The organism is Burkholderia pyrrocinia, from assembly GCF_018417535.1.
GTDB lineage: Bacteria > Pseudomonadota > Gammaproteobacteria > Burkholderiales > Burkholderiaceae > Burkholderia > Burkholderia pyrrocinia_E.
This window is the reverse complement of record NZ_CP070978.1, coordinates 2,567,384-2,682,726: the sequence shown is the minus strand read 5'-3', so window position 1 is coordinate 2,682,726 and position 115,343 is coordinate 2,567,384. Positions and strand designations below refer to the sequence as shown.

The window sequence follows — 115,343 nt, the reverse complement described above, 5'->3', positions numbered from 1 at the left end:
CACCACGACGAGCGCGATCAGCAGCCTGTCGACGTCGACTTCGACCGGCATTTCGTCGGCACGGAGCTCGATCACGTCGCTGTCCACTTCGACCTCGACCGGCCTGTCGTCGGCCAACAGCTCGATCACGTCGTTGTCGACCTCCACGTCGACCGGCATCTCGTCGGCGAATAGCTCGATCACCTCGTTGTCGACCTCCACGTCGACCGGCATCAACTCGCTGTCCACTGGCCTGAGTTCGGCCAACAGCTCGGTGACGTCGTTGTCCACGTCGACCTCGACGGGCCTGTCGTCGGCCAACAGTTCGATCACTTCGCTGTCGACCTCCACGTCGACCGGCATCAACTCGCTGTCCACTGGCCTGAGCTCGACCAACAGCTCGGTGACGTCGTTGTCCACGTCGACCTCGACGGGCCTGTCGTCGGCTAACAGTTCGATCACTTCGCTGTCGACCTCCACGTCGACCGGCATCAACTCGCTGTCCACTGGCCTGAGCTCGGCCAACAGCTCGGTGACGTCGTTGTCCACGTCGACCTCGACTGGCCTGTCGTCGGCTAACAGTTCGATCACTTCGCTGTCCACCTCCACGTCGACCGGCATCAACTCGCTGTCCACTGGTCTGAGCTCGACCAACAGCTCGGTGACGTCGTTGTCCACGTCGACCTCGACGGGCCTGTCGTCGGCCAACAGTTCGATCACCTCGCTGTCGACCTCCACGTCGACCGGCATCAACTCGCTGTCCACTGGCCTGAGCTCGACCAACAGCTCGGTGACGTCGTTGTCCACGTCGACCTCGACGGGTCTGTCGTCGGCTAACAGCTCGATCACCTCGCTGTCGACCTCCACGTCGACCGGCATCAACTCGCTGTCCACTGGCCTGAGCTCGACCAACAGCTCGGTGACGTCGTTGTCCACGTCGACCTCGACGGGCCTGTCGTCGGCTAATAGTTCGATCACTTCGCTGTCCACCTCGACGTCGACCGGCATCAACTCGCTGTCGACTGGTCTGAGCTCGACCAACAGCTCGGTGACGTCGCTGTCCACGTCGACCTCGACGGGCCTGTCGTCGGCCAACAGTTCCATCACCTCGCTGTCGACCTCCACGTCGACCGGCATCAACTCGCTGTCCACTGGCCTGAGCTCGGCCAACAGCTCGGTGACGTCGTTGTCCACGTCGACCTCGACTGGCCTGTCGTCGGCCAACAGCTCGATCACTTCGCTGTCGACTTCCACGTCGACCGGCATCAACTCGCTGTCCACTGGTCTGAGCTCGACCAACAGCTCGGTGACGTCGCTGTCCACGTCGACCTCGACGGGTCTGTCGTCGGCCAACAGTTCCATCACGTCCCTGTCCACGTCGACCTCGACGGGCCTGTCGTCGGCCAACAGTTCGATCACCTCGCTGTCGACCTCCACGTCGACCGGCATCAACTCGCTGTCCACTGGCCTGAGCTCGGCCAACAGCTCGGTGACGTCGTTGTCCACGTCGACCTCGACGGGCCTGTCGTCGGCTAACAGCTCGATCACCTCGCTGTCGACCTCCACGTCGACCGGCATCAACTCGCTGTCCACTGGCCTGAGCTCGACCAACAGCTCGGTGACGTCGTTGTCCACGTCGACCTCGACGGGTCTGTCGTCGGCTAACAGCTCGATCACCTCGCTGTCGACCTCCACGTCGACCGGCATCAACTCGCTGTCCACTGGCCTGAGCTCGACCAACAGCTCGGTGACGTCGCTGTCCACGTCGACCTCGACGGGCCTGTCGTCGGCCAACAGTTCGATCACTTCGCTGTCCACCTCCACGTCGACCGGCATCAACTCGCTGTCGACCGGACTGAGCACGGTCACGACCAAGACGGACAACCTCGGCACCAGCACGGCATCGGCACTCGGCGGCGGCGCCAAGTACGACCCGACGACCGGGACGGTCTCCGCGCCGGCCTACACGACCTACAACTCGAACGGCACGACGTCGACCGCCAACAGCGTCGGCTCGGCGATCGACAACATCAACAGCCAGGGCATCAAGTACTTCCACGCGAATTCGACGGCGGCAGACAGCCAGGCGCTTGGAACCGACTCGGTCGCGATCGGCCCGAATGCAATCGCCAACAACGCCGGCGACGTCGCACTCGGCAGCAACTCCGTCACCGCGCCACCCAACCCGACACCGACCGGTACCGTCGGCGGCGTGACCAGCACGTTCGCGGGCGGTAATCCGAGCAGCGTGGTCAGCGTCGGCAACGCGAGCACGAATACCACGCGCCAGATCACCAATGTCGCGGCCGGCCAAATCACGGCAAACAGCACCGACGCGATCAACGGCTCCCAGCTCTTTGCAACCAATTCGGTCGTGAATTCGCTGTCGACGACGGTGTCGTCGTCCAGCAGCGCGATCTCGTCGCTGTCGACGGGCATCACCTCGCTGTCGACCGGTCTCAGCTCGACCAACAGCTCTGTCACGTCGCTGTCCACTTCGACTTCGACGGGTTTGTCGTCGGCCAACAGTTCGATCACCTCGCTGTCAACCTCGACCTCGACCGGCCTGTCGTCGGCCAACAGCTCCATCACGTCCCTGTCTACTTCTACGTCGACCGGTCTGTCGTCGGCGAACAGCTCGATCACGTCGTTGTCCACCTCGACGTCGACGGGTTTGTCCTCGGCCACCAGCTCCATCACGTCACTGTCGACCTCGACTTCGACCGGTCTGTCGTCCGCTAACAGCTCGATCACCTCGCTGTCCACGTCGACCTCGACCGGTCTGTCCTCGGCCAACAGCTCGATCACTTCGCTGTCCACGTCGACCTCGACGGGTCTGTCCTCCGCGAACAGCTCGATCGATTCGCTGTCCACGTCGACCTCGACCGGTCTGTCCTCGGCCAACAGCTCGATCACGTCGCTGTCGACTTCGACCTCCACCGGCATCAGCTCGCTGTCCACCGGCCTGAGCTCGACCAACAGCTCGGTGTCGTCGCTGTCGACCTCCACGTCGACGGGCTTGTCGTCGGCTAACAGCTCGATCACGTCGTTGTCCACGTCGACTTCGACGGGTCTGTCCTCGGCCAACAGTTCGATCACCTCGCTGTCCACGTCGACTTCGACCGGCCTGTCGTCGGCGAACAGTTCGATCACCTCGCTGTCCACCTCGACGTCGACCGGCCTGTCATCCGCCAACAGCTCGATCACTTCGCTGTCGACCTCGACTTCGACCGGCTTGTCGTCGGCCAATAGCTCGATCACGTCGTTGTCGACCTCGACCTCGACCGGCCTGTCGTCCGCCAACAGCTCGATCACCTCGTTGTCGACGTCAACGTCGACCGGCCTGTCGTCAGCCAACAGCTCGATCACGTCGCTGTCGACCTCGACCTCGACCGGCCTGTCGTCGGCCAACAGCTCGATCACTTCGCTGTCCACGTCGACCTCGACCGGCCTGTCCTCGGCCAACAGCTCGATCACTTCGCTGTCGACCTCCACCTCGACCGGCCTGTCGTCGGCGAACAGCTCCATCACGTCGCTGTCGACTTCGACCTCGACCGGCATCAGCTCGCTGTCCACCGGCCTGAGCTCGACCAACAGCTCGGTGTCGTCGCTGTCGACCTCCACGTCGACGGGCCTCTCGTCGGCTAACAGCTCGATCACCTCGCTGTCGACTTCCACGTCGACCGGCCTGTCGTCGGCGAACAGCTCGATCACGTCGTTGTCCACCTCGACCTCGACGGGTCTGTCGTCGGCTAACAGCTCGATCACGTCGCTGTCCACGTCCACCTCGACGGGTCTGTCCTCCGCCAACAGCTCCATCACCTCGCTGTCCACCTCGACCTCGACCGGCATCAGCTCGCTGTCCACCGGCCTGAGCTCGACCAACAGCTCGGTGTCGTCGCTGTCGACCTCCACGTCGACGGGCTTGTCGTCGGCCAACAGCTCGATCGATTCGTTGTCCACGTCGACCTCGACCGGTCTGTCCTCGGCCAACAGCTCCATCACGTCGCTGTCCACTTCGACCTCCACCGGCATCAGCTCGCTGTCCACCGGTCTGAGCTCGACCAACAGCTCGGTGTCGTCGCTGTCGACCTCCACGTCGACGGGCCTCTCGTCGGCTAACAGCTCGATCACCTCGCTGTCGACTTCCACGTCGACCGGCCTGTCGTCGGCGAACAGCTCGATCACGTCGTTGTCCACCTCGACCTCGACCGGCCTGTCGTCGGCCAACAGCTCGATCACGTCACTGTCGACCTCGACCTCGACCGGCCTGTCGTCGGCCAACAGCTCGATCACGTCGTTGTCGACTTCCACGTCGACCGGCCTGTCGTCGGCGAATAGCTCGATCACCTCGCTGTCCACGTCGACCTCGACCGGCCTCTCGTCGGCGAATAGCTCGATCACCTCGCTGTCGACTTCCACGTCGACCGGCCTGTCGTCGGCCAACAGCTCGATCACCTCACTGTCGACTTCCACGTCGACGGGTCTGTCCTCGGCCAACAGCTCGATCACGTCGCTGTCCACGTCCACCTCGACCGGTCTGTCGTCGGCCAACAGCTCGATCGACTCGCTGTCCACGTCGACCTCGACCGGCCTCTCGTCGGCCAACAGCTCGATCACCTCGCTGTCGACTTCCACGTCGACCGGCCTGTCGTCGGCCAACAGCTCGATCACCTCACTGTCGACTTCCACGTCGACGGGTCTGTCCTCGGCCAACAGCTCGATCACGTCGCTGTCCACGTCCACCTCGACCGGTCTGTCGTCGGCTAACAGCTCGATCGACTCGCTGTCCACCTCCACGTCGACGGGTCTGTCCTCCGCGAACAGCTCGATCACGTCGTTGTCGACCTCGACTTCGACGGGTCTGTCGTCGGCGAACAGCTCCATCACCTCGCTGTCCACGTCGACTTCGACCGGCCTCTCGTCGGCCAACAGCTCCATCACGTCGCTGTCGACCTCGACCTCGACCGGTTTGTCGTCGGCGAACAGCTCGATCACCTCACTGTCGACTTCCACTTCGACGGGCCTCTCTTCGGCCAACAGCTCGATCACGTCACTGTCGACTTCCACGTCGACGGGCTTGTCGTCGGCCAACAGCTCGATCACCTCGCTGTCCACCTCGACGTCGACCGGCCTGTCCTCGGCCAACAGTTCGATCGACTCGCTGTCCACGTCGACCTCGACGGGCCTGTCGTCCGCCAACAGCTCCATCACTTCGCTGTCCACTTCGACCTCAACCGGCATCAGTTCGCTGTCCACCGGCCTGAGCTCGACCAACAGCTCGGTGTCGTCGCTGTCGACCTCGACTTCGACCGGCCTCTCGTCGGCGAACAGCTCGATCACTTCGCTGTCCACGTCGACCTCGACGGGTCTGTCCTCCGCGAACAGCTCCATCACCTCGCTGTCGACCTCGACCTCGACCGGCATCGGCTCGCTGTCCACCGGCCTGAGCTCGACCAACAGCTCGGTGTCGTCGCTGTCGACCTCCACGTCGACGGGTCTGTCGTCCGCAAACAGCTCGATCAGCTCCCTGTCCACCTCGACTTCGACGGGCCTGTCCTCGGCGAACAGCTCGATCACCTCGCTGTCCACGTCGACCTCGACCGGCATCACCTCGCTGTCCACCGGACTGAGCTCGACCAACAGCACGATCCTGTCCCTGTCGACCTCGACCTCGACCGGCATCGGCTCGCTGTCCACCGGCCTGAGCTCGACGAACAGCTCGGTGACGTCGCTGTCCACGTCGACCTCGACCGCGATCAACGCCGCGAAGACGCACTACTACAGCATCAACGACAACGGCACGCAGCAAGGCAACTACGCCAACGACGGCGCAACGGGCCCCAACGCCCTCGCGGCCGGCGTCAACGCCAGCGCGGCAGGTGCAAGCAGCGTCGCGGTCGGCGATGGCTCGAACGCGCAGTCGGCAGGCGCGGTCGCAATCGGCCAGAACGCATCGGCAACGGGCGGCAAGGCCGTGTCGATCGGCTCCGGCAACACCGCGAGCGGCGACGGCGCGGTCGCGATCGGCGATCCGAGCATCGCGACGGGCACCGGCGCGGTAGCGATGGGCGCGAACGACACGGCGACCGGCAACGGCGCAGTGGCGCTCGGCAACGCAAACACGGCAAACGGCGCCAGCGCGCTCGCACTTGGCAGCTCGAACCAGGCCACCGCGGACAACACGATCGCGCTGGGCAACCAGGCCACGGCTAGCGCCATCGGCGCACAAGCCTACGGCTCGGGTGCCAAGGCCACGGCCGCCGACGCGCTCGCCTTCGGCACGAACGCGCAAGCCAACGTCGCCAACTCGATCGCGCTCGGTGCGAACTCGGTCACGAGTACCGCGAACCCGACGTCGAGCGCCACGATCGGCGGCGTCACGTACTTGTTCGCGGGCAGTTCGCCGGTCGGCGTGGTCAGCGTCGGTGACGCTACCACGGGCACCACGCGCCAGATCACGAACGTCGCCGCCGGCCGGATCTCGGCCAGCAGCACGGACGCGATCAACGGCAGCCAGCTCAACGCGACTAACCAGGCGGTCAACGCGCTGTCGACGTCCACCGCGTCGAACGTCGCGTCGCTGTCGACCGGCATCGGCTCGCTGTCCACCGGCCTGAGCTCGACGAACAGCTCGGTGACGTCGCTGTCCACGTCGACCTCCACCGCGATCAACTCGCTGTCGACGGGCCTGAGCTCGACCAACAGCAACGTCAACTCGCTGTCGACGTCGACCTCGACGGGCATCGGCTCGCTGTCCACCGGCCTGAGCACGACGAACAGCAACGTGGCATCGCTGTCGACCGGCGTGACGAACATCAGCAACACGCTGAACTCGCTGTCGACGACGATCAACAACAACCAGACGCGTACGCTGAACAGCAACGGCATCGCCGCCGACATGAACGGCACGGGCAGCGATCACCCGACCGTCACCGCCGGCTCGAACTCGGTGGCGATCGGCGCGAATTCGACGGACGGCGGCCGCTCGAACGTCGTCTCGGTCGGCAGCGACACGCAGCAGCGCCAGATCGTGAACGTCGCGCCGGGTACGCAAGGCACCGACGCGGTCAACGTGAACCAGCTGACGCAGGTGCAGACGACGCTGTCGACGGCACTGTCGGGCCAGCAGACACAGATCAACTCGCTGGGTTCGCAACTGCAGCAGACCGACCAGATGGCGAAGCAGGGTATCGCGGCCGTCGGCGCGATGGCGTCGATCCCGCAGCTCGATCGCGACGCCAACTTCGGCATGGGTGTCGGTACGTCGACCTTCCTCGGCCAGAAGGCGATGGCGGTCAACATGCAGGCCCGCATCACGGAGAACCTGAAGGCGTCGATCAACGGCGGCTTCAGCGGCGGTCAGAAGGTGATCGGCGCCGGCATGCTGTACCAGTGGAAGTAACGCGTCGCGCCGCCAGGCCACCCGGCTCGCCAGCCGGCCGGCCTGCGGCGCCCCCGACGGCAGGACGAGCCGGCCGCGCAACCCGCGGCCGGCCTCGGTCAACCCAAGTTTTGAGGACGTCACCGTGAACAAACTCGCTCTTGCGCTCGCGCTTTCCGCAATGGCCCTCGCCGCGTGCTCGACCGCATCCGGCCCGACCTTCAGCGCCTCCGAACTGCAGCCGCGCGACGGCGTGCGCACGTTTCAGGTGGACTGCCACGGCCTGCTGTCCGGTCCGCAGACCTGCATGAAGGCCGCCCGCAAGATCTGCGGCGACCAGCCCGTACGCGCCGTCGACTCGGCCCGCGCGCTGCGCGACAAATCCGATCCCGCGACGCTCGTGTTCCAGTGCGGTGCCGCGCCGGCCGAAGCGGCCTCGGCCGCCGAACCGGCTGCTGCCGTCGTCGAACACGTGAACCTGTCGGGCGACGCGCTGTTCGCGACCGACCACGCGACGCTCGCGCCGACCGCGCGCGAATCGCTCGACCGGCTGCTGAGCGAGCGCGCAGACCGCACGTACTCGCAGGTGACGGTTACCGGCTTTACGGATTCGGTGGGCGGCGACGACTACAACCTCGCGCTGTCGAAGCGCCGCGCCGAATCCGTCGCCGCCTACCTGAAGGCGCACGGTCTGAAGACCGACACGCTGACGGTCACGGGCCGCGGCAAGGCCGATCCGGTCGCGTCCAACGCGACGCCCGAAGGCCGCGCCAGCAACCGCCGCGTCGAAATCCTGCTGCAGCACTGAGCGGGCGGCCGCCGCGCGCGGCGCCCCGATCCGGCCGGCCGCCAGCGCCGCGCCGGAAATCCTCCGGACATCCGCCAGACAACGCGGGCGCCGCTGCGCCGGCGCCCCGCTCCCGTTGGCCGGTGGCTATGTCAAAGTTCGTCATGGCCCTCCACAAACCGGCGATTTCCGTGCCACAATCGCCGCAGACAGTCGCCGGGGCTGCCTGCCAAGATCGCTCGCCGTGCCAGGCGTGCCCGACGACACGCCGGAATCCGGCTGCCGCCCTCGCGAACCACGTCGCCCGATTCGCCTGCCGCGCTGCACCGGCGAATGCAACCATGACAATCCACGGCACGCCGCTTCCAGGCCAGACGCTCGACGCCCTGCCCGGACGCACGACGCCGCAGAGGAAACCAACCGGTGACGGACATCAATGAAGCCGCCGCGGGCGGCACCCGCAAGCAACGGCCGGCCGTCGGCATCTCGCTGTTTGCGCGGGACGGCCAGGCGATCTGGGAAAACGGCATTCACCAGAACATCGCGTTCCTCGCGATGATGCTCAAGCGCTCGGATCGCGTCGGCCCCGTCTATTTCCTGAACGGCGGCGACGCCAACGCACTGCCGGCCGGCCTCGAACTCGACGGCCTCGACATCCCGCTCGTGAAGCCCGCCGACGTCACGCACGAACTCGACGTCGTGATCGAGTTGGGCGCGCAGTTGCCGGTCGAATGGCTCAGGCACATGAAGGCGCTCGGCAAGAAAATCGCCGCGTTCTTCTGCGGGCACGTGTATGCCGGCATGTGCGAAACCCCGATCTTCGGAAAACCGTCGGGGCACATCTTCAACGGCGCGCCGTTCGACGAAGTGTGGCTGCTGCCGCAATACGACAAGACCGCGGCGCCGATGCTGCAGACCATCCTGCGCGCGCCCGTCCATCTGATGCCGCACATCTGGTCGCCGTACTTTCTCGATCGCCGCGTCGCCGCGCTCGCCGACGAAGGCGCGACGTTCGGCTATCGGCCCGGCCGCCGCCCGTGGCGCCTGGCGATGCTCGAACCGAACATCTCGGTCGCCAAATCCTGCCACTACCCGATGCTCGCGTGCGACGAGTTCTACCGTGCACGGCCTGACGCGGTGCAACACATGTTCGTCGTCAACTCGATGCACATGAAGGAACATCCGACCTTCGTGCACTTCGCGAACAGCCTCGATCTCGTGCGCCAGCACAAGGCGACCTTCGAACCGCGCATCGACCTGCCGGGCTTCATGGCGCGCCACGCGGACGCGGTCGTGTCCCATCACTGGGAAAACGCGCAGAACTATCTGTATTACGACGTGCTGCACGGCGGCTATCCGCTGATCCACAACTCGACGCTGCTCGGCGACGCCGGCTATTACTACCCGGACTTCGACTCGGCCGCGGGCGGCCGCGCGCTGCTCGACGCGTGGCTGCATCACGACGAACGCCTCGACGACTACCGCGCGAAGGCCGGCCGGCTGCTGCAGTCCGTCTCGATCGACAACCCCGCGAACCTCGACGCGTTCGTCTCGCGTCTGGTCGCCTGAACCGGAGCATACGCATGTCGGACTCCAATGCCCGTCAAGCGCCCGGCGAGGGCAAGCGTCTCGTCGTCGGCGTGTCGCTGTTCGTGCGCGGCGCCGGCCAGTCGCTGTGGGAAAACGGCATCTTCCAGAACTGCCTGCTGCTGATCCTGCTGTTGCGCCAGTCGCCGCTCGTCGCGGAAGCCGTGATGGTGAACGGCGGCGAACAGGTCGCCGATCCGCAAATGATGCTCGGCGAATGGGACGTGCCGCTGCTGTCGATGGACGAAGCGCTGCAACGCTGCGACGTGCTGATCGAAATGAGCGCGCAGTTCGGCGCCGACTACCTGCGCGCATTCCGCGACCGCGGCGGCAAGGTCGTCACGATGCGGGTCGGCAACGACTACGTGATCGACATCGAACGCGCGATGTTCGACAAGCCGTCGGGCTTCCTGTTCTCGGGCGCGCCGTACGACGCGGTGTGGACGATTCCCGAATTCGAGCGCTCGTGCCTGCACTATTACCAGACAGGCCTGCGCGCGCCCGTCACGATCGTCCCGCACATCTGGCACCCGATGCTGTTCGACAAGGCGCGCGCGACGCTCGGCGCCGGTTTGTCGTTCGGCTATCAGCCCGGCAAGCCGCGCTGGCGCGTGACGATGTTCGAGCCGAACATCTGCATGGTGAAGACGAGCATCATCCCGATGCTGGTCGCGGAAGAGGCATACCGTGCCAATCCGAAATTCCTTGAGTTCGTGCGCGTGTGCAACACGATCCACATCAAGGAGCACGCAACCTTCGTCCACTTCGCGAAGAGCCTCGACATCGTCGAGCACGGCATCACGACGTTCGAAAGTCGCTATGCGGTGTACGAGTTCATGGCCGCGTACGGCGATGCGGTGGTGTCGCACACGTGGGAAAACGCGCAGAACTACCTGTATTACGAACTGCTGTACGGCGACTATCCGCTGATCCACAACTCGCCGTTCCTCGGCAAGGCCGGGTATTTCTATCCGGACTTCGACTGCCAGGCCGGCGGCCGCGCGCTGCTGCAAGCGTTCGCCGAGCACGACGCGAATCTCGATGCGTACCGCGAGCAGTCGAAGCACGTGCTCGACTCGGTCAGCATCTATAACCCCGAGAACGTCGCCGCTTATACGGACGCGATCGCCACCCTCTATCGCGACGCATGACGCGCCGCCCTTTCCGGACCCCGACATGAACGCACGCACGCCCCTCACCCGCGCCCAATGGCTGATCGGCTGCGCCGTCGCTTCGATCGCGATCGGCGCGCATGCGCAATCCGCCGGCGAATCGGCCGACACGCTGCTCCGCGATTCGGACGCGGTGTTCAAGCAGCTCGACGCCGGCCAGTACGGTGCGGTGTGGAGCGATGCCGCCGCGTTCGTGAAGGCACGCATCAAGCAGGATCCGTTCGCGGCGGACATGCAGCGGGCCCGCCAGTCCGTCGGCGCGGTCAGCCATCGCGGCTGGGCGCAGATCACCCGCATCCGCTATACGAATGCATCGGCGATGCCCGACGGGCTCTACGCGAACGTCGACTATGCAACCACGCTGACAAGCGGCGCTACCGTGTACGAGAAGCTGAGCTTTCGCCTCGACGACGACGGCCGCTGGCACCTGACAGGCTACGTGCCGCGCCAGTCGCAAGGCGCCGTGCAGTAAGGCGAACACCGCCCGCCTCACCGGAGCCGATATGAAACTCAATGTCGCGATAACGATGAACGTGCAGCGCGACGCGACGCAGTCGATCTGGTACAACGGCGCGAACCAGCACTGCGTGTACCTGTACATGCTGCTGAAGCAGTCGCCGCTGATCGGCGAGGTCTGGCTCGCGCACGACAACGGCATCACCGAGTACCCGCAAGCACTGGTGATGGACGCGTTCGGCGACGCGCTGCGGCCGCTGTCGGCCGTCGTCCACCAGACCGACCTGCTGATCGAGATGAACGCGTTCATCGACCCGTCGCACACCGAGGTCGTGCGCCAGCGCGGCGGCAAGTGCGTGTCGTACCGCTTCGGCAACGACTACGTGATCGCGGTCGAGACGATCAACTTCGAGAAGAACGACTGGCGGCCGAACCCGCACCGCGTGCAGTTCGACGAGATCTGGACCAACCCGCAGCACATGCACACGTGCGCGGCGTATTTCCAGGCCGTGTATCGCGCGCCGGTGATCGAGCTGCCGCACATCTGGTCGCCGTATTTCATCGAGCGCAGCCTCGGCGCCGATCCCGAACTGAAGGCCCGCTTCGGCTACCGCAACCACGGCCCGGCGAAGCGCATCGCGTTCTTCGAACCGAACCTGAACGTCGTGAAGAGCTCGATCGTGCCGATGCTCGCCGCGAACGCGTGCTACGTCGAGCATCCGGAGCTCGTCGAGCACGTGTACATGACCAACACGTTCGACAAGAAGGAAAACGTCGCCTTCAAGCACCTCGCGCTAGGACTCGAGATGGTGCGCGACGGCAAGGCGACGGCCGACGTGCGCGCGCCGTTCGTCGCGTGGGCCGCGCATCACACCGACATCGTCGTGTCGCACCACTGGGAAAACGGCCTCAACTACCTGCTGTACGACGCGCTGTACGGCAACTACCCGCTCGTGCACAACTCGCCGTTCCTGCGCGACGTCGGCTACTACTACCCGGACTTCGAGATCTTCGATGCGGCGCGCGCGATCGCGACCGCCGCTCAGACGCACGACGCGCGGCTCGACGACTACGCGGCAGCCGCGCGCCGCTGCCTGCACCAGGTCGACACGCTCGCCGAACACAACGTCCGCGCGTATTCCGCGCAGATCCAGCACCTGTTCGCCGGCCGCGCGCTCGGCTGATCTCCTTCGCACGCGTCCTGCCCATGAATCAGACCGTCCGCAATTTCGTCGTGATCGATTCGATCCACGGCCCGTTCGTCATCAACCGGCACTGCGATCTCCAGGCCGAGGCGCTGATCAAGACCGGCCGGCCGCATATCCAGGGCGAGCTCGACGTGATGCTGCCGGTGATCGATCAGTTGCCCGACGGCGCGATCGCGGTGGACGGCGGCGCGAATGCGGGGCTCGTGTGCGTGCCGATCGCGCATCGGCTGCGCGAACGCGGCGGCCGCGTCTATGCGTTCGAACCGCAGCGCACGCTGTTCCACGCGCTCGGCGGCACGATCGCGCTCAACCAGCTCGACAACCTCCATCTGCTGAACATGGGGCTCGCGAGCACCAACGGCACGATGAAGGTGCCCGACATCGATTACGGGAAGGATGCCGATTTCGGCACGGTGTCGCTCGTCGACAGCCAATCGGCGGGCGGCACGCCAACGCCGGTCGTCAGGCTCGATTCGCTCGGCCTGCCGCGGCTCGACTTCCTGAAGCTCGGCATCGAAGGGATGGAGGTCGACGCGCTGCGCGGTGCGTGCCGGCTGATCGAAGCGCATCTGCCGTGGTGCTGGATCGAATACTGGAAGGTCGGCGAGGCGCCGATCATCGCTACGTTCGCCGGTCTCGACTACACGTTCTACCGAGTCGACGCGCTGAACATGCTGTGCGTGCCGAACCCGCGCTGGGACCGGCAACGCCTGATCATCTCGGGCGAACCGCTCGCCGTCGCATCGGAGGCCGAAGGCGGCACGGATAGCCCGACTGCCGTCGACGCCGACGCGCCCGAAACGAACTGGAACCGTGCGCTCGACCACGAGTCGCGCTGCGAGTGGGGGCATGCGATCGACCGCTGGCAACGCGCGCGCGGCCACGGGCTCGACGACGATGCGATCGCGCTGCAGCTCGCGTCGTGCTACGGCTTCGCCGGCGCGCCCGACGCCGGGCTCGCGGCGCTCGACCACTTCGGCGATCCGGCCGCGCTGCCCGACGCGGCGCGCGGGCGCATCGAACTCGCGCGCTCGGCGCTGCTGCTGCGCGCCGGCCGGCGCGACGAGGCCGCACGCGCCACAGTCGCCAGCGAAAACGTGCTGACGGCCGCGCAGTTCGGGCTGCCGACCGAGCGGCTCTACCTGGGCCAGCCGCTGCACGGCAAGCGGCTGCTCGTGATCAGCTACGGCGGCGCCGGCGACCAGCTCCAGTACGCACGCTACCTGCATGCGCTGGACGCGCTCGGCTGCGCGGGCGTGACCGTGGTCGTCCCCGATGCGCTGACGGGCCTGCTGCGCCATACGTTCCCGCGCATCGACTTCATCGGCGCGCACGGCGCGTGGGCCGACACGTCGCAGATCGCGCACGACTACTGGTGTTCGTTCCTGATGCTCGCCGCCCGGTTCGGCTACGCGCCGGCGCCGGAAGGCGCGCCGGCCGCGTACCTGTCGTGCCCGCCGGCGCACGCGGCCGCGTGGCGCGAGCGCGTGTCGCGCGACGGCCACGCGCCCGGCACGCGCCGCATCGGGCTCAACTGGCGCGGCCGCGACGAAAGCGACGCGCGCTTCCATCGCGCGGCCAGCCTGCGTGATTTCGCATCGCTTGCACGGATGCAGGGCCACGCCGCGTACTGCATCAACCGCGACCTGTCCGCGCAGTCCGAGCAATCGGACCTGCCGGTGACGTTCCCGCATCACGCGATCGGCGATTTCAGCGATCTCGCGGCACTGATGCTCGCGATGGACGCCGTGGTGACCACCTGCACCGCGCACATCCACCTCGCCGGCGCGCTCGGCGTGCCGGCCGTGCTGCTGCTCAGCCCGAAGGCCGACGCACGCTGGGAAACCGGCTCGCGCACCGCGCTCTATCCGGGCATCCGGATCGTGCGCGCGGCGCACATGGGGCAATGGGACGACGCGATCGACCGCGCGATGGCGCTCGTGCTCGGCGGTTTCGGGAAGGATTGATCGATTTGCCGCGCGGCCGGGCGGCCGTGTCCGGACGAGGTCGAAGCCGGCCGCGTCCCGGCCCGCACGCGCACCGGATACGCCAGGGCCTGTTCACGCGGATAACAGGCCCTAGACCAGCACCCGAGCGCCGCTTTGCGCGGCGAATGCGCGGCCATGCCGCCGCCCCGTGCGTGCGAGCGCGGCGAAGCAACGGGCCGCCGGCCGGCTTGCGCCGCCGGATTGCTTCACGAGACTGTCGGATACGCCGCGCGCGATCGCCGAATCGTCGCCGCACGCGCCCGCGATGACACCCGCGTAATAGTGCCGCGCCGCCAGCTCGCGGCCGCTGGCGTCGAGCGGCGTCATCCGCTGAATGCGGCGCGCGACGGCCTGCAGGCCGTCGAGATACGGCGCGACGTCGATCGGCACATCGGTCGATTCGGCGCCCAGTTGCCACAGCATGTCGGCCAGCTCGGCGAGCGCGACCAGGTCGCGCGCATCGGTTGCCTGCGTGCCCGTTTCGCCTCCGGCCTTCGTCCCCGCCATGCCCACGCCCCTTTGCGATTCGTCCCGGCCACGCGCCGGCCCCGCCCGACCGCGGCGCGCATCACGCACGCCGCCTCGCCTGTTTCCGCGCCGTCACGCGGCGGCCGGCGACCGCCATGAAAAACGGATGCCCTGCGCCCATGCGACGCCGGCATCCACGATGATCTGCCGGTCGATCTCGTTCTCCACGCCTTCGACGACGACGTGCCGCGCGCCTTCATGCGCGAACGCGATCAGCCTGCGGAACTGGTAGCGCCCGATCGCGTTGCGCTTGATCATCGACAGGATCGACCGGTCGAGCTTCACGATGTCGGGATTGCCGACCACCAGATTGTTCAATGCGCTGAAGCCGACACCGAAATCGTCGATCGCGATCCGGCACCCGGCCTGCCGGAAGCGGTTCACGAACGACCGGCCCGCGACGGGATTCAGCGGCCCCGTCTCCGTGATCTCGATCACCAGCCGGGCCGCGACCGACGGCTCGTGCTCGAGCCGCCTGAAAATGGCCAGCCACGCGTCGTCGACGACCGCGCTCGCCGCCGCGACGTTGCAACCGTAGACGGCACCCGGATCGGCGCGCAGCTCGTCGATCGTCCTGCCCACGACGAGCCGGTCGAACCAGCGCATCAGCCCGAGCGCCTCGAGCCGCGGCAGGAACGCGGCCGGCGGCAGCACGTCGCGCTCGCCCCAGCGCAACCGCGCCAGGCATTCCTGGTACAGCACGCCGCCCGACAGATCGGATCGGCACACCGGCTCATGCGCGAACCCGAGCCGGCTTTCCACGAAACTGCGTACCGACGCGAGGTCGGGATGATCGTCGGGCGCGCCGAACACGAGATCGATTTCGTCACGATTCGCTTCCCGATTCGCCCCCAGGCGAGCTTCGACCGCATTCATCCGGCGCTCCGGCAAATGGCGAGCCGCCGAAGACGGCTCGACCTCAACAAACATGCGGAGCGAACCGACCATGATGCGCTCCGCCGCCTACCCGGCCCATCCTGTTATGTCGATTTTTTCCGGGAGCGTACTTATCGTTTCGGCGCGCCGTCAAATTCGATATTTGTCAACGATATTCAGTCATAGGGAATACACCATATACGCGCGACACCGACAGTGCGACAGGTTACACAACGCGAATGACGGAACCCCAATCCAGAAACCGTTTATTTTTTCCCAAACAACTTTATCCGAATCGTTTTTCCCGCGATATGCCAATCTCGCAAATCGCGATTTTTTTCGATTGATCAGATAAATACCAACCCGAGAAGCGCCGCCCGCATTCAATGCCGAGCCCGCAGCAGCGGCCAGCTACCCACGCTACTACCCGCTGAAAACCTGCCGCCGCGCGCCATTCGATCACTGCAGCATGCAATTTTCACGTTTCAAACGATATTATTAAATTCCAAAACAGAATCAAGCCGCCTTGAATCAATAATACCAAGTTAAATCGTCCGATAATTATAGATTGAAACAAATTTAACAATCTTTCCGACTTGTTAACCTATAAAATGATTTTTGACGGACTTCCCTCGGAGCCGTCAATTTCGTGCCTTCAAAAACCGTTGACCCGAATAGGTTCGACGGTTTCTTTTTTTCGGCATTATTTCGTCAGACATTAGGGTGGGACAACCCCGATGGCGGCCTGCGGCGCAACGGGTATGCGCCGCGAAAAAACAGGCCTCAGGCGGCCGTCGCGCCGATCAGGTTCGCGAACAGCGCGTCGTATTCGGCGACGAGTGCGGGATTCGTCGACGTATAGCGGCTGAGGATGTCGCGCTGGCGCCGCGAGTACGCTTCCCAGTCGTCGTCGTGCGTATGCAGCGCGCGCAGCAGCGCATCGGCGCCCTGCTGCACGTCGTTGTCCGGATAGTAGTAGCCGAGATCGGGCGCGAGGCTCGCGTTGTGCACGAGCGGATAGCCCTGCCAGCACACGTCGAAGTAGAAGTAGTTGAGCGGGTTCGACCACTGATGCGACACGACGATATCGGTCAGGTCGGCCAGGAACAGCGGCGTATCGAAACGCCCGACGAAGCTCGCCTTGCCCGCGCGCACGATGTCCAGGTAATTCATCAGCATCACGAACTCGGGGCTGTCGTGTGCGAGGCGATCGGCGTTCGTCACGTGCGTGAAGCAGATCGCGTCGGGGTCGCGGCGAAACGCCTCGTCGATGATCAGCATCGGATACACGCAGAACTTCACGACGTTGTGGTTCGGCTCCATCACCGTCAGCCGCTTGCCTGGCTCGCTACGCGGCCGGTATTCGCCGTGCTCCGGCAGCGACTGCGCGCGCGCGCTCAGGAACATCGGATCCCACACGAACGGCACGACGCGCCCCGGACAGCGGCGCAGCGACTGCAGGAACGGCAGCGACGACGGCGCGATCTGCGGGATCGCCCACACCTCGTCGTAGCCGCGGTTGATGAAGAGCGTGTCCCACAGCCGGCGGCCGAACAGCATCGACTCCATCGCGTTGATGTACTCGACGCCGCAGCAGTAGCTGACGAGCTTCGCGCCGCGCGCTTTCAGGTAGGCCGTCTGCTCGGCGTCGATCTGCCCGCCGAGCTCGATCACCACGTCGAGCGAATCCTTCATGTCGGCGAACGCGCGCGTGTCGTACACGGCGCGATCCCACGGCAACGCATCGGTGAGCGGCACGTCGGTCGTGTTGACCAGCGTCACGCGGTAGCCGTGCGGGGACGCCATCAGCAGCTTCGCGAGAAACAGCGCGTTCTGCTTGATGCCGTTGATCCACAGGCTTTCGTCGGGGGCACGCAATCCGATCGTGATACCGATGCGCAGGCCGTTCAGGACAGGAGACGTCATCGTCGGCGGGATGGGAGGTTGGATGGGAATGGAATGAACGCAGTGTAGCGCGCGAAGCGCCGCCCGCGTCAAGCGGCGGCGCACGCCGGCGGCAACCCGACATTTTAGCGAACCGCCAGCGGGCACACTGTCATGGATGGTTAGCACCGGGCGGGTGCGCGCAAATGGCACTGTCCACTGGAGGATGAGCCTGGACGGGCGATCCGGAGCCGATCCCCGGCGCGTTTCCAACGGATGAGCCGACTGTGGCCGCCGAGGTACAGGCGACGTTGACTGCCGGTGGGCGGCAAGTTAGCGCGGATGGTTGATGATCTCGGACGATCGTCGACGGCACCCAGACGCTGGATTTCGTACCCGCTGCAAGCCCGGGCGAACGTCGTGAATGGGTCGCGTCGGTGCTCCGGCGCTTTCGCTATCGCCAGATCACATCAGGAATTTCCCCGCTGACGACCAAGCTCCCGAAACTGCACCTCGTTCATGGCACCAATTCCATCCGATTGCCGGTCACGATCAGCTTGACGGGATCAGTCTTCTTCCATTGCGATTTCGGAATCACCAGTTGCCACTCGGCACCCGCTTGATCGCGAAAGAATCCCGCAACACCGACTACTTGCGCATCATCCGCCATGGGCGCAGACAGCTTCACCGTGGCGCCCGGCCCGAGCGTGGTTTCCATACTGCCGAGCAGATCGGCCTTCGATAACGCTCTATCGTCATCGAGCAGTTGCGCGTAACTCGCTTTTTCGAAGACCTTCGCATCCTTCAACTGGTAGACGCGCACCACAACCGGTAACGATTGGCCTTGCTCGTTTTCATTGAGGGCAGAACGGCTTTCGATCACCAGATTCATCTGCTTGACCTTCGCGATGAATACCGCGCGCGTCATATCGACCGTCGTATCCTTCACCGACTGCCACATGCCGCAGCCAGACATCGACACGACCGTCAGCACACCGACCGCTATCAGTCGAATACTTCGCATCATCCGATGTGTTCTCGGTATCACAACCAGTCTCCCGTCTTGCTCATGCACGGATAGCGCCGAATCGGGCCGCCCACGCCTTCGTACAGAACGAGCCGCACCGCAAAGTGGAAACACGCGTAGCGGCCTACAAAACGGCTGAGTACGTCGCCGAACAGCGCGACGTCGCCCGGTCCGGCGAAACCCGACGGCTCGATACCCACGTTCACATTCACGATGCGATCGACGCGCGCACCCACCCGTTCCGTTTCCTCGTCGAGCCACACGTAATGGATCGCCTCGATACGTCGCCGGTTATCGTCCTGTCGCGTCCAGTCGTACAACGACAGCGCGCCGCGCAGCACATTCGCGTCCATCATGTTCAGTTCGCTCGCACCGGCCGCATTGAAGTGAGAGATCACCTGCCAGCCATAGTCGCCACCGCGCGGGGGATACAGCGGCATTGTCGGGGCCGTCAGGTTGCGTACGCGCTCGACACCGTTAAAGGTCGAAGCAGGCGTGGTAATCATCGATTCACGCAGCGCCATGCGCGGCAACCGGCCATTGTTCGCCAGCACCCGGACCGCCACATGCCGGTCCGGCAAGCTGCCCGGCTCATCCCATGGATGCCCCCCTAACGTCACGTACATCTCGCGCTGACCGGTCACACCCTGCCGAATCGACGCGTGGTAGTAGCGATCCGGCGACTCGTGCCGCATCATTCCGCCGCGGTGACGGAATTCCTTGATCGACCGATACGCGTATCGATTGGCGGTGCGCGGATCGGTCGCCACGACCGACAGCGCGTCGTAGGGCTCGACGTGTTCGCCCGCCGACGCGGGAGGGAGCACCGGATAGTCGCGATCGTGTCGGTTGGGCCGGATTGCCTGTGCGTCCAGCTCGAACAGGTTGATCACCGGTGTGCAGAACAACCGGATATTGTCCGCGCCGAACGTAGCGTCACCGGGTATCCGATCCCGGATCACGATTTCGAATTCGACACGCGTTTCGCCCGGCGGCACACTCGCCGCGTCGAAACCGCACATGTCGACGAAGTGGAACTTCTCGGGGAACGCGAAATATTCGAGCATCGTCTGCTCGCTATCGAGATCGGCGTCGCGTGTGTCGTGATCGACCGGCCACAGTCGCGCCTGTACGCCAAAGCCAGCCGGCTCGAATCTCATCGCCTGACGCGGCTGTAGCTGACCGTCGAGTATGCGCGGCATGCGCACGCCGATCGACTCGACCTGGCGCGTGAACACCGCGTACAGCGCGGATGCAGTCGGCCGGTCGCCATGGAGGTAAAGCCGGATACGCGAAAGGTCATCCAGCAACCGCTGCTCGCGGTGCAGCAGGTCGAACGCGAGCCGAATCACCGTGCGACCGTCCTCGCGCATGCGTGCGCCCGCCTCGCGCACGTTGAGCGGCAACAGGCTTACCGCCTGAGTGGTTCGATAGACGCATATCGTCCCGTCCCGACCGACCGGTGTCGAACGAACCTGCAACCCTGACGGCAACGTATCGAGAATCCGCGCCTCGCCGATGCGGGGCACGCATTCGAGGATCGCCAGCGACGGAATCGTGCGACCTGCATGCGGCCACAGGTGGTCGATCAGCGGATCGGTGATTTCCGGAAACGCGTCGTCGAGTTTCATGCGCAGCCGGCTCGTGAGGAACGCGAAGCCCTCGTAAGTCTGTTCGACACTGTCGTGGCGCGCGCCCGGCATCATCGTCATTCCCACACGGCGGGCACCTTGCGGGTGGTTCTTCGCGAATTCCCGCCCTGCTTCGCGCAGATAGCGCATTTCGGCGTCGAAGTAGCGCAGGTACGGATCATCCTCCGCACCGAAGCCGCCCCCTTCAGGCATCGACGGATTGTTTTTGTCTTCACTCATGGCTGGAGATCCGGTGGCAACGGCGGCAGGAGCGGCGGTGCGGACACGGCACCCGCCTTGCCGACGACGAAAATGCGGTCAGGCATTCGGAATCCGCGCAGTTTCAGCAGGTCGATCGGCCCGGCACCGACCTGCGTGCGCAGCACGTACGAAAGCGACTCACCGTTCCCGGTGTTCCACGTGAGCCGATAGCGCGTGCTGTCAAGCTGCTTGACGTCCGCCTTGCTCAGCAGACGCAGGAACGCCCAATCGCCGGTCGAATCGAAGGCCTGCCGCAGGCCCGCGTCGAGCGTCTGCCACGTGAGCCCTGCGTGTCCGTTCAGGCCATTGCCCGGCCACGCCAGCGGCGTCCAGCGCTCCTGCTGATTGAAATGGACGATCTGCTTGCCATCGACCGACAGTTCCGAACGTGTTACCCCCGGTGTCGGCAGCGCCATCATTTCGAATCTCTCCCCCGCGTCGCCCTGCAAGTAGAGCTGCGCGCCAACCGTCGACAACTGCCTGACGGCGCTCAGGAATTTCGGGTCGAACTGCAACGCTTGCGGCGCAAACTCATTCGGCGTCCAGTGATCGCCCTCCAGCTTCATCACGCCGGCCAGTTGTGTGGTGACGAAACGCGAAATCAATCCGGTATCGGGCCGCACATAGCGGCCAAGCTCGGCGAAGGACGCATCGGCCTGCGTCTCGAAGAACGGATAGCGGCCGTTCGTCGCCGCGTTGAAGGGCGCAGCAACGCTGGCTCGCCATGCGTCGTTCAGGCTCGCTGCGGCCGGTTGCAGGATCGTCTGCCACGCAGACTCGAGCGGCTGCTTAAACACCGCATCGCCAAAGCTCGCCCACGCCGTACCGAGACTCGCGGCCGTCAGCGCCGCGTCGTCGCGCGCCTGCGACAACTCCGACAACTTCCCCTGGAACACCGCCTGCGCAAGCGAGCGCGCCATCGCCTGTGCATCGGGACTGCCCGAAATCTGCTGCAACTTCAGCCGCATCGTCGTGACTGCCGTCAGGTAGCGCGACAGGCTCACGCCGTTCAGCGCGATACTGGCCGGCGCAGCGCTCTTCCCGTTTGCAGCGGCCGGCGACGCGCCCGTGTCGCCCATCAGCACGAGCAGTGGACCAAACGGCTTGTCGAGCGGGTTGACGACGGCGGCCCCCGCCTGCTCGTCCACGCCGATCAGGTCTTGCGCCTTGCGCACCAGCGTGTCAGCCAGCGCCTGCGACGGGCGACCCGCCTGCGCCTGATATTGCACGGATTTCATCAGCGCGACCAACGGCGAGGTCTGCGCATCGGCGAGTCGGGACAGCTGTGCGACCGCGCCGCCGAGATTGGATGCCGGCTGCCACTGCATACTGTTGAGCATGCGCTGCCAAGCGGCCGTGTACTCGCCAAAATAGCGCGCCGTCAGCCGCTGCTTCAGTTCCTCGGCTGCACGCTTCTCGTCAACGATCGCGTTGGTTTGGATCATCCCCTGTGCGAGCGTATTGCCGATCGTCTGCGACGCCTGCGAACCGGTCAACACCCAGTCACTGCTCACCCGGCGCTCGCGGGATGCCTTGTCGATCGCCGCAGCGATCATCCCGTCCCATGCTGCGCGTGTATAGATTCCCGGTACAGTCTGCGACGCCGTGATCATCCCGGAGGCATCGGCACCGTTCAAAAGGGTTTCGAGCGACGCGTCGGCATATTTGTTCATAACGTCGTCGAGAATACTTTGGTACACCGTGTCGTCGGCCGATGCGAGTCCCATTTGGGTGATCAGCATGTTACGGGTCGAGGTCACAACACCATCGTCCATCGCAATCCGCCATTCGGGATGCGCTTTAAGATGATCGGCGTAAAACGCCGCGAGCCGCCGGCCGGTATCGTCGCGCTCGCCTAGCGGCATCTCGACGGGTCGCGACCACAAGGCGACCAGCAGGCGCTTTAGAAACGCCGGATCGGCGCGCGACGGGTCGCCGAGCATCAGGTAGGTCTTTAGCGCATTGTAGGTACTGCTACGCATGTCCTGCGACTGAAGGCTGTCGGCGCGCGCCTGGTCTGCGGCGTTCAGCAGTCCGTCGATCGTTTGCACGACGGGTATCTGCAAGTTGCGGGTCGCCGCGATTCGGTACGGTTGCCAGAGACCACTCAGGATATCGTCATTGCGCGACAGGCCCGCGCGCAGGTACCACGGTGCGCCATGCTGCTGCCGGTATTCAAGCTGTTCCATCAACTGCTGTAGCGCGAGCTGCGCGCGCCAGGCAACTGCCGTCCGTGGCGAGGCGCCGACGGCAGCGTTTGCCGTCGCCCGCGCCTCGCGCATGAGCTGCCGGTTGCCGATGAACGACGTGGTCATCCATACGCACCAAGCTATCGCGGCAAGGGTCGCGCACATCGCCAGCGCGTTGACCCAGTAGAACCCCACGCGCCGACCGTTGCGTCGCCAAGCGGCGATTTCGAGCCACGTCGGCAACAACGCGTCGGGCTGCCTCGGGCACTCGACCGTTCCATTGGGAACAATTGCAGCGTTTGGCGCCGCGCTCCCGCCCCCGGCGACCGGCGCAGGCGTAGGCGTAGGCGTAGGCATGGTTACCGTCGTTGCGAACACGGGCGCGAACATCACACCCGACAATGGCGCTCGCAGCCAGTGCGAAGCAAGCAGCGCTTGCAAGTTCGTAACGATATGTTCGCGCTGTTCGCCGATGTATCGCGAGATTTCGGCGAGGTAAGTGATGTGCGCGGGGGTGGCACAAAGCCGTACGCTAGCATCCGCCGTGCCACGCTCGATGGCCGCAAGCTGGTCGCGTAAAGCCATCGCCGCTGGCGCCTCCTTGTACGCCAGCCCTGGAAATGCCCCGATCGCCGCGAACGTCTCGGGGCGCCCGCCCTGCGCGGGCACCGCATGCAGGAAAGTAACCGGCGCGGCCCAACCAAGATCGCTCGCAAATGCGGCGAGCACACGCGGCAGCTCGGTATCGCGCTCGTCCGCGTGCGTGACCTGCACAACGCTATCGACCGGCCGTCGGCGCCGCAGCGTCCGGATTTGGCGGCGCCACTCGCTCGCGTCGATGCCGTCCGGTGCCGCGTGCACGAGAATCGCGTTGCCGACCGACATCGCACCCGCGCGCTTGAGGCCCGGCGCGACTTTATCGATCAACGCGTCCGTCCCGCTCACCAGCAGCCATGGTGATCGGTATCGCCAGCGCCAGCCTTGCGACGCACGTAGTTCGTCGAACATGCGTTGCAGACGTGCGTCGCGTTTGAGCGGTGTTTGCGCCTCCGTCGTGTCGCCGGTCTCCTTGCGAAACATCCGTCCAGCGACGGCGTATGCACCGATGAAAAACAAGCAGAGGTGAGTAGCGATGAAGATAACTAGGGCTATGACGATGATGATCACCACCTGCATACGCGCCACACCGGGCGCGAGATCGAACAGGTCGCCCCGACCCCACACGAGGCCAATCGCGAATGCGGCGACGATCTGCGCCGCAACGATCGTCCCCCATAGCGGGATGCGTCCAGAAGGCGTAGATTCCGCAGCGGGAGCGGAGTCAAGCGGTCGCAAGGTCAGTTTCGGATCGGTCATGCTGAGCGTGTTCCGGCAACGAAGGTTCGTTCCCGTGTGTACCGGGAAGAACATGAACAATGGCGGACTGCACGCCATCGATGATCAGTTGCGGCGCGTCCGCCGCACCACATTCGGTAGCGGCTGCGACGGACAGCCAGCCGCTGGCGCTACCAAAATCGCCGATGATGTAGGCGAGGTCGCATTGGGCGTCGCTATTCGCAAGCGCATCCAGGTTCGCGATGCGCAGCCCCTGATTGCAACGCTTGACGGCACGCGCGACCCATGCACGCGTCACGGCAGAAAAATCCGCGTTGCCCCATATCACGGCATTCGCGAAGCCGTACTCAATCTCGTCGGCTCGACCCTCGACGGGCCGATGCAGGGTTGCCATCACGGGCACATCGTCGGGCAGTCGATAGAAGCCGGCATCGAGCAGCATCGCGACACATCCCTCCGTGCTGCCGGTCGGAGGCTGTTTTTCGTGCCATGCCGTTGCAAGCACGAGCAGCGGGCATGCGTCGCGGGCGTCGAGCCATGTGTCCGCCACAAGCAGTCCGTGCGAAGCAGGTACCGCCAACACGGTAAGCTGTGGCAAATCGGCCAATTGCAGCGCGTCACGCACTTCCTGTTCGCGCAAAGCTTCGTCTCCGGGTTCGGCCAGCACGCGCACCGTTGGCCAGTAAGCCGATTCGTATTGCGTAAGCGCGTGCAGGCTCGTAGTGAGCGGTTCAAGCGCTTCGGCAATGCTGCGCACAAGCTGAGTAACGGGTCGCTTTGGAGCCGCATCCTTTACGGGACCGGCCTCGCTCTCTTCAGACGGATCGGCCACGTCGGGTTCGTCGAATGCTTCCAGAGGATCATCAAAGCGGCAATGCTCGATGACACCCGCGCCCAAGCGGGGCTGCTGCTGCCGCGGCAGACGCACGCCAGCATGGATGGCCTGTGCGAGCGTCTGGTCGTTCAAAGGCAAGCAGTAGCCGAGGCCAAGCACCCGAAGCGGCTGCTGCGCGGCACGAATGCGCTCCGCCAGCCATCGGTCGCGATGGAGGTTGCGGTGGTATGCGCGATACCACATGGCCTCATAGCGTGCGCGCTCGATCGCGAAGAGCAAGCCCCAAAAACCGTTCGGGATAGCGACGATACAGAACCAGAACCACGGACCGCCCGCGCGTTCACCCTTCGGCCATATCAGCAGGACAATGCTCGCCCCGAACACCGCGCAGGCCAGCCAGATGCAGAACCACCACGGCCAGAAGCGTGGGCGGCGCGGATAGGCGCTCGGGCGCCCGGCCCGAGAAAGGTCGGCGGGCATTACGCGAAGTGGACGTTCGGCAACGACGAGATCAACCGGCAACCACATGCGCAGCGATGGCCGTCCAGCGCGTACGGCTTGTGGTCGCGATCGGGATACTTGTCGGCGCCCTCGTCAATGACGGTCGGGCCGTGCAGTTCGCAGACTGCCTCGTCACCCTTGCGGGCAAGCGGCTTGCCCATGAATGTGCTCCACGGCGAGCACATTCCGGTCACTTCGCCGCCATGTTCGAGTTTGTCGCCTTTACGGATGGGAGATTTCATATATTGGCTACCGAGATAAGTATGGATTTTTTGGGCTTGCTGTCTCTCATCTAATTCACGTTCTACTTCCGCACTTTGCAACGAGCACTTTTCGGATTGCAGCCGCACCGAGAACGGTTCCCGGTGACCTTCGATTCTGATTTTTCAAACTTACTCTACACGCACGCTTTGTACGATTTGCACGAGCCTGTTGATCAACGGGATCGTCTGTGCGTAGGATTCTGGCGTCGGTTCCTGCGGAATTAAAAGTGGTGGAGGACTGTTTGTCCCGCTCGAAAGCATTACGTAGCCAAACGGCGTATGACGGATTACATATAGCGTGACCCACCACTTTTTCGGTCTACCTGGGAATATATACGGATGCCTCCACGCACCGAATACCGTGATGCCATCCGGACGCTCAATGGTTCCATCCACAGTGTTCGACATCGACTGCTCAAGACTAATTCCGAAGCCGTTTTCCGGTTGGTATGTACGGAGTCTCCAACGTTGTCGCTCGTCTCGGCGAAAACCGTAGATCGAAAACACGGCATTTTCCACGCAGGCGTCATAGTTGACACTGCCCCTACACCGATCGACGCCGGGAAGAGCAGGATCATCGTTGCGATGTACCGTGAGTGCGATCCTGCTGTTAAGCCAGTTGCCCCACTCGTCCGTCGCGCCTAAAAATGGCGTTAGACTGCCGGCAGAAAGGAACGCGACGCACAGGCTGTTTCTATTCCAATATATTTCATCTGGCTTACCAAATGAATGATTGTAAGACGACAACACATCGTCATCGTCGTTATCGAAAACTAACGCGCGACAGTCGTAATCGGCTGCGTAATTCTCAGATCCGGCGAACGATTCGCCAGCCGTAGCAACACACATGGCGAACAAGAAAATCTTAGCAGCCGAGACCATCATGCGTGGGAATCGGCGTTGCAACCGGCTGCCCTCCTTACATTCAGGCGAAGACGCTACGATGCCCACCGCTGACATCACATTCATTACCGTTCTCATTGAGCAAGTCTAGTATCGGGCTGAAGATGCACACCACAATGCCAGTGGCGATCGAAGGCGATCGGGTAGATGTCGTAAGCGCATTCGAATTTGTCCACCGCGTCCATCATCGGATCAAACGTCGGTCCAGTCGGGGCCGCGGGGCCAATATCCGGTAGAAATATGGACTATTAATCATCATCTTCGGTAATATTTGGCACATAAAACAAATTTTCTCCACAAAAATCACTTACTTCGCAACGGGGAAGTTGGATACTTTTTCGCAAGCGCCTTACGAATCGATTCAGCATCTTTATAACGCGCATGCGTTGATCGCCCATCGCGAAAACCACATTCACATTGATCTAAGAAAGGTGCACTGGCATCACTTTGCAGCCCAGCAAAGACAACCCCCGTTCGAGGATCACCAGTCAGTTTGTAGATATGACCGTCGTAATATTCCCCACCGTAGTCGTAGTGATTAAGAGGTGTACGCACCAAAACAACAACCTCCTTATTTTTCAGATCATGATCCGCATTCACGAAAAATACAGTAGAAACTTCCGGGACCCCATCATCTTTCACATAACGATCAAATAGCACGTCATGCCATATGTGGCTTTCGTCATAAAATAGCAGATGAGCATCAAGCATGTAGGGTCTATTATCTTCAGCATAACCCGGCACGTTAGACGTATTCATCAAAAAATAAATATACACTCCTTTCATCGCTGGACCAGCATCGATGATTGGCAGCTGCAATTTATGACTCTCGTCAGTGCGATTATTTATTGCATCCTGAACGACGATCGGAACGCCGGTCGCGTGCGACAAAGGCACAAATAGCAAAAAAAATGTCACCAGCGATATACTTAACAAAAAATCTCGCCGATTATCCATAACAGTTAATTTCCATGCCCCCAAAAAAAATTCCCCGGCATCTTTAAATTTCAGACACCAATCAAGCTCAATACCTTTAAAGTAGCGAAAATGGCAATCATTCACCGTCTTGACGCTTTAAAGTGTTTTCCACCGGAAAATCCGATGCATCATTAAGGATAAAATAGGTATATCGAAAGAACTGCTGACGTGCGGGCAATCCACCCGCGCCTCCCACCAAGCCAAAGCATGCATTGACATCACGATCATTCGCCCCCTTGTCAGCCTTTCTGTCAATGCTAGTCTTAGCCCAGAAATAGCCAGCAGAATCTGCTGCCACTTCCGCATCGCTTTGAAGAAGAAGTGGATTAGGATCACTCGTAAAATCCTTGGAGCGATATTCGCTATACTCGCGATAACCTTTTCTCCAAGTTAAATGAATTAACCCACGACCACAGAAACGAGGGCCATCGCCTAACTGTGTATTCTCACCAGCAACCGCCTTATTATGAACTTCTCCTGGTCGCTGAGCTATGTACGTTGCCCGGTCCCGGCCCTTTAAAAATCCAAGCCTATCCAGCCACGCGTTCTTATGATCAAAATCGTAGGCCGCATCACTCGCGGAATAGTTTTCGTACATTTTACGAAAATAATTCGTGTCGCCGTTTTCCCTTGTCGAACATAGAGCCCCTGTTTCTTTGAATACCTGGCCGAGAAAATGTGCTTTCCGAAGGCTGCTGCCAAATCCATATTTACGATATAGACGATTGAGCGCCAACCACATCCGTTGGGGCAATTGCCCCCGAGCATCGTCATTTCCCTCTGAAAATCGTCTTCTACTCTCTTCCCATGAGATATGCCCACCGGCATCAGATATTGAATTACGAGGTAGCAATTGAGTCTGCTCCCGCAAGGTCAACCAGCCGCATCTTCTGAAATGCCGAATGAACGCAAGCGGATGGAAAAACCACAGATTCTGCCCTGCCGGAAGCCCCGTTTTGTTCCAAAACTGAACTTCCTTCATATACTTCATGAAATCGTTGTAGCCCTTGTCATTGCCGTGGTAGTAGCCGCCTTCGTCGAGCAGTCTCGCAAAACGTTCCTCATTGCCTGTACTGTCCCATTCACTCGGCGCATTGCAGACAAGGCCACACAATTGCTGGCGCACCAGCGCGTTACCTTTTACATAGGCCGAGAGCGCATTCGTTTTGTGGGCTTCCGGCGTTTCCCCTTCCGCCGCGGGCGTTTCATGGTCCGCGCCATCCTTCAGCAGCTTCTTCAGCGCGTCTATGTCGCACAACCCATCGCTGCCGAACGGGGTATTGCCCTCGCTGACCTTCTGCCAACCCATAAAAGGCAGGAAGTCCGCATCGGAGAATTTCTGGATACTTGAATCATTGATATCAACGTAACCGGACTTGTCTGCTGCCCAGTTGACCCGCATCCAGGTCACGCGGGCATCGGCCGCCAGGGTTTGGGACGGAGACAAGATGCGTCCAAACCGAAGCAACTCGTAACCGTCGCTCGGACATGACGAATAAAGCGCCGTAGCACGCTTGTATAGATCGTATTCGTAGTCCTTTTCCTCGACGGGCCGTGGCGTGAGCAGCGTGCGTGTGCCGTCTTGCGCAACACTCCAGACATTGGTGTATTTCGAACCGAGGCTGAAGTACGTCTCGACAAGCAACGGCAGGGCATTCGAGCCCTCGTGACCTGGCTTGAATGCGACTCCGTGTAACTTGTTGTGGGCATCGGCCTTTTCAGGCAGGCGGCAAAACTGGCTGCCTGCTGGAATGACGAAGTACGCATGCCCCCACCAGTCCGTTCCTGTAGAAGGAGTAGGTGTGCTTTTGCCGAGTTGTGTATGCCCAAAATAGGCGTCGAAATCCTCCGGCAACATGAAGATTTCGAAGTGCAAATGAGGCATCCCCTGATACCACCCGAGCCACCCCAGTAGATCCTTGCGCTTGACTGTTAGACGGCCCTTCTGATCTTCGTTCCCGGATTTCGCCGGCGTCACCTGCCCTTTGCTCACCTCGCCAGTCGGCCGCCGCAGGAACTCGTAAGGCAGCTCTTTAGAAGCCGCACCGTGCTCCTGGTATTCCACCAACGGCAACAAATGCATGTAAAGAGAATAGAACGTCAGCGCACGGCCTTCGCCAGTCTCGGTTGTATGTTTGAGCAACACAAAGCCCGTATGGCTCTTGCCGCTGTCAACCCCATGCTGACACACCCGGTAGGCAACGACCTCGCCATCGGCGATCGCGTACACCTCGCCCTTTGTATTCGGCTGAAGATGCACACCACAATGCCAGCGCCGATCGAAGGCGATCGGATAGATGCCGTGAGCGCATTCGAACTTGTCTACTGCGTCCATCATCGGATCGGGATTCGTCCCGGTCGGGGCCGCGAGACCTGCTTCGGGCAAAAATGGCGGGCTGATGATCATGATCGTTACTGTGTGTGGCTGTATCTGGCGTTGGGCTGGTAGTCGCTCACCGGCAGTTGCGGAAGATTGACGGACGTATGGCGGGGCCCCTCAAACGTGAATGAGGCTGCCCTGATGCGGAATTCGCCGGGACAATTGAAGACAACGCTGCCGTTCTCGATGGTCATCGACGCGCCGCCGCTGGCCACCATCGCCCTTGTCTTGGCGTTCACGAGCACGTTCGCGCTGGCGCTCGACACATGCAATTGCTGGTCGGAAAAGAGATCCATGGGTGCGCCTTGTGCCTGCAACTCGATTTTCCCTTTCGAGAAAATCTTGACGCCCAGCCTGTGCGCGCACAGCGAGATCAGATCACCCGCCACCATCCGCAGTCGCTTGACGATGCTTACATCCATGTCCTGGCCTGCGGTGACGATCACGTTCTCGCCCGCCGAGTGCTGCGTCGATTTCGGTGTGACGAACGCCATGCCGCCAGGAGCGCTCGCCAGTAACCCCGCATCGCGAAGCTGATTCAGGCCATCGAGCAGTACCGCCTGCGCCGCACGGTCCGCAGGGTCGGCCTTGGCTTGCGTCGTCGCTGCCGCGAGGTCCGTTACGCGCTGCAAAGCTGCCTTGAGCTGCGCGATAGCGGCAGGCATATCGAGGTGCGGCGTCTCGGACCCGGCTGCTGCGTCCGTCGAGAAAAACAGCCCCTTCGGCGCGCGAACCGTGCCCCAGTGCTGCGTGGTCAGTTCAAAGCCCTCGCCGCGCTTGTTCTTCTCCCTGTCGACCAGATAGCCGAGGTTGAGCGACGACCGCCCGAACACCGTTGCCAGCCGAATGCCCTCGTGATTTTTCAAATCTTCGAAGCGCAGCTTGTTGCCAAGCAACGGTGAACGGAACACGGCGCGGCTATACCAGCCCACCTTGCCATGCACCGGATCCCGGCGGGCGTAGTCATGAAGCGCCCCGGCAATCAGTAACCGATCGCAATTGCCTTGCGTCGGGACAATACGCACCTCCGTTCTTGGCAATAGGGGTATGTGCAGGCCGCCCTGATACGACGCAGACGTGCGCAGCAGGCGCAACGGCATGCTGTTCGTTCCACGCTTGCCGCTGTGCCGGGAGAACAGGAACTTGACTCGGTAGCGGCCGTATTCGTCCATCCACGCGTACGGTTCATCATCGCCCGACTCGATCACGCCGGTCAGCATGCCGGTGATCCATCGCCAGTGCTTTTCGGGCACATATTCCGGCCGGTAGGTCTGGTGCGCGGGGATCGCTTCGAACGTGTTGGTCACCGACCGGCTGCGACTGCCGGTCGTGACGAGCTTCGTGATCACGATCCCGTGTGGCGCTTCGGGCACCACGTCATTGGCGATCTGCACCACCATGCCGGGCGTCATGCCAATCACGTTACTCGTTCCCGCGAGACGCATCTGCCGCGTGAGCAGTTCGTCACGCCGCGCGTCAGCCAACGCCTGCCCCTCCGCGACCGAATGGAAGTGCTCGATGCTGCGGTTCACGCTCCCATAGACTGAGCGGTCGTCGTGGGCCACGACCGATTCGACCTGCAACGGATCGTCGGGAGTGCGATAGTTGTGATCCCATTCGCGTATCGTCTGCGGCACCAGCGCGCGCGTGGTTTCCAACGTCAGGATCGCCTCGTGCCACCCCATCAGACCAGAGTGCGGCAGCAACGGCACTTCGAGCGCACGCACATAGCCTCGCGCCGTATTGCCGAACACTAGCGTATCGCGTTGCGGGCCGTCTTCTTTCGTCGCCTGTTTGAAGTAGTAATAGACCCCGGCGCGGCGGCAATGCCGGTCGATAAAATTCGCGACCGTCTCTTCGTACATCACGGTTTGTTCGAACTTTCCGTCAAGCCCTTCCAGTTCAAACTCGATATCGAAGGACTCGAACAGATCGCGATCGACGATCACGTCGGCGAGCAACTCGCGCAAGGATCGGTCGAGAAACACGGCCGAGTCATGCACCGACTCGAGCAGCGCGAAGCGCGGCTTCAGATGCAGTCGATAGGTTGCCTCGTCACGCGTGGTCTTGATCCGCGTCCATTGCGTGACGATACCGTGCACGGTGCGTGCGGTGTGACGCACGGGGTCGATTAACCCCGGCAGGGACGGCACCGATGCATGCTCGTCGATCATGAAGATCGCCGGCCGCCCAACGCAGGCCGCGCCCTCGATATGCTTGTCCGCAGACGTAACCGTGATATCGGCTAGAAATGGCGTGTTCATCGCCTCCGTGAGCGTGAATTCGAACACGGAGAGTGCAGAGGCAAGCGTCGCGATTTCGAGATGAAGAGACTGGGTAACGATCGCGCTCGGGTGTTTGAGCACATCCTGAATGGTTTGCATGGTCACCGTTGCATGATGGGTTACATACATCGGCACGCCCATTCGCTATAACCTCAGGAATACGATGCCGGCAGATTTTCCTGAGTTAAGCAAATCGTCACAACAAAATCCATGAGACGAATACGAAATTTTCAGTAATGGAAATCAAATCCGCGAAACGGTTATGCGATACTCCGGCGACCAGCTACGCCACCGGAGTTGTCGGGGGTGTCGGCACTCTGACGGACAAGAAACGACCTCGCTGCAACGCTATTGGAAAAAGAGGCTGACGGAATGGAACGCGACGCCGCGCAAGCCTTCCGGGCAATCCATGACGAACCGAGGTGGCACGCACGGAAAAACATGCCCGGCCGCGACTCGGCGCTGAAAAAGCACCCCGTGTATCACTCGTCGTCACCCACGTCCCGAGCGTCGGAGCACACGATGATCGTCCTCAGCCATTTCAGTCACGACGCGCCAGCCAGCCTCGGGAATCACCAGCAGTATGCGCAGGCGCACGGGTATCGTCACGAGTTCGTCGACGCGTCCGCGATGCCGCAGGCGCTGCCATTGCGGCCGCTGCATCGCTACGAGTCGCTGCTCCATGTAACCGCTTGTGGTCGCGGATCGGGAAACTTGTCCGCGCCCCCGTCAATGACGGTCTAGTCGTGCAGGTCGCAGGTCGCGTCGTCGCCCCTGCGGGCAAACGGCCTGCCCATGAATTCGGTCCAGGGCGAGACGCTTGTGACTTCGCCGCCGTATTCGAGTTTTTCGCCTTTGTGAATCGGCGATTTCGCATTCGTGTCGTCGATTAAAATAACCCACCCATCATCTTTCTATCGGCAACCTAGTGATGCACCTCTTAGGGACATTTTTATCCCAATAAGTACTAACCAGGTATCTCCTCTTTTTATCTACCCTAAGGTTAGCAAACTCGTCCCCACATGACGGGAATCTCTCCACAAACTCATTAAACAATGGGGAAAATGTGAAAACCCTATCGACTTCGTATGTCCCCTTTCCATCGTCTGTATGTGACACCAAAAAACCAAGTCTCCCGCTAAAATCATAACTCCCGATCTCGATACTCGATGGGTTTTCCGTATCGAGACCCACCTCTCCCTGCCTAATCCCATTCTTTCCGGATAGCCTCCAAACCAAATTTAGGCCTTTGATTTCCACTACAGCCACGACACCTTGGGACGGAGCAAAAGTTTTTGAAATATCAGCAGCACATGTCAAGAAAGATATAGTGAGTGCCGCCACAGTCACAATAATTTTGACAATCTTCACAGATCACTCCGGCCTAAGCATGTTTGCCAAAACTGCTTTTTTTGGACGAGGAGAATTAATCAATACTTCCCCAACAGCGTCAACCCCATCACCCAAGACGCGCATTATAAATACCGAGTACGCCTGTCTCTCGTAGTACCCGTTTCCACCACCATTAACGAGCCGATTCACAAAATCCACACTCGAAGCAGAAAATTCCCTGTCGACAACTCTATTAATATTCAATCCCTGAGAAAATGATTTTGATACCCAATAAAAGCCACCAGAGTCACATGCATAGTCAGCATTCTCCGCGACAATATCCGGGTCGTAACGCGGCGACCAGAGCATCAAATGCCCACCGTCATTCGGATTCACTGAGTAGTGCTGCGAGATCGCAGTGATACGGTGACGCGAACCAGGCAACCGCTCAACGTAAGAGCCAGTAGCGTTGTCAGAAATAGCTCGATACTTCCCATATGCCTCAAAGTTAGCGGCCCATGTAAGTTGCATAATCCCACGCCCGTAAAATGGGCCATAGTATTGCGTCGCCGGATTGGTAGAAGAATATTGACCGAAACCCCATTCATGCATAAGACGCCTTATGCCACCAAAATCGCGCCATTGGGCCGTCTCCAATACCACTTGCGCCAAAAACATGGCAATTCTCTTTGAGTCGCTACCTATATACTTCCTAAGGCAATTATTGAGCACCAACATGTGATTTTTTACACGTCGACGAGCAATTGCTAGCGTTACCCGATAAATATCGTTATTGGTTGCAATAGCCCTCCGAGGGCTACCACTTTCCGTATAGAACGGATAGCGAGGAAACGTAGCCGCTAGTTCGTCGTTGGTTAGCCATCCACACCGCCTGAAGTGCCGAATGAACGCCAGCGGATGGAAAAACCACAGCTTCTGTCCTGCCGGAAGCCTCGTTTTGTTCCAAAACTGAACTTCCTTCAGATACTTCATGAAATCGTTGTAGCCCGTGTCATTGCCGTGGTAGTAGCCTCCCTCATCGAGCAGTCCCGCGAAGCGTTCCTCGTTGTTTGTACTATCCCATTCACTCGGCGCATTGCAGATAAGGCCACACAATTGCTGGCGCACCAGCGCGTTACCTTTTACATAGGCCGAGAGTGCATTCGTTTTGTGGGCTTCCGGCGTTTCCCCTTCGGCCGCGGGCGTTGCATGGTCCGCGCCATCCTTCAGCAGCTTCTTCAGCGCGTCTACGTCGCACAACCCATCGCTGCCGAACGGGGTATTGTCCTCGCTGACTTTCTGCCAGCCCATAAAAGACAGGAAGTCCGCATCGGAGAATTTCTGGATGCTTGAATCATTGATATCAACGTAGCCGGCCTTGTCTGCTGCCCAGTTGACCCGCATCCAGGTCACGCGGGCATCGGCCGCCAGGGTTTGGGATGGAGACAAGATGCGTCCAAACCGAAGCAACTCGTAACCGTCGCTCGGACATGACGAATAAAGCGCCGTAGCACGCTTGTATAGATCGTATTCGTAGTCCTTTTCCTCGACGGGCCGTGGCGTGAGCAGCGTGCGTGTGCCGTCTTGCGCAACACTCCAGACATTGGTGTATTTCGAACCGAGGCTGAAGTACGTCTCGACAAGCAACGGCAGGGCATTCGAGCCCTCGTGACCTGGCTTGAATGCGACTCCGTGTAACTTGTTGTGGGCATCGGCCTTTTCAGGCAGACGGCGAAACTGGCTGCCTGCTGGAATGACAAAGTACGCATGCCCCCACCAGTCCGTTTCAGTAGGAGCAGGAGGGGTAGGCGTGCTGTTACCCAGTTGCGTATGCCCGAAATAAGCATCGAAATCTGCCGGCAACATGAAGATTTCGAAATGCAAATGCGGCATGCCTTCATATTTTCCAAGCCACCCCAGCACGTCCTTGCGCCGGACCTTCTTGCCCTCACCCGAGACCGCCGGCGTCACCTGTCCCTTGCTCACCGGGCCAGTCGGCATGCGCAGGAACTCGGGCATCTCCTTAGCGTCCGCACGGTGCTCCCGGTATTCCACCAATGGCAACAGATGCATGTAGAGCGAATAGAACGTCAGCGCACGGCCTTCGCCAGTCTCGGTTGTATGTTTGAGCAACACAAAGCCGGTATGGCTCGTGCCGCTGTCAACCCCATGCTGACACACCCGGTAGGCAACGACCTCGCCATCGGCGATCGCATACACCTCGCCCTTTGTATTCGGCTGAAGATGCACACCACAATGCCAGCGCCGATCGAAGGCGATCGGATAGATGCCGTGAGCGCATTCGAACTTGTCTACTGCGTCCATCATCGGATCGGGATTCGTCCCGGTCGGGGCCGCGAGACCTGCTTCGGGCAAAAATGGCGGGCTGATGATCATGATCGTTACTGTGTGTGGCTGTATCTGGCGTTGGGCTGGTAGTCGCTCACCGGCAATTGCGGAAGATTGACGGACGTATGGCGGGGCCCCTCAAACGTGAATGAGGCTGCCCTGATGCGGAATTCGCCGGGACAATTGAAGACAACGCCGCCGTTCTCGATGGTCATCGACGCACCGCCGCTGGCCACCATCTCCCTTGTTCGACCACGGAGAGCGCAGAGGCAAGCGTCGCGATTTCGAGATGAAGTGACTGGGTAACGATCGCGCTCGGGTGTTTGAGCACATCCTGAATGGTTCGCATGGTCACCGTTGCATGATGAGTTACATACATCGGCATGCCCATTCGCTATAACCTCAGGAATGCGATGCCGGCAGATTTTCCCGAGTTAAGCAAATCGTCACAACAAAATCCATGAGACGAATACGAAATTGTCGATAATGAAAATTAAATCCCCGAAACGGTTATGCGATACTCCGGCGACCAGCTGCGCCACCGGAGTTGTCGGGGGTGTCGGCACTCAAACGGACAAGAAACGACTGCGCCGCAACGCAATTGGAAAAAAGCCGACAGAATGGAACTCGACGCCGCGCCAGTCCTCCGGACCCTCGATGACGAACAGAGGCGGTACGCATGGAAAAGCGTGCCCGGCCGCGATTCGGCGCTGAAAAACACCGCGCGGCTCACTCGCCATCGCCCCCTTCCCGATCTTCGGAGCGCACGTTGATCGTCCTCAGCCATTTCAGTCACGACGCGCCGGCCAGCCTCGAGAATCACCGGCAGTACGCGCACGCGCACGGGTATCGTCACGAGATCGTCGATGCGTCGGCGATGCCGCAGGCGCTGCCGTTACGGCCGCTGCATCGCTACGAATCGCTGCTCCATGTGCTGCGCGGCGCGCAGCCCGACGAACTCGTGCTGCTCCTCAGCGAAGACGCGGCGATCATCGAACCCATCGCGCTGGATCGCCTGATGACCGGGCGCGACATGCTGTTCTCGACGCGTTCGCCGCCCCGCTGCCGCAAGTCGACGTGCAGGTCTGGCGCAACACGGCGGCCGTGCGGGCGATCGCGATGCGGCTCGTGCAGCGGTGCAAGCTCGGCAGCGAGCCGCGGCTGACGTCGGAAGCCGCGCTGTTCGCGGATCTCGACACGCATCCCTACATGACGCAGATCGACGGGCTGTATCCGGTCATGCCGACCAGCCCCGACCTCGATCACATGTGGAGCCGCGAACCGACGTTCGCGATCGGCATCGACGACACGCCGCACGATCCCGAGCGGAAAGGCGCGACGCCCCGTTTCCGCGACACGCTCGTCGCGTACGTCAATCGATGCCGTGCCGCCGGCCGGCCGATGTTCTCGTTTGATCACGACGCAGCCGATGCGCCGGACGAATCCGCCGAGCGCAGCACCTACAATCCCGGCTGCCCGATTGCGCTGATGACGCTTTACACGCCGAACATCGGCAGCTATGCGCACATCGCCGAACGGAATTTCCGGCGCTACTGCGACGCGCACGGCTATACGCTCCACGTGCATCGGGACATTCCCGCCGAGATCGGACTGAACGCGACCGGCAACTGGTTCAAGCCCTGGCTGCTGCATGCGTACCGCAGCACCATGAATGGGTCGTGTGGCTCGACGCCGACGTGCTGATCGCGGATCAGCAGAATGCGCTGGAGCCGCTGCTCGAAGGGCGCGACTGGCTGCTCGCGCAGGATATCGGCCAGTGGGCGTTCAACTCGGGCGTGATGGCGTTCCGGCGTTCCGGCGCACCGAACGCAACGACGCGATGCTGCGCGACATGATGGCGACGATCGCCGCGCTGCAGGACAGGTCGAGCGTCTATGCCAGCGATGGCGACCAGGTGCATTTCATTCGCGCGATGGAGCGCGACGGGCAGTTGCACGGCGAAGGCGTGGCCGATCTCGTCAGCTTCAACACGCCCTGGCTGTTTCGCCGCGCGGACAGCTACATCGTGCATTACTACGGCATGTGGTCCGCGATGCGTGCGCTGATGATGGCGCACGACGACGGGCTGCTGCCCTGACGCCACCTCTGCAACATCGACATCGCCAGCGCGTGTGCCGGCCGGATTCAACCGGCCGGCACACGCCGGTTGCCGTCAGATCGCCGTCATCGTCGGCGCCACCGCGGCCGGATCGGTGATGCTGGCCTTGCCGGTTTCGACGTGCCCCGCGATGCGGCGCGTCCAGCCCACATTCCCCGCGATCGCGAACTGCAGGTCGTACCAGTGGCTGCTGCACGACAGGTCCCAGTGCGCTTCGACGCGCTGCCCCGGCGGAATCGTCAGCGTGCGCGCCGCCCCGCCGTACGCGACATCGGTCGCCGTGACCGTCAGCGCGCTGCTGCCCGCATTGGCGAACGTCACGTAGACGTCGCCGTTGGCGGCGTCATAGCACGCGGTGATTTCAGGCTTCGCGCCGGCGTCCGCGGCCGCCGATCCGGCAAAGCGCCGGAAATAGCCGTTCGGGCCCCAGACGCTCACCAGGTAGTTGCCGTTCGCGTCGAGCGCCCACGTGTCGGTCAACTGCTTGCCCGCTTCGACCGTGTAGCGGCGCGGCATCGCGGTGGGATCGCCCGTATAGACCCAGAAGTGCGCGCCTTGCGTGCCGGTATTCGCGAACGTGAGCGCATAGCCTTGCGCCTGAAGCTGGCCGGTCACATGCAATTCGTAAGGCAGCGCGCGCGCCGGCCGCGTGCCGGGCTCCTGAGCCGTCACGACCTGCTGCGCGGTGCTGGCCGGCGCGGTCTGCGACGACGCACGCGTGCATTGCAGGTCCGCCTGCGCGACATACGCCTGCGTGCTCGGCAAGGTCGGCAACGTGGCATCCGGTTTCGAGAAGTCGAGCGCCGACGTCAGGTCGCCGCAGATCGCGCGGCGCCACGGCGAGATGTTCGTTTCCGTCACGCCGAAGCGCTTCTCGATGAATTGCAGCACCGACGTGTGATCGAAGACCTGCGAGCAGACGAAGCCGCCCTTCGACCACGGCGATACGACGAACATCGGCACGCGCGGGCCGAGGCCGTACGGCAGGTTGTCGGCGGTATACGTGCCGGTCTGCGTCGCGGTCACGACGTTGTGCCGCTCGAGCGACACGTCCACGGTGCTCATGCCGGAGCCCGGCAGCGTCGGCGCCTGCGGCGGCACGACATGGTCGAAGAAACCGTCGTTCTCGTCGTACATGACGAGCAGCACGGTCTTGCTCCACACGTCCGGATTGGACGTCAGCGCATCGAGGATCGTCGACAGGTAGTAGGCGCCATACAGCGGCGTGAACTTCGGATGTTCCGAATACGCGGCGGGCGGCAGCAGCCACGATACCTGCGGCAGCGCGTTCGCCTGCACGTCGGCTTTCAGTTGCGTAATCGGGCGCGTGCTCATCCCGCGCGTCTGCAGCGACGAACCGGCCGGCGCATTCACGAAGTTGTTGAAGCACGCCAGCATGTTCGTGCCGTAGTTGCCGGTGAAATTGTCGAACCCGGTACCCTGCTGGTAGACCTGCCACGAGATGCCGGCCTGTTCGAGCCGCTCCGGGTAGGTCTTCCAGCTGAAGGGCGGCAGCTGGATCTTGTCGAACTGGTTGTCGATGTAGTCGGTGTTGTCGAGCAGCGGGCCGCCGCCCGTGCCGAGCGGATCGACCATGCCCGTCATCAGGTACATGCGGTTCGGGTGCGTGTTGCCCGGAATCGAGCAGAAGTAGTTGTCGCACACCGTGAACGCATCCGCGAGCGCGTAATGGAACGGGATGTCGTCGCGGACGTGGCAACCCATCGTCATGTTGGTCTTCTGCACCGCCCATTGGTCCGCGCGGCCGTTGTCGATCGCGCCGTGCGTCGTCGCCCACGTATGCGGCAGGCCGCCGATGCACTGCGCGTTGACGCCCGGGTTGGTCGTGTCATAGCGGAACGGCGCGATCACGCTCGTCTTGTCCTCCTGCCGCGGCTGGAACCAGACCGGCTTGCCGTTCGGCAGCGTGACCGGGAAGCGGTCGTTGTAGCCGCGCACGCCGCTCAGGTGCCCGAGGTAGTGGTCGAACGAGCGGTTTTCCTGCATGAACACGACGATGTGCTGGACATCCTGGATCGTGCCCGTCACGGTATTCGGCTCGATCGCGAGCGCCTTGCGGATCGATTCGGGAAGCAGTGCGGTGGCGGCGGTCGCGCCGGCGAGGCCGGCGGAGAACTTCAGAAAATCGCGTCGCGAATGGGTGGCCATGCTGGTTGCTCTTGATTGGATTTCTGGTTGGAACGACCGGTATCAGGAAGCGGGCGAGGATGCGGGCGCGGTGAATCCCGGCGGGCAGCGCATCTGCGCGGTGGCGACAACGCCGCCGCCGCATGCCGCCTTCTGCTGCGCGACGGGCGCGGGGTCTGCATTCAGGTCGTCGCCGCAGGCGCTGAGGAGTGCTATCAGCGCGACCAGACCGACGACCGCGAAGGGCCGCAGGGCCGACGTTCGCATAACGTATCTCCGTGGAAGTGATGACGTGACACGGACGCGAACCCGCGTCGGTCATATCGACGCCGAGATGCTAAGTCGGACTTGTTACACGACGGTGTCGCGTGGAGATGGACGTGCGGCGGGAAGGTGTGGCGCGGCAGGCCGCGCGTTCCGAGGAAGAACGGGTTTCGTCGGCAAAAAACGTAAGGCGTTCGAAAGATTTTCGCAGTGCCGGCGTATCGATGCCATCGAAGCGGTGCTGTCGCAACCACCGGCGTGCGGCGATTCGCGATGCGGTTTCCGCGGGCCGGCAGCCGCCGGCCCGCGCACAGCGAAAGCCTCGATCAGCCTTCCGCCATCATCAGCAACTGCGCGCCATCCGCGACCTGGTCGCCGACGCCGTACAGCACCTCCGCGACGACGCCCGCGCTCGGCGCGCCGATCGTGTGCTCCATCTTCATCGCTTCCATCACGATCAGCGGCGTGCCGGCTTCGACCTTCTGGCCGGGTTCGACCAGCACCGCGATCACCTTGCCGGGCATCGGCGCGGTCAGGCGGCCGCCGCCGTGCTCGGTGTCGCCCGCATGCGCGAGCAGGTTGCGCCATTCGAACGTCTCGGCCGCGCCCTGCGTGAATACATGGAACGAGTCGCCGTCCGCATACACGCGGCCGCTGCTGCGCACGCCGTCGAGCGTCACGTCGAAATCGAGCGGCGTTGCGCCGCGCGTCCATGCGAACGGCTGCGCGGCCGTGTCGCCGGCCGCGATGCGCGCAACGGCGCCGTCGTCTTCGTACGCGACCGTCACGTCCGCTTCGCGGTCAACCGCGCGCCATTCGAGCGTGCGGCGATAGCCGCCGTTCAATCGCCAGTCCGGCAGCGCGCCCCACGGCGACGCACCCGGTGCGGCCGCGCCGCGTTCGCGCGCGAGCAGCGCCGCGCAAGCGAGCGCGAGCGTCGCGCGCGGCGGCTGTTGCGGGGCGAACAGCGCATCGTGGTTGCGCTCGATCAGGCCCGTGTCGAGATCGGCCGTCGCGAACGGCTCGCACGCGACGATCCGCTGCAGGAACGCGGCGTTCGTGTGCAGGCCGACCACCTCGCACGCGCGCAGCGCGCGCAGCATCAGGCCCAGCGCTTCCGCGCGATCCGCGCCATGAACGATCAGCTTCGCGATCATCGGATCGTAGAACGGCGTGATCGCATCGCCTTCGCGCACGCCGCTGTCGACACGCACCGCAGCGCCGATGTCGAACTCGACGCCTTCCGGCAGTCGCAGGTGCTTCAGCGTGCCCGTGGACGGCAGGAAGCCGCGCGCGGGATTCTCCGCGTAAAGACGCGCCTCGAGCGCGTGACCGTGCACGCGCAGTTCGCCCTGCTTCAGCGGCAGCGGCTCGCCGGACGTGACGCGCAGTTGCCATTCGACCAGATCGAGCCCGGTGACCATCTCGGTGACCGGATGCTCGACCTGCAGGCGCGTGTTCATTTCCATGAAGTAGAACGCGTCGCCCGTCATGATGAATTCGACGGTGCCCGCGCCGACATAACGAACCGCGCGCGCGGCCGCGACGGCCGCCTCGCCCATCGCACGGCGCAGGTCGTCGGGCAGGCCCGGCGCCGGCGCTTCCTCGAGCACCTTCTGGTGACGGCGTTGCACCGAGCAGTCGCGGTCGAACAGGTACACGGTATTGCCGTGCGTGTCGCCGAACACCTGCACCTCGACGTGGCGCGGGCGCGTCAGGTATTTCTCGATCAGCACGCGGTCGTTGCCGAAGCTGCTCGCGGCCTCGCGCTGGCACGACGCGAGCGCGGCCGGGAAATCGTCGGAGCGCTCGACTACGCGCATCCCCTTGCCGCCACCGCCCGCGCTGGCCTTCAGCAGCACCGGATAGCCGATCGCGTCGGCTTCGCGATGCAGGTTGCCCGCGTCCTGGTCGTCGCCGTGATAGCCGGGCACGAGCGGCACGGCGGCCGCGTGCATCAGCGCCTTCGCGGCGGCCTTCGACCCCATCGCCGCGATCGCGTCGACCGGCGGCCCGATGAAGGCAATACCAGCCGCTTCGCACGCATGCGCGAAATCTTCGTTCTCCGACAGGAAGCCGTAGCCCGGGTGGATCGCCTGCGCGCCGGTCGCGCGCGCGGCTTCGATGATGCGCTCGATGCGCAGATAGCTGTCCGCGGCTGCCGAGCCGCCGATATGCACGGCTTCGTCGCAGGCGGCCACGTGCTTCGCGTTCGCATCGGCGTCGGAATAAACGGCGACGCTCGCGATCCCGAGACGTTTGCACGTCGCGGCGACGCGGCACGCGATTTCGCCGCGGTTGGCGATCAGAATCTTGTCGAACATGGCTTCGGTGTCGTCCGGAGAGTGTGGGTCACGCGATCATTCACGCCACGACGGCGTGCGTTTCTCGAGGAAGGCCGCGATCCCTTCGCGCGCTTCCGCGCCTGCGCGGGTGCGCGCGATCCAGTCGGCGGTCTGCTCGATCAGCGTCGCGTCGAGCGTGCGGCCGGCCACGTCGGCGACGAGCCGCTTGCACGCACGTACCGCGTCGGGACCGTTCGCGACGAGCGTCGCGGCCAGCTTCGCGACCGTTTCGTCGAGCGCGTCGGCCGGCACCGCGTCGTGAATGAAGCCGAGCGATGCGGCGCGCACGCTGTCGAATACCTCGGCCGTCGTGAAGTAACGGCGCGCGGCGCGCTCGCCCATCGCGCGCACGACGTACGGCGCGATCGTCGCGGGAATCAGCCCGAGCCGCGCTTCGGACAGGCAGAATTTCACGCCGTCGGCGGCGATCGCGATATCGGCCGCCGCGACGAGGCCCACGCCGCCCGCGTACGCATCGCCATGCACGCGCGCGATCACCGGCTTGCCGCAGCGATGGATCGCCTCGAGCATCCGCGCGAGCTTGCGCGCATCGGCACGGTTCTCGTCGTCCGAGTAACCGGCCATCTTCTTCATCCAGTTCAGGTCCGCGCCCGCGCAGAACGCGGTGCCTTCCGCCGCGAGCACGATCGCGCGCACGCCTTCGTGCGCATCGAGCCATTCGAACGCGGTAGTCAGCTCGGCGATCGTCGTCTCGTTGAACGCGTTGCGCACGTCGGGACGCGCGAGCGTGACGGTCGCCACGCGGTTTGCTTCGGCTACCTTGATGGTTTCGTATCGCATCGTCCGCTCCTTGCCCATTACATCCGGAACACGCCGAAGCGCGTATCGTCGATCGGCGCGTTCATCGACGCGGCAAGACCGAGCCCGAGCACGTCGCGCGTCTGCGCGGGATCGATCACGCCGTCGTCCCACAGCCGCGCGCTCGCGTAATACGGATGGCCCTGGCGCTCGTACTGATCGCGAATCGGCTGCTTGAACGCTTCCTCTTCGTCGGTCGACCATGCGCCGCCCTTCGCCTCGATGCCGTCGCGACGCACGGTCGCGAGCACCGACGCGGCCTGCTCGCCGCCCATCACCGAGATGCGCGCGTTCGGCCACATCCACAGGAAGCGCGGCCCGAATGCGCGGCCGCACATCCCGTAGTTGCCGGCGCCGAACGAACCGCCGATGATCACCGTGAACTTCGGCACCTTCGCGTTCGACACGGCCGTCACCATCTTCGCGCCATGCCGCGCGATGCCTTCGTTCTCGTACTTGCGCCCGACCATGAAGCCCGTGATGTTCTGCAGGAACACGAGCGGGATCTTGCGCTGGCAGCACAGCTCGATGAAATGCGCGCCCTTCACGGCCGATTCGGAGAACAGGATGCCGTTGTTCGCGACGATCCCGACCGGATGGCCCCAGATGTGCGCGAAGCCGGTAACGAGCGTCGTGCCGTAGCGTGCCTTGAATTCGTCGAACTCGGAATCGTCGACGATGCGCGCGATCACCTCGCGCACGTCGAACGGCTTGCGCGTATCGACGGGAATCACGCCGTACAGGCTCTTCGCGTCGAAGCGCGGCGGCTTCGGCTCGCGCAGCGCCACCGGCGACGCGATCTTCGGTGCGAGATGATCGACGATGTTGCGCGCGATCGACAGCGCATGCGCGTCGTTCTGCGCGAGATGGTCGGCCACGCCCGACAGGCGCGTGTGCACGTCGCCGCCGCCGAGATCCTCGGCGCTCACTTCCTCGCCGGTCGCGGCCTTCACGAGCGGCGGCCCGCCGAGGAAAATCGTGCCCTGGTCCTTCACGATGATCGACTCGTCGCTCATCGCGGGCACGTACGCGCCGCCCGCCGTGCACGAGCCCATCACGACCGCGATCTGCGCGATCCCCGCCGCCGACATCGTCGCCTGGTTGAAGAAGATGCGGCCGAAGTGGTCGCGATCGGGGAATACGTCGTCCTGGTTCGGCAGGTTCGCGCCGCCCGAATCGACGAGGTACACGCACGGCAGCCGGTTTTCCGCGGCGATTTCCTGCGCACGCACGTGCTTCTTCACGGTGACCGGGTAGTAGGTGCCGCCCTTGACCGTCGCGTCGTTGCACACGATCACGCACTCGCGGCCCGCGATCCGGCCGATCCCGGTGATGACGCCCGCGCCCGGCGCGTCGTCGTTGTACATGCCGTTCGCCGCGAGCTGCGACAGCTCGAGGAACGGCGCGCCCGGATCGAGCAGTTGCGCGATGCGGTCGCGCGGCAGCAGCTTGCCGCGCGACAGGTGCTTGTCGCGCGCGGCCTGGCCGCCGCCCTGCGCGAGCTGTTCGATCTTCGCGCGCAGGTCGGCGACGACCGCCTCGAGCGCCGCGGCGTTCGCGCGGAAGTCTTCCGAACGCGGGTTCAGTTTGGATTCGATGATCGGCATCGACGGGGCTCCGTTCGCGTGTCGTGGGGCGTTACATCGTTTCCGCGAACAGCTCGCGGCCGATCAGCATCCGGCGGATCTCGCTCGTGCCGGCGCCGATTTCATAGAGCTTCGCATCGCGCCACAGGCGGCCGACCGGGTATTCGTTGATGTAGCCGTTGCCGCCGAGGATCTGGATCGCCTCGCCGGCCATCCACGTCGCCTTCTCGGCCGTATAGAGGATCACCCCCGCGCAGTCCTTGCGCACCTGGCGGATGTGATCGCTGCCCGCCGAGTCGAGATGGCGGCCGACCGCGTACAGGTACGCGCGGCATGCCTGGAACGTGGTGTACATGTCGGCCACCTTGCCCTGGATCAACTGGAACTCGCCGATCGACTGGCCGAACTGCTTGCGGTCGTGGATATACGGCACCACGGCATCGAGGCACGCGGCCATGATGCCCGTCGGGCCGCCCGACAGCACCGCGCGCTCGTAGTCGAGGCCGCTCATCAGCACCTTCACGCCGCCGTTGAGCTGGCCGAGGATGTTCTCTTCCGGCACCTCGACGTCCTGGAACACCAGCTCGCCCGTGTGCGAGCCGCGCATGCCGAGCTTGTCGAGCTTCTGCGCAACCGAGAAGCCCTTCATCCCCTTCTCGACGATGAACGCGGTGATGCCGCGCGAATTGGCTTCGACGTCCGTCTTCGCGTAGACGACGAGCGTGTCGCAATCGGGGCCGTTGGTGATCCACATCTTCGTGCCGTTCAGCACGTAGCGGTCGCCGCGCTTGTCGGCGCGCAGCTTCATGCTGACGACGTCGGAGCCGGCGTTCGGTTCGCTCATCGCGAGCGCGCCGATGTGTTCGCCCGACACGAGCTTCGGCAGGTATTTCTGTTTCTGCGCGTCGGTGCCGTTGCGGTGGATCTGGTTCACGCACAGGTTCGAGTGCGCGCCGTACGACAGGCCGATCGACGCCGATGCGCGCGAGATCTCTTCCATCGCGACCATGTGCGCGGTGTAGCCCATGTTCGCGCCGCCGTATTCTTCGGCCACCGTCATGCCGAGCACGCCGAGATCGCCGAACTTCTTCCACAGATCCATCGGAAACTGGTCGGTGCGGTCGACTTCCGCCGCGCGCGGCGCGATTTCCTTCGCCGCGAACGTCGCGACGGCGTCGCGCAGCATCTCGATGTCTTCACCGAGCATGAATTGCACGCCGGGCAGGTTGATCATGTCTCCTCCGTCTCCAGAAAGTGTGTCGCACGCACCGATTTCTGAGTTTCGCTCAAATCGAATGAATGCGTCGATTCATTGACCAATACAGCGGAAATTTTGCACAGTTTCGCGCCTCGTCGGCTTCGGCGTCAATAGTTTTTTGAGTGACACTCAGATATCATGCCGACATGACATCCGCTACCGCCGACACCATGACCGCCACCGTCAAAGCCGACCGCGCCGACACGCCGCGCGCGCCCGCCGGGCGCAAATCCCAGCAGCGCGTGCAGGACATCCTGCGCGCCGGTCGTGAAGTGTTTGCCGAAAAAGGTTACGAACATGCGACGGCCGCCGAGATCGCGCAGCGCGTCGGGGTATCCGAGGCGACGGTGTTCAGCTACTTCCGCGGCAAGCGCGAGCTGTGCGCGCGTGTCATCGCGGATTGGTACGACGAAATCATCGCCGCGTTCGAGCACGGGATGCCGCAGGATGCGTCGGTGCAGCAGCAGTTCGCGTTCATCGTGCGCACCCACCTGCGGCTGATGCTCGTGAACGGCACGGGGCTGTGCGCGCTGGTGCTGTCGGAAGGCCGTGCGAAACAGCATGCGCTGAGCGACGAGCTCACCGCGCTGCAGCGCCGCTATACGGCGCCGCTGATGGACGTGCTCGCGCGCGGCCAGGCGGCCGGGCAGGTCCGTGCGGACTTGCCGCTGAGCCTGCTGCGCTCGATGGTGTTCGGGCCGATCGAGCACGTGCTGTGGGATGCGATCCTCGGGCACCGCAAGCTCGATACGGAAACGACGGCCACGCAGCTGGTCGACATGCTGTGGGCCGCCGTGCAGCCGCCCGCGCCGGAGCAGGCGGCGCTGGTGCGCTTCAGGAACGAAGTCGCGGAAGCGGTGCGGCGGCTGGAAGGCGAAAGCACGCGCGCGTGATGTGCGGCGGCGGGGCCTTGCCGCTGCCCCTGCATGACCGCCGCGGCGCGTCGGTCAGTTGGCGAGACGGCAGTGCGCCAGCTTCAGCCCCGGCAACACGGGCGCATCGATATAGCCTTCGTTCACGCAACTGAACCGGAAATTCGCGGACGCCGTGAACGGCTTGATCTCGCCGCCGGGGAATTTCGGTTTCAGCGCATCCTGGTCGGCCACGTCGAAATGCGTGTCGAACTGCTCGCCGTCCGTCGTCAGCGCGCCGAAGTACGTGCCGCCCGGATCGCTGCCCATCCGGATCACGGCGCCGACGAACGCGAGGCGCTTGCCGTCGTACTTCGTCTTCGCGGCGGCCATGTCCTGCGTATAGGCCTCGATCACGGCGCCGTAATGCGCGTCGATTGCGGGTTCGGCGCAGGCGTTCCGGTGAACGCCCGCCAGCATCGCGCACGCCGCAAGCGCGGCCGCCGCGAACGGCGCGGAAATTTTCTTCATGGGTGGTCTCCCGTCAGGCTTGGTGGTTGAAGTGATTGAAGACGGTGCTGCGCCGGCTGCGCGGCACAACGCCGAATAAATTCGCTTCCGTTGTTTAATCGTTCGAATGGCGGAACACGGCTGCGATCACTTCACCACCCGCATGGTCGAGTGCGGTGCGTAGCGTCGCGCTGAACGCGACGTGACAGGAAGATGACATGGTGCGGCCCCCGGCTCTCATTGAATTTCACTGCGTCTGATTTTGGCCGCTACGGTAGCAGACGGCCGACGGCCCGGCAACCAAGGCCCGCTCGCTGTCGACCACCTCCTTCAATTGCAAATGATTCTCATTACATATATCATGCGCGTCCCGGTTGCAGCGCAGTGCTGCGGCCCGCGACCCGATCCTTAGTACTCCATCCCGCATCGATTCATGCCATCCCGTCGAACGCCCCGCCGCGCCCGGACCCTTCGTCCCTGGCGTACAAGCCTGCCTGCCCTGCTCACCCTTTGCGTCGCAAGCGGCGCGCATGCCGATGGCGCCGAACGCGCGGAGACCTGGCCCGCCGCATCCGCATCGACAACGCCCGCCGAACACGAACTGCCGGCGATCAGCGTCAACGCATCGGCGGCCGTCGACCCCACGATCGGCTATCAGCCGCGCACCAGCAGCATCGCCGGTGGCAGCGATCGCCCGCTCAAGGAGATTCCGCAATCGGTCGCGATAGTCAGCAGCAGCGTGATGCAGGACCAGCAGGCGCGCTCGCTCGACGACGTGCTGGGCAACATCAGCGGCGTCACGCAGACGAACACGCTCGGCGGCACGCGCGACGCGTTCACCAAGCGCGGCTTCGGGTCGAACAACGACGGCTCCGTGCTCGTCGACGGCGTGCGCACGCCGGTACTGCACAGCTATCTCGCGACGATCGACCGCGTCGAAGTGCTGAAGGGCCCCGCATCGCTGCTGTACGGGATGCAGGACCCGGGCGGCGTGATCAACCTCGTCACGCGCAAGCCGGAAGACGCGTTCGGCGGCTCGATCTCCGCGTCGCGCACGAGCCACGGCGGCAGCAGCGCGCTGTTCGACCTCACGGGCCCGCTCGGCAGGCCGGGCCAGGTCGCGGGCGGCACGCTCGCGTTCCGGCTGACCGGCGAATACGATACGAGCCGCTACTGGCGCAGCTTCGGCCGCCAACGCGACGCGCTGATCGCGCCCGCGCTGTCGTGGCACGACGCGAGCACGTCGATCGACGTCAGCTACCAGTACGTCGACTACACGACGCCGTTCGATCGCGGCACCGTGCTCGTAAACGGCCAGCTCGACGATGCGCTGCGCTACCGCCGCTACGAGGAAGCGTGGTCGCAAAGCAGCGGCATCCAGGAAACACTGCGTGCGCGCATCGAGCACCGCTTCTCCGACGCGTGGCGCGTGCGTGCGACCTACGGCTGGGGCCGCGACCGCTACGGCCAAACCATCACGCGCGCCACCGCGTTCAACAGCAGGACCGGCGCGCTGACGCGCTCGTCCGATGCGAACCTCGGGCGCAACGACTCCGACCAGATCGCGACGCTCGGCCTGCTCGGCAACGTCACGCTTGCCGGGATGAACCACGCGATCTACGTCGGCGGCGAATACGAGCGGCAGCGCAGCTTCCGGGGCGACACGATCCGCGGCAAGGCGACGACGGGCTTCAATCTCTACGATCCCGTGTACGGCCTGCTCGCGCCGGGCGGCACACCCAACCCGAAGCAAAGCGATTCGCGCTCGGTGGTGCATGCGTACTCGATGGTCGTGCAGGACTCGGTGAAGCTCACCGATCGTCTCACCGCGGTCGGCGGGCTGCGCTGGGAAAACTGGCAGCAGGAATCTGGGATGGGCCGGCCGTTCGTGTTCGCCGACCGCTCGCGCGGCAATGTCTGGCTGCCGCAGTTCGGGCTCGCGTATGCGCTTACGCCCGCGCTGACCGCGTATGCGAACGTGAGCCGCTCGTTCAAGCCGAACGTCGCAACGAATGTCGCCGCGCCGCTCGCGCCGGAATACGGCCGCGTGCTCGAGGCCGGACTGAAGTTCAGCGTGAAGCCCGCGATCACGGGCACTCTCGCGGTCTACCAGATCGACAAGCGCAACGTCGCGGTCACGAACGGCGACATCACGTCGACGATCGGCACCGCGCGCTCGCGCGGGATCGAACTCGACGTCGCGGGGCAGATCACGCGCCACCTGAGCGTGATCGGCAGCTATGCGTACACGAACGCGACCGATCGCGACAGCAACACGCCGCTCGTCAACGTCGCGCGCCACACGGGCAGCCTGTTCGCGGTGTACGACACGGCCATCGCGAACCTGCCCGGCCGCTGGCGCTTCGGCGGCGGCGCGCGCCTTGTCGGCACACGCTCCGGCGACACCGCGAACAGCTTCACGCTGCCCGGCTACGTGACCGTCGACGCGTTCGCGGCCTACGAAACGACGATCGGCAAGTTCCCGACGCGCTTCCAGCTCAACGTGAAGAACCTGCTCGACAAGACCTACTACCCGTCGAGCAACAACAACCTGATCATCGCGGTCGGCGAGCCGCGACTCGTCACGCTGACGACGACGGTGTCGTTCTGACGAACGATCGCGCCGGGCGGCCGGGGCGACGCGCCACGCGCGACACGCCCCGGCCGTCGACACGAACCGGTATCAGCCGCCCGCGAAATCGAGCAGGATCTTGCAGCTTTCCGCGGGATTGCGCTCGGCCATCTCGAACGCCTGCGCGACATCGCGAAAGCCCACCTTGTGCGTGACGATGTGCTCGGGCTGGATCAGCCCGCGGCCGATCCAGTCGATCACCTGCGGGAACATCGCGCAGTTGAGCCGCGACGCGGCCAGCGTCAGCTCCTTCTTGGTCAGCTCTGCCTGCACGATCGCGGACGGCTCCGACGAAAACCCGAGCACGCCGATCCGGCCCGCCGGCGCGGCGATCCTCACGGCCTCCTCGAGAATCGGCGGATGGCAGACCGCATCGAAGATCAGCGTCGGGCCGCCGTCGACGCCGCGCTGTTGCAGCGCATCGGGCAGCGACTCGACGCTCGTGTTGATGATCTCGTCCTCCGCCGCGCCGCACTTGCGCGCGAGCTGCAGGCGCGCGTCGAGCCGGTCGGTGATGAACGCGCGGATGCCGTACACGCGCTTGAGCACCTGCAGGATCGTCAGCCCGACGGTGCCGGCGCCGTAGATCAGTGCGACGTCGCCCGGCAGCACGCCGGTGCGCGACGTCGCGTTCGCGGCCACCGCGAACGGCTCGACGATCGCCGCGCACGTATCGGCAATCTCGTCCGGAATCCGGTACGCATTGCCGGCCGGCACGCACGTGTACTGGCTGAAGCCGCCGTCGCGATGCACGCCGAGCACGGTCAGGTGCCGGCACACATTACGCCGGCCGATCGTGCACGCATGACAATGCCCGCAACTGATCACCGGATCGACCGCGACGGTCTCGCCGAGCCGCGCGGCGTCGACGCCTTCGCCGACCGACTCGATCGTGCCGACGAATTCGTGGCCGATGATGCGCGGGTACGACACGAACGGATTCTTGCCGTGAAAGATGTGCAGGTCCGACCCGCAGATGCCCGCATAGCGCACCTTCACGCGCACTTCGCCGGCGGCGGGCGCGGGCAGCGGCACCTCGCGCACGCTCATGCTGTTCGGACGATCGACAACGACGCTCAACATTTCGGTTCTCTCCTTCTGATCTTCGCCGCTCACCAGTTCCACATCGAACCGTCGCGCAGCCGGGCGACCGGCAGGTACGCGCGCTCGTACGGGTACTTCTCGGCCAGCGTCTCGTCGATGTCGACGCCGAGGCCCGGCACGTCGTCCATCACGAGATAGCCGTCCTCGAAGCGGTAGCTGTGCGGAAACACTTCGTCGGTCAGCGGGCTGTGCGGCATCAGTTCCTGGATGCCGAAGTTCGGCGCCCACAGCCCGAAGTTCACGGCCGCCGCCATGCAGACGGGCGACAGGTCGGTCGCACCATGGAAGCCGGTGCGCACCTGGTACATCGCCGCGTAGTCGGCAATGCGCCGCACGTGCGTGATCCCGCCCGCGTGCACGATCGTCGCGCGGATGTAGTCGATCAGCTGGTCGCGAATCAGGTCCTTGCAGTCCCAGATCGAGTTGAACACCTCGCCGACCGCGAGCGGCGTCGTCGTGTGCTGGCGGATCAGGCTGAACGCGTCCTGGTTCTCGGCGGGCGTCGCGTCCTCGAGCCAGAACAGGCGATGCGGTTCGAGATCGCGGCCGAGCCGCGCGGCCTCGATCGGCGTGAGCCGGTGATGCGCGTCGTGCAGCAGGTGCGGCGCATCGCCGACCGCGTCGCGCACCTTGCGGAACAGTTCCGGCGTATGGCGCAGGTAGAGCGCGGTGTCCCACGGTTCCTCGGGCGGCAGCCCCTTCTCGGCCGGCTCGTACGCACCGGCCGTCTTGCCGACGCCATACACCTTGTCGAGCCCCGGCACGCCCGACTGCACGCGGATCGCACGGTAGCCGGCCTCGATGTGTTCGCGTACCGCGTCGACCGCTTCCTCGTGATCCCGCCCGTTCGCGTGGCCGTACACCATCAGGCCGTCGCGGCTCTTGCCGCCGAGCAGCTGATAGACGGGCATCCCCGCGAGCTTGCCCTTGATGTCCCACAACGCCATGTCGATCGCGGCGATCGCCGTCATCGTCACGGGCCCGCGCCGCCAGTACGCGCCGCGGTACAGGTATTGCCAGATGTCCTCGATGTTGCGCGGATCGCGGCCGACGAGGCACGGGAACACATGGTCTTCCAGATACGCGCGCACCGCGAGCTCGCGCCCGTTGAGCGTCGCGTCGCCGAGGCCGTAGACGCCTTCGTCGGTCACGATCTTCACCGTCACGAAGTTCCGGCCCGGACACGTGACGATGGTCTGCAAGCGTTCGATTTTCACTGCGCTCCTCCAGAGGGCGGTTCAGTCGACAAAGTAATGGGGTGCGCGGCTGCGCACTTCCGGCAGATGCGAGCCGATCCGGTCGACGTGCGACGCGACCGATGCGCCGAGCAGCGCCATGTTGCGCGACGCGATGTGCGCGAGGATCTGCTCGTGCTCCTGCAGCGCGCGGCGCGCGTGATCCTCGACGCGATCGAGCAGCAGCCAGCGCACGCGGTCGAACTGGCGCTTCATCGGCTGCAGCATTTCCCATACGTGCGGCCGGCCCGCGAACGCGAACATCCGGCCGTGCATCGCCTCGTCGAGATCGAAGAACGCTTCGACATCGCGGGCGGCCACGGCCGCGCGCTGCGCGTCGATGATCCGCGACAGTTCCGCGAGCTGCTCCGGCGTGATCTTCTGCGCGAGCTCGACGTGGTTCGCGCATTCGAGCGTGCTGCGCGCGAACCGCCCTTCCTCGAGGATCGACACCGGAATCGGCGCGACGAACGTGCCGACCTTCCGGTGGATCTGCACGAGCCGCTCGTCGGCCAATTGCGCGAACGCTTCGCGCACCGGCGTGCGGCTGACCTTGATCGTCGTGGAGATCACCGCCTCCGACAGCGCGGTGCGCGGCGGCAGCGCGCCGCGCACGATCGCGTGGCGCAGCAGCGCGTGCACCTGCTCCGTATATGACCGGCTCTCGTCCAGCGAGAACCCTTGCAACGCCGTAACGACGACGTCCTCTTCTTCCAGTGCTGCCGTTTCGCTCATGGTGACCAATTGATCCGACTCGATATCGATAACTACCATGGTACAGACGCAATCGAATTCGGGCGATCTAGCGTTTACACCGATAACTTAGCGATGAAACTCGAAATAACCTGCACGCATCCTACGATCTACCATGGTACAAACCGTCACCGACCGTCATGCGATTCGCCCCCGATTTCCTGCGCACCGCGCCGCCCGGCACGCGCCGCCCCGGTTATGACCGGCAGGCCGTCCGCACGGGCATCGTCCATCTCGGCCTCGGCGCGTTCCATCGCGCGCACCAGGCGCTCCATACGGAAACGGTGCTCGAACAGGGCGATCTCCGCTGGGGCATCGTGGGCGTCGAACTGCGGCGGCGCCATACCGTCGACCTGCTCGCCGCGCAGGATCACCTGTACACGGTGACCGAGCGCGACGGTCACGGCGCGCACACGCGCATCGTCGGCGCCGTGCACGGCGCGCTGTTCGCCCCCGAGTCGCTGCCCGCGCTGCTGGCGCTGATCGCCGATCCGGCCGTGGCGATCGTGAGCCTGACCGTGACCGAGAAGGGCTATTGCCGACGCCCCGGCGGCGGCCTCGATGCCGACGATCCCGCGATCCGGCAGGATCTCGCGACACCCGACACACCGCGCACCGCGCTCGGCGTGATCGCGGCCGGCCTGCGCTTGCGGCCGGCGAATGCGCCGCTGACCGTCGTCTGCTGCGACAACATGACATCGAACGGCGACACGCTGCGCGCGCTGCTGATCGACTATGCGGAACGCATCGACGGCACGCTAGCGCGGCGCATCCGCGACGACGTCGCGTTCCCCAACAGCATGGTCGACCGGATCGTGCCGGCCGCGACGCCCGAATCGCTGGACTGGGCACACGCGCGTCTCGGCGCGCACGACGCGGCCGCGATCGTCTGCGAGCCGTTCTCGCAATGGGTGATCGAGGATCGGTTCGCCGGCCCGCGCCCGCGCTGGGAAGACGCCGGCGCGCACATCGTGGCCGACGTACGGCCGTACGAGACGATGAAGCTGCGGTTGCTGAACGGCTCGCATTCGGCCATCGCGTATGCGGGGCAGTTGCGCGGCCGCGCGACCGTGTCCGATGCGATGGCCGATCCGGCGATCGCTGCGCTCGTCGACGGCGTGATGACGCGCGACCTGCTCGCGACCGTCGACGTGCCGTCCGGTTACGACGCGCATGGCTATTGCGCGACGCTCGTGCAGCGCTTCCGCAATCCGACGCTCGCGCATCGGACCGAACAGATCGCGATGGACGGCACGCAGAAGGTGCCGCTGCGCTGGCTGCCGGCGCTCGGCGAAAGCGCGGCGGCCGGCGTCGAACGTCCGTCCCTGGAACGCGCGCTGGCGCTGTGGCTGCACTACCTCGCCACCGCGCGCGACGAATCGGGCCGGCCGCTGACGATCGGCGATCCGGGCGCGGCCGCGCTCGGCGCAGCGCTGTCGGCTGCCGGCGATGCAGCCGGCGCGGTTCGGGCCGCACTCGGCAGCACCACGCTCGCCGGTCCGGCTGCATGGCCGGACGCATTGATCGCACGCGTCGGTACGCATCTGTCGACGCTGCGCTCGCACGGCACCGACGCACTGCTCGCGCCGTTGCACGCGCACTGAACGACCGCTCACCCGGTTCGCCGCAGCCCGCCGCGAACCGCGCAACGCCCCTGCCCGCCGACGTTCATGACGACGCGGCGAACGATCGAAGAGACATGACGGCCGGCCCACCGGCACGAAGGAGACAGACATGAAGCAGAAGTCGCAGGCGTGGTTGACGGTGTTCCTGCTGTTCATCGTGTATGGCATCAACTATCTCGACCGCGTCGCGCTGTCGATCGTCGCGCCGATCGTGCAGACCGATCTCGGTATCGACGCCGCGCAGATGGGCCTCGTGTTCAGCACGTTCTTCATCGGTTACGCACTGTTCAATTTCATCGGCGGCCTCGCGTCCGACCGGCTCGGGCCGAAGCTCGTGTACGTGCTGGCGGTCGGGCTCTGGTCGATCTTCTGCGGGATGACCGCGCTCACCGTCGGCTTCGTGAGCCTGTTGATCGTGCGGCTGCTGTTCGGCATGGCCGAAGGGCCGCTGTGCTCGGCCGCGAACAAGATGGTCAACAACTGGCTGCCGCGCGACGCCGCCGCGACCGCGATGGGCCTGCTCAGCGCCGGCTCGCCGCTCGGCGGCGCGATCGCGGGGCCGATCGTCGGCCTGCTGGCCGCGCAGTTCGGCTGGCGGCCGGCATTCTGGATCGTGTGCGCGATCGGGCTCGCGTGGGTCGTCGTATGGATGATGTCGACGTCGGATCGTCCGGCCGCGCCGGTCAACGACGCACCGGGTGCGCCCGCCGCAACGCCCGTCCACGCCCCTGCGGCCGCCGGCGCGGCCACGCCCGCGCACACGCTGTCGCATTACGTGCGCCAGCCGCGCATCCTCGCGACGGCCGCCGCCTTCTTCAGCTACAACTACGTGCTGTTCTTCTTCCTGAGCTGGTTCCCGAGCTACCTCGTGCGCGCGCATCATCTGAACATCAAGGAGATGAGCGTCGCCACCGTCGTGCCCTGGCTCGTCGGCACGGTCGGCCTCGCGTGCGGCGGAGCGATCTCGGATGCGCTCTACCGGCTCACCGGCAACCTGCTGCTGTCGCGCCGGATCGTGCTCGTCACCTGCCTGCTCGGCGCGGGCGCATGCGTGGCGGTCGCGGGCGCCGTGCAATCGACGCAAGGCGCGGTCGCGCTGATGTCCGTGTCGCTGTTCTTCCTGTACGTGACGGGCGCGATCTACTGGGCGATCGTGCAGGATGTCGTGCACCCGACGCGCGTCGGCGGCGTAAGCGGCTTCCTGCACTGCATGGGCAGCCTGTCGGGCGTGATCGGGCCGGCCGTGACCGGCTTCATCGTCGAACGCAGCGGCTCGTTCGCGACCGCGTTCGTGCTGGCCGGCGCGATCGCGCTGACGGGCGCCGTGCTGGCAGCCGTATTCGTGCGCAACAGCCGGCCGTCGGAAGTCCTGCGCGAACGCGCGGCGCACTGACGTCGTGCGGCCGCGGCCGGCAGCGCGGCGCCGCATTCGTCGGCGCCGCGCTGTCCTGTCGTTTCAGACAATCATCAGACCCCCGAATATCTCCCATCCGATATCGCGATTTCCGGTATCGATCGCGCGCCTCTAGACTGGCTACGTGATGGCGACGCTGCGCCGCCGCACGGCAACGCGACACGCCCCCACAAAAACGATCCTGGGAGACAAGCCATGTCCGACCGGCATGCGCGCCGCGGCGCGCTCAAGACACTCGGCCTCGCGGCCGGCACCGCACTGCTCGCCGCCACGCGCCACGCTCACGCGGCGGCGCCCGAGAGCGGCGCGCTGCTGCCCGGCGGCGCCGCGCGTCTCGCCGACCTCACGCGCCGCCTCGCGGCCGCGCAGAGGCGTCGTGACTTCAAGACGGTGCCGATGATCCTCGAACGTCCCGACCAGTGGGATCACGCTGCGCTCACCGAAGTGATCGGCTATCGCGGCGGCCCGAAGCAGGTGTGGGACAACACCGAGCTCGGCGGCCCGTGGCTGAACCTGATGCGCAATTCGCTAAACGCGCAGATCTGGTCGTACGGTCATCCGGATTTCCTCGTCGTGTCGGCCACGCACGGCAGCGCGCATCTCGCGCTGCTCGACCAGACCGCGTGGGACAAATACGGCCTCGCGAAATTCGCCGGCGCCGCATTCCCGACCAACACGCTGCTCGACGCGAAGCCCGCGCAATCGAAAGGTACGCAGGATCACGCGTTGCCCGACGGCGCATTCTCGTCGCACGACAACAGCATCGCCGCGCTACAGCAGCGCGGCGTCGTGTTCCTGTCGTGCCACAACGCGATCTGGGAACTCGCGGAACGGCTCGACGGCGCGAACGCGAATCCCGACAAGCTGCCGCTCGACGCGCTCGCGGCCGACCTGACCAACCACGTAATCCCGTCGGCGATCGTCACGCCGGGCGCGGTCGGCACGCTGCCCGAGCTGCAGCAGGCCGGTTTCACGTACGCGAAATGAGGCCCACGATGACCTCGATCCACCCGCAATCGCCGTCGCGCCGCCGACGGCGCACGCTACGCGCCGCGCTGGCCGGCTGGCTGTGCTGCGCGTCGGCGCTATCGCTCGCCGCGTCCGCCGACACCGCCGCAAACATCTTCCCGCCCTGGCAGGACGGCCGCAACAACGACGCGCTTCATCGCGGCCTCGAATTCACGGTGCCGCAGGTCGACGTGCTCGCCGATTTCCACGGCGACCTAGCCGCGCCGAAACTCGTGCTGTTCGTCGGCGGCAACTACTTCTTCGCGATGGCGCCGCTCGTCGCGAAGTTCGAGGAAGACCATCCCGAATACCGCGGCCGCATCTACTGGGAAACGATCCCGCCCGGCCTGCTCGTGAAGCAGATCCACGCGGGCGGCACGATCACCGTCGGCAACATGACGTGGACGGTCAAGCCCGACGCGTATTTCGCGGGGCTCGGCAAGATCGACGGACTGATCGCGGACGGCACGCTCGCGGGCCCCGCCGTGCCGTACGTGACGAACCAGTTGACGATCATGGTGCGCGCCGGCAATCCGAAGCGCATCGCGTCGCTGAACGATCTCGCGCGGCCCGACGTGAAGCTCGCGATGCCGAACCCGGCATTCGAAGGCGTCGCGCGGCAGATCCGCGCGTCGCTCGTGAAGGCCGGCGGCGACGCGCTCGCGCGCACCGTCTACGACGACAAGGTGCGCGCCGGCACGACCGAGCTCACGCACATCCACCATCGGGAAACCGCGCTGTTCCTGATGCAGGATCACGCGGACGCCGGCGTGCTGTGGCAATCCGAAGCGGCGTTCCAGGAACAGGTCGGGCATCCGCTGATGCACATCGACATTCCGGCCGCGCAGAATACGACGGCGATCTATGCAGGGGCGATGGTGAAGGACGCGCCGCATCCGGAAGCCGCGCGCGCGTGGCTCGCGTTCATCCGGTCGCCGGAAGCGTTCCGGATATTCCAGCGCTACGGCTTCGGCCGCTACGATGCGACGATACCGGCGCAACACCTCGCGCCGACGGAGGACCGGCCGGACGCAGGCTGACGGACCCGCGCCGGCCGCGCGGCTGCGTGGCGGCGCACACGCGACATACAACAAGGAGGGGACACGTGAACGATAAGGTCGACACACGGCGACGCCGGTGCGCGCCGCTGCTGCTTGCCGCGGCCGCGCTGCTGGCCGGCCATGCGCACGCGGACGACACAACGCTCGGCAAGACGCTCGCGACACAGGGCTCGGCGACGGGCGTCGCGGCCTGCATCGGCTGCCACGGCAGCCAGGGCGAAGGCAACGCGGCGGCCGGCTTCCCGCGCCTTGCGGGCACGAACGCCGCGTATCTGTCCGCGCAGCTTGCCGCGTTCGCGGACGGCAGCCGCCAGAATCCCGTCATGCGGCCGCTCTCGAAACTGCTGACGCCGCACGAGCGCGACGCGGTATCCGCGTACTTCGCGAGCCTGCCCGCGCCGGCCGGCGTCTTTACCCCCGACAACACGTCGATCGATCCGGCCAACACCGGCGCATGGCTCGCGACACGCGGGCGCTGGTCGCAGGGCCTGCCCGCGTGCGCGCAATGCCACGGCCCCGGCGGCCTTGGTGTGGGTACCGCGTTTCCGCCGCTCGCGGGCCAGCCGGCCGCGTACATCGCCGGGCAGTTGAACGGCTGGAAACACGGCACGCGCCCGCCCGGGCCGATGGCGCTGATGCCGATGATCGCCGGCAAGCTGTCCGACGCCGACATCGACGCGGTGGCCGCCTACTACACGCGCGGCGGCGCCGCACAAGGAGACAAGCGATGATCGACCGCACGACGCTGATCCGCCGCGCACGCGCCATGCTGCTAGGCGCGGCCTGGATGCCCGCGCTCACGTTCGCGGCGGCGCCGCAGGACACGCCGGTCGCCACTTCCGCTCCCGTGACCGCACCCGCGACCACAGCCAGGCCGTTCACACCACCCGCCGAATCCGCGATGCCCGCCGACGACTTCGGCAAGACCGTGAAGCTCGGCGAGCAGATCTTCCTGCACACGCCCGAGTTCGCGGGCAAGTACGTCGGCAACAAGCTGACCTGCGCGAGCTGCCACCTCGACGCGGGCCGCCGGCCCGATTCGAGCCCGATGTGGGCCGCGTACCTGCTGTATCCGGCCTACCGCAGCAAGAACGGCCACGTGAACACGTTCGCCGAGCGCCTGCAGGGCTGCTTTCGTTACAGCATGAACGGCAAGGCGCCGCCGGCCGGCGACCCGATCCTCGTCGCGCTCGAAACCTATTCGTACTGGCTCGCGAAGGGCGCGCCGGTCGGCACGAAGCTGCCGGGGCAAGGCTTCCCGAAACTGCCGCCGCCCGCGCAGAAGGCCGACTACGCACGCGGCGCCGCCGTCTACGCGCAGCACTGCGCGCTGTGCCACGGCGCGGACGGCCAGGGGCAGTCGAGCGGTGGCAAGCCGGCCTTCCCGGCGCTGTGGGGCGCGCGCTCGTTCAACTGGGGTGCAGGGATGGGCGACATCCGCAACGCGGCCGGCTTCATCAAGGCCAACATGCCGCTCGGGCTCGGCGGCACGCTGACCGATCAGGAGGCGTGGGACGTCGCGACCTTCATGGACAGCCACGAACGTCCGCAGGACCCGCGCTTCACGGGCTCGGTGCAGGACACGCGCACGAAATTCCACGATTCGCCCGACTCGATGTACGGGCTCGGCGTGAACGGCCGCGTGCTCGGCGCGCCATGACGCCAGGCCGCGCCGGCCGGTGCGGCCGGCGCGGTCACGGATGCCAGCGATACACGACGATGCTCGTCCCGTTGTAGTTGTCCTTGGTTATCACGTACTCGCCGGTCGAGCGCAGGTACGCACGCACGCCGTACATCGAGTCGACGTCGTTGCCGACATCCATCGCCGACGTGTTCGAATTCGTCAGCGTGGTGACGAGCGCACCGGTGTTCAGGTCGAACACGTCGATGTTCGGCACCGTGTGCACGTAGCCGACGAACAGGTAGTGGCCGGCCGCCGCGATCGATTTCGGATTCGCGCTCGTCAGGTTGATCACCGGATTCGGCGCGCTCGTGTTGCCGTTCTTCCAGCCGTGATAGACCTCGATGTGCCCGTTCATCGCGGTCCAGTCCCAATTGCCCGCGAGGCCCTGCGCGAGGATCATCGTGTCGCTGTCCGCCCGGTAGATGATGCGCGTGACCGGCGCCACGGTGCTCGGCACGGGTGTCGTCGTCGGCTTGCCCCACGATGGCTTGCCGGTCGCGTCGAAGCCCGTCATCGGGAAGCGGGAAATCACGTTGGAGCCGTTCAGCCCTGCCCACACGTCGCCGTTGCCGTCGATGTCGAAGCCGGCCGTCACCTGCAGGGTCGTGTTGAACGGCTTGCCCGGGAGCGAGCCGGCCGGAATCGCGATATAGCCGCTCGCCGTGTTGAAGTAATAGAAGTTGAAGTTGCCCGGGTTCTGGCCCGACGCGACGAGAATCCGGTTGCCGCCGACCATCACGAGCTGGCCGAAGTGCTGGCCGCGCTGGTAGTCTTTCATGTCGAGGCGCGGGTCCTTCGGATAGGTGAACGGATCGACCGTGTTCGCGACGAACGTGCCGCCCGCCGAACCCGTGTACACGTTGTTGCCGCTGTAGAAGAGCGCGCCGTCCGTCACCGGGTCGGGCGCGGCGATCCCCTCGAAGTTCAGCGCCTGCAGCTTCCATTGCAGCGCGCCCGTCGGGCTGTACGAATGGAGGTCGGTGCTGCCGTTGCGGCCGAGATCCCAGCCGCCGCCCCATGCGTTGTTCAGCACGTACAGGTTGCCGGCCGAATCCTTGCCGAGCGCGGCGACGCGCGTGAAGCGCTTGTCGCCGACCTGCCCCTTGATGCCCGTCGTCGTGTCGAGATAACCGCCCTGCACGCCGAACGTGCCGACCTGCATCGGCAGGCCGAGGAGCCCGCTGTAGACCTTGATGTTCATGTCGGGCCCTTCGTCGCCCACCATCAACTGGCCCATCGACGCATCGAAGTACAGCGACGCCGGCCGCGCGCCGGCCGCCATCTGGATCGTGTTCATCGCCGTGCCGGTCGCACTGAACTGCGCGACGACGCCCGCGCTCTTGCGCGCGACCCACAGGTTGCCGGCGGCGTCGAGCGCCAGCGCGCCCGGCCCCGATACGCCGATGTCGCGCTGCCAGACGCCGTCCGTCGTATAGACGCGCACGCGGTTGCCGTAGAAGTCGCTCACGTACAGCAGGTTGCCGGCTGTCGCGAGGCCCGTGATCACGTCCGCGTACTGGATGCCCGTCCACGTGCTGACCGGGATGCGCAGGTCGCGCAGGTTCGTGCCGCGGTTGTAGCGGCCCACCGAGCCGCTGCCGAACGTGCGGTTGTAGCCGAGCGCAACGAACAGCGACGTCGAATTGCCGGTGATCGCGCCGCCCTGGAATTCGTCGTGGATGCCGATCGTGCCGAGCGGCTGGCCGTTCTGGTAGATCGCGACGCCGCCCGCGTTCTCGTCCCAGCGCGACGCCGTATAGATCACGCCCTCGGGCGCGACCCACATCGAGCGCGCGCCGTTGCCCACGTGCGCGGCCAGCGTGCCGAACGTGTTCGCGAGCCAGTCCGTCGTGTATTGCACCTGCGCGTGACTCGCCGGTGCCAGCATGGCGATGCACATTCCCAGCAACGCCGCGCGAATTTGTTTCATTGACATGAATAATGCTCCCAGACGATCGTTTGTCGACACTGTAAATCGCCGCGCATGAAATATTGGTGATTCCGGCAAAAGCGCATTCGCCGTTACCCCGAATTATTCACCGCGCGCTTTTTGTCGTCCGGCGCTTTTTTCGTCAACGATGGTCAAACCCGCTCACCGCGCCGCAACGGCCCGCCGGAAGCGCGGTTTCGGCGCTTTTCCCCGGCATTTTCTTCCGGGTCGCCCAATGCGAATGCGTCATTCTTTCTGATGCGCCCGCATTGCTTTTTCATTCCCCGGAAGTTGGTTCGATGATTACAAATCGAAATTAAAATGAAAGAGAAAAAATATTATCCGGTGCAATCGGCTTTTCGCGATTCGGCGTATCGGGCGTACCGCGAACGCGGCGGGCGGAAGAAAGGAAGTGAGAAGAAGGATGCGGCCGAAAAAACCGCGCACCGGCCGTGCCGGCACGCGGTCGCGATCGTTCAGTTCGCGGTGTCGAGCGTCGGGCCGTCCCAGCCGTCGAGGTACTTGGGCAGCGCATCGACGACGTCGATCACGCGCTGCCGGTAGAACAAATGCATCGTCGGCTGCAGGTCGCCCGGCAGTAGCCCGCCGTGCGCACGCGCGGTCAGGCTGTTCGGCACGACGCGCATGCCGAGCCGGTTCGTTCCGGACACGATCTCGCCGCACGACGCGCACCACGTGCGCGACATCGACTTCGACGGATGCGGGAACGTCGCGTGGCCGCCGGCGACGGCAACCTGCTCCGGCGGCCACGCGGTCGCGGACAGCATCGACGTGCCGTAGAAATCGCGGCAGGTCGCGCAATGGCAGTTCGCGCGCGCCGCCGGCTCGCCGCGCAGCGTGACGGTGACGGCGCCGCACAGGCAGCGCGCGGAATGCGTTCGGGTCATGTCGTCTTCTCGAAGAAAGAAGGCGACAGTATAGGAGCAGGCGTGCAACGCGGCCCGCACCGGCTGCGAGTAACGTTGCGACCGCAACGACTGCTGCGCGTCAGAACTTCTGGCGCAGCCCGAGGCTGACGATCGCCTGCGACCGCGCGTCGGACGAGTGGCCGTTCGCCTTGTCGGACACCGATGCGGTCGCGGCCACCGGCCGGCCGAGCGCGTCGAGCGTCATGCCCGACGCATGCTGGTACGCGCCGAGCAGGTACACGCTGGTGCGCTTCGACAGGTCGTAGACGGCGCCGAGCGTCACGTTGTGATACTGCGCGCGGTCGTCGACGCCATCGACATCGCTGCCGCGCGTGTAGCTGTAGCCGGCGAACAGTTGCGTCTGCGGCCGCACGTTCCAGCGCGTGAACACGCCCGCGACGTTGAACGTCGCGTGGCCGGCGAACAGCGATCGGTCGCCGCCGCGGTACTGCACGTTGCTGTAGTTCACGCCGACGACGGCCGGGCCGAAGTCGTACGTCGCGCCCGTCGCGATGACCTGCTGCGACTGCGCGCTCGCATAACCTTCGTTGATCGACGAGTTGAACAGGCCGTCGTCGGTGCTCTGCCACTTTCCGGCCGTCGGGTCGGTCGCGCCCGTCTTGCTGTTGTCCGAGCGCTCGTAGCCGACGCCGACACGCAGCGGGCCCGCCGCGTACGCCGCGCCGACGCTCCACGTATTGCGCTGCTTCATGCTGCCCGGCTGGCCGCCGAAGCCGTACAACGCGCCGAACGTGAAGCCCGCGTAGTTCGCGCTCGTGTACTTGATCGAGCTGTCGACGCGCGCGGTCTGGTCGAGATCGTCGATGTCGCCCGGGTGCGCGCCGAACCCGCCGATGAACGACGACGGGCCGACCGGGCTCACGAAGTCGTCGAGCGACGTGTACTGGCGGCCGAGCGTGACCGAGCCGTAGCGGTCGCTGCCGACGCCGACGAATGCCTGCCGGCCGAACTGGCGGCCGCCCTGGCCCGACGTGCCGTTCGTGATGTCGAAGCCGTTCTCGAGGACGAACAGCGCGCGCATCCCGCCGCCGAGATCCTCGGAACCCTTGATGCCCCAGCGGCTGCCGGACAGGTTGCCGGTCGTGAGCCCGACGCTCGAATGCCCGGTGTATGCGCCGGCCGAGCCGACCCGTTCGTTGCTGCGATAGGTCACGCCTGCATCGACGATGCCGTACAGCGTGACGGAGCTTTGCGCGGATGCGATGCCCGCGAGCGAGAGCAGCAGCGGTGCTGCGATCAGTTGCTTGTTCATGGTTTTATGTCTCCGGGCGGTGAACCCGTTGTTCTGTGCGAGTAGCGCGTGCGGCGGCGAGCTCCGCCGGCCGTGTGCGGCCGTGGCGTCCGCACGCGGGAACGCGCGCATGCGACGGGCGCGCGCGGCGTCGCGGCGGGCAGGCCCGCTGCGGCCGCCATGGTATTTGGAACCGGTTCCTATCGAAAGCGGAATAATGAAAACAATCTCTTGCCAAAATCGAGATAGTCGAAGGCGCAGCCGTCGTGCCTGTACAACGCGGGCGCGGGCACCCGATAATCGAACGCGCGCCTTCCCTCGGGAGTTCCTTCATGCATGAAACGACCCTGTTGATCTTCGCCGCCGTCGCGTTCGTCGGCATCGCGACACCCGGCCCGACCGTGCTGCTCGCGCTGACCAACGGCTCGCGCTACGGCGTACGCCGCGCGGCCTACGGTTTCGCCGGCGCGATGCTGTCCGACTTCGTGCTGATCGTCGCGGTCGCGCTCGGCCTCGGTGCGCTGCTGATGGCGTCGGCGTTCTGGTTCTCGGTGGTGAAGTGGCTCGGCGCCGCGTACCTCGCGTATGTCGGCATCCGGCTGCTGACGTCGAAGGGCTCGCTCGACGTCGCCGCCGCGCATGGCGGCGCCGCGCCCGAGCGCAACACGTCGATCTTCGCGAAAAGCTTCCTGACCGCGGTGACGAACCCGAAGGGCTATCTGTTCTTTTCCGCGTTCCTGCCGCAGTTCCTCGATCCGTCCGCGCCGCTCGCGCCGCAATACGTCGCGCTCGCAGTCACGTTCGCGCTGCTCGACGGCGCGGTGATGTTCGGCTACGCGCTGCTCGGCGCACGCGCGGTGCGGCTGCTGAAGCGCTCGGGCGCGCTGTGGCTCGAACGCACGTGCGGCGCGATGCTGCTCGCGCTCGCCGGTTCGCTGGCGCTGTATCGGCGCCATGCCGCGTAGGCGCGGGTGCCGATGAGAGTCGATGCGCCGCCCCGCTCCGGCTTTCCGGGCCTGTCGCTCAGGCAGCTCGAACGCGCAGATCTCCACGCGTGGTACGCGTACCTGTCGAACCCCGACGTCGTCCGCCACACGAGCTGGAACCTGCGCTCGCGCGACGATCTGCTGCCGCTGTTCGACCACATCGAATCGGCCGACCCGGATTCGGTCCGGCGTCTCGCGATCGTCGACACCGCATCGGGCGCGCTCGCCGGAACGATCGGGCTGCATACGGTATCCACCGCGAACCGCTCGGCGGAAATCGCGTACGACCTCGCGCCGTCGCACTGGGGGCGCGGGATCGCGAGCGCGCTGTGTACCGCCGTCACAGAGTGGGCATTCGCCGACGGTGGCTTCATGCGCATGCAGGCCGTCGTGCTGACCAGCAACGAAGGCTCCGCGCGCGTGCTGCAGAAGTGCGGCTACCGCTACGAAGGGCTGTTGCGCGCATACAAGATGGTGCGCGGCACGCCGGGCGATTTCGCGATGTACGCGCGCCTCGCGACCGACTGACGCACAACCCGCGGCTTCACGCCAAACGCTCACCGCTTCGCATGCGCACGCCATTGGACGGCCCGCACCGAATTGGCGACAATCGCCGTTCCCTGCCTCGACGGTCCGCCATGAAAATCGCCGCGCTCTCCGACATCCACGGCAACCTTGCCGCGCTCGACGCTGTGCTCGACGACGTCCGCCGCCGCGGCGCCGACGTGATCGTCAATCTCGGCGACATCGTGTCGGGCGCGCTCCATCCGGCCGAAACGGCCGACCACCTGATCGCGCTCGACCTGCCGACCGTCAAGGGCAATCACGAACGGCAACTGCTCACCGGCGATCGCGAGTCGATGCGGCTGTCGGATCGCTGGGCGCACGACACGCTGCGCGCCGACCAGCTCGACTGGATCGCCGCGCTGCCCGAACGCGCCACGCTCGACGACGACGTGCTGATGGTGCACGGCACGCCGGCCAGCGACCTCGTCTATTTCCTCGAAACGGTCACGCCCGACGGCTGCCGCGCGGCCACGCCCGACGAGATCGCGCAGCGCGCGGGCGACGCACCGGCGTCGCTGATCCTGTGCGGCCACACGCACGTGCCGCGCACCGCGAAGCTCGCCGACGGCCGGCTGATCGTCAACCCGGGCAGCGTCGGGCTGCAGGCGTACTCGGACGACCTGCCGCATCCGCACCGGATCGAAACGGGCTCGCCGCATGCGCGCTACGCGATGGTGTCGCGCACGGCGGCCGGCTGGAACGTCGAATTCCATGCGGTCGAATACGACTGGCACACGGCCGCCGCCACCGCGGCATCGCGCGGGCGCGACGACTGGACCGTCGCGCTGCGCACCGGCCGGTGCTGACCCGCCGTGCTGCCCTGTCACCCCGCATTCCTGAGCGTCAGCCTCGCCTCCAGCCCGCCGCCGTCCGGCCGGTTGTTCAGCGTGAGCGTGCCGCCCATCGCAAGCGCGAGTTGCCGCGCGATCGCAAGACCGAGCCCCGTGCCGCCCGTCTCGCGGTTGCGCGACGTCTCCACGCGCCGGAACGGCTCGAACACCGCGTCGAGCTGATCGTCCGGAATGCCGGGCCCGCGGTCGAGCACGGCAATCACCGCGCCGCCGTCCGGCGCGGCCTGCACGTCGATCTCGGCCGCGCCCGCGAACTTCAGCGCGTTGTCGACGAGGTTGCCGACGATGCGGCGCAGCGCCTTCGGCCGCGTGACGAGCGCGAGCGGCGCACGGCTGTTCAGCGCGACGTCCCGCCCCGCATCCGTGTAGTCGCACACGATGCTGTCGAGCAGCGCATCGAGATCGATGCGGCGCGCGGCTTCCTCGGTGCCGTGCAGCGTCCGCGCATACGCGACGCCCTCCTTCACCAGATGCTCCATCTCGAGCAGGTCCTGGCGCAGCTTTGCGCCCTGCGCGTCGTCGTCCATCACGTCGACGCGCAACCGCATCCGCGTGATCGGCGTCCGCAGGTCGTGCGAGATCGACGCGAGGATCTGCATGCGTTCGGCCATGTACTGCGCGATGCGATCCTGCATCGCGTTGAACGCCCGCGCGGCGCGCGCGACCTCGGACGGCCCGCCCTCGTTCAGGCGCTCGCCCTTCAGGTCGGGGCCGAGCGCGTCGGCCGCCTGCGCGAGTTGCTTGAGCGGACGCGTCGCGAGCCGCACCGCGAGCCAGCAGCACGCGGCCAGCACCGCGAGCTGCAGCACGAGCACGACCGGCAGCCAGCCCGACAGCGGCACCGTCGACATCGGATGGATGTCGATCGTCAGCGGCGACCCGTCGGTCAGGCGCAGATGCACCTGCAGATGTTCGCGGTCGCCGGGGATCGCGTTCGCGGTCAGCGGGTAGTCGCCGCCGATGCCGTCGGAAATCGACCGCTCGACGCGCGCCGACAGCCGCGCCTCCGGCGGCGTGCCCGTTTCGCCGGGCCCGAGGATGAACGCATAGCTGCGCCGCGCGAGGCGCGGCAGCCACGCGGCCCGCTCGGCGGGCGGCAGGTGGTCGAGCAGCGCGACCGAGCTCGCGACCTCGCGCTCGATGTAGCCCATCATCAGGTTGGTGGTCGCCTGGTCGCGCTCGGTCACGGTGAGCCAGAACGACAGCGTCTGCGCGAGCGCGAGGCCCACGCACAGGATCAGCGCGAGCCGCGCGAACAGCGAGCGCGGCCAGTGCCACGGCGTGCGCGCGCTCATGACGTACCGTCGACGGCGGTCACGGCCGACGAGAACACATAACCCTCGTTGCGCAGTGTCTTGATGTAGCGCGGCTCGCGCGCACCGTCGCGCAAGCGCTGGCGCAGCCGGCTCACGAGCAGGTCGATCGAGCGGTCGAACGGATCGGACTGCCGCCCCTGCGTGAGGTTGAGCAACTGGTCGCGTGTCAGCACGCGCTGCGGATGGTCGAGGAACACGCGCAGCAGCCGGTATTCGGCGCCGCTCAGCGCGACCAGCGTGCCTTCGGCGTCGAGCAGGTGGCGCCCCGTCGTGTCGAGCCGCCATTCACCGAACGCGAGCAGCTCGGCCGTTTCCGTCACCTGCATGCCGGGCGGCAGCATGCGCGCGCGGCGCAGCACCGAGCGGATCCGCGCGAGCAACTCGCGCACCGCGAACGGCTTGGCCAGGTAGTCGTCGGCGCCCATCTCGAGACCGATGATGCGGTCGGTTTCCTCGCCGCGCGCGGTCAGCATCAGCACGGGCACCGTGCGGAACTTGCCGGCGCGCAGGTCGCGGCACAGCGTCAGGCCGTCCTCGCCCGGCAGCATCAGGTCGAGCACGATCAGGTCGGGCGCGCCGTCGTCCAGCAGGTTGCGCATCTCGCGGCCGTTCGCGGCCAGCGACACGCGCATGCCGTTCTTCTCCAGGTAGTCCGCGATCAGTTCGCGGATCGCGCGATCGTCGTCGACGATCAGCACGTGGTCGATCTTGTCCATGAGTCGGTGTCGGTGTCGTGGTGTTCCGCAGGCGATGTCCGCTTTATACCGCACGGCGGGCACGCGTTTGTATCCCAATGTATCGCGCGGCCGTGACGACACACAACATTGCACACGCGCGGCTTGCCGGACACATCGCAGATACGTCGGCGCAGCCTAATGGGGCCTGTCGAAACCCGTCCGGCGGCCGCTCCGAGCGGCCGCCTCCCGATCAGGAGAACGCCATGCTGCCCCGACTCAAGACCGCCGCCCTCGTCATCGCCCTCGCCGCCACGGCCGGGCTCGCCGCCTTCGCGGGCACCCGCGACGACGCGGGCATGACGACCTCGCTGGCCGGCACGCCGGCACCCGACTTCACGGGCATCGAGCGCTGGCACAACAGCGCGCCGCTCAAGCTCGACCAGTTGCGCGGCAAGGTCGTGCTGGTCGATTTCTGGACGTACTCGTGCATCAACTGCATTCATACGATTCCGTTCGTGAAAGACTGGTACCGGAAGTATCGCGACCAGGGGCTCGTCGTGGTCGGCGTGCATACACCCGAGTATCCGTTCGAGCGCGACGCGGGCAACGTCGCCGATGCGATCAAGCGCTTCGGGATCCAGTACCCGGTCGCGCAGGACAACCGCTACGGCACGTGGCGCGCGTACGGCAACCAGTACTGGCCCGCGCTGTACCTGATCGATGCGAACGGCAAGGTCGTCTATACGCGCTATGGCGAAGGCGGGTACGACCAGACCGAGGCGGCGATTCGCGGTGCGCTCGCGCAGGCGGGAGAAGGCATGAAGGGAACGACGCGCACGCAGTAACCCGCCGGCACGCGGGCGCGGCACTCGCCCCCGCGTGCGTCAGGCTCGCTTGCGCTTCGCGTCGGCCGCCGCCAGCATCGCTTCCCCGATCGCGAGATTCCCGTCCGCGATCAGCGCGTCGCCGGCGCCGCGGATATCCTCGACCGCCTTGTTCTGCCCGAGCTTGCGCTTGCCGACGAGCCGCGTGATCTCGATCTGCAGCCCGACGATCGACTGCAGCATCGTGTCGAGATAGTCCTTCGGCGCATCGGCCATCTTCCACGGCGCCGGCTGCGACGCTTCGTGCGTGCGCGTCAGCCGGGCGACCACGCCGCGCACGAACTTCTCGTCGTCGCGCACCGTGACGCGGCCGTGCGCATGCACGACCACGTAGTTCCACGTCGGCACCTGCCGGTGCGCGACGTGCTTGCTCGGGTACCAGTTCGGCGAGATGTACGCATCGCCGGCGCGGAAGATCACGAGCACCTCGTCGCCGTTCGCAACCTCCTGCCAGACCGGATTCGCACGCGCGACGTGCGCGTGCAGCTCGCCGAGCCCGCCGTCGCCCGGCAGCAGCTCGAACGGAATGTGGTTCGCGTCGAGCCCGTTCTTCCCGTGCGTGATCAGGCTGCCGAACGGATGCTGCACGATCAGTTCGCGCAATGCGTCGGGGTTGGGCTCGTTGAAATCGGCAGGGACGTACATGTCGGCTCCACGGTCGTACGGCGGTTGAAATGGCTCGGGCGCTGGCCCGTCATGCGCCGATTGTGATCTCAAACTGGTTTATGCTGTAGAGCCGGTTTGGAACAATTTCAGCAGACCAGAATCATGGCAAGAACAGCCCGGAACGTCGAAATCCCGTCGCTCGGCGCGCTCGATCGCACGGCCGGCGACCTGAGCCGCCAGCTCGCGCAGGCGCTGCGCGACGCCGTGCGCCGCGGCGACGTCCGTCCGGGCGACACGCTGCCGTCCACGCGGCTGCTGGCGGCCGCGCTGCAGGTCGCGCGCGGCACCGTCGTCGACGCGTATGCGCAGCTCGTCGCCGAAGGCTTCCTCGAATCGCGCGGCGGCGCGAGCACGCGCGTCGCGCACGCGCTCGCCGAGCCGCCGCCCGTCGACGAACCTGAAGCGCCTGCCCAACGCGGGCGCCCGGCGCGCGCCGGGCTGCCGGAGCCGGCCGCCACCTTTGCGCGAATCGCCCGCGAATTCCGTCCGCTGCCGGCGCTGCCGTTCGCGATTTCGGTGCCGGTCGGCCTCACCGCGCCCGACGACATCTGGCGCCGGCTCGGCAACCGCCTGCGCGCGCGCGGCGCCGGTGCGCCGTCCGGCTATGCCGATCCGCAAGGCGCGCTGCCGCTGCGCGAAGCGATCGCCGACTACGTGCGCCGGTCGCGCTCGGTGCGCTGCACGGCCGACCAGGTCGTGGTCACGAGCGGCACGCAGCAGGGGCTGCATCTCGCGAGCCAGGTGCTGCTCGGCGCGGACGATCAGGCGTGGGTCGAGAATCCGGCCTATCGCGGCATCACCGCGTTGCTCGAAAGCACCGGGCGGCGCGACGCGATGGTGCGCGTGCCGGTCGACGCCGACGGCCTCGACGTCGACGCGGGCATCCGCCTGGCGCCGCATGCGCGTGCCGCATTCGTCACGCCGTCGCACCAGTACCCGCTCGGCATGCCGCTGAGCATGGCGCGACGCAACGCGCTGCTCGCGTGGGCGCGCGCGCAGCGTGCATGGGTGGTCGAAGACGATTACGACAGCGAGCTGCGCTACGAAGGCTATCCGTTCCCGTCGCTGCAGGGGCTCGACCCCGACCGCGTGATCTATCTCGGCACGTTCAGCAAGATCCTGTTTCCGTCGCTGCGGCTCGGCTACGTGATCGCGCCGGACGATCTCGTGCCCGCGTTCTGCGGCGCGCGCGTGCTGATGGATCGCCATGCGCCGACCGCCGACCAGCACGTGCTGGCCGCGTTCATCGCGGAAGGCCATCTCGACCGCCACATCCGCCGCGTACGCGGCGTGTATGCGGAGCAGCGCGCGCTGCTGATCGACACGCTCGGCACGCGGCTGCCGCGCGAACGCGCATGGGTGCAGCCGGGCGACCAGGGGATGCACGTCGTGCTGTGGCTCGCCGAAGGGATCGACGATCTCGACGTGGTCGCGCGCGCGGCGCAGGCCGGTGTCGCGGTGCGCGCGGTGTCGCCGATGTTCGCGCCGGGCACGGCCCGCCCGGGGCTCGTGCTCGGCTTCGGCGGGTTCGGCCGTGCGCAGATGGAAGCGGCCGCGCAGCGGCTCGCGGACGTGGTTTCGTCGGGAGAATCGCGGCCGGTCGCGCCGCAAAAGGTTGTCCGCAGGCAACAAACGTAATCGTCTGTAAATCCTGCAAGCAAAAGGCCGTTTTGGCCGCCGGCACAGGTGCGCCGTTTGCTAGGATCGCGCCTCTTCCGTCCACGCCCCTGCCACCGTGAATCGCTTCGTGCCGTTTCTTCGAGACGCGTGGCTCCGTTGCCGCGCCCGTGTCGCGCCGCTCGCCGCCGCCTGCCACGCGCGCACCCGCGCGCTGTGCGCAGGCGCCTTGCATCGCCTGCGTCATCCGACGCGGCGCAGCGTGGCGCTGACGCTCGCCGCGATACCGGTGCTGGGCCTGCTGGTCCTGCTCGCGTTCGTCCCGTTCACGCCGAGCATCGGCGACATCCGCAAGGCGCGCATCGACCGCCCCGCTCGCGTACTGTCGGCCGACGGCGAGCTGATCGCCGAGTTCCGGCCCGTCAACCGCGAATGGGTGCCGCTCAAGCAGATCTCGCCGCACATGGTCGACGCACTGATCGCGACCGAGGATCACCGCTTCTACTCGCATCACGGCATCGACTGGCGCCGCACGATCGCGGCAGGGCTGCACACGTTCTCGGGCGCACGCCAGGGCGGCTCGACGATCACGCAGCAGCTCGCGCGCAACCTGTACCCGGACGAAGTCGGCCGTTCGCTGACGCTCACGCGCAAGGTGAAGGAGCTGATCACCGCCTTCAAGATCGAGACGGTGTACAGCAAGGACGAGATCCTCGAGACCTACCTGAATACCGTGCCGTTCCTGTACAACGCGTATGGCGTCGAAATGGCCGCGCGCACCTACTTCGGCAAATCGGCGGACCAGCTCGACATCGCCGAAAGCGCGACGCTCGTCGGGATGCTGAAGGGCAACAGCTACTACAACCCGGTGCTGAATCCGGAACGCGCGGTACAGCGGCGCAACATCGTGCTCGACCGGATGGCGACGATGGGCATGCTGTCGCCGCGACAGCTCGCGAAATTGCAGCGCCAGCCGCTGCGCGTCGACTTCGAGCCGCAGACGGCGCAGCCCGGCCTCGCGCCGCACTTCGCGGTGCAGCTTCGCAAGTGGCTGATCGCGTGGGCCGACCGCAACAACTACGACCTCTACTCGGACGGCCTCGTCGTACGCACGACGCTCGATGCGCGGCTGCAGGACATGGCGACGCAGGCGCTGACACAGCAGACCGAGCGGCTGCAGGCGATCGCCGACAGCGCATGGCGCGGCCCGTCCGGCTGCGGGCTGCGCAACGACCTGTTCCGCGGCTTCATCCGCCAGACACCCGACTATCGCAGCGTCCGCGACGCGGGGCTCACCGATGTAGCCGCACTGAAACAGCTCGGCGCGAATCGCGCATTCGTTCGCGCGCTGTGCGAGCGCAAGACGCAGGTGCAGGCCGGCTTCATCGCGATCGATCCGCGCAACGGCGCGATCCGGGCATGGGTCGGCAGTTCCGATTTCGGCAGCGAGCCGTTCGATCACGTCGCGCAGGCGCGGCGCCAGCCGGGTTCGACGTTCAAGCCGTTCGTCTATGGCGCCGCGTTCGCGGACGGGATGCGGCCGGGCGATACGTTCATCGACCGCCCGGTCGCGATTCCCGTGGACGGCCGTGCGGTCTGGCGCCCGACCGACGAGGAGCCGCCGACGGGCGAGCCGATGACGCTGCGCGACGCGCTCGCGCTGTCGCGCAACCGCATCACCGCGCAGGTGATGCAGCATGAAGGCGCCGCGAAGGTCGCGCAGCTCGCGCGCGCGATGGGCGTGCGCGACAGCCCGCTCGACGCGGTGCCGTCGCTCGCGCTCGGCACGAGCCCCGTCACGCTGAAAGAGATGGTGTCAGCGTACGGCACGATCGCGAATCGCGGCGAGTACGTCGCGCCGCAGATGATCACTCGCATCGAGGATCGCGACGGCAAAGTGCTCGCGGCATTCGGCAGCGCGCCGCCCGAACGCGCGTTGCCGGTGCCTGCCGCGCAGACGCTCGTCGACGTGATGCGCGATGTCGTCGATCACGGCACCGGCGCCGACATCCGCTCGCGCTACGGGATCCGCGTCGACGTCGCCGGCAAGACGGGCACGACGCAGGACAACGCGGACGGCTGGTTCATCCTGATGCATCCGCAACTGGTGGCCGGCGCATGGGTCGGCTTCGACGACGGCAGCGTGACGCTGCGCAGCGACTACTGGGGCGCGGGCGCGCACAGCGCGCTGCCGATCGTCGGCGGTTTCTACGATGCGGCGCTGCGTGCGCGTGCGATCGATCCGCGCGCGCAGTTCTCGCCCGACTTCCGGCCGCGCAGCGCGCCGGCGGCGAGGCGGCGCCCGCATCCCGGCCTGTTCGACTGGCTGAGGTTGTTCCGCTGAACGTGCTGCCGGCTGGCTGATGCACTCGCCGGCGGAAAGCGCAACGGCGCTCAGCCCGCCGCGAGCGTGGCGGCCAACGCATCGAACTCCGGCGCCCACGCCGCACGCCACGCGGCCTTCGTTGCGTCGTCGACCCACGCGCCGTCGATCCCGTTCAGCATGAACTGCTTCAATTCAGCGACCGTGAAGCCGAAATGGCTGAACATCAGCTCCCACGCCTCGCCCGGATTGACCTTGTGCAGCGTCGGATCGTCCGTGTTCGGATGGATCTTCAGCCCGAGGCCCGGCATCTTGCGCATCGGATGCCGTTCCGCCCATTGCTCCGGCGGCAGCGTGCGCAGGTAGTACGAATTCGTCGGCACGACGGTGAAGACGATCCCGCGTTCCGCATAACGTGCGCACAGCTCGGGGTTGTCGACGATCGTATAGCCGTGATCGACGCGATCGACCTGCAGCAGGTCGACGGCCGTCTCGACGTTGCCCCACGGCATCCCGAACTCGCCCGCATGCGCGGTCGTGCGGAAGCCGGCCGCGCGCGCATTGCGGTAAGCCTTCCAGAACAGTTCCGGCGGCCGGTCGTTCTCGCGATAGTCGATCCCGAGCCCTGCGACCTCGTCCGCGCGATTCGCCTTCATCCATTCGACGATCGCGACCGCCTCGTCGGGGTCCTGCTCGCGGTCGATGCTCGGGATCAGGCGCGCACCGATCCCGAAATCGCGCGCAGCGTCGCGGATCGCCGTCACGATCGCGGCCTGCGCGTCCGCATACGCGATGCCCGATACGCGCACCGTGCCGGTCGGATTCCAGAAGAATTCCGCGTGTCGAACGTTGTGCGCAGCCGCGTCCTCCAGATATTCGTATGCAATCTTTCGCAGATCGTCGGGCTGCGTAAGCAGATACTTGTCGAGCGCGCGCAGCACGTGCAGCACGCCGACCGGCTTCTCGCCGCGCGCATAGAACGCGTCGATCTCCGCGCGCTCGATCGGCGCGCCGCTGCGTTCCGCGAGTGCGACGAACGTATCGTGCCGCACCGCGCCGAGCAGATGGCAATGCAGCTCGACCTTCGGCAGCGCGTGGAAGAAGGCCCGATGGGCCGGCGTGATCTCGATGCCCGTGCGCGCGGCCGGGACGTTGCCTGGTGTTCCCTTCATTTCAGTCTCGTTTGGGGTAGTGCCGATACGTCATGGAAGCCGTCTCTCAGTGCGGCTTCACGACGGTCCAGAAGTAATAGCCGAGCGGAATCGCGAGCACGACGAGCCCCCATGACACGTCGCGCCAGCGGCCGGCCAGCAGCTTGACGAGCACGTAGCACAGCAGCCCGCCCGCGATGCCGGTGCCGAAGCTGTTCGACATCAGCGTGAGCAGCACCATCGACATCACGGGCAGCGCATCGGTGAAGTCGTCGAAATGCGTATGGCGGATCGTCGCGAACATCGACAGCCCGATCAGGATCAGTGCCGGCGCGGTCGCCTCCTTCGGGATCGCGAGCGCGACCGGCACGAACAGCAGCATCGCGGCGAACAGCACGGCCGCTGCCAGCGACGACAGCCCGCTGCGCCCGCCGGCCTCGACGCCCGCCGCCGATTCGATCAGCGCGGTCAGCGCGGGGATGCCGAACACGGGCCCGAGCGTCGCGGCGAGCGAATCGACGAGGAACGGCCGGTTGATGTCCGGCAGGTTGCCGTGCTCGTCGAGCAGGTTCGCCTTCGCGCCGACCGCGAGCGCGGTGCCGAGTGTGGAGAAGAATTCCGCCGCGAAGAACGCGAACAGGTACGGCGCGGCCGCCAGGCTCAACGCGCTGCCGATGTCGAGCTTGAACGCGATCGGCGCGATGCTGTGCGGCAGCGACACGAACGACGCGGGCAGGCGCGTGACGCCGAGCGGCACGCCGGCCGCGGCCGCGACGAGGATCGCGATCAGGATCGCGCCCGGCACCTTGCGCGCCTGCAGCACGACCGCGACCGCCAGGCCGATCAGCGCGACGAGCGCGCCCGGCCGCGAGAAGTCGCCGAGCGCGAACGCGTTGGTCTTCGCGTTCGCGACGACCATCCCCGCATTGCGCAGCCCGAGCATCGTGACGAACAACCCGATCGACGCGCCGAGCCCGAGCTTGATCTGCACCGGAATCAGCCGCACCACGACGCCGCGCGCGCCGAGGATCGTCAGCAGGAAGAACAGCACGCCCGACACGCACGCGATACCGAGGCCCGTCTGCCAGCCGATGTGTTCCGTCGTCGCGAGCGTCACGCCGATGATCACCGAGCCGCCGATGCCTGGGCCGACCAGGAACGGCAGGTTCGCGTAGAGCCCCATCAGCGTGGTGAACAGCACGAACACGATGATCGTCGCGGTCGTCGCCGCACCGCGCTCCATGCCGCCGGTGGCGAGCAGCGAGGGGATCACGACGAGCAGGTACGCGGCCGCGAGAAACGACGTGACGCCCGCGATCGTCTCGGTGCGCACGCTCGTGCCGCGCGCGGCGAGCGCGAAGCGGCGTTCGAGCCAGTTGGCCGGCGCACGCGCCGGCATCGTGTCAGTCGCTGACATGGTGGTTCTCCTGTGATTCCGAATATTGTCCTGTGTCGATTCATGCAGCACGGTCTTATACTGCCGCGTACCGCACCCCGACCGTTATTGCCCGATGTCGTCCGACCGCTCGTCGCTGCTGCCCGCGCTCACGCTGCGGCAGGTCCAGCACTTCGTCGTGCTCGCCCATGCACGCAGCTTCACGCAGGCCGCGCAGGCGCTGTCGCTCACGCAGCCCGCGCTGACCGCGTCGATCCGCCAGATCGAGTTCCTGCTCGGCGGGCGCCTGTTCGCGCGGTCCGCGCACCGGCTCACGCTGACGTCCGCAGGCGTTGCCGTGCTGCCGCTCGCCGAACGCCTGCTCAACCACGCGCGCGGCACCTTCGACGACATGACGCGGCTCATCGGCGAGCGCATCCAGACCGTGCGGATCGCGTTCATCCCGTCGGTCGCGGGCCGCTTGCTGCCCGCGCTCAACACACTGCGCGGCACGCATCCGACGCTGCGCTTCACGCTCACCGACCTGCCGAACAGCGCGCTCGTCGAAGCCGTGCGCGACGGCGTCGCCGATCTCGGCATCGGCGTGCGCGAACCGGACGGCGACGACGGCACGCTGCGCTACCGGGAGCTCTTCGAGGACGAAATCGTGATCGTCGTGCGGCATGACGATCCGCTCGCCCGAGCGAAGAGCGTCACGTGGGCGAAGCTCGTCGATCGCGAGCTGGCCGTGTTCGTGCGCGGCAGCGTCAGCGAATCGCTGCATCGCACCGGCGGCGCCGGGAAGCTGCGCCTGAACGTCACGTACCGGATGGAATACACCGAGCCGCTCTACGCGCTCGCGCGCAACGGCCTTGCGACCGCCGTGCTGCCGAGCCTCTACACGATGCATCTGCACGATCCCGAACTCGTCGCGCTGCGCGTCGACAAACCGCGCGTCACGCGCGCGATCTCGCTGATCTCGCTCGCCGCCGACGATCGCGGCCCGCATGTGCGCGCGTGCCGCGAGTGGATTGCGAAGCACATCTGATTCCGTTCGCCGCGCGAAGGCCCGCGTTCAGGGCAGCTTCGCGATGCGCTCGACGAGCGTCGCGTAGAAGCGGTCCGCATCGACCTCGTTGATCCACGTCGCGTTTGCCGCGCGGCCGCTGCGCCCGTTCCAGTCGACGATCGTCTCGCCGAGCGTCCACTGCCCGGTCGTCTCGACCACGACGTTCACCTTGCGTCCGTTGAACAGCGTCGGATCGACGAGATAGCCGACCGCGGTCGGGTCGTACATCGGCCCGTCGTCGACGCCGCGCCGCTTCTTGTTGTACGCCAGCTCGGCCGTCATGATGTCCGCGACGATCGCGCCGCAGCGGTTGCCGAGCGCGCGGAACGGCGCGACGCGCGCCGGCGTGATCGGCGCCTTCACCGCGACGTCGCGCGGCAGCACGACGACCGGCACGCCGCTGCCGAACACCGCTTCTGCCGCCTGCGGATCGACGTAGATGTTGAACTCGGCGGCCGGCGTGATGTTGCCGCGCTCGAAGAACGCGCCGCCCATCAGCACGATTTCGCGCAGCGCGCCGCGAATCTGCGGCGCTTCGACCAGCGCGGTCGCGATGTTCGTCAGCGGGCCGAGCGCGCACAGCGTCACGCTGTTCGGCGCCGCGCGGCTCAGCGTATCGACGAGGTACGACACCGCGTGGCCGGTCGCGAGCGGCGCGCGCGGCTCGTGCAGCTCGACGCCTTCGAGCCCGGTCTTGCCGTGCACGTTCGCGGCCGTCACGAGCTCGCGCACGAGCGGGCGCGGGCAGCCCGCATAGACCGGCAGCGTCTTCGTGCGGCCGGCCCAGTCGCGGATGATCCGTGCATTGCGTTCGGTCAGGTCGAGCGGCACGTTGCCCGCGACGGCGGTCAGCGCGCGGACGTCGAGCCGGTCCTGCGCACCGAGCGCGAACAGGATCGCAATGGCGTCGTCCTGGCCCGGATCGGTATCGATGATCACCGTGCGGCGCGCGGCGTCGCCGCCGGCGGCGAACGCGCCCGTTTCGGGCAGCAGCGCGGTGCCGGCCAGCGCGGCGGACAGTTTCAGGAAGGTGCGGCGGGATGCGATCGGATGGGTCATGGTCGGAATCAGAAAACGTGCCGGACGCCGAGCGTCGCCATCATCTGGCGCGTGCCGGTCGAGCGCGCGTACGCGAAGATCTGCGCGTGGTCCGCGTCGCCGGCCGCCTGCTGCACGATCACCGTCAGCGCGACGTCGGTGCGTTTCGACAGGAAGTAGTCGGCCTGCAGGTTTACCTGGTGCCATTTCGGACGCTTGTCGATCACGTCGTACTTGCCGTTCGTGAACGCATACGCAGCGCCGAGAAAGAGCTGCGGCGTCATCGTGTAGACGACGTTCACGCCGAGGTTCTGCAGGTGCAGGTGCGAATTGTCGAGGTAATCGTAGCGCACGTCGGTAAACATCGCCGCGAACTGCGCGCGGCCGATCGTGTAGAAGCCGCCCGTGCCCGCGATCCGCTGCCGGCTCGCGTATGCCGCCGGCGTCATCGCGCTCTTGCTGAAGATCAGCAGCGGCGACGCATAGTCGTTCGCGATCGCGCCGTCCTGGTTCGTGCTGCTGTACGGATGGTTGTACTGCGCGTAGACCGCACTCCAGCGCAGCGGGCCGCGCTCGTAGCCGAGCCCGAAGCTGTATGCGCTGTTGTTCGCGAAGCCCGTCGCGTTGCTGAAGCCGTACAGCGCGGTGAATTTCAGGCCGTAGTAGACGGGGCTCACGTACTTCACCGAGTTCTGCACGCGGATGTCGTTGTAGCCGTTGTCGTTGTCGCCGATGTTCACGCCGTTGCTCGCGATGATCACGGGCCCGATGTAGTCGTGGATCGCGTCGTACTGGCGGCCGAACGTGACCGAGCCGTACGTGCGGTCGGCAAGGCCGACGTAGGCCATGCGCCCGAACTCGCGGCCGTTTTGCGCGGCCGTGCCCGTCATCACGTTGAAGCCGTTCTCGAGCTGGAAGATCGCGGACAGCCCCTGCCCGAGATCCTCCTTGCCCTTCAGCCCCCAGCGCGGGTTCTGGTTCGTGCCGGACAGCGCCTGCCAGGCGTTCTTGCCGCCCTGGTTCGTCGCGAACCCGACGCCGGCCGAAATGAGACCGTACAGCGTGATGCTGCTTTGCGCACCGGCATGGGTCGCGAAGGCGCCGAGCATCGCGAGCAGCGCGAGCTTGTAGAGAGTTTTCATGCGGGTCGTGTGATCGGTGGTGGTCCAGGCGCGGCAGGGTTCCGCGAAACTGGCCTCGACTATACGAACCCGGATCGGATAATAAAAGTTTGCTTTTCTTATGTATCAATAAAACGGATTTATTCTCATCCTCACGCCTCCCGCGCCCGCCGGAGCGGCCGTCAGTCCGCCGTGTCGCCGCCCTTCGGCAGCTTCGACCACGCCTTGCGCCCCGGCAACGGCGACCACGCCGGGCGGGTCTTGCGTGCACTGTCGATCACGACCAGGTAGCGGCCCGCGATCGGCGTGATGTCGCGATCGCGGCGCAGCACCCACAGCGACTTGCCGGCCTCGACGCGCGCCTGGTAGTCGTCGTCGAGCAGGCCGTGCCGGTCGAAGAACGTATTCAGCGACGCGGGAATCCGCACGCATCCCTTCGAGTGCCGGATGCCGAGCAGCGATTCGAGGCGGTCGGGGTCGGTCGCATGCATCTGGAAGCGCATCGGCGACACGCCGCCCTTGCCCCAGCCGCGCTCGCCGTCCACCCATCCGAAGTCGTAGATGCGCATGTCGCGGCGGCCGTAGCCGCGAATACCGTTCCCGTTCGTCGTGCCCTCCGCGCGGAAATCCATGTTGTCCGGCGAGTGATGGAACACGCCGAGCGGCGTCAGGAAATGATCGTACTTGCCCGGCAGCCCGGTGCCGACCGGCGATGCGCCGATCATCAGCCACGCATTGGCCGGCGTCGCGCGGAAGTAGATGAAAAGCACCTGCACGTTCGGCGCGCGGTCGACCAGCGCGACGTATTCGCCGGCCAGGTCGCCGAGGTCCGCGTCGGCGAGCGCCTTCTGGAGCCGAGAGCCGTATGCGCGCTGCTCGCCCGCCGGCACGTTCAGGCGCCGCGAGACTTCCTGCGCAAAGCGCTTGCGCATGTCGACCGCGCGCACCGTCGCGCTTTTCGCGTCGTCGGCCGACAGCGTCGGATGCCGGCGCGGCGGGGTCGGCGCGGGCAGCTCGGCCTCGCTGGCCGGTACGGCGGACGCGGCCGACGCAGGTGATGCGGCGGACGCGCCAGAAGCCGCCGACGCAGGCGCTGCGGCGGACACGGCAGGAGCCGCCGACGCGCCCGATGCCGTGCTGGCAGGCTCCGCACGATGCACGTGCGATGCCGCGGGCGCGGGCTGCGCGGCCGATGCGCCCGACGACGCGTGCGCGGGCGAGGCCGGATGCGCATGGGAAGCCGCCGACGCGGGCGACACTACTGATGAGGATGACGCAGCAGCGGACGACGGGACGTCGGACGCGGCACTGGCAGGCCGCGCGGCAAGAACGGCAATCGGCAGCGCGACAGCGAACCACACATACGTGGCGACTGCGCGGGTAAGGCAACGCGGCTTCGCAAATCGCCGCGTCAGGCTGGAAAGCATCATACGTTCGAAGCCGTCGGCCGATCCGGCCGCCGCATGCTGCAGTTGCGAGCGGCGCATCTTCCGCGCGAGCCATCGACACGTCCGGCGCATCGTGTGCGCCCGGCGCCGACGCCTCTTCGCGGCGGAGCCGTTCGCTGTTGCAACGCGTGCGGTCCGATGGCGGCTAATGAGTCGTCAGGCCCTTCATTTTACGCGTCCGCGCCAGCGTCTGCAGCGGCGAAAGTCGCGGGTTTGCGGCGGGTTTGCGCTTCGTCACGCAATGTTTCAACTCGTTGCTGCTTCGTTGCGTGGCAACCTTGTACGATCGGCGTTTCAGCGCGTGTGCGCGGGAGGCTTGTGCGTTCCACCCGCACGATGTTCTCGCCAAACAAATTCGCATGCCAAATCATTTTGGCGATGCGACTTCCCAATCGAAACCGCATCGCACGCATGCCGCACAATCCATGCGACACGCGTGCGCAATCACCGACTACTTCGAAATCGTTTCGAGCGCGATGCCCTTCGTGCGCGGCCCCATGAGCCCGATCGCGGCCATCACGATCGCCATCGCGCCCGCGATGAACGCGAACACGCCGAAGGTGCCGAAGCCCTTCAGCACGGCCGCGATCACGAACGACGAGAAGATCGCCGAGAAGCGGCTCCACGAATAGACGAAGCCGACGGCCCGCGCGCGGATCGACGTCGGGAACAGTTCGGCCTGGTACGCGTGGAAGCTGTAGGACATGATGTTGCTCGCGAGCGTGAGGCCGATGCCGAGCACGATCAGGAATGCGCCCACCGTCGTCTGGCTGAACAACAGCCCGCACACGACGATCGCCGCCGCCATCGCGACGATCACCGACTTGCGCTCGAAGCGGTCGGCGATCACGAGGCCGATCAGCGGGCCGATCGGCGCCGCGAGCGCGATCACGCTCGAATACATCAGGCTCGATGTGATCGTGATGCCCTGCTTGATCAGCAGCGTCGGCACCCAGTTCGCGAAGCCGTAGAAGCCGACCGTCTGGAACACGTTGAAAATCGTCATCATGATCGTGCGGCTGCGATACGGCGGCACCCACATGTCGCGGAAGCTGCCGCGCGGCGGCACGGGTTCGGCCGGCGCGGGCGGCGGCAGCGGCCGCCCGTATTCGGCTTCGACCTTCGCTTCGAGCGCGCGCATGATGCGGTCCGCTTCGTCGACCCGGCCCTGCTGCGCGAGCCAGCGCGGGCTTTCCGGCAGTGCGCGGCGAATCCACCACACGAACAACGCGCCATGCGCGCCGATCAGCACGACCCAGCGCCAGCCGTCGAGGCCGAGCGGCGCGTGCGGCACGAACAGGTACGCGAGGAACGCGACCACCGGCACCGCGACGAACCCCACCGCCTGTTCGCACGCGAATGCGCGGCCGCGGATCTGCTTCGGCACGAGTTCGGAGATGTACGTACCGATCGTCACCATCTCGACGCCGAGGCCGAGACCGACGACGAAGCGCCAGAAGTTCAACCCGGCCGCGGTGTCCTGGAACGCCATCACGACGTTGGCGGCCGTGTACCACAGCAGCGACCACGTGAAGATCGCGCGGCGGCCGAAGCGGTCGGCGAGAAAGCCGCATGCGATCGTGCCGATGAACAGCCCGGAGAACAGCGCGGCGATGAAGCTCGCGACGCCCGTGGTGCCGAACAGCCCGTGTGTCGTCGCGGAAAGGATGCCGCTTTTCACGAGGCCGGGCGCGACGTAGCCGCTGTAGAGCAGGTCGTAGAGTTCGAAGAAGAAGCCGAGGCTCAGCAGTACGACGAGTTTCCAGACGCTGCGAGTGGGCGGCAGGCGGTCGAGGCGGGCCGAGATGGAGCCGGGGTCGATGGATGGGGATTGGGAAGATGCCTGCGAAAGGCTGTCCGTTGAGGCCATCTTGGGCGCGTCTCCTGATCGTGTCGTGTTGTGTGTTGTTGTCCGGCGACCGTCGAGCCGCCGTCGGGCGAATCGCTGCATTGTACCGGCACGCCCGTCCGGCGCACGTGCGCGCCAGCGGCCCGGCCGCGTCGCGCGCCCCGAACCGATTCGGACACCCCAATTTCGCGCCGGATAATGTGTAACTTGCGTAACCGTCTATCGGGTACGGGAATCGTGTCGGAACGGCGATCCGGCGCCGCCCGCGCCGCATCCCGGCGGCGCCGGCCCGACGGTATGGGGCTGGCGCGCCGTTTCGCGCCGGCCCGCAGCGCCGGAATCGCCGCAAACGGGGTACGCAATCGGTACAACCACGCGTTCCGTGCCCCGGTAACATGCTTACCGGGCCAACTACCGGCTTCCGGGCGCCTTTCGGCAACCGGTATTGTCGGCAAATCGTAAGCATTCCATGTTCAACCAACGACTATCCACGTACGCCCGCCGGATCGCGCTGATCGCATTGCTGCAGTGCGCGGCGATCGCGACCGCGTCGGCGTTTCCGGCGGCCGCTTCCGCCCCTGGCGCGAGCGGCACCGACGCATCCGTGCCGGCCATCTCGCTGAACGACGCCGTCGCGCAGCTCAAGCGGATGCAGGTCGACCAGGACCACATCAAGCAACAGACTTCGACCGCGTCCAACAGCAAGGAGCTGGACGCGCTCGGCGATGCGACGCAGGAGCTGAGCACCGATGTCGCGAAGCTGCAGAGCGAGCTCGTGCCGCAGCGCGCGCAGGTCCAGGCGCAACTCGACGTGCTCGGCCCTGCGCCGGCCGAAGGCGCCGCGCCGGAAACGCCGGCCGTCGTGAAGCAGCGCGCGACGCTGGACGCGCGCAAGACGCAACTTGACGCCGCGCTGAAACAGGCCGCGGACCAGAAGACCAACCTCGCGAACCTGACCGAACAGTTCGCGAAGCTGCATCGCAGCCAGCTGAAGAACCAGCTCGCGTTCCGTTCGGGCGGCATCTTCAGCGCGCAATTCTGGCTGCCGCTGTTCCAGCGTTCGCCGGACGACATCCAGCGGCTCGAGGATTTCAACGACGAACTGCGCGACATGCTGCACTCGTCGTGGGTGCCCGGACAACGGGCAATCACTGCGCTGCTGCTGATTGTCGCGTTCGCGGTGTGGGTCGGCGGCCGCCGGCTCGTCGAGCGCGGGCTCGCGTGGGTCTGCCTGAACCGCCTGCCGCCCACGCGCCTGCGCCGCAGCGCGCTGGCGCTGTCGACGGTGCTCTCGACGCTGATCACGACCGCCATCGCCGCGCAGATCCTCTATCTCGCGGTGGCACGCCATTACGAACTCACGCCGTCGCTGACCGATCTGTGGGACCAGTTCGCGAAGCTCGCCACGACCTGCGCGCTGATTGCCGGGCTCGGCCGCGCGCTGCTCTGCACGAAGCATCCGTCGTGGCGCCTGCCGGCACTGGCCGATCCCGTCGCGCTTGCGATGAGGCCGTTCCCCGGCATCCTGGCCGCGCTGCTGCTGATGTCCGGCACGCTCGAATCGATCAACCGGATCGTCGACACCAGCCTGTCGGTCACGCTGTTCGGCCGCGGCATCGTATCGCTCGTCGTCGCGCTGACGGTCGGCGCGTCGCTGCTGCGCTCGAACCGCGCGCGCAGCGCGCTTGCGGCGGCCGGCGAAGCGCCCGAGCAGCGCTCGACGCTCGCCGGGGTGATCCATGCCGGCGTCACGCTGGCGATCGTCGTGTCGCTGGTCGCACTCCTGATCGGCTACATCACGGTCGCGCGCTTCATCACCTACGAGCTCGTGTGGTTCGAGATCGTGCTGTGCGCCACCTATATCCTGATCCAGTTGACGCGCGACGCGAGCGAAAGCCTGTTCTCCGCGGGCCTGTCGACGGGCCAGCAGATCAAGCACCTGTTCGCGCTCGAAGACCGGCACCTCGACCAGGCCCGCACGGTCCTGTCCGGTTTCGGCACGAGCCTGCTGATGCTGATCGCGGCCATCGCGCTGCTGACGGGCGGCTTCGGCACGACGCCGGGCGACCTGCTCGACAGCGCGGTCGCGATGATCGGCAGCCAGCGGCTGCAGAGCCTGAACATCATGCCCGACCGGATCATGAACGCCGTAATCGGGTTCGCGCTCGGCTTCTACCTGCTGCGTTCGCTGCGCCGCTGGCTCGACAGCGAGTTCATGCCCGCGCTCGGCATGGATACAGGGATGCGCGTGTCGCTGATCACGCTGTTCACCAACGTCGGCTACGTGCTGCTCGTGCTGATGACGCTCGGGCTGCTCGGCGTCAGGTGGAACAACCTCGCGTGGATCGTCAGTGCGTTGTCGGTGGGTATCGGCTTCGGCCTGCAGGAGATCGTGAAGAACTTCGTGTCGGGGCTGATCCTGCTGACCGAGCGTCCGGTGAAGGTGGGCGACATGATCAGTATCGCGGGCGTCGAAGGCGACATCCGCCGCATCAACGTGCGCGCGACCGAGATCCAGCTCAGCGACCGCTCGACCGTGATCGTGCCGAACTCGCAGCTGATCTCGCAGAACCTGCGCAACGTGACGATGGGCAACAGCACGCAGGGCGTCGCGACGCTGGTGCTGACGTTCCCGCTGAACACCGATCCCGAGCAGGTGCGCGACCTGCTGCTCGATGCGTACCGCACGCATGAGGCGATTCTCGAGAAACCGGCGCCGTCGGTAACGTTCAGCCAGCTCACGCCGGACGGGATCACGCTGAGCGTGACGGGCTACGTGGCGAGCCCGCGGATCGCGAGTTCGACGAAGAGCGATCTGCTGTTCGAGATCCTGAAGCAGTTGCGCGCGGCGGGGATCACATTGTCGAGCCCGCAGATGCTGATGGTGCAGAACATGCCCGCGGTGGGCGACGCGTAACACGGCGCACGCGATCCCGCCGTTGCACAGACGAACAAAGGGCCGGTTGCCGCATCGCGGCAACCGGCCCTTTCGATTCATGCGCCGCGCCCTTTCAGGCGCCCCGCATCAAACGTCGAACTTCACGCCCTGCGCCAGCGGCAGTTGCCGGCTGTAGTTGATGGTATTCGTCGCGCGACGCATATAAGCCTTCCACGCATCCGAACCCGACTCGCGCCCGCCGCCCGTTTCCTTCTCGCCACCGAACGCGCCGCCGATCTCCGCGCCGCTCGTGCCGATGTTCACGTTGACGATCCCGCAATCGCTGCCCGCCGACGACATGAACTGCTCGGCCTCGCGCATGTCGTTCGTGAAGATCGCCGACGACAGCCCTTGCGGCACCGCGTTGTGCACGTCGATCGCGTCTTCGAAGTTGTCGTAGACCATCACGTACAGGATCGGCGCGAACGTCTCGCGCTCGACCACCGCAGATTGCTTCGGCATCCGCACGATCGCCGGACGCACGTAGTACGCATCCGCGTGACCGATGTCGATGCGCTCGCCGCCCTTCACTTCGCCGCCCTGCTCGCGTGCATCGGCCAGCGCCTTCTGCATCGCGTCGAACGACGCGCGATCGACCAGCGGGCCGACCAGCGTGCCGGCTTCGAGCGGGCTGCCGACCTTCACCGACGCGTAGGCCTTCTCGAGGCGCGGCAGCAGTTGCTCGACGATGCTGCGATGCACGATCAGGCGGCGCAGCGTCGTGCAGCGCTGGCCGGCCGTGCCGACCGCCGCGAACGTGACCGCGCGCACGACGAGGTCGAGATCGGCGCTCGGCGCGACGATCATCCCGTTGTTGCCGCCGAGTTCGAGGATGCCGCGCGCGAGACGCTGGCTCAGCACCTTCGCGACTTCGGTACCCATCCGCACGCTGCCCGTCGCGCTGACGACCGGCACCTTCTTCGACGCCGTCAGCACCTCGCCGACATCGCGCATGCCGAGCACCAGTTGGCTCAGCCCTTCCGGCGCGACGCCCGGATGCGTCTTCTCGAACTCGCGCAGCGCCTTCTCGAGCAGCACGTGGCAGGCAATCGCGGTGAGCGGCGTCTTTTCCGACGGCTTCCACACGACCGGGTCGCCGCACACGAACGCGAGCGCCGCATTCCACGCCCACACCGCGACCGGGAAGTTGAACGCCGAAATCACGCCGCACACGCCGATCGGGTGCCACGTTTCCATCATCCGGTGGCCCGGGCGCTCGGACGCGATCGTGAGGCCGTAAAGCTGGCGCGACAGGCCGACCGCGAAATCGCAGATGTCGATCATTTCCTGCACTTCGCCGAGGCCTTCCGACGTGATCTTGCCGGCCTCGAGCGTGACGAGGTGGCCAAGCGCGGCCTTGTGTTCGCGCAGCACGTTGCCGAACACGCGCACGAGTTCGCCGCGCACCGGCGCCGGCACCGTGCGCCACTTGAGGAATGCGTCGTGCGCGGCGTCGATCTTGCGCTCGGCGTCGGCGGGCGTGTCGACAGCCAGCGTCGCGAGCGTCGCGCCGTCGAGCGGCGAACGCGCGGTCAGCGCATTGCCTTTCCACTGGGCGAGATCGATATCGAGCGCGGCAAGAATGTCGTTGAATTGCATCACTTCCTCTTCAGGGACAGATTGATCGGTGCGGCGGCAGCGCCGCCCGCGTGATTCGATTGGAGCGCGTTCGCGCGCCCTGTGCAAGCGGATGCGCAACGCGGCGGGCCCGGTGCGCCGCACGGCGCATCGCGCTGCGCCGCCGCCGGAAGCCCGGCCGGACGGCACGCCCTCGCGTCGCGAGGCACGATCCATGAAACACATTGTCGGCGGCCACAAGTCGGGCCGCTATTGATATTAACTCACGACTTCATTCCCAAAACGCAACACCTCGGCGGGCCAGACCGATGCTTTTTTGTGCCGATATCGGACGTTTCCAAAGCCCCCGGCCGGGCCGCCGGACAGGTCTCGACATGACGCAAGTTGATGACAAAGCCGCATCACCCTGTTCGGAAATATCGTTTGCCGCCCGTGCGCCGGGCACACACAATCGGTGCGACGTCGAGGTGCAACGCACCCGGCGCGCCGCCGGCCGCCACTACGGCAGCCGGACGACAGACGAAGGCGACACGCATCGGGCCCGGTTCATCCGGCCCGTTTCCGCAACGCATCACCGCTGCCCGGCCCGCGGCCGGCAACGCGTCGCGCTTCGTCGCCGAAAAACAATCCCGGAGACAGCACCCAGCGCCCGCCATGCATTCAGATGCCCGCCCCGATTCGCCCCGCCCGTCCGGCTCGCCGCCCGCGAAGCCGTCCCTCCACCGCGCGCTGCAGGCCCGCCATCTGCGGATGATCGCGATCGGCGGATCGATCGGCACGGGCCTGTTCGTCGCGTCCGGCGCGTCGATCTCGCAGGCCGGCCCCGGCGGCGCGATGCTCGCGTACATGGTGATCGGCCTGATGGTCTATTTCCTGATGACGAGCCTCGGCGAAATGGCCGCGTTCATGCCCGTGTCGGGCTCGTTCGCGACCTACGGCGCGAAGTTCGTCGACGAAGGCTTCGGCTTCGCGCTCGGCTGGAACTACTGGTACAGCTGGGCCGTGACGCTGGCGGTGGAGCTCGTCGCCGCGCAGCTCGTGATGAACTACTGGTTTCCGCATGTGCCGGGCGTCTGGTGGAGCGCGCTGTTCCTCACGCTGATCTTCGCGCTCAACGCGCTGTCGGTGCGCGGCTTCGGCGAGGCCGAATACTGGTTCGCGCTGATCAAGGTGCTGACGGTGCTCGCGTTCGTCGGCGTCGGCCTGCTGATGATCTTCGGGATCATGCAGGGCGGCCCGAGCGCGGGCTGGGGCAACTTCACGATCGGCGACGCGCCGTTCGCCGGCGGCTGGGCGACGATGCTCGGCGTCGCGATGATCGCGGGCTTCTCGTTCCAGGGCACCGAAATGATCGGCGTCGCGGCGGGCGAATCGGAAAACCCGCGCACGACGATCCCGCGCGCGGTGAAGCAGATCTTCTGGCGCATCCTGCTGTTCTATGTGTTCGCGATCTTCGTGATCGGCGTGCTGATTCCGTATACCGACCCGAGCCTGCTGAAGAGCGACGTGACCGACATCGGCGTGAGCCCGTTCACGCTCGTGTTCCGCCACGCAGGCCTCGCGTTCGCGGCCGGCGTGATGAACGCGGTGATCCTGACGGCCGTGCTGTCGGCCGGCAACTCGGGCATGTATGCGTCGACACGGATGCTCTACAACCTCGCGGTCGAAGGCCGCGCGCCGCGGCTGTTCGCGAAGCTGTCGCCGGGCGGCGTGCCGCGCAACGCGCTGTATGCGACGACGGCCGTCGGCGCGCTGTGCTTCCTCACGTCGCTGTACGGCGACAAGACGGTCTACCTGTGGCTGCTGAACACGTCGGGCATGGCCGGCTTCATCACGTGGCTCGGCATCGCGGTCAGCCACTACCGCTTCCGCAAGGGCTTCCTGAAGCAGGGCTACCGGCTCGACCAGTTGCCGTACCGGTCGAAGTGGTTCCCGTTCGGCCCGCTGTTCGCGTTCGCGCTGTGCGCGGTCGTCGCGCTCGGTCAGGACTACCAGGCGTTCTTCGCCGACAAGGTCGACTGGGTCGGCATCGCCGCGACCTACATCGGCCTGCCGTTCTTCCTCGCGATCTGGCTCGGCTACGCGCTCGTGCGCAAATGCCGCCTGGTACGCTACGAGGACATGGAGATCGCGCCGTGGATCGAACGCAACGCGACGCCCGAAACGGTACCGCAAGCCGACACCGGCTACGCGGGCTACGTCGCCCGCCCGGCCAACCCGACGCCGGGCGCCTGACGGCACGCATCGCGCCGGCCGCCGTGAGAGCGCGGCAGCCGGAGCCCTGCGCCCTACGCCCCCATTCGACGCGGCGAGCGCGTTCAGGCAAGATCGACGCGCGCCGTCCGTTTTTCCGCCGTTACGAGTCAACGAAATCGCATGCAGAACTTCTACGAAGCCACCGTTACCCGCCAGCCCTACCCGCAACTGACCGGCACGATCGACACGCAGGTCTGCGTCATCGGCGGCGGCCTCGCCGGCCTGTGCACGGCGCTCGGCCTCGTCGAGCGCGGCGTGCACGATGTCGTCGTGCTCGACGGCGAACGGGTCGGCTTCGGCGCATCGGGCCGCAACGGCGGCTTCGTATTCGGCGGCTACAGCCTCGACAACGCGGACCTGCTGCGCACGCTCGGCCGCGACGAAGGGCGCCGGCTGTACCGGCTCACCGTCGATGCGGTCGACCTGATCCGCGCGCGGATCGCGCGCTACGGGATCGACTGCGACATCGTCGACCAGGGCGTGATGCTCGCGAACTGGTTCGACGATCCTTCCAGGCTCGACAGCGTGCGTACGCTGATGAAGAACGAATTTGGCGTCGACTGGGAACCCGTCTCGACCGACGCGCTGCGCGCGCGGCTGAAGACGCATCGCTACCACGGCGGCCTGTTCGAGCCGAACGCATTCCATTTCCATCCGCTCAAGTACGTGCTCGGCGTCGCGGCGGCCGCGGCCCGCGGCGGCGCGCGCATCTACGAACGCTCGGCCGCGCTCGGCATCGCGCGCGACGGCGCCGGGCACATCGTGCGCACGGCGCAGGGCGCGGTGCGCGCGAAGGACGTCGTGTTCGCGGGTGGCGGCTACGCGCGCGGCGTGTCGCCGCGCATCGAGCGCGCGGTGCTGCCGATCGCGACCTACGTGATCGCGACCGAACCGCTCGGCGCGCGCCTGCCGGACGCGATCGACGCGCCGTACGCGATCTACGACACGCGCTTCGCGTTCGACTACTACCGCCCGCTGAAGGACACGCGCATCCTGTGGGGCGGCCGGATCTCGGTGCTCGACCGCGGCCCCGACGCGATCGCGCGCCTGCTGCGGCGCGACCTGCTGCGCGTGTATCCGCAACTCGAAGACGTGAAGGTCGACTACGCGTGGGGCGGCCTGATGAGCTACGCGCGGCACAAGATGCCGCAGATCGGCCGCGACGCGGACGGCGTGTGGCACGCGATCGCGTTCGGCGGCCACGGGATGGCGCCGACCACGGTGGCCGGCGAAGCGCTCGCGGCCGCGCTGGCCGAAGGCCGGCCCGTGCCGGACGGCTTCGCCGCGTTCGGGCTCACGCGCACGTTCGGGCTGGCCGGCCTCGCCGCCGCGCAGCTCACGTACACGGCGTACCAGGCCCGCGACGCGCTCGCGTCCTGCCGCCGCTGAGGGCCGCGGCGGCCGAAACGGCCCTGCCGATTAGAGCGGAAGGTCGGCCGGGCGGGGATTTCCCGCATGCTAGAATGCCTTTTCCAAGCCGCCGCGAACCCACAACAAAGTCACATGAAAGCAGGAAGCAAGGCCGCCACGTCCGACACCCGCGCGCTTGCGTCCGAAGCGCGGCGCAAATACGATCCCGAGCAAACCAAGCGCAACATCCTCGATGTCGCCACGCAGGAATTCTCCGCGATGGGCCTCGCCGGTGCGCGCGTCGACGCGATCGCCGAGCGCACGAACACGACGAAGCGCATGCTCTATTACTACTTCGAAAGCAAGGAAGGCCTGTACGAGGCCGTGCTGGAGAAGGTGTACGGCGACATCCGCGCGCTCGAGCAAGAACTGCACGTCGGCGACATGGAGCCGCGAGAAGGCATGCGCCGCCTCGTCGAATTCACGTTCGACTATCACGACAAGCATCGCGACTTCGTCCGCCTCGTATCGATCGAGAACATCCACGGCGCGAAGTATCTCGAACAGCTCAAGTCGTTCAAGAACCGCAACGTCAGCATCATCAAGACGCTCGAGGAACTGGTCGAGCGCGGCGCGGCAAGCGGCGCGTTCCGCAAGGACATCGACGCGTTCGACCTGCACCTGCTGATCAGCTCGTTCTGCTTCCACCGCGTGTCGAACCGCTACACGTTCGGCGCCGCGTTCGGCCGCGATCCGTCGGCGCCGCGCCTGCGCGCGCGGCATCGCGACACGATCGCCGACGCCGTGCTGCGCTACGTCGCCGCGTAAGCGGCGGCTGTAGCCGCCGCGGGCACGAAACCTCCGTGCCCTGCGCGCGTCGGCCCGTCAATCCGTCGGCGCGGTCGACGCCAGCGCGATCCGCGCCTTCTCTTCCGGGCTTCCCGCCACGTAATACTTCTTCGCCCAGCTCGAATCGGGCGCGAGCGCGAGCCGCGCATGCGTACCGGTGCCCGCGCCGTGCTGCTTCGCATCGATCGCCAGCGCCCGTGCGCGATAGTGCTCGTAGAGCCGCAAGAATTCCGCGAGATAGATCGCCGCGATCCGCTGGTCGCGAATCTCGAGCAGGTTCTCGTCGTTGTACTGCTCGGAATTGCGGCTCATGTTCGCCGAACCCGTATAGACGACCGGATTCGCGCCTTCCGCATCGATCACGATGAACTTGTGATGGATCACGACGGGCGGATAGGCCGGCGCCGGTTCGCCCGGAAACTGCCGCAATTCCGGCTCGAAGCCCTGCGGCACCGTCGCCGGCGAAAAGTACTCGGCATCGATCACGTCGTGGTTGTCGCGGCTGCGGTGATACAGCTCGAGGTTCGCGAGCGTCGCCGCATCGAGCGGCTGGCCGGCCTGCTGCGCGGCGTCGGCCTTCGTCGCGCTGCCGATGTTGATCTTGTTCACCAGCCCGAACATCATCAGCCCGCGGTCGCCGGCCGCGAAGCACGCGTCGCGCAAGGCCGCGTCGGTCGGCATGAACAGGCAGAACGACACCGAATGCTTCGCGGCCGCGATCGCGGCAACGATCGTGTCGATCTCGGTGCGCTGCCCCGCCGGTTCGGGCGAGAACGCCAGCCTCACCTGCGCGCTGCCGATCGTCATCGGCGCCGACCAGCCCGGCGACAGGCGCGCCGTGTCCGCGATCGACGGATTGCCGGCCAGCGCATGCGCACGGTCGTTGTACAGCGCGGCAAGCGCGGGCGAGTCGAATGCATGCAGCACATTGGCCTGCTCCGTCAGCCCTTCGGTCGTGAAGTTCGCGGAACCGGTCAACACGCGCGCGGGCGCCGGGTTCGACGGCGCGTCGGTCACGATGAACTTGTCGTGCATGATGTGCGTCTTGTCGCGCGGCGCGAGCGTCGCGAGCCCCTGCAATGCGTCGACGGCCGGCTGGTTCGGCGACGGCAGCGGGGGCTTGCCCTTGCGCGCCGTCGTGTGCGCGTCGTAGACGATCGCGAGCGACGCGCCGCCGTGCTTGCGCCCGAACGCTTCGAACGCGGGCAACGCCCACAGCGTATCGGTCAGGTGATAGACGGCCGACGCCGCGCGCGACGCGGGGTCGAGCATCTCCGCGAACACCTGCTCCATGTCGTTCGCGAGCCAGGTGCGCAGCTTCAGCGCCTGTGCATCGCTCGGCGCCGCATTCGGCGCAAGGCCCAGCGCCGCGACCTGCTTCGCAAAGGCCTGCGAGCTCACCACCGCGCGGTTGAACCACGTGCCGATACCGTCCTCGATATGCGCGGGCAGCACGACGTTGCACACGCCGGCCTGCGCATCGAGCACCTGCAGGTTCGCCGGCGTGCCGACGACCGGATACACGTCGTAGCGGAACGACGCGCCGCGGTCCTGCGGATCGATGCGCGCGTCCCACCACATGAATTTCTGGATCGGCGCCTGGTCGGTCGGCGCATCGCCCTGCGTGTCGGCGGCCGGGCCGTCGAACGTCAGGCGGTTCGGCAGCCAGCTGTTCGGTGCACGCGTCTTGCCGTCGGCCGACCAGAATCCCGGCGTGCGCTGGATCGCGAAGCCGAGGAAATCGGTACGCGTCGCCGCATCGGGCCAGTCGAAGGCCAGCAGGACCAGGGTGGGGGAAAGATAGCTGCGCACGCTGACGGTCATTCGTTGCTCCCTGGCCTTGCGGCCGATCGAGATGAATGGGTCAGTGTTGACGGCGGTTCTTCCCGCAGGATGACGGTTCGATGAACCTTGTATGTCGGACGCGCGTCAGTCGCACACGAGCAGCTCGATCCCGCGCGCGGTCAACGCGCGGCGCACGGCCTTGTCGGGCGCGCGTTCGGTCACGAGATAACGCGCGGCGGCCGCGCCGTTGATCCGCACCGGCGTCACGCGGCCGAATTTCGAATGGTCGGCGACGATCATTGCCGTGCCGGCCGCCGCGATCATCCGGCTGCGCACCTCGGCCGCGATCCGCGAGTAGTCGGTGCACTCGCCGTCGGGTGTGATGCCGCCGGCGCCGACGAACGCGAAATCGACGTGGTATTGCGCGAGCTGGTGGATCGTGTCGAGCCCGAATGTCGCGTCCTCGTCGTCGGACAGCTCGCCGCCGAGCAGCGTCACGCGGTTGCCGTTGCGCCGCGCGAGCACGAACGCGGTGCGCCAGTCGTTCGTGTAGATCGACAGCCGGTGCCGGTCGGCGAGCGCCAGCGCAACCGCGTGCGGCGTGCTGCCCGAATCGATCAGCACCGATGCGTCGTCGGGCACGAATTCGGCCGCGCGCCGCCCGATCGTGCGCTTCGCTTCGGCGTTCGCCGCTTCGCGCTCGGACAGGCTCGGCTCGCGGCGGTCGGCGGCCAGCGCGCCGCCATGCGTCATCACGAGCAGGCCGCGCGCGGCGAGCGCGTTCAGGTCGCGCCGCACGGTCTCGCGCGACACGTCGAGCGAGCGCACGAGTTCCGCGACCGACAACGCGCCCGACCGTCCGAGCTCCGACAGGATGTATTGATGACGTTGTTCCGCCAGCATCGCGTGTGCGCCCGAGGCGACTGGTAATGGGTGAGCCGGCTATTGTATTACGGCCGCTTTACCGGCATTTGACTGCGGCGCGAAACGCGGCCGGCCGGTTTCGCGAAAGCGAAATTCTGTATTGCCTGACGCGCGCGAATCGGCGCGGCGCCGATTGCTACACTTTGCGCTTCGCCGAACGACAGACCAAGCAAAGGGGCTCGCACCATGTATCGCAAAGGCAGCGTGATCGAAATCCAGTTTCCGCCCGAACGACTCAACGATGCGGCCGGCGATCCGTACTGGATCGACCTGACGCTCGACGAGGCCCGCCGGCTCTACGAGCAGCTCGCCGCGCGCTTCGCGACCGACGCGCGCGCCAACCAGCCGCTCGACACGTTCTCGATCGACTGATCTCCGCTGCTGCGCGCCCGCCCGCGCAGCGAGCGGTGCGGCGCCCTTCCCGTCCGCGCCCCGCTCGCACCGGCCGTTAGCCGGCCCGCGCCGGAAGCCGGATGCCGGATGCCGGATGCCCGGCACGCAACGTGCGCGGCGCATTCACGCGATGCGCGGCATGAGTGCAGGATTCGACAAGACGCCGGTGCCGCTTCCCCCGATACTGGCCGACTTTACGGTTCTGTCCGGCCGCATCGCGGCCCGCCTCGCATGCTTACCTCGATCGTCGCCGCCGCGTTCGTCGCGCTGTGGTCCACCGGCTTCATCGTTGCACGGGCAATCAAGCCCTACGCCGATCCCAACCTGTTCCTGCTCGCGCGTTTCGCGGGCACGGCCGCGCTGTTCGGCGCGGTTGCGCTCGTCGCGCGCGCGCCGTGGCCGGCCCGCCGCGAGTGGCCGCGCCACCTGATCGCGGGCGCGCTGCTGCAGGGCGTCTATCTCGGCGCGAGCTACTGGGCCGTCGCGCAAGGGCTGAACGCGGGCGTCATGGCGCTGCTCGGCGCGCTGCAGCCGCTCGCCACCGCCGTGCTCGCCGTGCCGCTGTTCAACGAACGGCTGCCCGTGCGCGGCTGGTTCGGGATGGCGCTCGGGCTCGCCGGCGTCGCGCTCGTACTGGCGCCGAAGGTCGCGGGCGGCGTCGCGCCGCCGCCGGGCTCGGCGCCTGCATGGTTCGTGGTCGCCGTGTCGGTGCTCGCGGTCGGGTCGATCACCGCCGGTTCGCTGTACCAGAAGGGCAAGCTCGCGCAGAGCGACCTGCGCACCGCGGTCGCCGTGCAGAACTTCGGCGCGGCGCTCGTCGCGGCGATCTTCGTCGTGCTGCTGCATGAAACACGCTGGATCGGCGCGCCGGTGCTGTGGGTGTCGCTCGTGTGGGGCGTCGTGTTCCTGTCCGGCGGCGCGGTCACGATGCTGATGTGGATGCTGCGGCGCGGCAACGCGGCGCGCGCCACGTCGCTGCTGTTCCTCGCGCCGCCGCTTGCCGCGCTGCAGGGCTACCTGCTGTTCGGCGAGACCCTCGCGGCGATCAAGCTATTCGGTTTCGCGCTCGCGCTGGCGGGCGTCGTGCTCGCGCGGCGCTGACGAGCGCGGTCGTGTGGTCGTGCGGTCGTGTGGTCGTGTGGTCGTGTGGTCGTGTGGTCGTGCGGTCGTGCGGCCGCGCCGACGCTTGCCGACAAGCTCATTGAAGACCACCACACGGATGCCCTTCCCGCGGCATCCCGCACCCGCCCGGCGCACCGTGCACCACGGCGAGGCAGCGCGTCTCGCCGAAGCAACGCAAGGCGGCCGGATCGCATGCCCAGCGCGGCGCCCCGCCGCGATTGCGCTTATGATGAGCGCCTTGCATTTCGTTCCGGAACCCCCTTCATGACATCCGCCGATTACGCCAGCCGCCAACGCGCGATCATTGCCGAACTGAACGTCGCCTCGCAATTCGACGCCGAGGCCGAAATCGCCCGCCGCGTCGATTTCCTCGCGCAGTACCTGCGTTCGACCGGCCTGCGGACCTACGTGCTCGGCATCAGCGGCGGCGTCGATTCGTCGACGGCCGGGCGGCTCGCGCAACTGTCGGTCGAACAACTGCGCGCCGGCGGCTACGATGCGCGCTTCATCGCGATGCGCTTGCCGAACGGCGTGCAGAACGACGAAGCCGATGCGCAGCGCGCGCTCGCGTTCGTGCGCGCGGACGAGACACTGACGGTCGACGTGAAACCGGCCGCCGAAGCGATGCTCCGCTCGCTGGTCGCGTCCGGCCATGCGTTCGAAACGCCCGCGCAACAGGATTTCGTGCACGGCAACATCAAGGCGCGCGAGCGCATGATCGCGCAGTACGCGGTGGCCGGCGCGCGGCGCGGCATCGTGATCGGCACCGATCACGCGGCCGAATCGCTGATGGGTTTCTTCACGAAATTCGGCGACGGCGGCGCGGACGTGCTGCCGCTCGCGGGCCTGAACAAGCGTCGCGTGCGCGCGGTCGCGCGCACGCTCGGCGGCGAGGAAGCGATCGTGATGAAGGTGCCGACGGCCGACCTCGAGGAACTCCGCCCGCTGCGCCCCGACGAGCACGCATACGGGGTCAGCTACGACGAGATCGACGATTTCCTTGAAGGCAAGCCGGTCGAAGACCGCGTGTACGAAACGGTGCTGCGCTTCTACGACGGTTCGCGCCACAAGCGCGCGCTGCCGTATACGCCGTTCGACTGGCCGACCGCATAAGCCGGCCACTGACGCGGCAATACCGCCGCGTCGCAATCCGGCGCTGCAGCCTCAAGACGAGGCGGGCAGCGTCGGAACCCGACTGCCGCGCGAGCCATGGCGGCTACGCGCGGCAACCGGGAGACCGGGAGACCGGGAGACCGGCAACGCTACGCGTGCCCGCCCGTCTTCTTCGCCTGCAACGCGCGAATCCGCAGCCGCGCGCCCGTATCGCTGACCGTCGCGTCGTACATCGTCGCGAGATCGCGCTTGAGCGCGGTGCGCGAGCCGCCGTCGAGATACACCATGTGCCCCGACGGATAGAAACGCGCGGACAGGTTCTGCCGCACCTTCAGATCCTCGAGCGGCATCTGCTGCAGGTCGATCACGGTCTGGTAGAACGGCGTGACGAAATCGTAGAAGCCGTTCGCCGACAGCACCTTCAGGTCGACGTTCAACGCCATCACCGCGGCGAGATCGCCGGCCGTGTAGAGGATCACGTTCCCCTGCGCATCGACACCCTGCTGCGCGCCGGTCGGGTCGATGTGGCTGAAATCCCAGTTCTGGAATGCCTGGTCGTTCAGGTCCGTGAACGCGGAATTCGACGTGTACTTCAGTTGCTCGTTCAGGTAGCTGTTCCACATCGCCGTATAGACGCCCGTCACGGCCGTCATCGTCGGGTCGTTGCCGCCCGAGTTCGGGTCGATCTTGCCGGCGATGCCCGTCGAGATCGCGGTCACGCGGCCGTCGTACGAACCGAGCGCGAGCCCCTGCGCATGCAGCAGCGTCGTCAGGAACAGCGAATTGCCGCGCGTGTCGTAGCCGGCGACGTTGAGGCTCCACGATTGCAGCGTCGCCGTGTCGATGCCCGTGTATTGCGACAGTTTCTGCACGGCGGCCGGGTCCGCATGCGGGACCGTGCGCAGCGCGTTCAGGTAGTCGGTGCGCGAGAACTGCGCGACTTCCTCGACGAACGCGCCGAGATCGGTCGGCGCCGGCGTGACGCCGAGTTTCTTGTGATACCACGCGTCGGCCGCCGCGGTCGGCAGCGCGCCGACCGGGTTGCCGGCCTGCCGGTAGTCGAGGATCGACGATTGCAGCGTGACGCCGTTCAGGTCGATGCCGTCCTCGTGCAGCTTGTACGCGAGCACGCAGCTGCGCGCGGTGCCGTACGATTCGCCGAACAGGTATTTCGGCGAATTCCAGCGGTTGTTCTTCGTCAGATAGCGCTTGATGAACTGCTTCAGCGAATCCGCATCCTGGTCGACACCCCAGAAGTTGCGGTTCTTGTTCGGCGCGACGGCCGCCGAATAGCCGGTGCCGACCGGGTTGATGAACACGAGGTCGCTGTGGTCGATCATGCTGTCCGGGTTGTCTTCCATCTGGTACGGCGCGGGCGGCGTGAAACCCGGCATCGACGTCTTGATGCGCTTCGGCGCGAACGAGCCGAGCAGCACGAACACCGACGACGAACCGGGCCCGCCGTTATAGAAGAATGTCACGGGCCGCGTTTCTTCCTTCGCGCCGTCGGCCGTGAACGCGACATAGAAGATCTTCGCGGCCGGCTGCGAACTGCTCGGGTCGACCGTCACGAGGTGGCCGGCCGTCGCCGTGTACGCGATGCGCTTCCCGTCGATCAGGATCGTGTGATGCGTGATCGCGGCCGCTTCGGTCGTGTCGGTCACCGAATCGTCGGGGCCGTTGCCGTACGCAACCGGATCGAAGAACGGCTGGTCGCGGCCGTGGCTCAGCGCGACCGGATTGATGGTCGGCGGCACGCTCTGCGAATTGTGGTCGCCGTGATGCAGCGGATAAACGCCGCCGGAAGATGCGGAATCGATGCCCATCGTGCTGCTCCTGGAGGTGAAAAAAGACGCGGGCAGGAAACCCGCGTCGAACGGAAAGGCGTGTGGCGATGCGTCAGCTCGACGGCTTGCGCGCGAGGATCGCGGCGAGCTGCGCGCCGTCCGGGCTGCCGAGGCCCGTGCAGGCGTCCCAGCCCGACGCGGCCGCATACGTGCCGTTCGATCCTTTCGTGACATCGCGCAGCGCGCCCGGATTCTTGTACAGCACCGGATTGACCCAGCCGGCCGATGCGCCGGCCGCCGCGTTGATCCGTGCGATCAGCCCGGCCCACAGCGGCGCGACCGCGCTCGTGCCGCCCATCACGGCGGCCGTCCCGGCGACCGACACCTCGTAGCCCGTCTGCGGCGAGGCATCGCCGGCGACGTCCGGCACGCCGCGCTTCGCGAGCGGCGTGCTGCTGCCGTCGGCGAGCGTGACGGCAAGCCCCTGCTGCCACGCCGGCAAGTCGAACAGCGTACTGACGCCGCCACCGCCCGCGCCGCCGCCCGACGCCTCGTCGTTCCACGTGACCTCGCTGCGGATGCCCTGCCCGGGCAGCGCGTCGAGCTGCGTGCCGCCGCAGCCGAGCACGTACGGGCTCGATGCGGGGAAGTCGACGTGATCGGCGCCGTCCTGCAGCCCGTCGCCCGAGCCGCTGTCGCCCGACGCCGCGCACACCGTGATGCCCTGCGCGGCCGCCGCCTGCAGCACGCGGTTGAATGCCTGCGCCGACTGCGCCTGCCAGACCGCTTCCGGGCCGCCCCAGCTGATCGAGATGACGGACGGCTTGTTGGTCCTGTCGCTGACGGCCGCGTTGACGGCCTGGATGAAGCCCGCGTCGCTGTTCGACGCGAAGTAGACCGCGATCTTCGCGGCCGGCGCGATCGCACCGGCGATCTCGATGTCGAGTGCGACTTCGCCGTCCGGGCCATTCGGATCGCCGGACGGCGCATTGCGGCCGGTGCCGACGTTTACGTCGACGAGCGTCGGCGGCGTCTTGATGCCGAGCCCGCGGAAATACTGCTGGATGTCGGCCGCGCGATAGCCGCCGCCCAGTTCGACGATCGCGATGCATTGCCCGGCGCCGTCGCCGGCCGGAAAGCCGTACAGCGACGCGAGCTGGACCGGCGTGAACGTGACGCCCGCCGCGCCGCGCGCGGGCTGGAACGGCGGACGCAGCCGGAAGTGCGGCCGCGCCTGCGGGCGGCTGTCGAGGCCGAGCACGGCCGTGACGGCGTCGCCGAGATCGTCGGGCAGCGCGATCGGGCCCGAGCGGCCGCGATACTGGCCGATCGAGCGATGCTCGAAACGCTCGAGCTTCACGCCGAACGCCGCTTCGAACTGCTGGATCGTGCCGGACAGCACGACGACGCTTTCGACCGGATCGACCCGATCGACCGCGAGCTGATGCCGACGCGCGAAGTCCTCGGTCTTGCGGATGTCGTCGGGATTGGCGGAGAAACGCTGCGCGAACGCTTCGCGCGACAGCGGTTTTGCCTGTAAGTCGCCGGTGGCGAGCTGGTGGACCAACGTATCGAGTTGCCCTTCTTCCTGCCGCCGCAACATGATCGTGACGTGGATGCGTTCTGCCGGATCGCACGGGCCGAGGCACTTGGACTCGGCGACGATTCGGGGTTCACGGTCGGCGTGAAGATGCCTTGCCATGTTCAGACCCTCCTTGGTACCGCGTTGCACGGAACAGCCAGGAAATCGGACATAGCCGGCGGAAGTCGGTTCCGTTCGGTCAGTCGGTTCGCGTCAGCGCGAAGTTAAAGGGAGTTTAGATCAGTCAGACGATTTGCGCGCACGCCCTTCTGCAGCGGGGCTTGCGCGCGAAGAGGCCGGCATTGCACACGGCGTGCGCCGATCGGCGCATCGATACCGCGCGGCCCGTGTCGACCTGCGCGGCAACGACGCGGCCGCGACGCTCAGTCCATCGACAGGCGCAACGCGAAACCGATCAGCGCCGCCGAAAACGTCCAGCGCTGCACCGTTTGCGCCAGCGGATGCGCACGCATCCACGCCGCGATGCGCGACGCGCCGAACACGCACGCGAGGTCGAAGCACACACCGGCCGCGACCAGCAGCGCACCGAGTTCGAACATCTGCCACACGACGGGCCCGGCCTCCGGCCGCACGAACTGCGGCAGCAACACCGAGCAGAACAGCAGCGCCTTCGGGTTCAGCAGGTTCGTCAGCAGCCCCTTCACGAACGACTGCCGCAACTCGCCGGCGGTCGCTGCCGCATCGCTGTCGCCGAGCGCGAACACGGGCGAGCGGAACACCTGGATCGCGACATACGCGAGATACAGCGCGCCGCCGTAGCGGATCACCTCATACAGCCACGGCGCGCTGCGAATCAGCGCCGCGACGCCGCATGCGGACAGCGTCACGTGCGCGGTGCGCGCGAGCGACAGCCCGGCCGCCGCCGCCATCCCCGGGCGCACGCCGCGGCCGATGCTGGTCTGCAGCACGAGCGCCATGTCGGGCCCCGGCACCGCATAAATGGCCGCCAGCGCGGCGAGATAGATCAACAGCAAATGCGTGGAAATCATGTTCTGCCCCCGTCCTTCAATGACGCTATGTTGCCGCTGAAGGTGGAGGGATTATTGGCCATCTTTGGCTCTGGATTGGCGATTCATAGGGGAATCCGCCACAATCATGAAACCTGAAAACGGATTCCGCCAATATGACCGAACTCGACAAAACCGATCGCGCGATCCTCGCTGCGGTGCAGCGCGACGGCCGCCTGCCGATCGCGCGTCTCGCCGAATCCGTCGGCCTGTCCGAGACGCCTTGCGCGCGGCGCCTGAAACGTCTCGAAACCGACGGCTACATCGAGCGCTACCGTGCGCAACTGTCGCGCCAGGCGCTCGGCTTCGGCGTCGTCGCGTTCGTGCTCGTGCGGTTCGCGACGCACGACCGCAAGGTCGCCGACCGGTTCGAACGGGAAGTGCTGGGCATCGAGCGGATTCTCGCGTGCCACAACGTCGCGGGCACGGCCGACTACCTGCTGCAAGTGGTCGCGCGCGACCTCGACGACTACGGCACGTTCGTGCGCGACTCGCTGCGGATGCTGCCGGGCGTCACGTCGATCGAATCCGCGCTGTCGCTGCGCGAGGTGAAGCACGACGCGGGGTTGCCGGTGCCGTGATGCGCGCAGCGGGCCGCGCCGATGTAACACTCGTTCACATTGCGGGCAGCGCCGGCGTCACGCGAGGTCCGGCGACTGGTGCGCGCGCTCGAGATCCTCGAGGAACGCCTCCACGAGCGGATTACCGCGCCCGTTGCGCGCGACGACCATGTGGAACGTCACGTCGTAGCGCAGTTGCTCCGGATTGAGCGGCGCGAGCAGCCCCTGCGCGACATACGGCGCCGCGAAGTGCTGCGGCAGGTAGCCGAGGTGGTGGCCGGACAGGATCAGCAGCGCGACGGCTTCCATGTTGTCGGCGGTCGCGGTCACGCGGTCGGGCGTCGTCGACATCTGCGCTTCCGGCAGCGGATACGAGCGCCACGCCCATTCGAAGCCCGCGACGTCGGCCGGCGTCAGCGTGCCGGCGCCGTCGAACAGCGGATGGCCGCGCCCGCAGTACGCGACCTGGCGCTCGATGAACAGCGGCGTGTAGTGCAGCGACGGCACGCGATGCCAGAAGTAGCCGACCGCGATCTGGATCTCGTCGCTCAGCAGCTTCTCCTCGAGATCGCCCGGCGCGCGCACGGAGATCGAGAAACGCACGGCCTCGTCGCGCGTGCGGAACGCGGCGATCGCCTCGGCGATCCGCGCGTTCTGGCTCACCGGCGTATGGCCGATCAGGCCGATGTTCAGCGTGCCGACCAACTGGCGGTCCATGTGCCGCGCGGCCATCCCGAATTCGTCGAGCGCCGCGAGCAGCTTGCGGCTCATCGCATGGAACCGTTCGCCCTTCGGCGTGAGCCGGAAGCCGCTGCGGCCGCGCTCGCAGAGCCGGTAGCCGAGCCGCGTCTCGAGCGACGACAACTGCGCGCTGATCGTCGACTGCCCGACGTTCAGCACGGACTGCGCGGCCGATACGCCGCCCGCGTCCGTGACCGCAAGAAACACGCGGATCAACCGCAGATCGAGGGTCGACAGATTCCCCAGCACGCTCATCCCCTTCCATACATCGATGAAGATCGATGTTTACGTCGATATCTTCGCATTCTTCTTTCCCGGCGGAGCGCGTACAACTGTGCGCCAAGCCGCGTCGAATGATACGGCAACCCCACATCGGAAGAGGCGCCCCATGAACGACCACACCCATTTCCAGCCGCTCGGCGGCAATGAGATGCCGCGCTGCGGCGGCATCGCGACGATGATGCGCCTGCCGCACGTGGCGAGCGCCGAAGGCCTCGACGCATGCTTCGTCGGCGTGCCGTTCGATCTCGGCACGTCCAACCGCACCGGTGCGCGCTTCGGCCCGCGCCAGATCCGCACCGAATCCGTGCTGCTGCGCCCGTACAACATGGCCACGCGCGCCGCGCCGTTCGACTCGCTGCAGATCGCCGACATCGGCGACGTCGCCATCAACCCCTACAACCTGCACGATTCCATCGCGCGCATCGAAGCCGCATACGACGCGATCCTCGAGCACGACTGCAAGCCGATCACGCTCGGCGGCGACCATACGATCGCGCTGCCGATCCTGCGCGCGATCCACCGCAAGCACGGCAAGGTTGCATTGATCCACGTCGATGCACACGCCGACGTGAACGACACGATGATGGGCGAAAAGATCGCGCACGGCACGCCGTTCCGCCGCGCGGTCGAGGAAGGCCTGCTGCACGGCGACAAGGTCACGCAGATCGGCCTGCGCGGCACGGGCTACGCGGCCGAGGATTTCGACTGGTGCCGCGAGCAGGGCTTCCGCGTCGTCCAGGCCGAGGAATGCTGGAACAAGTCGCTCGCGCCGCTGATGGAAGAAGTGCGCGCCCGCGTCGGCGACACGCCCGTCTACATCAGCTTCGACATCGACGGCATCGACCCGGCCTACGCGCCGGGCACGGGCACGCCGGAAATCGCGGGCCTCACGGTGCCGCAGGCGCTCGAGATCATCCGCGGCGCGAAGGGGCTGAACATCGTCGGCTGCGATCTCGTTGAAGTCGCGCCGCCGTACGACCCGTTCGGCACCACGGCGCTGCTCGGCGCGAACCTCGCGTACGAACTGCTGTGCGTGCTGCCGGGTGTCAAGTACCGCGACTGATCCCCGCAAGACACGACCCATTCCAAATCAGAGAATTCAGAGGAGCACACATAAAGATGGGGACTTCCGTCAAACAACCGAAGCGGGCGGCGCTCGCGTCGTTCGTCGGCACCACGATCGAGTGGTACGACTTCTATAGCTACGCGACCGCCGCCGCCATCGTGTTCGGGCCGCTGTTCTTCCCCGGCGAAAACCGCTTCGTCAGCCTGCTCGCCTCGTTCGGCTCGTTCGCGGTCGGCTTCTTCGCGCGGCCGCTCGGCGGCGTGATGTTCGGTTATCTCGGCGACCGCTTCGGCCGCAAGCGTTCGCTGCTCGCGACGCTGATGCTGATGGCTGTGTCGACGGTCGCGATCGGCCTGCTGCCGACCCATGCGCAAGCCGGTGTGATCGCGCCGATCCTGCTCGTGCTGATGCGCGTGCTGCAAGGCATCGCGGTCGGCGGCGAATGGGGCGGCGCGGTGCTGCTCGCCGGCGAGCATGCGCCCGAAGGCAAGCGCACGTTCTTCGCGTCGTTCGCGCAGCTCGGCAGCGCGAGCGGCCTGATCCTGTCGATGCTCGCGTTCGGCGCAATCAGCACGCTGTCGAAGGACGACATGATGAGCTGGGGCTGGCGCGTGCCGTTCCTCGCGAGCGCCGTGCTGCTGGTGGTCGGCTTCGTGATCCGCGCGAGCGTGTCCGAGTCGCCCGAGTTCGAGGAAGTCAGGAAGAGCGGCAACACCGCGCAAAACCCGCTGCGCGAAGCGCTCAAGTACTGGCCGCTGCTGCTGCTCGCGATCGGCGCGAACGTGTACGGCATCGCCGGCGTGTATTTCAGCAACATCTTCATGATCAGCTACGCGACGCAGTTCCTGTCGCTCGACCGGTCGATGGTGCTGCATTGCATGACGATCGTCGCGGTGCTGCAGTTCGTCGTGCAGCTTGCGGCCGCGTTCCTCGCGCAGCGCTTCGGCACCACGCGCGTGCTGCTGATCACCGGCGCATGGGCCGCGATCGTCCCGTTCGTGATGCTGCCGCTCGTACACATGGGCACGCCGCTGTCGATCACGGTCGGCGTCGGCCTCGCGACGCTCGCGGAATCGGGCTACTACTCGGTGGTCGCGGGCTTCGTCAGCGGCATCTTCGTCGCGCGGATCCGCTATACGGCAATCTCGATCGCGTACCAGGTGTGCGGCGCGCTCGCCGGCGGCCTCACGCCGCTCGTCGCGACCGTCATCGCGCAGAACGTCGCGCCGCAATGGTGGCCGCTCGCGATCCAGTACACGAGTGCCGCCGTGCTGTCGTCGCTGTGCGTGTGGCTGATCTCGCGCCGCGTCAGCATCGACGATGCCGGCGCGCCCGGCAAGACGAACGAATCGCTGCCGCGCGGCGCGCGTACCGCGTAATTTCCGCACGACGGGCAGGCGGCTTCGCCTGCCCGGTTCTCGCGCATACGGGGCAGCCGACAGGTCGCCCGTTCCCGTTCCGGGAATCCCCTCCCTCGCCTGTTTCGCGACGACGTCGCCGTCAGTCTTCCCGACGGCCATCTTCAGGCGTTTTCACGCGGTAGTACTTCACGCCGATCCGGATAACGAAGCGTCCCGGGGCGCGCCCGGGACGGTCTGGATCGGTGCCGCGCCTGTCGCCGGAACGTCGATCGCGGCGGCAGGCACGCAACGTTCGCGCGTTATTGCATCGGGTTGCGCAGTGTCTTCGCGGCGGCGACCATGTTCGTCAGCGCCGGAATCACTTCCGCCCACTGGCGCGTCTTCAGGCCGCAGTCCGGGTTCACCCACAGACGCTCCGCCGGAATCCGTTCGGCCGCCTTCTTCATCAGGCCGACGATGTGATCCTGCGTCGGGATGTTCGGCGAATGGATGTCGTACACGCCCGGCCCGATCTCGTTCGGATACCTGAAGTGGTCGAACGCGTCGAGCAGCTCCATGTCCGAGCGCGACGTCTCGATCGTAATCACGTCCGCATCCATGTCGGCGATCGACGCGATGATGTCGTTGAACTCCGAATAGCACATGTGCGTGTGGATCTGCGTATCGTCCTGCACGCCGTTCGCGGTGATGCGGAACGATTCGACCGCCCACTTCAGGTACTCGCTCCATTGCGCGCGGCGCAGTGGCAATCCTTCGCGCAACGCAGCCTCGTCGATCTGGATCACGCGCACGCCGGCCTTCTCGAGATCGAGCACTTCGTCGCGGATCGCGAGCGCGAGCTGGTAGCACGACACCGAGCGAGGCTGGTCGTCGCGCACGAACGACCAGTTCAGGATCGTCACGGGGCCGGTCAGCATGCCCTTCATCGGCTTGTTCGTCAGCGACTGCGCATACGTGATCCATTCGACCGTCATCGCCTTCGGGCGGCTGATGTCGCCGAACAGGATCGGCGGCTTCACGCAGCGCGAACCGTACGACTGCACCCAGCCGAACTGGCTGAATGCGTAGCCGTCGAGCTGCTCGCCGAAGTATTCGACCATGTCGTTGCGCTCGGCTTCGCCGTGCACGAGCACGTCGAGTTCGAGCGATTCCTGTTCGCGCACGCTGCGTTCGATTTCAGCCTTCATCGCCGTGCGATAGCCCGCTTCATCCAGCGCGCCGGCCTTGAACTGGCTGCGCGCCTGGCGGATTTCGGCGGTCTGCGGGAACGAGCCGATCGTCGTCGTCGGGAAGGCCGGCAGGTTCAGTCGCGCCGACTGCTTCGGCGCACGCTGCGGATACGGGCTCGCACGGTTGCCGAGCTGCGCGTCGATGCGCGCGATCGCGGCCTTCACCGCCGGGTTGTTCACGCGCGGCGAGCGGCGGCGCGAGTCGATCGCGGCGGCGTTCGCGGCAAGCGCATCGGCCACCTTGTCGCGGCCTTCGTTCAGTGCGGTCGCGAGCACCCTCAGCTCGTCGAGCTTCTGCAGCGCGAACGCGAGCCACGATCGGATCTCCGCGTCGAGCTTTTCTTCGCTCGCGAGATCGACCGGCACGTGCAGCAGCGAACACGACGGCGCGAGCCACAGGCGCTCGCCCAATTGCTTCGCGAGCGGTTCGAGCCAGTCGAGCGTCGCGTTCAGGTCCGTCTTCCAGATGTTGCGGCCGTTGATCGCCCCAACCGACAGCACGCGCTCGGCCGGCAGTTCGAGCACCAATGCATCGACCTCGTCACGCGCATTGATCGCGTCGACATGCAGGCCGTCGACCGGCAGCGAGCTCGCGAGCGTCAGGTTGTCCTGGAGCTGGCCGAAGTACGTGGCAAGCAGCAGCTTGATGCGACGCGTCTCCAGCGCCGCATAGGCGGTGCGGAATGCCTGCCGCCATTCGGCGTCGAGCTCGGTGACGAGGATCGGTTCGTCGATCTGCACCCATTCGACGCCCTGCGCGGTCAGCGTGTCGAGCAGCGCGCCGTACACGGGCAGCAGCTTCGGCAGCAGCGCGAGACGGTCGGAATCGTCCTTCGCCTTGCCGAGCCACAGGTACGTGACGGGGCCGAGGATCACCGGCTTCGCGTTCACGCCCTGCGCGTTCGCCTCGGCCAGTTGCTGCAGCAGGCGCGACGGGTCGAGCGAGAAGTTCGTGTCCGCGTGGAATTCCGGCACGATGAAGTGGTAGTTCGTATCGAACCACTTCGTCATTTCAACGGCCGCGACACCGCCGCAGCACGCCGCGTGCCCTTCCGCCGACTGCGCCGAACGGCCGCGCGCAACGCGGAAATAGTTGTCGAGCGCGTCGCCCTGGAAGCCCTGCACGCGCTTCGGCAGGTTGCCGAGCGTGAAACTCATGTCGAGCACCTGGTCGTAGAACGCGAAGTCGCCGATCGGTGCCAGGTCCAGATCGCGCTGGTCGTTCCAGTGACGCTGGCGCAGCTCGGCGCCGAGCGCCTTCAACTCGTCGCGCGACGATTCGCCCTTCCAGTAGCGCTCGAGACCGAACTTGAGTTCGCGCTTCGCACCGATGCGCGGAAAACCGAGGTTGTGTGTCCTGACCATGAAGCTGCCGTCCCGATGTAGTGAATGTCCGGCAGCCATGATAGGGATTTCAAACCATGAAATAAAATGGCATTATTTCATTCATCCATTAAATCTGTTCATGTATCTGTTGCGCGAGCGATATCCATGCTGGAACGATTCCATCTCGTCGTCATACGTGAAGTCGAGCGCCAGGGCTCGCTGACCGCGGCCGCCAATGCGTTGCACCTCACGCAATCGGCACTCAGCCATACCGTCCGGAAAATCGAGCAGCAGCTCGGCACGCCGATCTGGGATCGGGAAGGCCGCGGCCTGCGGCTCACGCAGGGCGGGCAATATCTGCTGAAGCTGGCGAACCGGCTGCTGCCGCAGTTCGAGCTCGCCGAGGAGCGGATGAAACAGTACGCGAAGGGCGAGCGCGGCACGCTGCGCATCGGGATGGAGTGCCACCCGTGCTACCAGTGGCTGCTGAAGGTCGTGTCGCCGTACCTGTCGCGCTGGCCCGACGTCGACGTGGACGTGAAGCAGCGCTTCCAGTTCGGCGGCATCGGCGCGCTGTTCGGCTATGACATCGACGTGCTCGTCACGCCCGATCCGCTGAACAAGCCGGGCCTGCGCTTCGATCCCGTGTTCGACTACGAGCAGGTGCTGGTGGTCGCCGACTCGCACCGGTTCGCGAACGCCGACTACGTGACGCCCGAACAACTGACCGACGAGATCCTGATCACCTACCCGGTCGAGACCGACCGGCTCGACATCTACAACCAGTTCCTGACGCCGGCCGGCATCGTGCCGAGACGGCACAAGTCGATCGAGACGACCGACATCATGCTGCAGATGGTCGCAAGCGGGCGCGGCGTGGCCGCGCTGCCGAGATGGCTTGCCGATGAATACGCGGACCGGATGCCCGTCGTGCCGGTCAAGCTCGGCAAGAAGGGGATCGCGAAGCAGATCTTCCTCGGCATCCGCGAAGCGGACGCGTCGATCGACTACCTTGCCGCGTTCGTCGCGCTTGCGCGCGAATCGACGTGGAGCGCGCCGCGCATGCTGCGCTAGGCGCGCTCGCTTGCAATACGCGTCGGGCGGCGCGCATGCCGATGCGTTCGCCGCGCTCGACCCATGCGCCGAACCGCAGGCCGATCGTCGTCCACATGATCACCTGCATGCCGATGGCCGCGACGCGGAACTTCCACAGCACGGCGGCCGGGAAAGCGGCCGGCACTTCGTTGATCGACGGCAGCCCGAGCTGCACGGCGGCGAATCGTTCGACGCAGCCACGCGGCGCGTCGGCGCATGGTTGAACGCGCTGCAGCACGGCCGCGACATCGTCGCGATCACGCATGCGGCGATCGTTCGCGCGGCCGTCGCGCATGGGCTGCGGATGGATTCCAGGGCTGCAACTCGCATCGACGTCGCGCCGCTGTCGTGCACGACGTTCGTTGCATCGTCGCACGGCTGGACGTTGATCGCGGACGATGATCGGCGCAACACTGACGCGTAGGCCCCTGCTGTGTTGTGCTCACTATGTGGACCGCGATACGGGCCGACGTGTCTCGTCGCAGTCGCTCGTCGACACTCGCCTTACGTCTCTGCAAGAGACACCGTTGGTCGTCCCGACTGTCATCAAACTGACTACTGGCCGAAGCTAGGATCAGACGCGATTCCATTGCGAGATACCGTCATGAATCAACCTGCTTCGTCCGCCTCGAACAATCCGGGCTCCGTCGAGCGCACCCGGCAGGCCGGCTATGCCGTCTTCCTGCTGGTGCTCGCGATCGGCGCCGTCTATATCGCCACGCACCTGATCGACGATCTGTCGCCGGTCCGCGAAGGGTCGCTGTTCCCGTACGTGATGCTCGGCGCTGCGCTGCTGATCGCGCTCGGCTTCGAATTCGTCAACGGTTTCCACGACACCGCGAACGCGGTCGCCACCGTGATCTATACGCACTCGCTGACGCCGAACGTCGCGGTGATCTGGTCCGGCATGTGGAACTTCCTCGGCGTGATGGTCTCGAGCGGCGCCGTCGCGTTCGGCATCCTGCAATTGCTGCCGGTCGAGCTGATCCTGCAGGTCGGCAGTGGCGCGGGCTTCGCGATGGTGTTCGCGCTGCTGATCGCCGCGATCGTGTGGAACCTCGCGACGTGGTATTTCGGGTTGCCGTCGTCGAGCTCGCATACGCTGATCGGGTCGATCATCGGCGTCGGGTTGATGAACCAGTTGATGCACGGGCCGTCGGGCACGAGCGGCGTCGACTGGGGCCAGGCGCTCGGCGTCGGCAAGTCGCTGCTGTTCTCGCCGATCGTCGGCTTCCTGTGCGCGTCGCTGCTGCTGCTCGTGCTGAAGGCCGTCGTGCGGATTCCCGAGCTGTACAAGGCGCCGCCGAAGGACCAGCCGCCGCCGTTCTGGATCCGCTGCCTGCTGATCCTGACCTGCACGGGCGTGTCGTTCGCGCACGGTTCGAACGACGGGCAGAAAGGGATGGGCCTCATCATGCTGATCCTGATCGGCACGGTACCGACCGCGTATGCGCTGAACAAGGCCGTCACGCCGGCCGAATCGCAGACCTTCGTTGCGGTCGCGAACCAGGCGGCCGCGACGTTCGGAAAGTACACGAACGGCGTTGCGCCGTCCGCGAACCCGCGCGCCGACGTCGAACACTACGTGCAGCGTCGTGAACTGACGCCCGCCGTGCTGCCGGCCGTACAGCAGTTGTCCACGTCGCTCGCGACCGCGGTCGGCGCGTCGGGCTCGATGGCGGCCGTGCCGCAGCGCGACGTCGACAACGTGCGCAACACGATGTATCTGGTGTCCGAAGCCATTCGCCTGATCGAGAAGTCGGGTCAGCCCGCGTTCGCCGCCGACGACAAGCTCGCGATCGACAACTATCGCAAGCAGCTCGATCACGCGACGAAGTTCATTCCGACGTGGGTGAAGGTTGCCGTCGCGATCGCGCTGGGCCTCGGCACGATGGTCGGCTGGAAGCGGATCGTCGTGACCGTCGGCGAGAAAATCGGCAAGCAGCATTTGACCTACGGACAGGGCGCATCGGCCGAACTCGTCGCGATGCTGACGATCGGCGCCGCCGACGTGTACGGGCTGCCCGTGTCGACAACACACGTGCTGTCGTCGGGCGTCGCAGGCACGATGGCGGCGAACGGGTCCGGGTTGCAATGGAGCACGGTCCGCAGCCTCGTGCTCGCGTGGGTGCTGACGCTGCCGGCGTCGATCGCGCTTGCCGGCGGGCTCTACTGGTTGTTCCGGTCGCTGGGCTGAACGGGAAACGGTGGGTGGCCGGCGGAAGCCGGCCGCCTGCTGTAGAAGATTCAACCCTCGCTTCTCCACTTCTCCACTTCTCCACTTCTCCGCTCCGACACGTCGACGCATTCGGTGCGTCCATGCGACGTCGCGGGCTTTCCCTTCTTCCTTTTCCGAATTGGAGCGCAAGATCTGGAGCGCGCCGGCGCCTGGACGTCGCTAGACTGGGTTCATCAACTTTCACCGTGGATTCAACCGTGCGCGCGACGCTTCCCGAGCATTCCGCGCGACCGCACGGTGCCACACTGCCGACGAACGAGGCCCGCCCGTGAACATTGCCGATCTGCAACCTGCCGTCGAATCGCTGGACATCGCGCAACGCGTCGACACGGTCGACTGGTCGACCGTCGATGCCGAACTCGATCGCTACGGATGCGCACGCGTGCCGGGCCTGATCTCGACAAGCGAGTGCGATGCGCTCGCATCGCTCTATCCGCGGGACGCGCTCTATCGTTCACGCGTCGTGATGGCACGACACGGATTCGGGCGCGGCGAATACAAGTATTTCGCGTACCCGCTGCCCGCGATCGTCGCTGAGTTGCGTACGGCGATCTACCCGCATCTCGCACCGATCGCGAATCGCTGGAACCAGGCACTCGGGATCGACGTCCGCTATCCGAAAGACCATGCGACCTTCCTCGAGCGCTGCCACGCGGCGGGACAGGCACGGCCGACGCCACTGATCCTGCAATACGGTGCCGACGACTACAACTGCCTCCATCAGGATTTGTATGGCGAGCACGTGTTTCCGCTGCAAGTTGCGATCCTGCTGTCGGCGCCGGGCCGCGATTTCACCGGAGGGGAGTTCGTGTTGACGGAACAGCGGCCACGCATGCAGTCCCGTGCGGAAGTGGTGCCACTGACGCAAGGCGACGCGGTGATCTTCGCCGTGCACGGCAGACCCGTGCAGGGAACGCGCGGCGTCTATCGCGTCAACCTGCGCCATGGCGTGAGCCGGATCAGAAGCGGACACCGCCACACGGTCGGCATCATCTTCCATGACGCGCAGTAACGGTAATCCGGACGAACACGATACGGTCGTGCGACTTGTCGCGCCGATGGATTCGCGCAGGAAACGCCATGCGGCTGTCGCGCCATTCGCGCGTCATCACGCACAGTTCGTTGCGACCGGACATCGCCCTGCGATCTGCTCACTCGTCCACTGTGACAGATGGTGGATTTCGCTACCCGTCAGGCCATCACAGCCATGATGGATCGACGTTTCAAGTGAGCGACTGGAAGTAAAAGCACTCACCTGTCGCCACACAAGAACGATCAGCGGTCCGGCCTACCCTCGCGCCACATTCGCCCGCAGCCGGTCGCCTGCATCGGAAGCCAATCGCGCGTAGCCCGGCAACGTCAGCAGTGCGAGCACGCCCGCCGCGAAGAACGCCCAGCGGAAATCGTCGAGCACGTAGTGCATACCGGCCGCATCGCCGCGCACCAACGCCGCGAGCCGCAGCGACAACGCGCCGAACGCGATCCCCATCCCGATCGTCATCTGCTGTGCGGCGCTCCACAGCGTGCTGGCCGCGCTCGTCTGCTGGGCCGGGATATCCGCGTAGGCCAGCGTCGCGAGCGTCGTGAACTGCATCGACCGCGTAAGCCCGTAGACGAATACGACGAACAGCGTGATCGTCAGCGGCGTCGATGCGGTGAGCCAGCCGCACGCGATCGTGAAGATGCCGACGATCGTCACATCGACGAGCGCGACGCGCCGGAAACCGTAGCGGTCGAGGATCCACGACGTTCCCGCTTTCATGCCGAGATTGCCGAGCGCGCTCGCCAGCAGCAGCAGGCCGGACTGGAACGGCGACAGCCCGAAGCCGATCTGGAACAGCAGCGGCAACAGGTACGGCACGGCGTTGATCGCCATCCTCGTGATCGAGCCGGTGATCACCGTCACCGAGAACGTCGGCACCTTCAGCGTCGTGAAATCGAGCAGCGGATGCGCGCAACGTCGCGCATGCAACCACGCTGCGATGCCGAACGACACGCTCGCACCCACCAGGACGGCCGCACGCGTGAAGTGGACATCCTGCTGGCCAGCCGCCTCGGTGCCGATCAACAGACAGGTCAGTGCTCCACCGGCCAGCACGAAGCCGACCCAGTCGAGCGGCCGTTGCTCGTCGGCCCGCGTGTTCCGGACGATCAGCCAGGTACAGACGAGCGCGGCGATGCCGAACGGGACGTTCAACAGGAAGATCCATCGCCAGGACGCATAGGTCGTGATGAAGCCACCGATCGGCGGCCCGACGACAGGCGCGACGATGCCCGGCCACGTGATCGTCGCGATCGCGCGCATCAGCCTTGCCTTCTCGGTGCTCCGCACGACGATCATCCGTCCGACCGGCACCATCATCGCCCCGCCGACACCCTGCAGCAGCCGCGCAGCCGTGAACGTCGCCACGCCATTGGATAGCCCGCACAGCACCGACGCACCGGTAAAGACGACGATCGCACTGGCGAACACCGTGCGCGATCCATACCGGTCCGCGATCCAGCCGCTGATCGGGATGAACACCGCGAGCGCAAGCATGTAGGCCGTCATCCCGAGGCTCAGCGCGTTCGGCCCGACGCCGAACGAGTGTGCCATTTGCGGCAGCGCGGTCGCGATCACGGTCGTGTCGAGGTACTCCATGAAGAACGTTGCGGCGACGAGATACGGCAAGAAGTCGGTCGTCCGACCACCTTGGGCAGGGCTGTCAATCATGAACGGTGCAGGAGACGGAATGCAGAAGACACCGACCGCCAGCGGATGCAGACAAGCGCCGGGGATCGGGACGAATGGCGATATTACCCTGAAGGGCTTGGTCTCCGCTTTGCCAGCTCATGTCGAGCGAATGCACTTTATGCGCATAGATTTCGGGGACGGTTTCGTGCTGCGTTCGCCGAATGACGTTCTCGAACAGGTTGAGGCGAAGCGTGGAAGGACGGGAGGTAAGGCTGGATGCCTTTCGCACAAGCGCGCCATTTATCGAACATTGTCGACGAACGTCGCCCATCAGAAGCCATTACACATCATCTTTGGGCGTATCGACATGCGCAAAGCGCCGGCTGGAGGTGCATCGATGCGATGCATAGAGGAAGGCATCTGAAGATTTCAGCAGCGCAGAATTGCGGATCTGCCCGGGAACGGTAGCGGTCCAAATCGAC

86 protein-coding genes and 3 pseudogenes (1 of these 89 cut by a window edge) are annotated in these 115,343 nt (G+C 65.9%); 42 read left to right on the top strand and 47 right to left on the bottom strand.

All coding sequences use genetic code 11. The annotated features are described in order from the left end of the window. The 7 genes from JYG32_RS30160 to JYG32_RS30130 all read left to right on the top strand — a co-directional run. Nucleotides 1-7,384, top strand: the 3' portion of a protein-coding gene (locus JYG32_RS30160) for an ESPR-type extended signal peptide-containing protein (RefSeq protein WP_213267512.1). Its footprint begins 893 nt before the window's first position; the window shows 7,384 of its 8,277 coding nt (coding positions 894-8,277); its start codon lies off the left edge, out of view; its stop codon occupies nt 7,382-7,384. A 124-nt stretch (nt 7,385-7,508) separates the two neighbouring features. Continuing rightward, nucleotides 7,509-8,171, top strand: a complete 663-nt coding sequence (locus tag JYG32_RS30155) for an OmpA family protein (RefSeq protein ID WP_213266030.1) — start codon at nt 7,509-7,511, stop codon at nt 8,169-8,171. Between the two features lie 402 nt (nt 8,172-8,573). Further along, a complete protein-coding gene (locus JYG32_RS30150; protein WP_174382702.1) occupies nt 8,574-9,719 on the top strand; it encodes a DUF2827 domain-containing protein in 1,146 nt (381 codons plus the stop codon). A gap of 14 nt (nt 9,720-9,733) precedes the next feature. Further along, on the top strand, nt 9,734-10,888 hold the full coding sequence (locus tag JYG32_RS30145) for a DUF2827 domain-containing protein (protein WP_174382701.1): 1,155 nt from the start codon (nt 9,734-9,736) through the stop codon (nt 10,886-10,888). 25 nt (nt 10,889-10,913) lie between these two features. Then, nucleotides 10,914-11,381 carry a DUF4019 domain-containing protein gene (locus JYG32_RS30140; protein ID WP_213266029.1) on the top strand — a complete coding sequence of 156 codons (468 nt, stop codon included), beginning with the start codon at nt 10,914-10,916 and terminating at the stop codon, nt 11,379-11,381. 31 nt (nt 11,382-11,412) lie between these two features. After that, nucleotides 11,413-12,549 carry a DUF2827 family protein gene (locus JYG32_RS30135; protein ID WP_213266028.1) on the top strand — a complete coding sequence of 379 codons (1,137 nt, stop codon included), beginning with the start codon at nt 11,413-11,415 and terminating at the stop codon, nt 12,547-12,549. A gap of 23 nt (nt 12,550-12,572) precedes the next feature. Further along, nucleotides 12,573-14,540, top strand: coding sequence for an FkbM family methyltransferase (locus JYG32_RS30130; protein ID WP_213266027.1), 1,968 nt, complete (start codon nt 12,573-12,575; stop codon nt 14,538-14,540). A gap of 111 nt (nt 14,541-14,651) precedes the next feature. On the opposite strand, the gene JYG32_RS30125 is transcribed toward JYG32_RS30130, so the two are convergent. From JYG32_RS30125 to JYG32_RS30070, 12 genes are all read right to left on the bottom strand, one after another. Then, the gene (locus JYG32_RS30125; RefSeq protein WP_213266026.1) at nt 14,652-15,068 is read right to left on the bottom strand and encodes a hypothetical protein; all 417 of its coding nucleotides are present in this window, start codon (nt 15,066-15,068) and stop codon (nt 14,652-14,654) included. A 93-nt stretch (nt 15,069-15,161) separates the two neighbouring features. Next, nucleotides 15,162-15,965 (bottom strand): EAL domain-containing protein, encoded by an 804-nt coding sequence (locus JYG32_RS30120; RefSeq protein WP_174381129.1) that lies wholly within the window; start codon nt 15,963-15,965, stop codon nt 15,162-15,164. Nucleotides 15,966-16,748: 783 nt separating this feature from the next. Next, complete coding sequence (locus JYG32_RS30115; protein ID WP_213266025.1) at nt 16,749-17,891, bottom strand: DUF2827 domain-containing protein; 1,143 nt, start codon at nt 17,889-17,891, stop codon at nt 16,749-16,751. Between the two features lie 475 nt (nt 17,892-18,366). Beyond that, nucleotides 18,367-18,876: a type VI secretion system lipoprotein TssJ gene (gene tssJ / locus JYG32_RS30110; protein ID WP_213266024.1), complete on the bottom strand. Its 510-nt coding sequence runs from the start codon at nt 18,874-18,876 to the stop codon at nt 18,367-18,369. Between the two features lie 17 nt (nt 18,877-18,893). Continuing rightward, nucleotides 18,894-20,747: a type VI secretion system baseplate subunit TssF gene (tssF, locus tag JYG32_RS30105; RefSeq protein ID WP_213266023.1), complete on the bottom strand. Its 1,854-nt coding sequence runs from the start codon at nt 20,745-20,747 to the stop codon at nt 18,894-18,896. Then, nucleotides 20,744-24,313 carry an ImcF-related family protein gene (locus JYG32_RS30100; RefSeq protein ID WP_213266022.1) on the bottom strand — a complete coding sequence of 1,190 codons (3,570 nt, stop codon included), beginning with the start codon at nt 24,311-24,313 and terminating at the stop codon, nt 20,744-20,746. The genes tssF and JYG32_RS30100 overlap by 4 nt, the downstream gene beginning before the upstream one ends. Next, the gene (locus JYG32_RS30095; protein WP_213266021.1) at nt 24,279-25,607 is read right to left on the bottom strand and encodes a hypothetical protein; all 1,329 of its coding nucleotides are present in this window, start codon (nt 25,605-25,607) and stop codon (nt 24,279-24,281) included. The genes JYG32_RS30100 and JYG32_RS30095 overlap by 35 nt, the downstream gene beginning before the upstream one ends. Continuing rightward, on the bottom strand, nt 25,607-25,870 hold the full coding sequence (locus JYG32_RS30090) for a PAAR domain-containing protein (RefSeq protein WP_213267511.1): 264 nt from the start codon (nt 25,868-25,870) through the stop codon (nt 25,607-25,609). The genes JYG32_RS30095 and JYG32_RS30090 overlap by 1 nt, the downstream gene beginning before the upstream one ends. 150 nt (nt 25,871-26,020) lie before the next feature. Then, complete coding sequence (locus JYG32_RS30085; RefSeq protein WP_213266020.1) at nt 26,021-26,860, bottom strand: hypothetical protein; 840 nt, start codon at nt 26,858-26,860, stop codon at nt 26,021-26,023. A 237-nt stretch (nt 26,861-27,097) separates the two neighbouring features. Next, nucleotides 27,098-27,856, bottom strand: coding sequence for a hypothetical protein (locus tag JYG32_RS30080; RefSeq protein WP_249744722.1), 759 nt, complete (start codon nt 27,854-27,856; stop codon nt 27,098-27,100). Further along, nucleotides 27,849-30,179: a M23 family metallopeptidase gene (locus JYG32_RS39180; protein ID WP_249744720.1), complete on the bottom strand. Its 2,331-nt coding sequence runs from the start codon at nt 30,177-30,179 to the stop codon at nt 27,849-27,851. Before JYG32_RS39180 ends, JYG32_RS30080 begins: the two co-directional genes overlap by 8 nt. A 5-nt stretch (nt 30,180-30,184) precedes the next feature. Further along, nucleotides 30,185-32,536: a type VI secretion system Vgr family protein gene (locus tag JYG32_RS30070; protein WP_213267508.1), complete on the bottom strand. Its 2,352-nt coding sequence runs from the start codon at nt 32,534-32,536 to the stop codon at nt 30,185-30,187. A 423-nt stretch (nt 32,537-32,959) separates the two neighbouring features. Here JYG32_RS30070 and JYG32_RS39625 point away from each other — a divergent pair. Continuing rightward, nucleotides 32,960-33,124 (top strand): annotated as a pseudogene (locus tag JYG32_RS39625) (galactosyl transferase GMA12/MNN10 domain protein); the annotation flags it as partial. Nucleotides 33,125-33,177: 53 nt separating this feature from the next. On the opposite strand, the gene JYG32_RS39620 reads toward JYG32_RS39625, so the two are convergent. From JYG32_RS39620 to JYG32_RS30055, 3 genes are read right to left on the bottom strand one after another with little or no spacing between them, the layout of a single operon-like run. Beyond that, the gene (locus JYG32_RS39620) at nt 33,178-33,300 is read right to left on the bottom strand and encodes a PAAR domain-containing protein (RefSeq protein ID WP_349631819.1); all 123 of its coding nucleotides are present in this window, start codon (nt 33,298-33,300) and stop codon (nt 33,178-33,180) included. Nucleotides 33,301-33,343: 43 nt separating this feature from the next. Continuing rightward, nucleotides 33,344-33,808 (bottom strand): hypothetical protein, encoded by a 465-nt coding sequence (locus JYG32_RS30060; protein ID WP_213266019.1) that lies wholly within the window; start codon nt 33,806-33,808, stop codon nt 33,344-33,346. Nucleotides 33,809-33,811: 3 nt separating this feature from the next. Beyond that, nucleotides 33,812-36,166 (bottom strand): M23 family metallopeptidase, encoded by a 2,355-nt coding sequence (locus JYG32_RS30055; RefSeq protein ID WP_213266018.1) that lies wholly within the window; start codon nt 36,164-36,166, stop codon nt 33,812-33,814. A 721-nt stretch (nt 36,167-36,887) separates the two neighbouring features. Here JYG32_RS30055 and JYG32_RS39170 point away from each other — a divergent pair. Genes JYG32_RS39170 through JYG32_RS39155 form a run of 4 tightly spaced genes read left to right on the top strand, consistent with a single transcriptional unit; the run spans nt 36,888 to nt 38,216 of the window. Continuing rightward, the gene (locus tag JYG32_RS39170) at nt 36,888-37,283 is read left to right on the top strand and encodes a hypothetical protein (protein WP_249744716.1); all 396 of its coding nucleotides are present in this window, start codon (nt 36,888-36,890) and stop codon (nt 37,281-37,283) included. Beyond that, nucleotides 37,196-37,822 (top strand): hypothetical protein, encoded by a 627-nt coding sequence (locus JYG32_RS39165; RefSeq protein WP_249744712.1) that lies wholly within the window; start codon nt 37,196-37,198, stop codon nt 37,820-37,822. Before JYG32_RS39170 ends, JYG32_RS39165 begins: the two co-directional genes overlap by 88 nt. Then, entirely contained in the window at nt 37,798-37,974 is a 177-nt protein-coding gene (locus JYG32_RS39160) for a hypothetical protein (RefSeq protein WP_249744710.1), read from the top strand. Before JYG32_RS39165 ends, JYG32_RS39160 begins: the two co-directional genes overlap by 25 nt. Next, on the top strand, nt 37,959-38,216 hold the full coding sequence (locus tag JYG32_RS39155; protein WP_249744707.1) for a hypothetical protein: 258 nt from the start codon (nt 37,959-37,961) through the stop codon (nt 38,214-38,216). Before JYG32_RS39160 ends, JYG32_RS39155 begins: the two co-directional genes overlap by 16 nt. A gap of 75 nt (nt 38,217-38,291) precedes the next feature. On the opposite strand, the gene JYG32_RS30045 is transcribed toward JYG32_RS39155, so the two are convergent. The 6 genes from JYG32_RS30045 to JYG32_RS30020 all read right to left on the bottom strand — a co-directional run bounded on the left by JYG32_RS30045 (nt 38,292) and on the right by JYG32_RS30020 (nt 46,633). After that, complete coding sequence (locus JYG32_RS30045; RefSeq protein ID WP_213266017.1) at nt 38,292-40,406, bottom strand: phosphocholine-specific phospholipase C; 2,115 nt, start codon at nt 40,404-40,406, stop codon at nt 38,292-38,294. 42 nt (nt 40,407-40,448) lie between these two features. Beyond that, nucleotides 40,449-40,652, bottom strand: a complete 204-nt coding sequence (locus JYG32_RS30040) for a hypothetical protein (RefSeq protein WP_174381138.1) — start codon at nt 40,650-40,652, stop codon at nt 40,449-40,451. Nucleotides 40,653-40,975: 323 nt separating this feature from the next. After that, nucleotides 40,976-42,973 carry an acetyl/propionyl/methylcrotonyl-CoA carboxylase subunit alpha gene (locus JYG32_RS30035; protein ID WP_213266016.1) on the bottom strand — a complete coding sequence of 666 codons (1,998 nt, stop codon included), beginning with the start codon at nt 42,971-42,973 and terminating at the stop codon, nt 40,976-40,978. A gap of 36 nt (nt 42,974-43,009) precedes the next feature. Next, complete coding sequence (locus tag JYG32_RS30030; protein ID WP_174381140.1) at nt 43,010-43,795, bottom strand: enoyl-CoA hydratase/isomerase family protein; 786 nt, start codon at nt 43,793-43,795, stop codon at nt 43,010-43,012. A 17-nt stretch (nt 43,796-43,812) separates the two neighbouring features. Next, nucleotides 43,813-45,420 carry a carboxyl transferase domain-containing protein gene (locus JYG32_RS30025; protein WP_174381141.1) on the bottom strand — a complete coding sequence of 536 codons (1,608 nt, stop codon included), beginning with the start codon at nt 45,418-45,420 and terminating at the stop codon, nt 43,813-43,815. A 31-nt stretch (nt 45,421-45,451) separates the two neighbouring features. Continuing rightward, entirely contained in the window at nt 45,452-46,633 is a 1,182-nt protein-coding gene (locus JYG32_RS30020; protein WP_174381142.1) for an isovaleryl-CoA dehydrogenase, read from the bottom strand. A gap of 170 nt (nt 46,634-46,803) precedes the next feature. Here JYG32_RS30020 and JYG32_RS30015 point away from each other — a divergent pair, with 170 nt between their 5' ends. Further along, nucleotides 46,804-47,550, top strand: a complete 747-nt coding sequence (locus JYG32_RS30015; RefSeq protein ID WP_174381143.1) for a TetR/AcrR family transcriptional regulator — start codon at nt 46,804-46,806, stop codon at nt 47,548-47,550. A gap of 54 nt (nt 47,551-47,604) precedes the next feature. Here the strand turns inward: JYG32_RS30015 and JYG32_RS30010 are convergent, their stop codons facing one another. Beyond that, entirely contained in the window at nt 47,605-48,039 is a 435-nt protein-coding gene (locus tag JYG32_RS30010) for a hypothetical protein (protein ID WP_213266015.1), read from the bottom strand. A 412-nt stretch (nt 48,040-48,451) separates the two neighbouring features. On the opposite strand from JYG32_RS30010, the gene JYG32_RS30005 reads away from it, so the two are divergent. Next, on the top strand, nt 48,452-50,629 hold the full coding sequence (locus JYG32_RS30005) for a TonB-dependent siderophore receptor (RefSeq protein WP_213266014.1): 2,178 nt from the start codon (nt 48,452-48,454) through the stop codon (nt 50,627-50,629). A gap of 72 nt (nt 50,630-50,701) precedes the next feature. On the opposite strand, the gene JYG32_RS30000 is transcribed toward JYG32_RS30005, so the two are convergent. From JYG32_RS30000 to JYG32_RS29990, 3 genes are read right to left on the bottom strand one after another with little or no spacing between them, the layout of a single operon-like run. Next, nucleotides 50,702-51,733: a Zn-dependent oxidoreductase gene (locus tag JYG32_RS30000; RefSeq protein ID WP_213266013.1), complete on the bottom strand. Its 1,032-nt coding sequence runs from the start codon at nt 51,731-51,733 to the stop codon at nt 50,702-50,704. Between the two features lie 29 nt (nt 51,734-51,762). Next, on the bottom strand, nt 51,763-52,971 hold the full coding sequence (manD, locus tag JYG32_RS29995; RefSeq protein ID WP_213266012.1) for a D-mannonate dehydratase ManD: 1,209 nt from the start codon (nt 52,969-52,971) through the stop codon (nt 51,763-51,765). 21 nt (nt 52,972-52,992) lie between these two features. Next, entirely contained in the window at nt 52,993-53,724 is a 732-nt protein-coding gene (locus tag JYG32_RS29990) for a GntR family transcriptional regulator (protein WP_213266011.1), read from the bottom strand. A gap of 158 nt (nt 53,725-53,882) precedes the next feature. On the opposite strand from JYG32_RS29990, the gene JYG32_RS29985 reads away from it, so the two are divergent. From JYG32_RS29985 to JYG32_RS29960, 6 genes are all read left to right on the top strand, one after another. After that, nucleotides 53,883-55,346: a mannitol dehydrogenase family protein gene (locus tag JYG32_RS29985; protein WP_213266010.1), complete on the top strand. Its 1,464-nt coding sequence runs from the start codon at nt 53,883-53,885 to the stop codon at nt 55,344-55,346. 130 nt (nt 55,347-55,476) lie between these two features. Further along, a complete protein-coding gene (locus tag JYG32_RS29980) occupies nt 55,477-56,760 on the top strand; it encodes an MFS transporter (protein ID WP_174381150.1) in 1,284 nt (427 codons plus the stop codon). Between the two features lie 216 nt (nt 56,761-56,976). Then, nucleotides 56,977-57,768, top strand: coding sequence for a transcriptional initiation protein Tat (locus JYG32_RS29975; RefSeq protein WP_213266009.1), 792 nt, complete (start codon nt 56,977-56,979; stop codon nt 57,766-57,768). An 8-nt stretch (nt 57,769-57,776) separates the two neighbouring features. Continuing rightward, nucleotides 57,777-58,829 carry a molybdate ABC transporter substrate-binding protein gene (locus JYG32_RS29970; RefSeq protein WP_213266008.1) on the top strand — a complete coding sequence of 351 codons (1,053 nt, stop codon included), beginning with the start codon at nt 57,777-57,779 and terminating at the stop codon, nt 58,827-58,829. Between the two features lie 65 nt (nt 58,830-58,894). Further along, nucleotides 58,895-59,581 carry a c-type cytochrome gene (locus JYG32_RS29965; RefSeq protein WP_213266007.1) on the top strand — a complete coding sequence of 229 codons (687 nt, stop codon included), beginning with the start codon at nt 58,895-58,897 and terminating at the stop codon, nt 59,579-59,581. Next, nucleotides 59,578-60,510, top strand: a complete 933-nt coding sequence (locus JYG32_RS29960; protein WP_213266006.1) for a c-type cytochrome — start codon at nt 59,578-59,580, stop codon at nt 60,508-60,510. The genes JYG32_RS29965 and JYG32_RS29960 overlap by 4 nt, the downstream gene beginning before the upstream one ends. 34 nt (nt 60,511-60,544) lie before the next feature. Here JYG32_RS29960 and JYG32_RS29955 read toward each other — a convergent pair whose 3' ends face one another. The 3 genes from JYG32_RS29955 to JYG32_RS29945 all read right to left on the bottom strand — a co-directional run bounded on the left by JYG32_RS29955 (nt 60,545) and on the right by JYG32_RS29945 (nt 64,666). Then, complete coding sequence (locus tag JYG32_RS29955) at nt 60,545-62,470, bottom strand: SMP-30/gluconolaconase/LRE-like region family protein (RefSeq protein WP_213266005.1); 1,926 nt, start codon at nt 62,468-62,470, stop codon at nt 60,545-60,547. Nucleotides 62,471-62,940: 470 nt separating this feature from the next. Then, complete coding sequence (locus tag JYG32_RS29950; RefSeq protein ID WP_213266004.1) at nt 62,941-63,372, bottom strand: GFA family protein; 432 nt, start codon at nt 63,370-63,372, stop codon at nt 62,941-62,943. A gap of 100 nt (nt 63,373-63,472) precedes the next feature. Further along, nucleotides 63,473-64,666 (bottom strand): porin, encoded by a 1,194-nt coding sequence (locus tag JYG32_RS29945; protein ID WP_174381154.1) that lies wholly within the window; start codon nt 64,664-64,666, stop codon nt 63,473-63,475. Between the two features lie 311 nt (nt 64,667-64,977). Here JYG32_RS29945 and JYG32_RS29940 point away from each other — a divergent pair, with 311 nt between their 5' ends. From JYG32_RS29940 to JYG32_RS29930, 3 genes are all read left to right on the top strand, one after another. Continuing rightward, a complete protein-coding gene (locus JYG32_RS29940; RefSeq protein ID WP_174381155.1) occupies nt 64,978-65,610 on the top strand; it encodes a LysE family translocator in 633 nt (210 codons plus the stop codon). A 12-nt stretch (nt 65,611-65,622) separates the two neighbouring features. Beyond that, complete coding sequence (locus tag JYG32_RS29935; protein ID WP_213266003.1) at nt 65,623-66,159, top strand: GNAT family N-acetyltransferase; 537 nt, start codon at nt 65,623-65,625, stop codon at nt 66,157-66,159. A 110-nt stretch (nt 66,160-66,269) separates the two neighbouring features. Next, nucleotides 66,270-67,004, top strand: coding sequence for a metallophosphoesterase family protein (locus JYG32_RS29930; protein ID WP_213266002.1), 735 nt, complete (start codon nt 66,270-66,272; stop codon nt 67,002-67,004). 17 nt (nt 67,005-67,021) lie between these two features. Here the strand turns inward: JYG32_RS29930 and JYG32_RS29925 are convergent, their stop codons facing one another. Both JYG32_RS29925 and JYG32_RS29920 read right to left on the bottom strand, forming a co-directional pair. Beyond that, nucleotides 67,022-68,344 (bottom strand): ATP-binding protein, encoded by a 1,323-nt coding sequence (locus JYG32_RS29925; protein WP_213266001.1) that lies wholly within the window; start codon nt 68,342-68,344, stop codon nt 67,022-67,024. Further along, nucleotides 68,341-69,081, bottom strand: a complete 741-nt coding sequence (locus tag JYG32_RS29920; protein ID WP_213266000.1) for a response regulator — start codon at nt 69,079-69,081, stop codon at nt 68,341-68,343. The genes JYG32_RS29925 and JYG32_RS29920 overlap by 4 nt, the downstream gene beginning before the upstream one ends. A 224-nt stretch (nt 69,082-69,305) precedes the next feature. Here JYG32_RS29920 and JYG32_RS29915 point away from each other — a divergent pair, with 224 nt between their 5' ends. Next, nucleotides 69,306-69,887 carry a thioredoxin family protein gene (locus JYG32_RS29915; RefSeq protein ID WP_174381160.1) on the top strand — a complete coding sequence of 194 codons (582 nt, stop codon included), beginning with the start codon at nt 69,306-69,308 and terminating at the stop codon, nt 69,885-69,887. Between the two features lie 39 nt (nt 69,888-69,926). Here JYG32_RS29915 and JYG32_RS29910 read toward each other — a convergent pair whose 3' ends face one another. Next, complete coding sequence (locus tag JYG32_RS29910; RefSeq protein ID WP_213265999.1) at nt 69,927-70,571, bottom strand: FMN-binding negative transcriptional regulator; 645 nt, start codon at nt 70,569-70,571, stop codon at nt 69,927-69,929. 123 nt (nt 70,572-70,694) lie between these two features. Between JYG32_RS29910 and JYG32_RS29905 the strand changes: the two genes are divergently transcribed. After that, the gene (locus JYG32_RS29905; RefSeq protein ID WP_213265998.1) at nt 70,695-72,230 is read left to right on the top strand and encodes a PLP-dependent aminotransferase family protein; all 1,536 of its coding nucleotides are present in this window, start codon (nt 70,695-70,697) and stop codon (nt 72,228-72,230) included. 97 nt (nt 72,231-72,327) lie between these two features. Then, nucleotides 72,328-74,553: a penicillin-binding protein 1A gene (locus JYG32_RS29900; RefSeq protein WP_213265997.1), complete on the top strand. Its 2,226-nt coding sequence runs from the start codon at nt 72,328-72,330 to the stop codon at nt 74,551-74,553. 50 nt (nt 74,554-74,603) lie between these two features. Here JYG32_RS29900 and add read toward each other — a convergent pair whose 3' ends face one another. Continuing rightward, nucleotides 74,604-75,704, bottom strand: coding sequence for an adenosine deaminase (gene add / locus JYG32_RS29895; RefSeq protein ID WP_213265996.1), 1,101 nt, complete (start codon nt 75,702-75,704; stop codon nt 74,604-74,606). A gap of 46 nt (nt 75,705-75,750) precedes the next feature. After that, nucleotides 75,751-77,100, bottom strand: coding sequence for an NCS2 family permease (locus JYG32_RS29890; RefSeq protein WP_213265995.1), 1,350 nt, complete (start codon nt 77,098-77,100; stop codon nt 75,751-75,753). Nucleotides 77,101-77,194: 94 nt separating this feature from the next. On the opposite strand from JYG32_RS29890, the gene JYG32_RS29885 reads away from it, so the two are divergent. Continuing rightward, nucleotides 77,195-78,106: a LysR family transcriptional regulator gene (locus JYG32_RS29885; RefSeq protein WP_213265994.1), complete on the top strand. Its 912-nt coding sequence runs from the start codon at nt 77,195-77,197 to the stop codon at nt 78,104-78,106. 27 nt (nt 78,107-78,133) lie between these two features. Here JYG32_RS29885 and JYG32_RS29880 read toward each other — a convergent pair whose 3' ends face one another. The 4 genes from JYG32_RS29880 to JYG32_RS29865 form a co-directional block, all read right to left on the bottom strand. Beyond that, nucleotides 78,134-79,186: a nucleoside hydrolase gene (locus JYG32_RS29880; RefSeq protein ID WP_213265993.1), complete on the bottom strand. Its 1,053-nt coding sequence runs from the start codon at nt 79,184-79,186 to the stop codon at nt 78,134-78,136. Nucleotides 79,187-79,194: 8 nt separating this feature from the next. Beyond that, nucleotides 79,195-80,307: a porin gene (locus tag JYG32_RS29875; RefSeq protein WP_213265992.1), complete on the bottom strand. Its 1,113-nt coding sequence runs from the start codon at nt 80,305-80,307 to the stop codon at nt 79,195-79,197. A gap of 161 nt (nt 80,308-80,468) precedes the next feature. Then, nucleotides 80,469-81,806, bottom strand: a complete 1,338-nt coding sequence (locus JYG32_RS29870; protein WP_213265991.1) for a hypothetical protein — start codon at nt 81,804-81,806, stop codon at nt 80,469-80,471. Nucleotides 81,807-82,185: 379 nt separating this feature from the next. Beyond that, complete coding sequence (locus JYG32_RS29865; protein ID WP_213265990.1) at nt 82,186-83,604, bottom strand: MFS transporter; 1,419 nt, start codon at nt 83,602-83,604, stop codon at nt 82,186-82,188. 448 nt (nt 83,605-84,052) lie between these two features. On the opposite strand from JYG32_RS29865, the gene JYG32_RS29860 reads away from it, so the two are divergent. Then, the gene (locus JYG32_RS29860) at nt 84,053-86,500 is read left to right on the top strand and encodes a DUF3772 domain-containing protein (RefSeq protein ID WP_174382739.1); all 2,448 of its coding nucleotides are present in this window, start codon (nt 84,053-84,055) and stop codon (nt 86,498-86,500) included. Between the two features lie 108 nt (nt 86,501-86,608). Here JYG32_RS29860 and amaB read toward each other — a convergent pair whose 3' ends face one another. Continuing rightward, the gene (gene amaB / locus JYG32_RS29855; RefSeq protein ID WP_174382738.1) at nt 86,609-88,120 is read right to left on the bottom strand and encodes an L-piperidine-6-carboxylate dehydrogenase; all 1,512 of its coding nucleotides are present in this window, start codon (nt 88,118-88,120) and stop codon (nt 86,609-86,611) included. A 633-nt stretch (nt 88,121-88,753) separates the two neighbouring features. Here amaB and JYG32_RS29850 point away from each other — a divergent pair. From JYG32_RS29850 to JYG32_RS29840, 3 genes are all read left to right on the top strand, one after another. Next, a complete protein-coding gene (locus JYG32_RS29850; protein ID WP_213265989.1) occupies nt 88,754-90,334 on the top strand; it encodes an amino acid permease in 1,581 nt (526 codons plus the stop codon). A 141-nt stretch (nt 90,335-90,475) separates the two neighbouring features. Further along, nucleotides 90,476-91,744, top strand: a complete 1,269-nt coding sequence (locus tag JYG32_RS29845) for an NAD(P)/FAD-dependent oxidoreductase (protein WP_213265988.1) — start codon at nt 90,476-90,478, stop codon at nt 91,742-91,744. 114 nt (nt 91,745-91,858) lie between these two features. Beyond that, nucleotides 91,859-92,533, top strand: coding sequence for a TetR family transcriptional regulator (locus JYG32_RS29840; RefSeq protein ID WP_059238928.1), 675 nt, complete (start codon nt 91,859-91,861; stop codon nt 92,531-92,533). A gap of 57 nt (nt 92,534-92,590) precedes the next feature. Here JYG32_RS29840 and JYG32_RS29835 read toward each other — a convergent pair whose 3' ends face one another. Next, a complete protein-coding gene (locus JYG32_RS29835) occupies nt 92,591-94,378 on the bottom strand; it encodes a phospholipase D-like domain-containing protein (protein WP_174382735.1) in 1,788 nt (595 codons plus the stop codon). Nucleotides 94,379-94,483: 105 nt separating this feature from the next. Continuing rightward, nucleotides 94,484-95,242 (bottom strand): DeoR/GlpR family DNA-binding transcription regulator, encoded by a 759-nt coding sequence (locus JYG32_RS29830; RefSeq protein ID WP_174382734.1) that lies wholly within the window; start codon nt 95,240-95,242, stop codon nt 94,484-94,486. Between the two features lie 207 nt (nt 95,243-95,449). Between JYG32_RS29830 and JYG32_RS29825 the strand changes: the two genes are divergently transcribed. From JYG32_RS29825 to nadE, 3 genes are all read left to right on the top strand, one after another. After that, a complete protein-coding gene (locus JYG32_RS29825; protein ID WP_006480515.1) occupies nt 95,450-95,635 on the top strand; it encodes a hypothetical protein in 186 nt (61 codons plus the stop codon). A 252-nt stretch (nt 95,636-95,887) separates the two neighbouring features. Further along, nucleotides 95,888-96,757, top strand: coding sequence for a DMT family transporter (locus JYG32_RS29820; RefSeq protein WP_213265987.1), 870 nt, complete (start codon nt 95,888-95,890; stop codon nt 96,755-96,757). A 285-nt stretch (nt 96,758-97,042) separates the two neighbouring features. After that, nucleotides 97,043-97,891 (top strand): ammonia-dependent NAD(+) synthetase, encoded by an 849-nt coding sequence (nadE, locus tag JYG32_RS29815; protein ID WP_174383246.1) that lies wholly within the window; start codon nt 97,043-97,045, stop codon nt 97,889-97,891. A gap of 149 nt (nt 97,892-98,040) precedes the next feature. On the opposite strand, the gene JYG32_RS29810 is transcribed toward nadE, so the two are convergent. From JYG32_RS29810 to JYG32_RS29800, 3 genes are all read right to left on the bottom strand, one after another. Further along, nucleotides 98,041-99,717, bottom strand: a complete 1,677-nt coding sequence (locus tag JYG32_RS29810; protein WP_174383247.1) for a S10 family peptidase — start codon at nt 99,715-99,717, stop codon at nt 98,041-98,043. A 73-nt stretch (nt 99,718-99,790) separates the two neighbouring features. Then, a complete protein-coding gene (locus JYG32_RS29805) occupies nt 99,791-101,380 on the bottom strand; it encodes a S53 family peptidase (protein ID WP_213265986.1) in 1,590 nt (529 codons plus the stop codon). Between the two features lie 263 nt (nt 101,381-101,643). After that, entirely contained in the window at nt 101,644-102,270 is a 627-nt protein-coding gene (locus JYG32_RS29800) for a LysE family translocator (protein ID WP_059238914.1), read from the bottom strand. Nucleotides 102,271-102,404: 134 nt separating this feature from the next. On the opposite strand from JYG32_RS29800, the gene JYG32_RS29795 reads away from it, so the two are divergent. Then, nucleotides 102,405-102,869, top strand: coding sequence for an Lrp/AsnC family transcriptional regulator (locus JYG32_RS29795; RefSeq protein WP_096473433.1), 465 nt, complete (start codon nt 102,405-102,407; stop codon nt 102,867-102,869). A gap of 57 nt (nt 102,870-102,926) precedes the next feature. On the opposite strand, the gene JYG32_RS29790 is transcribed toward JYG32_RS29795, so the two are convergent. Next, entirely contained in the window at nt 102,927-103,838 is a 912-nt protein-coding gene (locus tag JYG32_RS29790; RefSeq protein WP_213265985.1) for a LysR family transcriptional regulator, read from the bottom strand. Nucleotides 103,839-103,977: 139 nt separating this feature from the next. Here JYG32_RS29790 and speB point away from each other — a divergent pair, with 139 nt between their 5' ends. Further along, a complete protein-coding gene (speB, locus tag JYG32_RS29785; protein WP_021161147.1) occupies nt 103,978-104,934 on the top strand; it encodes an agmatinase in 957 nt (318 codons plus the stop codon). 56 nt (nt 104,935-104,990) lie between these two features. After that, nucleotides 104,991-106,316 (top strand): MFS transporter, encoded by a 1,326-nt coding sequence (locus tag JYG32_RS29780; protein ID WP_174383252.1) that lies wholly within the window; start codon nt 104,991-104,993, stop codon nt 106,314-106,316. A 281-nt stretch (nt 106,317-106,597) separates the two neighbouring features. Here JYG32_RS29780 and metE read toward each other — a convergent pair whose 3' ends face one another. After that, nucleotides 106,598-108,892 (bottom strand): 5-methyltetrahydropteroyltriglutamate--homocysteine S-methyltransferase, encoded by a 2,295-nt coding sequence (gene metE / locus JYG32_RS29775; RefSeq protein ID WP_213265984.1) that lies wholly within the window; start codon nt 108,890-108,892, stop codon nt 106,598-106,600. A 126-nt stretch (nt 108,893-109,018) separates the two neighbouring features. Between metE and JYG32_RS29770 the strand changes: the two genes are divergently transcribed. Continuing rightward, entirely contained in the window at nt 109,019-109,927 is a 909-nt protein-coding gene (locus JYG32_RS29770; protein WP_085042537.1) for a LysR family transcriptional regulator, read from the top strand. 25 nt (nt 109,928-109,952) lie between these two features. On the opposite strand, the pseudogene JYG32_RS29765 reads toward JYG32_RS29770, so the two are convergent. After that, nucleotides 109,953-110,129: pseudogene (locus JYG32_RS29765) on the bottom strand (CbtA family protein); the annotation flags it as partial. Here JYG32_RS29765 and JYG32_RS29760 point away from each other — a divergent pair. The 3 genes and pseudogenes from JYG32_RS29760 to JYG32_RS29750 all read left to right on the top strand — a co-directional run. After that, nucleotides 110,103-110,372: pseudogene (locus JYG32_RS29760) on the top strand (histidine phosphatase family protein); the annotation flags it as partial. The pseudogenes JYG32_RS29765 and JYG32_RS29760 sit on opposite strands and share 27 nt — an antisense overlap. Before the next feature lie 180 nt (nt 110,373-110,552). Next, on the top strand, nt 110,553-112,145 hold the full coding sequence (locus JYG32_RS29755) for an inorganic phosphate transporter (RefSeq protein ID WP_213265983.1): 1,593 nt from the start codon (nt 110,553-110,555) through the stop codon (nt 112,143-112,145). Nucleotides 112,146-112,455: 310 nt separating this feature from the next. Continuing rightward, the gene (locus JYG32_RS29750; RefSeq protein WP_213265982.1) at nt 112,456-113,199 is read left to right on the top strand and encodes a 2OG-Fe(II) oxygenase; all 744 of its coding nucleotides are present in this window, start codon (nt 112,456-112,458) and stop codon (nt 113,197-113,199) included. A 276-nt stretch (nt 113,200-113,475) separates the two neighbouring features. On the opposite strand, the gene JYG32_RS29745 is transcribed toward JYG32_RS29750, so the two are convergent. Next, nucleotides 113,476-114,900 carry a DHA2 family efflux MFS transporter permease subunit gene (locus JYG32_RS29745; protein WP_213265981.1) on the bottom strand — a complete coding sequence of 475 codons (1,425 nt, stop codon included), beginning with the start codon at nt 114,898-114,900 and terminating at the stop codon, nt 113,476-113,478. A 19-nt stretch (nt 114,901-114,919) separates the two neighbouring features. On the opposite strand from JYG32_RS29745, the gene JYG32_RS29740 reads away from it, so the two are divergent. Further along, entirely contained in the window at nt 114,920-115,285 is a 366-nt protein-coding gene (locus JYG32_RS29740; protein ID WP_213265980.1) for a hypothetical protein, read from the top strand. Nucleotides 115,286-115,343: the final 58 nt, after the last annotated feature.

Excerpts from the sequence above, each read along its gene's own strand:
- JYG32_RS30030 (WP_174381140.1), bottom strand. The coding sequence starts at position 43,795 with ATGCGATACGAAACCATCAAGGTAGCCGAAGCAAACCGCGTGGCGACC.
- JYG32_RS30025 (WP_174381141.1), bottom strand. The coding sequence starts at position 45,420 with ATGCCGATCATCGAATCCAAACTGAACCCGCGTTCGGAAGACTTCCGC.
- metE (WP_213265984.1), bottom strand. The coding sequence starts at position 108,892 with ATGGTCAGGACACACAACCTCGGTTTTCCGCGCATCGGTGCGAAGCGC.
- JYG32_RS29880 (WP_213265993.1), bottom strand. The coding sequence starts at position 79,186 with ATGACCCATCCGATCGCATCCCGCCGCACCTTCCTGAAACTGTCCGCC.
- JYG32_RS30120 (WP_174381129.1), bottom strand. The coding sequence starts at position 15,965 with ATGAATGCGGTCGAAGCTCGCCTGGGGGCGAATCGGGAAGCGAATCGT.
- JYG32_RS29950 (WP_213266004.1), bottom strand. The coding sequence starts at position 63,372 with ATGACCCGAACGCATTCCGCGCGCTGCCTGTGCGGCGCCGTCACCGTC.
- JYG32_RS30135 (WP_213266028.1), top strand. The coding sequence starts at position 11,413 with ATGAAACTCAATGTCGCGATAACGATGAACGTGCAGCGCGACGCGACG.
- JYG32_RS29845 (WP_213265988.1), top strand. The coding sequence starts at position 90,476 with ATGCAGAACTTCTACGAAGCCACCGTTACCCGCCAGCCCTACCCGCAA.
- JYG32_RS29925 (WP_213266001.1), bottom strand. The coding sequence starts at position 68,344 with ATGAGCGCGCGCACGCCGTGGCACTGGCCGCGCTCGCTGTTCGCGCGG.
- JYG32_RS29830 (WP_174382734.1), bottom strand. The coding sequence starts at position 95,242 with ATGCTGGCGGAACAACGTCATCAATACATCCTGTCGGAGCTCGGACGG.
- JYG32_RS29850 (WP_213265989.1), top strand. The coding sequence starts at position 88,754 with ATGCATTCAGATGCCCGCCCCGATTCGCCCCGCCCGTCCGGCTCGCCG.
- JYG32_RS30130 (WP_213266027.1), top strand. The coding sequence starts at position 12,573 with ATGAATCAGACCGTCCGCAATTTCGTCGTGATCGATTCGATCCACGGC.
- tssJ (WP_213266024.1), bottom strand. The coding sequence starts at position 18,876 with ATGATGCGAAGTATTCGACTGATAGCGGTCGGTGTGCTGACGGTCGTG.
- JYG32_RS29930 (WP_213266002.1), top strand. The coding sequence starts at position 66,270 with ATGAAAATCGCCGCGCTCTCCGACATCCACGGCAACCTTGCCGCGCTC.
- JYG32_RS30045 (WP_213266017.1), bottom strand. The coding sequence starts at position 40,406 with ATGGCCACCCATTCGCGACGCGATTTTCTGAAGTTCTCCGCCGGCCTC.
- JYG32_RS30090 (WP_213267511.1), bottom strand. The coding sequence starts at position 25,870 with ATGAAATCTCCCATCCGTAAAGGCGACAAACTCGAACATGGCGGCGAA.
- JYG32_RS29905 (WP_213265998.1), top strand. The coding sequence starts at position 70,695 with ATGGCAAGAACAGCCCGGAACGTCGAAATCCCGTCGCTCGGCGCGCTC.
- JYG32_RS29740 (WP_213265980.1), top strand. The coding sequence starts at position 114,920 with ATGCAGAAGACACCGACCGCCAGCGGATGCAGACAAGCGCCGGGGATC.
- JYG32_RS30125 (WP_213266026.1), bottom strand. The coding sequence starts at position 15,068 with ATGGCGGGGACGAAGGCCGGAGGCGAAACGGGCACGCAGGCAACCGAT.
- JYG32_RS29835 (WP_174382735.1), bottom strand. The coding sequence starts at position 94,378 with ATGACCGTCAGCGTGCGCAGCTATCTTTCCCCCACCCTGGTCCTGCTG.
- JYG32_RS29960 (WP_213266006.1), top strand. The coding sequence starts at position 59,578 with ATGATCGACCGCACGACGCTGATCCGCCGCGCACGCGCCATGCTGCTA.
- JYG32_RS30100 (WP_213266022.1), bottom strand. The coding sequence starts at position 24,313 with ATGACCGATCCGAAACTGACCTTGCGACCGCTTGACTCCGCTCCCGCT.
- JYG32_RS29795 (WP_096473433.1), top strand. The coding sequence starts at position 102,405 with ATGACCGAACTCGACAAAACCGATCGCGCGATCCTCGCTGCGGTGCAG.
- JYG32_RS30035 (WP_213266016.1), bottom strand. The coding sequence starts at position 42,973 with ATGTTCGACAAGATTCTGATCGCCAACCGCGGCGAAATCGCGTGCCGC.
- JYG32_RS29940 (WP_174381155.1), top strand. The coding sequence starts at position 64,978 with ATGCATGAAACGACCCTGTTGATCTTCGCCGCCGTCGCGTTCGTCGGC.
- JYG32_RS29990 (WP_213266011.1), bottom strand. The coding sequence starts at position 53,724 with ATGAGCGAAACGGCAGCACTGGAAGAAGAGGACGTCGTCGTTACGGCG.
- JYG32_RS29805 (WP_213265986.1), bottom strand. The coding sequence starts at position 101,380 with ATGGCAAGGCATCTTCACGCCGACCGTGAACCCCGAATCGTCGCCGAG.
- JYG32_RS29755 (WP_213265983.1), top strand. The coding sequence starts at position 110,553 with ATGAATCAACCTGCTTCGTCCGCCTCGAACAATCCGGGCTCCGTCGAG.
- JYG32_RS39180 (WP_249744720.1), bottom strand. The coding sequence starts at position 30,179 with ATGATCATCAGCCCGCCATTTTTGCCCGAAGCAGGTCTCGCGGCCCCG.
- JYG32_RS29920 (WP_213266000.1), bottom strand. The coding sequence starts at position 69,081 with ATGGACAAGATCGACCACGTGCTGATCGTCGACGACGATCGCGCGATC.
- JYG32_RS30115 (WP_213266025.1), bottom strand. The coding sequence starts at position 17,891 with ATGACGTCTCCTGTCCTGAACGGCCTGCGCATCGGTATCACGATCGGA.
- tssF (WP_213266023.1), bottom strand. The coding sequence starts at position 20,747 with ATGAGTGAAGACAAAAACAATCCGTCGATGCCTGAAGGGGGCGGCTTC.
- JYG32_RS29945 (WP_174381154.1), bottom strand. The coding sequence starts at position 64,666 with ATGAACAAGCAACTGATCGCAGCACCGCTGCTGCTCTCGCTCGCGGGC.
- JYG32_RS29980 (WP_174381150.1), top strand. The coding sequence starts at position 55,477 with ATGAAGCAGAAGTCGCAGGCGTGGTTGACGGTGTTCCTGCTGTTCATC.
- JYG32_RS29915 (WP_174381160.1), top strand. The coding sequence starts at position 69,306 with ATGCTGCCCCGACTCAAGACCGCCGCCCTCGTCATCGCCCTCGCCGCC.
- JYG32_RS30095 (WP_213266021.1), bottom strand. The coding sequence starts at position 25,607 with ATGCCCGCCGACCTTTCTCGGGCCGGGCGCCCGAGCGCCTATCCGCGC.
- JYG32_RS29975 (WP_213266009.1), top strand. The coding sequence starts at position 56,977 with ATGTCCGACCGGCATGCGCGCCGCGGCGCGCTCAAGACACTCGGCCTC.
- JYG32_RS29935 (WP_213266003.1), top strand. The coding sequence starts at position 65,623 with ATGAGAGTCGATGCGCCGCCCCGCTCCGGCTTTCCGGGCCTGTCGCTC.
- JYG32_RS29875 (WP_213265992.1), bottom strand. The coding sequence starts at position 80,307 with ATGAAAACTCTCTACAAGCTCGCGCTGCTCGCGATGCTCGGCGCCTTC.
- JYG32_RS30145 (WP_174382701.1), top strand. The coding sequence starts at position 9,734 with ATGTCGGACTCCAATGCCCGTCAAGCGCCCGGCGAGGGCAAGCGTCTC.
- JYG32_RS30140 (WP_213266029.1), top strand. The coding sequence starts at position 10,914 with ATGAACGCACGCACGCCCCTCACCCGCGCCCAATGGCTGATCGGCTGC.
- JYG32_RS30020 (WP_174381142.1), bottom strand. The coding sequence starts at position 46,633 with ATGATCAACCTGCCCGGCGTGCAATTCATGCTCGGTGAAGACATCGAG.
- JYG32_RS29780 (WP_174383252.1), top strand. The coding sequence starts at position 104,991 with ATGGGGACTTCCGTCAAACAACCGAAGCGGGCGGCGCTCGCGTCGTTC.
- JYG32_RS29745 (WP_213265981.1), bottom strand. The coding sequence starts at position 114,900 with ATGATTGACAGCCCTGCCCAAGGTGGTCGGACGACCGACTTCTTGCCG.
- JYG32_RS29860 (WP_174382739.1), top strand. The coding sequence starts at position 84,053 with ATGTTCAACCAACGACTATCCACGTACGCCCGCCGGATCGCGCTGATC.
- JYG32_RS29910 (WP_213265999.1), bottom strand. The coding sequence starts at position 70,571 with ATGTACGTCCCTGCCGATTTCAACGAGCCCAACCCCGACGCATTGCGC.
- JYG32_RS29800 (WP_059238914.1), bottom strand. The coding sequence starts at position 102,270 with ATGATTTCCACGCATTTGCTGTTGATCTATCTCGCCGCGCTGGCGGCC.
- JYG32_RS30055 (WP_213266018.1), bottom strand. The coding sequence starts at position 36,166 with ATGATCATCAGCCCGCCATTTTTGCCCGAAGCAGGTCTCGCGGCCCCG.
- JYG32_RS30085 (WP_213266020.1), bottom strand. The coding sequence starts at position 26,860 with ATGAATGTGATGTCAGCGGTGGGCATCGTAGCGTCTTCGCCTGAATGT.
- speB (WP_021161147.1), top strand. The coding sequence starts at position 103,978 with ATGAACGACCACACCCATTTCCAGCCGCTCGGCGGCAATGAGATGCCG.
- JYG32_RS30040 (WP_174381138.1), bottom strand. The coding sequence starts at position 40,652 with ATGCGAACGTCGGCCCTGCGGCCCTTCGCGGTCGTCGGTCTGGTCGCG.
- JYG32_RS29890 (WP_213265995.1), bottom strand. The coding sequence starts at position 77,100 with ATGTCAGCGACTGACACGATGCCGGCGCGTGCGCCGGCCAACTGGCTC.
- JYG32_RS29770 (WP_085042537.1), top strand. The coding sequence starts at position 109,019 with ATGCTGGAACGATTCCATCTCGTCGTCATACGTGAAGTCGAGCGCCAG.
- nadE (WP_174383246.1), top strand. The coding sequence starts at position 97,043 with ATGACATCCGCCGATTACGCCAGCCGCCAACGCGCGATCATTGCCGAA.
- JYG32_RS30070 (WP_213267508.1), bottom strand. The coding sequence starts at position 32,536 with ATGCAAACCATTCAGGATGTGCTCAAACACCCGAGCGCGATCGTTACC.
- amaB (WP_174382738.1), bottom strand. The coding sequence starts at position 88,120 with ATGCAATTCAACGACATTCTTGCCGCGCTCGATATCGATCTCGCCCAG.
- JYG32_RS39155 (WP_249744707.1), top strand. The coding sequence starts at position 37,959 with ATGCTGCGCGACATGATGGCGACGATCGCCGCGCTGCAGGACAGGTCG.
- JYG32_RS29820 (WP_213265987.1), top strand. The coding sequence starts at position 95,888 with ATGCTTACCTCGATCGTCGCCGCCGCGTTCGTCGCGCTGTGGTCCACC.
- JYG32_RS29865 (WP_213265990.1), bottom strand. The coding sequence starts at position 83,604 with ATGGCCTCAACGGACAGCCTTTCGCAGGCATCTTCCCAATCCCCATCC.
- JYG32_RS30000 (WP_213266013.1), bottom strand. The coding sequence starts at position 51,733 with ATGTTGAGCGTCGTTGTCGATCGTCCGAACAGCATGAGCGTGCGCGAG.
- JYG32_RS29985 (WP_213266010.1), top strand. The coding sequence starts at position 53,883 with ATGCGATTCGCCCCCGATTTCCTGCGCACCGCGCCGCCCGGCACGCGC.
- JYG32_RS29870 (WP_213265991.1), bottom strand. The coding sequence starts at position 81,806 with ATGCGCCGGACGTGTCGATGGCTCGCGCGGAAGATGCGCCGCTCGCAA.
- JYG32_RS29955 (WP_213266005.1), bottom strand. The coding sequence starts at position 62,470 with ATGTCAATGAAACAAATTCGCGCGGCGTTGCTGGGAATGTGCATCGCC.
- add (WP_213265996.1), bottom strand. The coding sequence starts at position 75,704 with ATGAAGGGAACACCAGGCAACGTCCCGGCCGCGCGCACGGGCATCGAG.
- JYG32_RS29885 (WP_213265994.1), top strand. The coding sequence starts at position 77,195 with ATGTCGTCCGACCGCTCGTCGCTGCTGCCCGCGCTCACGCTGCGGCAG.
- JYG32_RS30015 (WP_174381143.1), top strand. The coding sequence starts at position 46,804 with ATGACATCCGCTACCGCCGACACCATGACCGCCACCGTCAAAGCCGAC.
- JYG32_RS30010 (WP_213266015.1), bottom strand. The coding sequence starts at position 48,039 with ATGAAGAAAATTTCCGCGCCGTTCGCGGCGGCCGCGCTTGCGGCGTGC.
- JYG32_RS29810 (WP_174383247.1), bottom strand. The coding sequence starts at position 99,717 with ATGGGCATCGATTCCGCATCTTCCGGCGGCGTTTATCCGCTGCATCAC.
- JYG32_RS29825 (WP_006480515.1), top strand. The coding sequence starts at position 95,450 with ATGTATCGCAAAGGCAGCGTGATCGAAATCCAGTTTCCGCCCGAACGA.
- JYG32_RS30005 (WP_213266014.1), top strand. The coding sequence starts at position 48,452 with ATGCCATCCCGTCGAACGCCCCGCCGCGCCCGGACCCTTCGTCCCTGG.
- JYG32_RS29970 (WP_213266008.1), top strand. The coding sequence starts at position 57,777 with ATGACCTCGATCCACCCGCAATCGCCGTCGCGCCGCCGACGGCGCACG.
- JYG32_RS29840 (WP_059238928.1), top strand. The coding sequence starts at position 91,859 with ATGAAAGCAGGAAGCAAGGCCGCCACGTCCGACACCCGCGCGCTTGCG.